Origin of the sequence: Psychrobacter sp. JB385 (assembly GCF_900163785.1) — a bacterium.
Lineage (GTDB): Bacteria > Pseudomonadota > Gammaproteobacteria > Pseudomonadales > Moraxellaceae > Psychrobacter.
Window position 1 is genome coordinate 346,029 of record NZ_FUKN01000001.1, and the last position, 114,898, is coordinate 460,926.

A 114,898-nucleotide genomic window follows, 5' to 3' on the forward strand; every position below is an offset into this window, starting at 1 on the left:
TATAGGCTCAAAATTTGCTATAAAATCGTCTAAACGTTTAAAATAATGTAGAAACAGTATTGAAAAATATACTGAGAACCCTTAAATCGGGCAACCAAAGCAAAATAATACGATTCAGATGCGTATGGTGATATCTGTCTGCATAGGGTTTAGATTATTTGCTGGCATTATGACATTGATATAACAGTCTCGACTCATCCATTTACTCTTATAAGGACGTCTTATGAAACGTCGTACTCTCTTAGCCCTTGCCGCTAGTACAGTCCTACTTGCCGCTTGTGGTCAGTCAACGACTACTGAAACTGATACCAAAGCGACGGACAGTACCGCGACAGGCGGTTCTGATTTGCTGCAACGTATCAATAATGGTGGCACCATTAACGTCGGTACAGAGGGCACCTATCCTCCATTTACGTATCATGATGAGAGCGGTAAGCTCACAGGTTATGATGTAGAAGTGACACGTGCTGTCGCTGATAAATTGGGCGTCAATGTTGAGTTTAAAGAAACCCAATGGGATGCGATGCTGGCAGGTTTGGACTCAAAACGGTTTGATATGGTGGCCAACCAAGTTAGCTTGACCACGCCAGAGCGTCAAGCGAAGTATGACAAAACTACCGCTTATAGCTGGTCAGGTGCGGTTGTCTTGGCACCGACTGATGACAACCGTTATAGCTCTTGGGAAGGTCTAAAAGGTCTACGTACCGCTCAGTCGCTCAGCAGTAACTACGGCGAGTTGGCACAGCGTTATGGCGCAGAAATCGTCCCTGTCGATGGCATGGCGCAAGCCGTCCAGTTGGTCAAACAAGACCGTGCTGACTTTACAATGAATGATAATTTGGCAGTATTGGATTATCTGAAGAAATTCCCAGATTCAGGTCTTGAGATTAAGCTAACTGCGCCTGCTAGTGAGCAAACTGGCTCAGGTTTGGTGCTGATCAAAGGTGATGAAGCTGTAGTAGCAAAATTGGATGAAGCGATGGCAGAATTACAGGCTGATGGTACGCTGACCAAATTGAGCGAAGAATTCTTTGGTGCTGATATAAGTAAACAAAAATAATGCTAGGATCTATAATGTCAGTGTCGTGGTTAGCTGAATTATTGGCGTTATTGCCATTTATGAGCCCTGATCGGGCACAAATTGTCATCTCGTCTTTTTGGCCGATGCTCAAAGGTGGTATCTATTATTCGATACCACTGGCATTGATCTCATTTACGATTGGTATGATCATTGCGCTGACAGTGGCCCTGATTCGTATCGTGCCACGTGCTGGCTGGTTTCATCAGATCATTTATAGGCTTGCTCGTATCTATGTGTCTGCCATTCGCGGGACACCGATGCTGGTGCAGCTGTTTATTATTTTCTATGGATTGCCAAGCGTTGGGGTTAAGCTTGATCCTTTTCCCTCCGCTATTATTGCCTTTTCGCTGAATATTGGTGCCTATGCCTCAGAGACGGTACGTGCATCGATTTTGTCGATTCCAAAAGGGCAGTGGGAAGCAGGTTCGACAGTTGGACTCACGTACCTGCAAACATTTCGTCATGTCATTTTGCCGCAAGCGCTTCGGGTATCCGTACCGCCACTATCCAATACATTTATCAGTTTGGTGAAAGACACCTCGCTTGCCTCATTGGTCTTGGTGACAGAGCTGTTCAAACAAGCACAGATTATCACCGCCCGTAACTATGAATTCATGCTGGTGTATACCGAAGCGGCGATTATTTATTGGGGTATTTGTCTGTTTCTCACCTTTATCCAAGGCAAGCTTGAAACCAGACTGGATCGTTATGTGGCGAAGTAAAAGCCTATAAACGCTACGAGTATATTTGTCATCACGTGTTATTGCGATTAGCAAGGCAGCTATCAGTACAACAGGAATTTTCATGATCAAAGTCACTAATATTCATAAAGCCTTTGGTAGCAATCAGGTGCTAAAGGGCATCGATTTAACTATTAATAAAGGCAAGGTGGTCGTCATATTAGGGCCTTCAGGATCAGGGAAGACCACTTTTTTGCGCTGTCTTAATGCGCTTGAGATTCCTGATTCAGGAGTGATTGCCTTTGATGATGGTAGCCTGACCGTTGACTTTGCGACTAAGCCTAAAAAAAATACTTTGCTAGCGTTACAACGTAAGTCAGGTATGGTGTTTCAGTCTTATAACTTGTTTCCTCATAAGACGGCGCTTGAGAATCTGATGCTTGGGCCGACGGTGGTACAAGGCCAAAACAAGGCACAAGCGCGTGAAAAGGCGCTGGTGTTGCTGGACAAAGTCGGTCTGTCAGATAAAGCCGATCTTTATCCATTTCAGTTGTCTGGTGGTCAGCAGCAGCGTGTTGGTATCGCCCGTGCATTGGCCATTGAGCCTTCATTATTATTGTTTGATGAGCCAACCTCAGCGCTGGATCCAGAGCTGGTACAGGATGTGCTTGAAAGTATGAAGCAGCTGGCCTCTGAAGGGTGGACGATGGTTGTGGTGACACACGAAATCAACTTTGCTCGTGATGTGGCAGATCATGTGGTCTTGATCGAAGATGGGGTAGTGGTCGAAGAAGGCAGTGCTAAGCAGTTATTTGAGGATTCAATGCATCCACGTACGCAAGCGTTCTTGCAGCGTATTGAGCAGTAAGACTTTTGTGATGTAACGTACTCAGTTGTAAAAAAATCATCAGTCGTTTGGCTGGTGATTTTTTTGTCTATCATTTGAGCTTAATGGTTATAGTAGGAAGCAAATAGACAACTATAACAGTACTATTCTTTTGTTTTTTCCACAATTGAAATGTTCATAGTGATCATTAGTGAGGACGTGAAGATCAAACAGTAGGCTGACGGTCTCCTTGTTTCGACTTGATAAAATAATCACAATGTACTGTATGGTTTACCTATCTAGTAGATTCATTACTCTCTATCTCAATGCCTAACATCCATAACAAGTCTTGTTTGAGCAAGCTCATCAAGATATTGGTCTATAATTTGAGTATTTTCTCTATCCAAATGGGCATCCCATTCATCAAGCATGACAACTATACTTTGGTCGTCCTCTCTAATTTCTTGAATTTGTTTGATGAGTTGTTGTCCTGTTGAGCCTTTATGGGTTTGATCTGTTTTGTAATTGAAATACAAATTGTGCTTGGCAGGCAAATAGTACGCTCGTTCTTGGTAGTGGTCTTTTAGTTTGAGTAACATACAAGACTTACCAACACCATTACTACCAATCAGTGTTACCCTCCCTTTCTTTGGCAACTGTGTTGAATCAAAAATCTCTCCTGTTTGCTTCACACGTATTTGGTCTACCTGAATGTAGGTATCTAAATCCACATTGGTAGGTTGTAAAACCGCCAAAATACCATCTAGCATCGTTTTAATAACGCCGATACTGGTATGGTAGCCAATCAAGGCATAGCACATTTGCAATAGCTGAATTTGTCTTGGCAGCGTGGCAATTAGCACCGCCATCGTCGCGGCATCATTCCAATTTTTATTAAAAATAAAGCCGGTGATCACAAAAACAGGCAGCATGAGTATGATCATGCCTAAGCTTGAATTAATGTGCTGAATGGATGTGGATTTGACGCTATTATTCTTTGCGGTCGCAAAGCTTTTTTGAACGATATTATTATAGAGTGTGTAATTATGCTTGTTGAAAATAACGACGTTATCCCAACTGTCAAAGAGTTTAGCGGTTAAGCTCAACCGTGATTGCTGATCTGTTTTGGCAGCGGTTTTTAAAGTATGTCGTCTGAAATGTACAAACATAGAAGCAACAACAATACCTACTGCATAACTAAGCAGTAATGTACCATCTAAAAACCAAGCAATAACGAGCACGTTAAATAAGACATTAAGAACCAACGCTGAAATGTCAAAGATACTATCAATGACGGTCTCAAGCGTGTAGTTACTCTCCTGAGCAAGTGTTGTCATTGCCGTACTCTGTAATTCATCGCTGGATAACAAATAGGTTTTACCTAAAAAAACAGTGTGGAAGGTATCATTGTATAGTTTATGAGCATCGTACTTAGCGCGCTCCGTATTGGTAACACAGAAATACGCAGGCACATAAACGACCACCAAAGAGGCGGCAAATAGCAGCATATAGGGAAGTAAAGGCCCATTGTCAGCGAAACTTTGTGCCAGTCGAGCAATAAAATACGTTGAGGACGCGACAATGATTTGCTGAATTACTAAGAAAAATAATGCTATACGCAGATACTTGTTTGAGATAATTTTATAAATCAAGATTTTTCGATATCCCTTAAAATTTACACACATAAATCTAGCAAATAACAGCTGCTTGCTGACGTATAATCTTATGATTAACTTTCAGATTTTTTGTGACTATATCTCGCTTCATACACAGATTTTGCTAACTGTAATTTCGTTTTCGTACTTGCCAGTAGGTCCGTAACCACCTTCAGAGCCGATCACTCCGACCACGCAAGTTTCAAACAACTTATAATAGCCATCTTGACCAATTTTATTAGAGTCTTTCATTAAAAGCTGTTCAGGATCTGATACATAGTAGACTTTACCGTTCGTATCCAACTCATGTATTTCAAAGCCTCTCTTAAAAATTCCACGCATTTCTACTTCTTCTGGAGTTTGCTTTACGATGGCTTCTGATGGATTTTCTTTCACCTCATGAACGCTGTTAGACTCTTTATTGCTGCAACCTATACTCATAAATATAAGTGCCGCCAATCCTGCTACTACCAATCTGAGGTTAGACATTTAGCTTTTCCTATAGAAGATATCTATAAATAGACTTTTTATAGAGCGCAAACAAAAAATTTGGTTATAAATATAACTCTTTTTTAATAGACTATTATCGACTAAAATAAGTAATTCTACAATATAATTAACACTTTGTAATAGTGAAGCTTTATTTGAGCATTGAGCATCTTAGTAAGGGCTTGGCTTTCTATGATAAATGACTAACAGTCAGGCTAGATTCATGGTTAGATATTTGGAATGTTAATACTAGCCAACCTACTAATCACGCAATAATTCCTATATAAGGATAAATATAATGAAAATTGAAATACGTCATGCTGAGCCAGAAGACGCAGACACGTTGCAAGCCATTTATACTGATGAGGCCTTATATACAAATACTTTGCAGTTACCCATGCCCTCCAAGACCCTATGGCGCAAGCGCCTGACTGATATACCTGACAATGTGTACATGTTAGTGGCTGAAATTGAGGGTGAAGTGGTGGGAAGTCTCGGGCTTCAGATTATGACATCAAAGCGTCAACGCCATGTCGCAAGCTTTGGGGTCAGTGTAAAAACGGCAGCACAAGGCAAAGGTGTCGGCAGAACGCTTATAAACGCAGCGCTGGATTTGGCTGATAATTGGTTGGATATCAGACGTATTGAAATTACCACTTATACCGATAACACCGGAGCTATTGGTTTATATGAGAGCTTGGGCTTTGTGATAGAAGGTGAAATGGTGGATTATGCTTATCGCAACGGCGAGTATGTCAATGCTTATCAGATGGCAAGAATTCGAAAAACTAAAAACGGATAGTATTGATAAATATTATTTCTAAAATAGCTTACTTCGGTATTATCCATAAATGTAAAAAGCTCCCATAAAAAAAGATTTATCCTAACAGTTAACTATGGAGTGCCACATATTTTTTATACGTAAGGCGAACCAAAGCGATGTATCAGATATTGCTCATATACATTTTGACAGTTGGAATGCTACGTATTCGAACCTTTTACCTAAAACATATAGAGACAAAGAAAATAATTTGTCTCAAAAAATGCAAATGTGGCAGAAGGTGCTACCTAGAGCTGATGTGAATACATGGGTAGCATTTGATGCTAAAAATGCTACTGTAGGGTTTATTTCTTATTTCAAGAAAGATCACAAGTGTGAAATAACCACTCTGTACCTTCTGCCGCAATACCAAAATTTAGGGATAGGCACTCAGTTAATGAACTCAGCCCTCATTAATGTTTCTCAATGTAATAGCTGCTCTAGTCTATTCTTATGGGTGTTAAAAACCAATCTATCTGCGATCAGTTTTTATGAGAAATTTGGTTTTGAATCTGATGGGCAGTGTGATGTAGAGCTATACGAGGACGACAAAATAATAGATATTAGAATGGTAAAATCACTTTAGTATCTATAAGTCTATTCTCAAGATTAGGATGCGCTCTAATCAATCCACAAAAACCACGCTTGCTTTCGGCTGTCATTCTGCTGAATGAAGCAGACTTTTTCGGCCTGCGTTCTCGGTTGATGCTGCGTATTGGCACCGCAGTCCTTTGAGCGCTGTTTGATCCACTGAATTTGCTCTTGCTTCAAGTCAGATTCCATACGCTCGCCATATAACCGCCTGACTTCATTTCGCGTTATTTGATAGCTTTTATTTAACGCTTTATCGGACGCATTATATTTACTATTAATAAGGGCAGTTTGCGACGTTAGTGGTAGATAGGTCGAGTTTTCTTTATAAGTGACGGAACTATCATCTAGCGTCCACTCATTGCCTGCATATATTTTTTGATCGATAGGGTCTATAAAGCCTTTGATCCCATTACCTTCGAATTGATAACCCTGAAAACCACATGGGGTTACGCCGTCTTTACATAAGCTATGCTTGGTCTTGGCAGCGTAAAATTTGACGCTATAGGGCGACTTATCGATACTCTTATCGTATGGCTTTATATGCCATAAGCGCTGCAAATCTGGCGCGACTAGTAGCATGCCATCGCACGTCACACTGCCTTCTTCGCAGTCTTCATAAAGGTTTAAGCGTTGTCCCTGTACGTCTATGCCTAATACAAAGTTTGCTTCTATGGGTGCGATCGATACAGGCACGAGCGCTGTACTAAAAGACGCGGCTAATAATAGGCCGACACCGATGCTAGCCTGTTTTAATAAGCGAAATCTACAAGTGTGAAAGACACGCATCATGAGCTTATAGCTGCTGTAAAAAATTCGTGAGCAAACGCTTGGCACCCTCGGTCGCAAAGGATTCAGGATGAAATTGCACGCCTTGAATCGGGTAGTCCTTGTGCTGTAGACCCATAATCTCATCACCAGCCAATGCCGATTCACTCAAGCTTAGCGCAGCATGATTATCATTGGCGACAACAGCAGTGACTGTCAAACACTCTGGTAAGGTATTTGCTTGTACCATGAGTGAGTGATAACGCATGATTTCAAGCTCTTGTGGCAAGCCTTGATAGATACCAGTATCATCATGGCGAATCGATGAGACCTTGCCATGCATCGGTAGGCTGGCACGAACCACGTCACCACCAAACACATGGGCGATACCCTGCATCCCTAAGCAAACGCCTAACAATGGCGTTGTCTTGCCCATGACTTCGATCACCTCACTACATACACCAAAATAAGCAGGATCGTCTGGCGCGCCAGGACCAGGTGAGATAATGATTCGATCCAATCTCATTGCTTGCACATCGGCTAGGGTAATCTCGTTATTGCGTTTGACGATGACGTTTGCCGCTTGACTGTCATCCATGGTTTGTAAAATCTCGCCAATGTATTGATACAGATTAAAGGTAAACGAGTCGTAGTTGTCGATAATTAAAACATTCATGGGTCATAAACTCTTTGATAAAAATAGGGATAATTACGGTTGCATAAAGCTGTCTAAGACCACCTTCATCGCGGACAGTTTACGCTGAATCTCTAAATACTCATCGGCTGGATTGGAGTCGTAGACATTGCCGCCGCAGGTTTGCGCGTAGGCAGACTTTCCATTGATAAACAGACTGCGAATAGGAATGGCAAAAATGCAGTCACCGTTAAAATTGAATGAGCCTAATGCTCCGCCATAAGCGCCGCGACCGTCTGGTTCCAGCTCATTGATCACTTTGATGGCCTCAATTTTTGGCGCGCCTGATAAAGTGCCCGCAGGAAAATTGCTGGCAAGCGCACTGAACATATCTTCATTTGGATGTAAGATACCAACGATTTCAGAGGAGATATGCTGTACGTGCGAGAAGCGCTTGATGTCCATCAAACTGCGCACTTTTACCGTGCCAAATTGTGCCACGCGGCCAATATCATTGCGATGCAAGTCGACCAGCATATTGTGCTCAGCAATTTCTTTGGCATCATTGAGCAAGGCGCGGGCAAGTTTGCGATCTTCGATCACATCGACGCCGCGTTTGGCGGTGCCCGCTAGAGGATAGGTTTCCATCTCACCCTGACGCAAGCGGAACAATAATTCAGGGGATGCTCCAATAATACATTGCTGAGCAAATTTCATAAAGTACATGTGCGGCGAGGGATTGACAGCGCGCAGTTTTTCATAAATTGGCATCTTGTCGCCAGCGATACGATACTTAGATTTAAAGCCCACTTCACACTGAAAGATACGCCCAGAGACGATGTCTTCTTTAACTTGCATGACTGCTTTTGCATGGTCTTCTTGACTCATGCCGTCACCCAAGAATTCGACGCTGGGCGGCTTATAACTTGGTATGGGTGCATCAAGTAGGTTTTTGATTTGCTCAATGCGATTGTCTTGTTGCGTGGTCGGATAGTAAAAATAGAAAATCTCGCCCGTCATTTTATCCAGCGTCAGACCGTCCAAATATACCCCAAATTTAAACGGCTCAAAGTCCTCGCTCGACTTAGCATTGAGACTTGGCTCAAAGAAATTCACACAGTCATAGCCCAAATAGCCGACCAGACCGCCGCTTTGATCGCGCGCAATCACGTGCTGCGGGGTGATTTTACGCAGCAACTCATAAGGATTGTCCGTTTGGTAATGCGTGGTTTGAGCCGTTTTATTGTCAGTAATGGCAAGCGTGGTACGATCGATAGCCGCAATGGTCATAATCGGATCAAAACCAATGGCATGATGGCGAGAGATATGACTGTCTTCGCCCAGTGACTCAAGCAAGTAGCAGGTATCAAACTCGCGCTCAATACGTTTGAATAGCGCAAAAAAATCGATATCTTGCGTCAGCTTTATGCGCTGCGGCTTACTAGGAATATCAATCAGTGCTGGCTGTACAGGTGTAGCATGAAAAGAGCTCATAACGACTTCCGAAATAGTTCAAATTGATAATAAACAACAATGAAATAAATAAAACAAGAGAAACGGGGAGAGTATGGTTTAGCCCCTTACTGACCTTGTCTGTGTGTGGCTAATAAAGCACTGACATCATGGTGTTGAATGGCTTTGGCCCCTCGTGAGACGGTCGCAATACCAACGCCCAATTGCTCAGAAATATCACGCTGAGTCACGCCGCGTTCAAGCAAGTCAAAAATACGAACACGATTCGCAATCTCATGCTGCTCTTTTTCCGTCAGCAGCGCTGCCAATAAGGCTTCGATATCAGACTTATCGTGACAAGTGGCTAGATGGGTCAGAAGGCTCTGATAGGGGTCAGTATTCATAATATTGGGTCTTAATAAAAAAGAATCACTATCTTGTATCAGTATTCTAGTACGATAGTACAAAAAACGCAAGTGATACGCAAGCTTGCGTACGATGCCACCAATGAATGAAAAAGTGTTTTGGTAGTAACTAAATAAGCAAGGGTGTTAATAACAGCAAGGTGGTCAGTGTTTGGATTTAACGCCTAGCCCTTTACACCGTATCGACAATCACAGGACGCCCTTGATAATTGAGCACGGTCACATCAACGTTGTAGAGCGCCTTCATGGTTTTTTTGGTCAGAACATCGACGGGCTTGCCAACCGCCATCACTTCACCGGATTTCATCGTCACGACCGTGTCTGCAAACTGCGCCGCTTGATTGATATCATGAAGCACAATCACGACCGTTTTTTGTTGGCTATGACTGACTTCTCGTAGCTCACGCATCAAACGGCCAGCATGATACATGTCCAAGTTATTGAGCGGTTCATCAAGCAATAAGTAAGGCGTATCTTGGCAGACAATCATCGCAATCAGTACCCGTTGGCGCTGACCACCTGACAAGGTAGATAAAAAACGATCAGCCAAAGCGCTCAGCTCAAAGCGCTCGATGATTTCTTGTACCTTTTGCTGGTCGTTAGCAGTCGGTTGCCCTTGGTGATAAGGATAGCGCCCGAACATCAATAGCTCATGCACACGCAATCGCCCTTGTACCTGATTTTCTTGTCCAAGCATCGCCACCGTTTTAGACAGTGTTCTTGCGTGGCAAGTGGCAATGTCGTGTTCGCCAAAGCAGACTTGTCCTGACTGTAGAGGTTGCAAGCGTGACATAACAGAAAATAAAGTAGATTTACCCGCGCCATTGGGGCCAATCAATGCGATGACTTGTGCGCTTGGCAGAGACAATGTCACATCATTTAAGATTTGCTGTTTGCCAATATGGTACGAGATATTATCTATTTTAATCATAGGGAGTCTTGTTTTAGCGAATAGTAAAATTTTACGTTGATAAAGGGTTTGCCAGTACTAATGACATGGTTTTTTGGCGATTGGTATTGGCGACTGTGATGGTGGCTATTTTTAATGAAGCTGCTTTTAACGATGTTTGGTCATAAAAATTAATAGCAAAAACACCAGACCGCCTGCGAGCTCAATGACAACCGACAGTACGCCTGCCATACCCAGTATTTGCTCAAATATGGTTTGACCAAGCACCAAACAAATCATCGCAACTAAGCTCACCAATATTAAGCGCTCACTATGATACATATTACGAGCAATACGGTTGGTAAGCGCACAAACCAACAAACCAAAAAAGGTCACTGGTCCGACGAGAGCAGTAGCCGTAGCGACCAATACTGCAATGACGGTAAGTAGCCCAAATGCCAGACGCTGATAGTTAATACCAAGATTGGTGGCTTGTGCTTTGCCTAGCATCAGTACATCGCACTGATAGCGCCAACGCCAAACAAATACGCCCGTGATGACGCAGATAACCACGCTGATACCAAGCAGCTGTGGATTGACGGTATTAAATTGCGCGTAGCTGGCTGACTGCACGACGACGAAATCATCAGGATTAATCAGCCGTGCTATCAAGGCTGACAAACTACGAAACAATACACCAAAGATAACGCCTACCAATATCAGTCGCGTCAAATCTTGGCTGGTTTTTGAAAATAACAACTGGAACAACAACATGGATGCGCCAAACATGAGGAAAATCTCAAGCATGAATTTGGCAATAGGATCAATATTGGTAAAGCTGATGGCGCCCAAGAAAAAAACCAACACGCTTTGCAGCAACACATATAGAGAGTCAAAACCCAATAGAGAAGGCGTCAAAATAGGATTGTGTGTCAAAGTTTGAAATAGAAGAGTTGATACACCAATCGCGTATCCCACCACCATCAATGCCAGCAGTTTTTTACCGCGCAGGGGTAGGGCAAAATCCCAGTAGCCATTGACGTTAAGGGTCGAAAATAACGTTATCGCAATCACTAATAGGATAGAGGCGACGGACTTTGGATGATCGACTATTAACGCCCAAAACCGCGCAAGGTATTTTTGCCAAGTGTGAAAAGCGCCATGATGCTGGTCTGTGTCGCTTTTTTGTGGAGCACTAGGCGTAGACGATGAAAACATGGATAAATCCTATAATGTCACGCTTATCTCATCAGACAACAGGACAATGACAGTCATAAAATAAGTAAGAAGACCTCAAATAAGGTTTGGATATAAGAGTAGTGGCTATGCAGTATCGAACGAGTCAGGTATCACAATCTCTGATAAACGATTCATTTGCTGAGTGCTGCAAAAAACATAGCTATTGCTTAGCAGGGGCACGCAGTAGCAACCATAAGAACAGCACTGTACCGACCACACCAAAAACCGTGGCGACAGGTACTTCAAATGGGTAACGAATCGAGCGTCCAATAATATCGCATAATAGAACGGCTGAGGCTCCCAATAAGGCAACTGTGGGCAAACTGCGACGTAACTTATCGCCCATCAATCGGCTCACAATGTTGGGTACGACCAATCCAATAAAAGGAATCATGCCAACGGTCACCACGACCACTGCACTCATCATGGCCACCATACCGACGCCAAGCCAAGTGACTTGACGTTTGCTAATGCCTAGGTTCAACGCGATGTTGTCACCCAATCCGACGATGGTTAGTTTATCAGCGATAATATAAGCAAGAACGCACAATCCACCAGTCAGCCATAGCAACTCATAACGACCTGCCAAAACACCTGAAAAATCCCCAAACTGCCAAACGCTGAGCATCTGTAATGTCTCGGTTTGGTAGGCAATGAAGGTTGTCACAGCCTCAATGATACCGCCAAAAACAATGCCAATAAGTGGAATCATCAAAAAATCAGTGGGCGGGATGCGGTGAATGAGCGCCATAAAAACCATCATGCCAATGACTGCTGAAAAAGTAGCCACGCCCATTTTTATGACGAGGGCGCTTGCTGGGAATAATAGACTGACTATTAATAACCCAAGGGCTGCACTTTGGGTGGCACCGACCATAGAAGGCTCAACGAAGCGATTTTTTAGTACCACTTGGATGATCATCCCAGACACTGCCATTGCAATCCCAGTCAAGATGATAGCAACGGTACGCGGTATACGGCTCACAAGCAGCAGCGAGCTATCAGAATTGGCGCTCTGATCGACTAAGCTGTGAAAAATACCTGACCACGAAAAGTCTGCCACACCGATAGATAAGCTCAATAACACCAAAAGCCCCATAAGAATGAGGCTACCCATGTTGATTAACCAAGGGGGAAGGGCGGCACGTCGAGGTTCAATACTTGAGTGTTTGTCAGCTGTCCTCTGCCAGCTGGATGAATCTGCTGACAATGAGGAGCTGGGTTTCACGCTGGTATGAGCACGATGTGAAAATAACGACATAGTGGCAACTGGCTTAGAAAATGAAAGGTTTTAACAAAAAAGTAGAGCCGCTGCTCAAACGATAATAGAGCTTACTTAGCCGCTGCAAACGCGTTTTTAATCGTGGTCAAATCTTTTATCCACTGGTAGTAACCACCAAAAGCAAGATAAGAGTCTGGGCTTAGATAGACCACTTGGTTTTTACGCCAAGCGTTGGTTTGGGCAACCAATGGATTGTCCAATACGGCTTTGGCGCCAGCGCCATCCTCACCAATAGCAGCGCTACGATCGAGGACAAACAACCAATCTGGATTGGCTTTTTGTAAATACTCAAACGAGACAGGCTGACCGTGAGGGGCATCAGCGATTTGATTGTCTGTCATAGGTACACCAAGGACAGAGTGAATAAAGCCATAGCGTGACTTATCACCAAAAGCAGACATTTTATTGCCATTGACCATGATCACCAAGCCCTTGCCTTTATCTTGGGTTACGGTTTTGGTCTCTTCGATCAAAGTATCGATATCTCCTTGCAGTTTTGCCGCTTCGTCGCTCTTACCGAATAGAGCGCCCAAATCATGCAAGCGCTGCTTACTTGAGTCATAGATATTTGCTGTATCAATCGTCATGTCTAGCGTTGGCGCAATACTCGATAACTCTTCATATTTTTCTGCCATACGTGAGCCAACTAAGATGGCTTGTGGCTTCATCGCATTTAACGCCTCAAGATCTGGCTCAAATACAGTACCGACCGTTTTTGGTTCAGGCTGAGTTTTTGCATGTAAGTTATCCAATCTCAAGTTGCCTGGCATACCATCAACGGCCACATCAAGCGCGGCCAAATCTTGTAGCAAACTCATGTCGTAAACGACAAACGGAGAAGGGTTTATCGCCAAATCAACTTTTCCTTTGACGGTGTCTACTGAGATAGTTTGAGCAGAAACAGCGTCATTATTGGCGATATTCGAGGCGGCATCAGCAGTCGGGTTTTCAGTGTTGGCCTCTGCGGGTTCAGAATCATTAGATTCAGGTGAACTACAGCCTGTCACACTAAGTGTAGCTATGAATGCTGTGATAACCACAGTCAGTAATGGGCGTTTGAGTAAAGGGTATGATGAGCGATTAGACAATGAGGTAAAAGACATAGGTAACTCGGTATATCGGATAGGGAGGCAACATAGAAATAACGTATTTGCCAATGAAAAATAAAAGAATCTGCTTGTTATAAGATCAAGATAAAAGGGATTAAGAAGCAGAATCTTAGCGGCTGCTGGCTTTATTATGGATGTTGCTAGGGGCAGCCAATCAGTGGCTATGATAGATTAATTGAGAGTCATTATCAATAATAATGATAATGATTTTTATTAGCACTACGGATGTATCCTTTTTATGTTATTGTTAAATAGAAAGTTTTGATGAAGCATCGGGTTGTAAAATCTTACTGTTCTCTTGATACATCGAGTCCATATTGAGTCTTAACAACGGTTTTAAGTAAATTATGATAATTTATTATTGATAATAATTATCGTTTGCATTATTATCTACACCATTATATTTTGGTTAATTAATATTAGGGTGTTATGAGTTCAACGGATTTAGCAGCGCCATCACGTAAACTGTTATTCGCAGCTATCATTATAGTTGTGGCGTTGCATGTGTTGACGGTAATCGCATTAGCGGCTATCAAAACGCCTGAATTAAAAGTTGAAAACAAAAACGAGGCATCACCTATCGAGATAGAGCTCGTATCGCTACCAGCTGAAACGGCGACACCAGTGGCAGAAGTAAAGACGGTTGCGCCCAAAGAGGAACCGAGACCTCCAGTTGTAGAGCAACCGCAGCCAAAATCCAAGCCCGTTGTGCAACCTAAGCCAAAAACCCCAGCAAAGCCGGTAGTGACGGAAACGAAGGTTCAGCCTAAAGTAACACCTAAAGAACCAGTAAAAAAACAAGAAACTAAAGAAAAGCCAAAAGAACCATTGATAGATCCCAAGATAGCTGAAGCCGCTGCGAATGAGCAACGTAAACTCATCGCGGCACAAGCAGAAAGGGCCGCTCAACAAGCGCAGGCGCAAGCTGCTCGCGAAGCCCAAGCAAATCGTGACGCGCAAGCGCAAGCTGCCCGTGAGGCTCAAGCCCAAGCTGCGAGAGATGCGCAGGCTGCTAGAGCTGCGGCAGAGGCAAAAGCTGCAAAAGAAGCAGCCGCGCGTGCACAGGCCGAAGCCGCGGCTAAAGCTGCCGCTGCGGCCAGTAACACACCAGTGAACTTTACTGCGACCAATGCCGATTGGGCGTCTGCACCAAACTTCAGCTTCCCTGATCGTGCTGCCCGTAGAGCCAGTTCAGGTGATGTGTTAGAAGTGGTCTTAGTATTAAGAGTGAATAAGCAGGGCGGTATTGATAGTGTTAGTTTGGCTAAGTCATCAGGTAATACGCTGCTAGACAAAGAAGCCCAGCGCCAAGTACGTTCTGGTAAATTTAAACCATTTACTAATAAGAGTGGTGCACCAGTTGTGGGTAATGTCACGCTACCGATTGCTTATAAAGTACCGTAAATACAAAACCATACTCACAGCCACTATAGGTGTGGGTAAAATATATGCAGTAAGCCAAGCGCAAAAATACTCAAGTAATAGCAATGAAATAACAAATCAAGGAGTCTGACATGGACTTTATGCAATACTGGCAATATAGCGACATGGTGACAAAAAGCCTGTTCTTTGTGCTCTTAGTCCTGTCCATCGTTTCGTGGGTCACCGGTATCATTCGTGTGCTACAAAGTCGTAAATTGGCGACGAGTGTGGCAGATGATTTGAGTCAGCAAATCCAGCCAACACAAGCAAACCTAGCAGATTCAGATGCGGCGACACGTCGTTTGGTTACTGAACAGACCTTGCTCAAGCATATTGGTCGTTATCGTTTTGCTAGCGAGCGTGGGTTGCCTATTCTTGGAACCACCGCGGCTATTGCGCCATTTATCGGCTTATTCGGTACCGTATGGGGTATTTTCCACGCATTGCATAATATTGGTATGAGCGGACAGGCAGGATTGGGTCAAGTGGCAGCACCAGTTGGTGAAGCACTTATTATGACGGGGCTTGGTATCGCAGTTGCCATTCCAGCAGTGGTGTTCTATAACCTTGCTGTACGTATCAACCGCCGTGTGATGTACCATGCCAATGATAGAGCACATGATCTATTGGCAAGCTCTGCTCGAATGGTAGACAACGCACAGACCTCGATTGATACCAAACCTGCTGTAAGTCAAACGCCAAGCACAAGAGAGTCTCAGGCAAGCGCTGAAAATATCCAGCAGACCAGTCATTATCGCAGCTCAGCATCATCACAGCCTTAATAATGAGTAACCAGTAGGGCTGTTAGTTAAGAAAAAACAAATCCAGCGCACAAGGGCTGGCTGTATTGAGAATAACCAAACGTATTGAGAATAATTATGGCATTTCAATTGGGTGATGATGACGTTCAAAGTATGAATGAGATGAACCTCATTCCACTTATCGATATCATGCTGGTATTGATGATTATCTTTTTGTTGACGGCTACTGTGCTAAATCCGACAGTACCATTAGACTTGCCAAAAACCAGTGCGATGGTGAATGATACGCCACCAGAAGCCATTCAAATTAGCATCGATAAAGACGCAGGGATATTCTGGGATAGTGATCCGATCAGTATGGAAGAGCTTGAGACACGACTGCAACAGCAAAGCGCGGCAGGCAAAGACCCTTCTGTACAGTTACGGGCTGACAAAGAAAGTAAATATGACACGGTCGCTCAAGTACTGGCTGCAACCAGTCAGGCTGGACTCACGAAGGTTGCCTTTGTTAACGAATAGAGTTTACTAAGCGTATGGGTGGCAAGGCATCGTATCTAACGGGACAGATGCTGTCCTAGATTTTATAGGATTAAAGCTTTTATACCAATAAGCCGACCAGCATTACCAGTAAGCTTATCAATAGAAAAACTACTAGAATAACAAGAAGAAAAATTAGAATAATAACTCTCTCCTTCCACCTCGCTTGGGTAACCTTGTGAGGTTTCCTTTATTGTAGCGCACGGCAATGGGTTCGTCGCTTTACACTACCAGCCATAGCCAAATGGGCGATAGCCATAACCAAAATGACCGGGCCCATAACCGAAGGGATAAGGTGAGCGCAGATAGTCAAGGTCGCGCTGACGAATATAATAGTAACGCCCTTGAGAATACGCCTCTTCTAGCTTTTCGATACCTTCAAGAGGACAAACAGGTTGCCAGTCGTAGCCTTCGCGCCCGAGCTTATAAGCATTCAGCTCGGTACAGTAACTTTTTAGACCCTGCTGACGTCCTTGTTCCCACTGTATACGATTGGGCGCTGCACCGCCGACGCTTGCACAGCTATTGGCATAATGTCCAAAATAAGCACCTGAGCGCCCTCGCAAGCCATCTGCATAACCAACTTCTTGCCAGTTACTGTCTTGGCATTGCTGCGGTGTCAAGCTTTGGGTCGTCGCACAACCTGATAAAGTCAATACAGCAGTGCCCATAAAAGATAGGGTAATGCCAGAGGTAACGGTGAGTTTATTGAGCAATTTGCTTGCAAAACCAGCAGTCGATGAGTTTTGTTTAATAATATAATTCATAATAAACCTGCGCGCGTTTAAAATTATGGTTTATCATAGCACCTTTTGCTAACAACAACTTTTTATATCTGGTTATCATGTTTGTTTTTGGATGGTCTAAGTGTTTGATATGACAATACAAATATCAGTCAGCATATAGGTGATAGAGCAGATTTTTCACTGATTACGCAGAGAGGTTGCTTGATTTTTAATGGTTAGCGCTCATTATAAACCTCTACACACCGCTCATTTATCTACCCACCGCTCTGTGTACATATAGCGGTATCAGCTGAGTAGCTGTATTTTTAGCATTAATTTTATCTAGTAAAAAGGCCAGAGCATCATGGGAACATTGATTGGCGTTATCATTGTACTATTCGTCTTAGGGAGTATGATGGCGCTCAAACCTAACGGTATCGATCAGCGTTTGGATAAGCTGCGTATGACAGCGCGTCGTTTGCAGCTGAACCCAAAGCTGGTTGCCTGTCCTGATTGGATAAAAGGTCGTGACAATGAATATGGGCGCGGCATGATGGGTCAATACTGCTTAGTATTAGAAAACACGCAGTTGCCGCACACACGCTATCAAGTGATTGATGGACAATGGCGTCCAGACAGCAGTTTTGTCGATACAACGAAAGACGACATCAAGCTCAATATTCCAAGTGCGATCCGTTCGACTCAAAGCAGTCCAGATACAGCGGTTAAGAAGACCAATTTTAGCTTGGATAAAGTACCACTAGACTTACCAGTGAGTATCGAGCCTTTCGTCAAAGGACTATTAACCAAGGCAAATAGCATCATTATTTATTGGGAAGACATTGCTTACGTACGCCCATCGACCAATCCAAAATATCAGCAAAAAGCGATTGAGTCCGATTTATTGGTACTAAAAACAAACCTCGAAAAATGGGCATTACAGATGCAAAAAACCACGGCAAAGTAGTAAATGGTTTTTTAATCTCCATTTAAAGACAATAAGCAAGTACATCTTGCAAACGCTGAGTTCATTTATTGTTGACAGCTGAACGTTTAGCAGTGTAACGTCTTTATAACTCTATTTTTACTCTATGGTTATTGTTTGTGTTATAACCATTTTCATAAGCAGCTAATTCCTACAACAATTAATGGGCAATTATAAATTGCCACGCTGCTGAATTTATCCTTACTTTTAATTTACTTATATTATGGTGTCGTCACATATGGCAAAAACCACAACCAAAAAAAGTTCAGCATCTACCGCTGACAGCCCAAAAGGCAAGTCTTTGGTGATTGTAGAATCACCAGCCAAGGCAAAAACGATTAATAAATATCTTGGTGATGACTTTATTGTACGCTCAAGCATTGGTCACGTTCGTGATTTGCCAGTGGGTGCCAGTAAAAGCGCCAAAAAACCAGCGGCGTCTAAAAAAGATGAAAGCCTGAGCAAAGAAGAAAAAGCGCAACAGGCATTGGTACGCCGCATGGGTATTGACCCAGAGCATGATTGGGCAGCCGTCTACGAGGTGCTACCAAACAAGACCAAGGTGATTAAAGAGCTAAAAGCGCTCGCCAAAGACGCTGACCAAATCTATCTTGCAACGGATATGGATAGAGAAGGAGAGGCAATCGCTTGGCATCTAAAAGAAGTCATTGGCGGCCCTGATAGCAAATATCAGCGGGTTGTCTTTAATGAAATTACCAAATCTGCGATTCAAAATGCCTTTAAACAACCGTCAAAGCTCGATATCGATCGCGTTAATGCACAGCAAGCGCGTCGGTTCTTAGATCGAGTGGTTGGCTTTATGGTATCGCCGCTCTTATGGCAAAAAATTGCTCGAGGTCTGTCGGCAGGCCGCGTACAGTCAGTTGCCATGCGTCTGGTGGTTGAGCGTGAGCATGAAATCCGTGCCTTTATTCCAGAAGAGTATTGGCAGATTCACGCAGACACGCATGTGGCCAATAGCAAAAAAGCAGCCGAAGAAATTGGCATTCGCTTAGAGGCAACCAAACAAGCTGGCAAGCCGCTTAAATTGGTCAATAAAGAACAGACAGATAAAATATTAGACGTTCTAAAAGCCAGTGATTTTATTGTCAAAGAGCGTGAAGAAAAACCCACGCAGTCACGTCCAAGCGCGCCATTTATTACCTCGACTTTGCAACAAGCAGCCAGTACACGTTTGGGATTCTCTGTCAAAAAGACCATGATATTGGCGCAGCGTTTGTATGAAGCTGGTCACATCACTTATATGCGTACTGACTCGACATTTTTATCGGGTGATGCGCTCGCCGCCGTGCGTGGTTATATTGAGGACAGCTATGGCACAAAGTATGTGCCAGAAAAGCCCAATTTTTATGGTAATAAACAAGGCGCACAAGAGGCGCATGAAGCCATTCGTCCTTCTAATGTCAATATGAAGTCAACTCAGTTAAAAGGGGTTGAGCGTGATGCCATTCGTTTGTATGAGCTGATTTGGCGTCAGTTTGTGGCTTGTCAGATGCTACCAGCAAAATATCTGTCAGTGAATTTGTTTGTTGGTGCAAATGACGTTGATTTAAAAGCTCGCGGCCGTACCCTAGTGTTTGATGGTTATACCAAAGTTATGCCACCAGCTAAGACTGACGATACGTTGTTGCCTGATGTCAAAAAAGGCGATCACTTAACGCTTGATAAGCTTGATCCAAGCCAACATTTCACCAAGCCACCACCGCGTTATACGGAAGCAAGCTTGGTCAAAGAGCTTGAGAAAAAAGGTATCGGTCGTCCATCGACTTATGCTTCTATTATTTCAACCATTCAAGACCGCGGTTATGTGAAGCTTGAGAATAAGCGTTTATTTGCCGAAAAAATGGGTGATATCGTCACCGATAGATTGACGGCCAGCTTCCCAGACTTGATGGATTATACCTTTACGGCCGCGTTAGAAGACAAGCTCGATCATGTAGCAGAGGGTGACCAAGATTGGAAAGACGTGCTGGATAACTTCTATGGGGAGTTTAAAACAACCCTTGAGCACGCCAAAGAAAAAGACGGCATGCGTCCGAATGATCCGACCGACGTACCAGATGTACACTGCGATATTTGTGATCGTCCGATGCAGTTGCGTACTGGCTCAACAGGGGTATTTTTAGGGTGTACTGGCTATAACTTACCACCAAAAGAGCGTTGTAAAGGCACTAAGAATTTGATGCCAGTCGAGGCTTTTGCCAATCTTGATGAAAGCGACGCTGCCGATGAAACAGCTGAAGTCAAAGACTTAATGGAGAAAAAGCGTTGCCCGAAATGCGGTACGGCAATGAATGGTTATATTGTCGATGGTGGTCTCAAGCTGCACGTCTGTGGTAATAATCCTGATTGTGACGGCTATATCTTAGAGGAAGGTAAGTTTGAAGTGCCAGGGTCTGATGCACCAACGATCGATTGTAATAAGTGTGATGGACAGATGGAGCTAAAAACAGGACGTTTCGGGCCTTATTTTGCTTGTCAAAAATGTGACAACACACGCAAAGTACTAAAAACAGGCGAAGCTGCACCGCCGCGTATGGATCCGATTCATCTGCCAGAATTAAAATCAACCAAGCATGATGATTATTTTATCTTGCGTGAAGGCGCTGCTGGTATGTTCTTAGCGGCGTCTAAATTTCCAAAGGTTCGAGAAACACGTCCACCGAAGCTTGCCGAGCTAAGAGAAATCAAAGATAAAATGGAAGATAAGTTCCAATATTTGTTCGAAGGGCCAGATGAAGATCCTGAAGGCAATCCAACGATTTTGCGCTGGTCTCGTAAGAAAAAAGAGCAATATATTGGTTCTGAGAAAAACGGTAAAGCCACGCGTTGGGGTGTTTACTGGCGCAAAGGTGAGTGGGTAGAAGAATGATTTCTACCCAAATAATGAGCAATGATGCTGATTAACGTATCAAAGCGACCAATAGCAGTGATTCAAAATTTCCCATAAAAAAACCTCTTAGCATACTAAGAGGTTTTTTTTGTCTAAAATATAAATAAAGATTAGGCTTTTTCGATAATACCACAAGCGACACGGTCGCCAGCATTACCAGCAGGCTGGCTCTTATAATCATCGGCATTGGCATGAACGATAAAGGCTAAACGGTTAACGCTATACTTACCTGTTTCAGCTGCTGAGATTTTTTTATTTACATAATTGATAGTAGCAACACCATCTTCATTGGCTGTCAAGTTTGGTAAGTCACCAGCATGGCCATTCATGTCATCTGGATTTGAGTGGGGCTTGTTGTCTGGATTGAAGTGACCACCTGCTGCTTTACCCATATCTGCGCAGCTACCCGTTTCATGAATATGCAAAGCAACGGTCTTGCCTGGCTGTAAGTTCATAAGCTTACCATATACCTGAACGCCACCATCGACTGGGCGCAGGAACATTTGTCCTACTTCTTTTCCTTTACCATCTACGGTTTTAATCGTTGATTTTAGAGCAGGCTGATTCAATGGATTACCTGTCTGCATTTGGTTTTCAACAGTTTGACAACCTGTCATTGCTAACGCTGAACCACATAGTAGCGCACTTGCAAGCATCGTCTTATTCATTGTTATCTCCATTTATATTTAATCATTATGATGAATACATTTAACTAAATTCGTATTAGCTATCGTTTTATCTGAAATATTCAAAGATTGCTTAATTTCTTGATTAGTATAGCTAAGGATAAGAAGTAGATATTCATCAAAAGCGCAACAATCAGTTAATAAATGTAAGTAACGTATGGGTTTGAACAGTCTGTAAAGCGATGTCAGATAAGAGCAAATACTATCGTGTATTACTATACTGATTCTACGAAAGGCATTTTAATATGATGCATAAAAAAAGCCGCCCATCATTGTGATGAACGGCTTCTATTTCTTAAGAATTGACTGTCAAATACTCAATTAGTTATGTAGCGCTTTGGCTGAGGTTTTATCGACCGTTACTTTGGCAGGTTTAAGTGGTTTTGGCATGCTGACCAAAGCAACTTTTAATATCTCATCAATCGTTGCCACAGGTTGAATGGTCAAACCCGCTTTTACATTGTCAGGAATATCAGCCAAATCACGCTCGTTTTCTGCTGGAATCAAGACATGCTTGATGCCCCCACGATGCGCGGCAAGTAACTTCTCTTTAAGACCACCGATACGTAGGATTTTACCACGTAAGGTAATCTCACCTGTCATCGCGATGTCTGGACGAATAGCGATTCCCGTTAAGGCAGAGACCAGCGCTGTCGTCAACGCGCCACCAGCAGATGGGCCGTCTTTTGGTGTCGCACCTTCTGGCATGTGGACATGGACATCTTTCGTTTTAAACGTCTCATAATCAATACCAAGGAGATCACCGCGAGCACGAACCACACTCATGGCAGCACGAATAGACTCTTTCATCACGTCACCAAGTGAGCCTGTAAAGCTAAGCTCACCTTTACCTTGCATAGCAACTGCTTCGATGGTCAATAATTCGCCACCAACTTGTGTCCATGCCAGACCAGTGATACGACCAATCTCTGGCTCTTCTTCTGCCAGACCATAGTCATACTGATGCACGCCTAAATAGTCATCGATGTTTTTGTCATCGACCACGACCAGCTGACGCTCTGCTTTTTTCGGAGCGCGGGCACCATGAGTCTCAACCGAACCGCGCACCACTTTACGGCAGATTTTATTGACTTCACGCTCAAGGTTACGCACACCAGCTTCACGTGTATAGCTACGTACGATACTGTGCAGAGCGGCTTCAACAATCTCAATTTCACCTTCTTTGAGACCATTTTGCTTAATCGCTTTTGGTACTAGGTATTTCTGGGCGATATTAACTTTTTCTTCTTCGGTATAACCCGGCAAGCGAATCACTTCCATACGGTCAAGCAGTGCAGGTGGGATATCCATGCTATTGGCTGTGCAGATAAACATCACTTGTGACAGATCCAAGTCCATGTCTAAGTAATGGTCGTTGAACGTGTCGTTTTGTGATGGATCTAATACTTCAAGTAGCGCTGATGCTGGATCGCCACGGAAGTCTTGCGCCATCTTGTCTACTTCATCAAGCAAAAACAACGGGTTTTTGACTTCCACTTTCGCCAATGACTGAACGATCTTACCTGGCATCGCACCGATATAGGTACGGCGATGACCACGAATCTCGGCCTCATCACGCACGCCGCCAAGCGCCATACGTACAAACTTGCGACCTGTGGCACGAGCAATCGATTCACCCAGCGAGGTTTTACCAACACCTGGAGGGCCGACGAGACAAAGAATCGGACCACGCAGTTTTTTCACGCGTGATTGTACCGCGAGGTACTCTAAGATGCGGTCTTTGACATCTTGCAAGCCATAATGATCTTCGTCTAAGACGGTCTTAGCTTTGTCCAAATTGATCGAGACTTTGGTCGTCGCATTCCACGGCGTGTCCAAAATCCATTCAATATAGTTGCGCACTACCGACGACTCACTTGATGCAGGCGGCATCATTTTAAGCTTTTTAAGCTCTTGATCTGCTTTTTTGCGCACATCTTCTGGCAAGTCAGCGTCTTCTAAGCGCTGCTCGAGCTCAGCCACGTCATCTTCGCCATCGAACGCACCGTCATTCATGTCTGACAGCTCGTTTTTGATGGCTTTCATCTTCTCGTTCAAGAAGTACTCGCGCTGATTGTCTTCCATCTGCTGACGGACGGCATCTTGAATATCTTGTTCGATATTTTGCTCAGCACTTTGCTTGACCAAATATTCAGTCAAGGTATTGATGTGCGTTTTAATATCGTCTTCTTCTAAGAAAGACTGTTTGATATCAAGATCCATTGAGACACGGGTTGAGATGAAGTAGACCAATTCAAGCAAATCTTCAATACGCTTTGCCACACGCGTCAGCTCACGGGCATTACGCAGGCGCGTATCCGCATAGCTTTCAAACAGGGTGGTCAGCGCTTGTATGGTATTTTTTTGCTGTCTTTCATCCATACTGACATCGAGATCAGCACGGGTAAATCTTGCCATCAATAGCTCATCGTGGTTTTCGATGTTATCGACGCGCGCACGATACTGACCTTCAATCAATACTTTGATGCAGTTTTCGTCGCTATCATGCGGCATGGTGCTGACAATGCGACAAACCGTACCGTATTGGTATAGGTTCTCTTGATCGATGTCTTCAGTTAGTGAGTCTTTTTGAGCAACGACCAATACTTTATTACCGTATTCGGCCTGTGCCAATTCAACCGCTTTGACTGACGGCGCGCGGCCTACAAATAAGGCGATTTGCATGTGCGGATAGACGACGACATCTCGCAGGGCAAGTAACGGTAAATAATCTTCCGTCTTGCTGTCGTTGTCACTGTCGTCAAGATTATTATTTTTGACAGTAGCAGATGCCGATTCTGACGTAGTATCAGATGAGGCGTCTTGCTCGTTATCTTGTGCAACAGTAGATGAAACGTCGACATCGATGTCGATATTGTCTTGTGCTATTTTATGTTCACTCATAGATTCTTCCTCGTTCACCAGACTTGTAAAGTCAAGTTCGTGGTTCATGTTAGATAAATGGTGCTCGCAAAAAAAATTGCAAGTCTTATGAGCAAAGTGACCAGCTTATCTCTTTAAAATAATCCTATTTGAGTGATTATCGTTGTGCGTATCATCGTCAGTTTTATCGATGATATATCAAAGCCACGGCAAGTAAATCATTAATATAGTTGAATTATCATAAAGCTGATGTGCTGGACGCATCAGTGGGTATCTTGATTGTCACAAACGTTTTTATCTACTCATTGAATAGAGAATAAATGCTACAAAAAATGTATAGCAGCAGTGCAAGGCCTTTTTAGCAGGTTGCATGCGGCGCGGCCTAACCGATAACTATCGGGTTCTATACATAGGTTTTGTAGGCAAAATAAGGTAAACTGACGCGCGTCTAAAACAGGGCTTTTAACGCAAAATGTGTTTGAGCGCTTTTTAGACAACAAACCCTATTTATAAATGCTACGACATTTGTAGGTCGCAATCAGATCAGATATAAAAAGGCGCAACATATGGCAATCAATGCGGTACTGCTGGCAGTCATCATCATGCTAGGACTGTCACTTTCGCGGGTGCACGTGGTGCTCAGCTTACTAATTGGGGCATTGGCAGGTGGTCTACTGGCGGGTCTTGGCATTACCGATACTTTGGGTGCCTTTCAAGAAGGTATTCGCAATGGCGCAGAAATTGCACTTTCATACGCATTGTTAGGGGCTTTTGCGGTCGCGATTGCACACTCTGGATTGCCGCAGTCCTTAGCAGGAGCCGTCATAAAGCGCATTGATGCAGGCGGTACTAGTAGTATGATTAAGTATGTGCTGTTCGCAGGTCTCATCACCATGAGCTGCTTTAGCCAAAACTTAATCCCCATTCATATCGCCTTTATTCCATTGCTTGTACCGCCATTATTGCTTGCCTTTAATCGCATGCACATTGATAGACGTCTGATTGCTTGTTTATTGACCTTCGGTCTTGTGACCACTTATATGTTTATTCCGTATGGTTTTGGCGATATTTATCTCAATCAGATCATGCTAAAAAACGTGGGTGAAGCAGGCATTGATATTGCCAATATTTCTGTGGTCAAGGCAATGGCCATTCCAGCCTTGGGTATGTTGCTTGGTTTGTTGACAGCGGTCTTTATTAGTTATCGTAAGCCGCGCGAGTATCAGCAAGTAGCAATAGACAAACAAGCACACGATGCCGTAGTAGAGGGCGATGCGCTTAGTAAAACGGCTGCTGATGCGCAAACACAAAGTAAATTAAAGACGCTCGTCGCACTGGCTGCGATTATTACCGCGTTTGTGGTACAGCTATATACTGATTCGCTACTTTTAGGCTCAATGTTTGGCTTTGGCGTGTTTATGGCGACCGGCGTGGTGAAATGGCGTGATGCTGATGGCGTCTTTAATGACGGTATCAAGCTGATGGCGATGATTGGCTTTATTATGATTACTGCGCAGGGTTTTGCAGAAGTGATGAAAGCCACTGAGCAAATTCAGCCATTGGTCGATGGGGCGGCGTCCTTGTTCGCTGGTAATAAAGCGATGGCTGCGTTTATTATGCTATTGATTGGCTTAATCGTGACCATGGGTATCGGTTCGTCATTCTCGACCATTCCTATTTTGGCCGCGATTTATGTACCGCTCTGCGTCTCTTTAGGCTTTTCGCCATTGGCAACTGTGGCGATTATCGGTACGGCTGGTGCGCTGGGTGATGCCGGTTCGCCTGCGTCAGATTCGACATTGGGGCCAACCTCTGGTCTAAATATCGATGGCCAACACGACCATATTAAAGACAGTGTGGTGCCGACATTCTTGCATTACAATCTGCCATTACTGGCGTTTGGTTGGATTGCGGCGATGGTGTTGTAAGGTTTTAGCTATTGCTTGAAAAGCGCTCGCATAATAAAAGTGCCTCTGCTTGCCATAAAAGTAGAGGCACTTTTTTATGGACTGAGGTTTTACTTTTTAAGTATCAGATCTAGCAGTAGCAAACACGCCAAGCCAAAACAGATAAAAAAGAAAGCCAAAAACGAAGCCACCAGCCATAAAATGAGCCATAACAAGGCTTCAGGTGCATGTATCAGCATTAAGCCAAAAAAGAACAGCGGCAGTGTAGTGACAGTAAACATGCACACAAACTTCCAGTAGCTTTTAATGTACACATCAAGTGCCAGCAGCGCGCCCCCATGTAAGCACATCACTACCAGTAAGCTGATGACCAAGCCAAAGTTATATCCTTCCTGCTGGGATGGCTCTAACACCATTGGATTTGGAGTATTACCTGCCATGATGATTTTGATAGCAGCAGCGACCCACAACAGGAAGAATATCATGCGTACAGGTTCACTGCGTAAGTAATGTCGCGCAGTCTTGATAGACAGGTGAGATAGGTTCATAGGTCACTTATGGCTTATCAATATTTGGGAAGTGAGTTATTTGTCTAAGTCGTTATTCAAATCTTCATCAAAATCTTTTAGTTCCCTGCTCAGTCCTTGCAAAAACGCATCACTGTCTGCTAGCAACGCACTTAAGCGTTCTTCATTAACGAGCCGTGTCATTTCATCAGCGCTAAAGGGCTGCTCTTGACTGTAGTAACGTATCTCTCTAGCGTCCTCATTGCCTAACGTTTGCAAATACTTATCCACACTGTCTGCACTGGAATTAGCAGCGCTAGAATTTTTTTCAAACTTTTTATTATCTTTCATCAAAACCACCTTATGCCGCTTGACGTAATGAGGCCATCTAACGGCACATCCCACGGCTGACGTTGTAACGCTTCAACCACCTGAAAATCATAACACCAACCAATTTTTAACGGTTTCTTGACCCCTGACCGATAGCTGTTACCAAGTGTCGTATCATAGAATCCACCGCCCATGCCCATGCGGTTGCCGCGTTTATCGACCGCGACTAACGGGCAAATAATCACGTCTAGTTCTGACGCCCATAGCAGTCGACGATGATGATTTTGTTTCATGCCGAGCTGATGAATGCGAGTGGGGACATTGATTAGTTTTGAGTGGTAAACAGGCACAAAACGCAACCGTTTATCCTCATTGCCGAGCGAACCCACCACAGGTAAATAAGATAAATAGCCTAAGCGTTGACACCAATCCAGCAGTGGCTGAGTAGGTAGCTCACCAAAGCCATCATAATACAGCCCAATACGTGCACGCTCTGGCAAACGCTGTTGCAGCTTAGATAGATGTAAACTTGCAGACTGAGCAAATTGTCTACGTGCGCCGTCGCTTAACTGGCGACGCTGGTGAGTGAAGTGCCGTCTGGGCGGATTACTTAGCGTAGGTTCTTGTGAGTTAAGCATTTTTGGCTCAGTGGGTATGGTTTCAGAGTGCATAAGTAGACTATCCAATGAGATATTAGATTGATGAGGGCCGCTTTTAGACAATCGTGTTTAGTCATTGACCAAGGCGATTTGTGAATATTCAACACGTCCTAGTCATGCTATCATAACGCCACTTTATATCGTATTTTCCTTTATGTGCAGCGGATGTTGCATTTTTTAGAGCAGTCATAAAACAACAAACCATCAAAGAGGGTAGTTATGTCGACACAGAATCAGGCAACTCGTACCGAAAAGGACACCATGGGCAACGTAGAAGTCCCAGCTGATGCCTATTGGGGCGCGCAAACACAGCGTAGCCGCGAAAACTTCAAAATCGGTGGCGAGACTTTGCCGCGTCCGATGATTGAAGCGATGGCATTGGTCAAAAAAGCCGCTGCGATTACCAATGCAAGCCTAGAGCGTATCGAAGGCGATAAGCGTGATCTCATCGTACAAGCCGCTGACGAAATCATCAACGGTGGTCTGGTCGATCAGTTCCCATTGGTCGTATGGCAGACAGGTTCTGGCACCCAGTCAAACATGAACATGAACGAAGTGCTTGCCAACCGTGCTAATGAAATCGCTGGTTCTGAGCGCGGCAGCTACACGCCAATTCACCCAAATGACCATGTCAACCATGCACAGTCTACCAACGACAGCTTCCCAACGGCGATTCGTGTGGCGGCTGCGCGTCAGATCAACAGCTTATTGATCCCAGCGGTACAAGCATTGCGCGAAACCCTTGATAAAAAAGCAAAAGAATTTGATAGCATCGTAAAAATCGGTCGTACGCATTTACAAGACGCGACGCCTTTGACCCTAGGCCAAGAGTTCAGTGGCTATGTGAGCCAACTTGACCACTCATTGACTCGTATCGACAACGCACTACAAGGCCTATATGAACTGCCACTAGGCGGTACTGCGGTCGGTACTGGTCTAAACGCTCATCCTGACTATGCCGTAAAAGCAGCTGAGCAATTATCAACCTTGACTGGCTTGCCATTCGTTACGTCACCGAACAAGTTTGAAGCATTAGCGGCTCGTGATGCCGAAGTATTTGCATCAGGCGCACTCAAAACACTAGCCGCTAGCTTAAACAAAATCGCGAACGACGTACGTTGGTTGGCATCAGGCCCTCGTTGTGGTCTTGGCGAGTTGACGATTCCTGAAAATGAGCCAGGCTCTTCTATCATGCCAGGTAAAGTAAACCCAACGCAGTCAGAAGCAATGACCATGGTTGTCGCTCAGGTCATGGGTAACGACACGACTATCAGCATGGCTGGCGCGTCAGGTAACTTTGAGCTAAACGTGTATAAGCCAGTGATCGCGTTTAACTTGTTGCAATCTATCAAACTGCTTGGCGATGCGTGCAACAGCTTCAACGAAAATTGTGCCGTTGGTATTGAGCCAGTAAAAGACAAAATCGATGACTTCTTGCACAACTCATTAATGCTAGTCACGTCATTGAACCGTCATGTTGGTTATGAAAATGCAGCGAAAATCGCTAAGACGGCTTATAAAGAAAACAAAACTTTGAAGCAAGTGGCGGTTGAGTTAGAGCTATTAACTGAAGCGCAGTTTGATGAGTGGGTCATTCCTGCTGATATGGTACATCCTAAGTAAGCTATCTAATAGTTTTTTAGAATAGTAAAAAGACCTTGTCATGTGGCAAGGTCTTTTTTTTGGTCGACGTTCTTGAAACGTTGAATTAGTAATAAAAAGGTGTAGAAATAGTGTAACCTTTTAATTGTAAAAGCTGAGTCGTTAGGTTTCTTTAAGCATTCAAATTCTAATAGATCTTAGAAAATCTGTTCATATTAAGGCGATTTTAAATTTAACCTGCAACAACAATGATTAGATTGATCAACAGAAGCAGTATATAAAACGTGATAAGTAGCCAAGATTCTTTATAAACACGTAACATTATTCTACGTGCTGAATTTGGCATAGGAGTAAAAGTTTTATATATAGGTTTGCCTTGATCGTCATATTCAGGGGGAGGTTCATATCCTTTTACCTTCAAGTTTTTTTCAGCTAGCTCTCTGATAGTAGGATTAGACAATAACTTTCCGAAAATATGATGATCAAGCTTAACATTTTGAACTTTAAGTTCTACAGTTATGATATTCAAACATGTAGCAATACTTGGGTCTAGCCTTTTTAACTTTTTACGATAACGTCTAGGACTCATACAAAATGATTTATAGTAAATTATTTCTGCTTTTTCAATTATCCTCACCTGTTCAAGCATAAAACGTTGGCTGTAATCTAGTTTTTGTCTTAACATAATATTTGATTTAAACCTAAGTAACATGCTCATAATAAACTGTAAATATAGTTCTAGAATATTTAACAAACTAATTAAAATTATTTTTTTATTTATAGTAGCTAAAGTAGATAATACAAATAAATATGATCCATATAAAGGCTGAAATTGTAAGAACATCTATATCAATTACAAAAGTTATATCAAGATTATGAAATAATTTTTGTTGTAAAATTAAGGATAGTTTTGAACAGCTTAAAATAACTGACTATGTTGAAATAGCTTGCTAAAAAAGACCTTGTCATATGATAAGGTCTTTCTTACATCAAAAGCGAAACTATAATTAAAACTTATAAAACAAACCAAGCATATTTGCATCCGTATATGAGTTTACCATTGAGCTATCATCCTACTCATTTGGTAAAGAGCTCAAGCTTTCTCCTTGTCTTGCGGTAATATTTTTTTATGCTTATGAATTTTTGATGGAGAGGATAGGGCAAAGACACAGCTTTTACGCAAAGTATGAGTGGTTAGATAGGTATATTGAAGCTATTAGATCAAACAACTATTGCTTCAATATAATAAGTAAGGATAACTCATGCGCCTTGATTACACCTGTCCCAACCCGCCAATACTCTCTAAAATAGCTCTGTACGTGTGGCTGTTATCCCTATGTTTACCTGCGCTACATTACGACGGTGAGACCTATTTTGGTTATGAGACTTTAGTAATGGGTGTGCTGTTTGGTTGGATGGGTTTGGTATTTCAAGCTTATAGTAATCTCACGTTCTTGCTAGCGATATACCTGACGTTTCGCCATAAAAATCCGATTGAGCTTGCCGCTTTCACTTTTATTCTGGGGTTGTCCACTTTTTTTCTCACAACCATAGTAGCAACAGGCGATAAGGGTGTTCATGATTCAGAAATCGAACTAAAAGTTTGGGGCGTTGGATGTTGGATTGGCTCATACACATTATTATTTATAAGTACGGTTTGGCGTTTCTATTCAGAGCGAACATCGAATAAGATACGACAAAAAAGCCAGCAGAGCGTTTAAATAGACATAGCCGATCCATTTTAAAAGAAGTGCCGCTCTACTGGAATGAATTTTTCGAAGCCTCTGTCACGCTTGCGAACAGCCAGTGAGAAAAATTGAATCCAGTAGAACATGATAACTATATGTACCGCTTTTGTTTTGGATTTACCATAACATCTCATCTCAAACCAAAAAAAGCCGAGCAAAATGCTCAGCCTTTTCATATTAAAACTATCAAAAACTCTAGAACTTATATAACAAACCAAGCGTCGTCGTTGCATCCGTACGTGAGTTGACCATTGGGCTATCATATTGCTCATTGGGCAAATAACTCAAGCTTTGATTGGCAAATCCTGCCCATTTATCATTGAAGTCATAGTTGGCGCTGATATTGATATACGGGTTTAGGCTGTTATTAGACTTATATGGTTCAACGCCTGATTTTGCTGACTCAGCCTCGGTCACGCCATAGTAGTAATTGTTGTAATCTTCATCGAAGTACTCAAAACCAAAGCTTGGATAGATGGTGAGCTTATCTGCGCTGATTCTGGCAAGATATGACAGGCGAGCAGTGTTACCACCACTACGATCCAAAACGTCCGTTGCTATTTGGGCACGGAAAGCACCGATAGGCGTACGGCGCTGATAGCTCACACCAGCCGCCGCTGAGATTTTACGCTCGTCCAATTCTGCCAATTTGCCACTCGCATCATCAGGATCAAAGCTGCTGCCAGACGGTTGCGCATAGACAGACAATTGATTGGTACCATCATTGATAATATATGCGCCCGCTTGCGCCCCGCGTGCGTAGACTCTGTTGTTGTCATAAAATACGCCTGGTAACACTCTCACGTCAGTACTGTCGTCTAAATCATAGGCAGACTTGACGGCCATGACATTGACACCAACGCTCAACACAGCATCTTTGTCAGTCGGCAAGTTTTTATCAAGGAAAGGAATGGCACTAGAAACGCTAGCCACACTGAATAATGCAGTAGCGGTTAACACGCTGAGTGAGGCGCGCGTATAGATATTGGGTCGCGCTGCAAGTTTAAACATAATCAAGTCTCGTGATTGAGTGGGAATGGTCGAATAGTACCACTAAGCAGAAATAATGGGGTAGGGTAAGTTAAATGAGTATGCGGTTTTTATAACATTTGAGCAATGATAAATAAGTATGACCGTTTACTCAATGGTTTTTAATACTTCTACGATTTGATAATGGATATCTTGCCACCACCAGACAAAGCCGACACTGATTAATAGCATGACGATCCATGGGAGTAGTGTCCAGAGTAAGGAAGGTTTTGTTTGGAGTTTGTGGCTAACAATGGGATCGTGAGCCGTATTGAGAGTCTTATTCACATTGCTAGTATCATGAGCATCAAACTCAGTGCTGTGATGAGACGAATAAGAAGCGTCAACATCAGAGGAGTGATTAACCTCATAAGTTTGATAAGTGTTTTGGGCGTCAGTTTGATACGGGCTTGGTTCGTGTATTGGGTAGGGAGATTGAGGTATGGGTCTATTTTGCTGTGCAATGATCATACGTTGGCGATAGGCAACGGCAAACGCCAATGCAATCATTAAGCCTGTCACGGCACCACCGATGTGACCTGCATTATCAATGCCAGGTACAGCAAAGCCATAGACAAGGTTGATACCCATAATAATGAGTAAGCTTCTCAAATTGAGCATCAGACCATTGACCGATATCTTAAAAAATGCCGCCACCAATAAAGCGGCGCCAATACCCATAATACCGCCAGATGCTCCAGCCGACAGTCCCGCTTGCCCAGTGCCCTCCAAAATACCTTGCCATGTCACATAACTGTTGAGTAAGTTGCCACCGATGGCTGCCAACAAAAACAATGCCAAAAATTTGGCGGAACCAAACATCGGCTCAGCGATCTGTCCAAAAAAATACATCGCAAAGCCATTAAACAATAAATGCATCAAACCAATATGCAAAAACGCACTGCTGACCAAGCGCCATGGCTCATCACCCATGGTAAAAGGCAGGGCATTAGCGCCCCACTTTATGAGCATTTCAGTTGATGGATTATTGGCATCCGCGCCCGTCAGGACTTGTATGACAAATAGCCCGATAAAGCTAATCAATAATAAAGTAGTGACAGGCGCTGTTTTTAGTAATTGTTGAATGGTCATAAAAGCTAAAATTTAGTAAAGATTGTAGGATAAGTATAAAGGGTCTGGTCAGAAGATGTTATCTATTAGCAAGCATGTTATCTACATTCAAAGTTTGCTCGTTCTCTAAGGATAATTTGTCTTAAGCTTCTCGTAAGTACCCTTAACCAAGATATTGTCCGTGACGGTATTGATATCGGTATGACCACAAAACGCCATGGATATGTCACATTCTTTGTAGATGATTTCAAGCGCACGGCGCACGCCATCTTCACCATAAGCGCCAAGTCCGTAGAGAAAAGCACGACCGATCATGGTGCCTTTAGCGCCTAGAGATAGGGCTTTTAACACATCTTGACCAGAGCGCACACCACTATCGAGCCATACTTCTATATTGCTGTTTTCGGCATGAACCGCTTGTACGATGTCTGCAAGGGCAGAGATAGAGGAGAGCGCTCCATCTAATTGACGACCACCATGGTTTGAGACCACCAATGCATCCGCGCCGCTGCGTGCTGCCATGATGGCATCTTCAGGCTCCATAATACCTTTGATAATTAGCTTACCGCCCCACATATCTTTGATACGAGCCACATCGTCCCAGCTAAGCGCTGGATCAAACTGCTCTGCTGTCCAAGCCGACAGCGAAGACAGATCCTCAACGTCTTTTGCATGACCAACGATATTGCCAAATGTGCGCCTTTTAGTGCCAAGCATATTGAGACACCATTCAGGCTTGGTCATCAGATTCAGGATATTGGTCAGCGTCGGTTTAGGCGGCGCAGAGAGACCATTTTTGATATCTTTATGCCGTTGTCCAAGTACTTGTAAGTCGGCAGTTAGGATGAGGGCAGAGCAATTTGCTTCCTTAGCACGGCGGATCAAATTGGCCATAAACGCCTGATCACGCATCACATACAGCTGAAACCAAAACGGCTTACTGGTATGGGTTGCGATATCTTCGATAGAGCAGATACTCATGGTAGATAAAGAGAAGGGCACGCCAAACTTCTCTGCTGCCTGTGCGGCTTTGATTTCGCCATCCGCCCACATCATGCCTGTAAACCCAGTCGGTGCAATGGCAACCGGCATTTTGACCCGCTCACCGATCATGGTCGTTTCTAGACTGCGATTTTCCATATTGACCAACACGCGCTGGCGCAGCTTAATCCGATCAAAGTCGCTTTCATTATTGCGATAGGTGGTCTCAGTCCATGAGCCTGAATCCACATAATCATAAAACATACGCGGCACTTTGCGTTCAGCAACCTGACGTAAGTCTTCGATGTCTGTTACTTTTTCTAGATTTTTCATAGGTATTTCACCTCGGCGTTTTATCACTCATTTTTTATGATGCTGTTAGCAGTTGTTGTAAATCCATGACCGAAAAAGGATAGTCTAAGCGTTTGGATGACGTCAAAATAACAGGAATACTCGTGGCAAAGACCATCATTAACGTTTCATCAAAGTCGGCAATATCGATATAGTTATAGTCAATCGGCTGTACGGCTTGAAACTGATGAATAAGTTGCTCAGCAATATCGCACAAATGACAACCTGCCGTACCTAATAGCCACCATTTATCGACGTTTTCTGGTGTGCCAAGATGAGGGTTTTGGGCGATAATACGTGCTCGTAGTGCCGTTATATGGTTATCATGTGCAGTATCAATCGGCATATCTATTCTCTTATCTTCTGACTTGTCACAAAGCATTTTTGCTAAAAAAATCAATTAAAAAACATGAATACGGTTTACCCTTTATGACATGATAAAGAAACGGGGTAAATAATGACAGCGATTGTGAGATTAGGTAAGATGACCTGCGGTTTTTGTTTACTGATTTATGATTGTTATCTTATCGCTTATTATTGATAGCGCTCTTTTATCGACGATGTTCTGATATGAAGAGTGACTTATTATTGGTGATGGCTTACTTTATCTTATTGCGTTTTATCTTATTATTTTTTTAATCATTTGGGTATCTCACATGGCAAGTTTTAGCAAATTTATCAAACGACTATTATTGGCATTGATAATGATAGTGGTCGCGTTCCATGTGTTGGTTGCTGGACTACTGTTGATTTGGAAGACCCAGCCTATTAATAATAGTATGTTTATGCTGACTCACCGCTTAACTGGGGGTACGGTCACCCAAACGTGGGCAGAGTACGACGCCATCGCAAAATCTGCCAAACAAGCGGCGATAGTGAGTGAAGATTCGACATTTAGCCAGCATAATGGTTTTGATTTCAAAGGCATTGAAGCGGCACGTAAGAAAAACGAAGAGACAGGGAAAATGTCTGCTGGCGGCTCAACCATCACTCAGCAGCTCGCAAAAAACCTCTTTTTGACTTCTCATCGTTCATACGTTCGTAAGGGTGAAGAGGCCGTGATTACTTTGATGCTCGAAACGTTTTGGGATAAACAGCGCATCTTAACCGCTTATCTCAATGTGGCAGAGTTTGGCAATGGCATCTACGGGATTGAAGCTGCCGCTCAGCACTACTTTAATAAGTCTGCTGCCAACCTAAATCGCGATGAATCTGCTTTGCTGATTGCGATGCTGACCAATCCAAAATATTATCAAGACAATCAAGGTGATAGACGTCTACGTAACAAACAGCGTATTATCAAAAAACGTATGAAAAACGCAGTCTTGCCGCAGTCGGATTGATTGTTTAGTTGTACTCGTCTTGAATAGGATGGATTGTGAGCCGCAACGGTATGTTTTGTCATCAATAACGGCTATAAAAAAGGGTAATGCAACCACACCAAAAAGCAACAACGCATAAAAACAGTGCAAAAAATGATGGCGTATTGATAACGTAAAAGGAGTAGTGACGTGACAGATGTGTACGATCAGAAGAATGAGGATGTGAATAACGCTATCAGGACTAATGAGACAATGAACATAAATGATGCTACTGACGTAAATAGTGATATTGATACAGAAAGGCGTGGTAAAGAATTGGTTGAGGTCGAGTGGCAACGCTCAGAAGATGGCAGCTATTCACCCAGCAGCTATATCAATCGCGACTTGTCATTATTACAGTTCCATTTGCGTGTCTTGGCACAGGCCGCCAGTCCACACCATCCGCTGCTTGAGCGTTTATTTTTCTTAATGATTTTTTCCTCAAATATCGATGAGTTTTTTGAGATTCGTGTGGCGGGTATCATGCAAAAGTTTAGCATGGGGGATGTGTCGACCAGCGCTCATGGTATGCGTCCTAGCGAGTTGCTCAATGAAATCTCTACCATTACTCACGACGCCATCGATGAGCAATATCGTATTCTTAACGAGGATATTTTGCCCGCCCTTGCGCTCGAAGACATCCGTTACCTAAAGCGTGATGAGCTCAATGCTGAGCAGTCCGCTTGGATGAAGCGTTACTTCATAGAGCAAGTATCGCCTGTATTGACACCGATTAGCATTGATCCTGCGCACCCGTTTCCGCGTCTGGTTAATAAAAGCTTAAACTTCATCGCAACCTTGGAAGGTAAAGACGCTTTTGGTCGTGATATTAATCTGGCCATTGTGCCAGCACCGCGCAGTCTGCCGCGCGTAATTCGTTTGCCGGACGAATTGACAGGTGGTAAAGAGCATCATGTGATGTTGTCGGCCATTATTCACGAACACATCGGTGACTTATTTCCTGGCATGAGCGTAACAGGCTGCCATCAGTTCAGACTGACACGCAATGCTGACTTGGATTTGGCTGATGATGTCGAGGACATCGCCAAAGCGCTAGAGGGCGAACTAGAGAACCGTCGTTTTGGGGACAAGGTACGTTTGGAAGTCACCACTGATTGCCCCGTACACATCAGTGACTACTTACTTAATGAGTTCGAGTTGCATGACAATCAATTGTACCGAGTCAATGGCCCTGTTAATTTAACACGCTTATTATTTGATTTTAATATTCCCGCCCTGCGTTATCAGCCTTTTACTCATGTCGTGCCAAAAGAATTCCGCCGTGAGATGGACAAGCTGGACAAGGCGACAAGTATGTTTGCAGCCATGCGCAAAAGCGATGTGCTCGTACATCATCCGTTTCATGCGTTTTCGCCCATTATCAATTTGCTATGGCAAGCAGCAAGCGATCCAAAAGTGCTCGCCATCAAGCAAACGCTGTATCGCTCAGGCACCAATTCAGAAATTGTTAAAGCATTGGCTGCCGCCGCTCGTAACGGTAAAGAAGTGACGGCTGTCATCGAGCTACGTGCGCGCTTCGATGAGGCGTCAAATATTGCTGTGGCAAACTATTTACAAGAAGCGGGCGCAATAGTGGTGTATGGTATTGTCGGCTACAAGACGCATGCCAAGCTGATGCTTATTGTGCGCCGTGAAGATGACCGTATTCGCCGTTATGTGCATTTAGGTACAGGTAATTATCATGCTGCCAATGCCAAGGTGTATACCGATTATGGGTTATTTAGCGCAGATCCTGATATCTCAGAAGACATACACAAAATTTTCCAAGAGCTGACAGGGATGGGTAAACCTGCCAACCTCAAAAAGCTGCTGCATGCTCCCTTTACATTGCACGAAAAACTCATGAGCTTTATTGATGATGAAATTGCGCATGCACAGGCTGGCAAACGCGCGCATATTATCATCAAAGCCAACGCCTTAACTGAGCGTCGATTGATGGGTAAGCTATATGATGCGTCACAAGCAGGAGTCAAGATTGAGCTGATTTTACGCTCTATGTGTTGCTTACGTCCGCAAGTCAAAGGCTTGTCCGAAAACATCACAGTGCGCTCTGTGATTGGTCGCTTTTTAGAGCATACGCGTATCTATTATTTTTATAATAATGGAGAGGAGCGCTTATATTGCGGTAGCGCTGATTGGATGGATCGTAACTTGTTCCACCGAGTAGAAGTGGCGTTTCCAATTGAAAATAAAAAGTTGTTTAAGCAAGTATATGAAGATGGTTTGCTCAATTACCTACAAGACAACACACAAGCGTGGGAATTAAATGGCAATGGCGTCTGGCGACAGATACAGCCTGCTGCTGGCGAGACGCCGCACACAGCGCAAGCGTATTTGCTCAAAACCATTAATAGTGTAGAAGAGCCGACCACTTATACTCAGTAATAATGATATCATTTGAGATAGAGAGTAAAGGTAATGATTAAATAATCACCTTTAGTATTCAATTTAACCGAGCATTGATATTGTCAACGCTCGGTTTTTTATTTTTATGAAAATATAAATTATCAGAGTTACAAACTGTCTTGTAACCTCACATTTATTCACACATTGATACGGCAGCACACTGGTAGCAACCCTCATATTATTCCTATACTAAACAGGATAAGCAGTAGGCTTATTAGAGTCGTATTCATCTATGACCTATGATTCAAAAGTGTAATAGAACTACCGCTATAGTTTAAAAATATATAAAAATCAAAAGTTTAATAATAACGACAATAGGAACAGATTATGAGTAATACTAACAATGATAGCTCGGACATCAATAAAGCAGCAGCGCAAGCAGACAGTCAGAAAATTGCGGACAATCTTGAAGAAAGTAAAGAAGTAAACACACCTGAGCCATTAAGTGAGGAAGAGCAAACCTCATTTATTGAAGATGACTTACGTACGGACAAATAGCTTAGATGGTTTTATATTGAATGATTTTATTCCCAATATAACTATTTAATGAACGTTTGAGTTATCAGCCTGAGGAGCAAGTGATGTTAACTAATAGTCATCCAAATGATGAAGAAGCTGTGCCAGTTAGAGATCCAGCGGCAGCGCATATCAATAATGCCAAAGACAGCTATGAAGGTCGAAAGTATCAGCCAAATATTGATGGACCTGAGCAAGATTCACAAGAAACAGATGAAATCTACGTGGATCCTCGTAAAGAAGAAGACTTGCCTGCTGGTGGCAAAAATGTTGCCGATTTGAATGCGTATGACTTAAGTCAAAAAGGTAATGAATAACAACAGCATATGATAAATCGTAAAATGTGCAAGCATTTTCGCCATGTGGACAAACCAATTTAATAATAATGATAAGGATACAATAATGGAAACCAAAGACCCAGCGTTAACCAAATCTCGAATTACAGAAACCGATGCGCATCATACAGAAGCTGAAAGTCGCACAATGGATACGCACCCTATTAATCATGATGAGATCGAAAAAAATATCACTGGAAACAAAGGCACAGATACTTTTACAGAAGATGTGGTTGATTCAGAACATGTCAATGATAATGACAATCCAGCACGCCAGCCTGATCGTCGTGATCAAGAGAGTAATGGCTTTGATGACAACATCAACGAAGATACTGTTGGTAGTGAAGCCCCTGATAGTTATAGCGTTAATGACATGAATCGTTATGCCAATATTGACAACGCTCAGACACGTGTACTGAACCCTGATCAAAAGAACAGCAACAGATAATGCAGGATGGCATTTCGGTAAGAAGCCATATCAATATGGAATACATACTAAGGAATGAAGATGAGCTTACCCGATGATGATAAACAACAAACGAATACTGGTTATCAGTTAAAAGATACAGGTGACAACAATGGTATCGTTCCTGATGATGCGTTGCAAAAAGTAAATCCCGCAGCGGCTGAAAGAGCTACTGAAGATCATGACCCGCACCATATTGCCAAAAATAATAAACAGTATGACAGCTCACTAATGGAAAGTGACAAATAACCGCGTACTATCAGCTAGGGCGTCTGTCTTCTAGTATTATCCATGTTATATACATTAATATATAAAGGTATAGTCACTGTTCCGAATACATCATTCGGAACAGTGACTATACCTTTTTTAACTGCACTAGTAATAAGCGAGCTGAGTGTGAGTTAGACAGGCTCGCCACTGTGAAAACGTAACTCAGTATCGGGGCTGGATATCAATTCAGCTTCTACTTCTTTAAAGAAAGCCACGCGCTCATCGATGCTGTCTTCTGACAGTGATTGCGCCAGTGCCAGATAATCCTCAAAATGGCGACTTTCTGACTTTAATAAATAGCGATAGTATTTTGCCAACCGCTCATCATTGATCACTTCTGCTAATGCTGCAAACCGCTCGCACGAACGCGCTTCAATAAATGCGCCGATAATGAGCACATCTATCATCGCTGCTGGCTCGTAAGTGCGCTTGTGTTTTAGCATGCCTTTGGCGTATCGCCCAGCACTGAGATACTCCCAGTCTTGTCCTCGATCATTCATGATACCAAGCACTTGCTCATAATGTAGCATCTCTTCTCTGATCAATTGCGCCAGCTTACACTGCAAGTCATAAGAGAACTCATAGCGGAACATCATATTCATTGCGGTACCAGCCGCCTTTTTTTCACAGTTGGCATGATCTTGTATGATCAAAGGCAAATTTGCAATCGCTGCATCAACCCAAGACTGCGTGGTTCTAGCGCCCAAAAAGTCGTAAACAAAAGACAAATCTACTTTGATGGGCGTGCGCAGTGTTGCGATATCAACGCTATCTTCTGCTACATTATTGCTGGTATCAACTGTGTCATTCATACCATTGTTAGTGACGTCGACAGGGTCAGGCCTTACATTTTTGATTTCTTTATTCATAGTATTGGTCATAGTTGAATGTGTTATGTCGTAATCGGGTGCAAATATTGAGCAAAGTATATTCTATTAGAACTTAGCTAACGATGATGATTTGCTTTACATCTATGTATCCATTTTCGACCGAAGAGTACGGGTAAAACGCTTTAGGACAGATGATGCATAGAGTATCATTAATATACAACCCCAATATTTACTTGGTGAATGGTGTTTTCTTGTTTATTTCTTTATTTGATAGTAGGATGAGATTTTGCTCTATTGTACTTAATTTTATTAACGACGTACTTTGATTGCCAGTCATATAAACTGATTAATAGGATTGAGTAGCAGTTACGTAATAAATGATGGGACATATTATAGCAATTGCCCCTACGATATAAAGCAGCAGACAGCAGGATGAGATCTGCTTATATCTATTTGAGTCAGAGCAATAGGTGCCATCTAAACTAAGGAGCACTGCCAAATCATCAAATATTTAATAGGGTAGTAGCCATTCGTATTAATACACTTCATGAATAGATAAGGATAACAACATGAGTCAGTCTTCTAACGCCAATCGTGTTCAAAAAGGCATTCTTGCCATCGACCAGCAGCTATATGACTTTATTGAAAACGAAGTACTGCCAAAAGTCGGTGTTGATTCAGAGAGTTATTGGTCAGGTTTTGAGAAAGTTATCAAAGAGTTTACGCCACGTAATAAGGCTTTGTTAGAAACCCGCGACAAAATCCAAGCACAGATTGATCAGTGGCATCTACAACACCCTGCCAAAGATGGTCAAATCGATTATCCTGCTTATAAAACGTTCTTGCAAGATATTGGGTACTTACTGCCAGAAGGCGATGATTTTGCGGTTAGTACAGAAAACGTTGATGACGAAATCGCACATATTGCAGGACCTCAGTTGGTCGTACCAGTACGTAATGCTCGCTATGCACTAAATGCCACCAATGCACGCTGGGGCAGCTTATATGATGCCTTATATGGTACAGACGTTATCAGCAATGATAATGGTCAAGAAGCGAAGGGCAGCTATAATCCAACTCGCGGTGCGGCTGTCGTCGCTTACGCCAAGCAATTTTTAGATGACAATTTTGCTTTAGCCACGGGCTCATATACGGATGTGACAGGTTTTAAAGTGGTTGATGGTCAGCTTGAAGTGACTCAAGGTGATGGTCGTACGACATTAAAAGATACTAGCAAGTTTGTCGGTTTTGTCGGTGACGCTGAACAGCCTACTGGTGTACTACTAAAAAATAATGGCTTGCATGTGGAGATTCAGATCGATGCCAGCCATCCGGTCGGCAAAGATGACCCTGCTCACATCAATGATGTACTCCTTGAGTCAGCGATTACCGCTATTCAAGATTGTGAAGACTCTGTTGCTGCGGTCGATGCAGAGGAGAAAGTAGAGGTATATCGCAACTGGTTTGGTTTGATGAATGGTGATTTGCAAGAGACCTTTGAAAAAGGCGGCAAGACGCGCACGCGTAAGCAAAATCCTGATCGTGAATACAATACACCAGATGGTGGCAAGCTTATCTTGCCAGGACGCTCATTGCTATTGATACGCAACGTCGGTCATTTAATGCAAAACCCGGCTATTTTGGTCGATTTGGGTAATGGCTTAGAGGAGATCTTCGAAGGCCTAATGGATGGTATTATTACTCCACTATTGTCGCTCAATGATCTTAATGGTAGAAACGAATTATCGAATTCGCGTAAGGGCTCCATGTACATCGTTAAACCAAAAATGCATGGTCCTGAAGAAGTCAAAATGGCCAATGATTTTTTTAATGCCTCAGAGGATTTGTTAGGCTTAAAACGTCACAGTCTTAAAATTGGAATTATGGATGAAGAGCGCCGCATGACGGTAAATCTAAAAGAAGCCATTCGCCAAGCAAAAGAGCGCGTAATTTTCATCAATACAGGCTTTTTGGACCGTACAGGTGATGAGATGCATACCAGCATGAATGCAGGTCCATTTGTGCCAAAAGGGGAGATGAAATCACAAGCTTGGCAACCCGCCTATGAGCAGTGGAACGTCGACATTGGTCTAGAAACAGGTCTACAAGGACATGCCCAGATTGGTAAAGGCATGTGGGCAAAACCTGATGAGATGAGAGAGATGATGGAGACCAAAATGGCGCATCCTCAATCGGGTGCTACGACGGCTTGGGTGCCATCACCCACAGGCGCCACCTTACATAGTATTCATTATCACCAAGTAAATGTCGCAGACGTACAGGATCGTTTAAAGTCTCGCGCACGCGCAAGTTTGGATGATATCTTGACCATTCCATTGGCCAAAGACAACAATTGGACAGTAGAGCAAAAACAACAAGAGCTTGACAACAATGCGCAAGGGATTTTGGGTTACGTTGTACGCTGGGTCAATCAAGGGGTTGGATGCTCTAAAGTGCCCGATATCGATGATGTGGGTCTAATGGAAGACAGAGCGACTCTACGCATATCAAGCCAGCACATCGCTAACTGGCTGCATCATGGCGTGGTCAATGAGCAGCAGGTGATGGAGACAATGAAGCGCATGGCCAAAGTCGTTGATGAGCAAAACGCAGGCGATGATGATTATCAACCGATGGCAGACAATTTTGATGGCTCTTATGCTTTCAAAGCCGCTTGTGATTTGATATTTAAAGGACGCGAGCAACCCAGTGGTTACACTGAGCCATTATTGCATAAAGCCCGTCTCGATTTGAAGGCAAACTGCTAAGCTTATTTTTCTTTATTACCCATCGTAAATAGAATATATCGCTTTTGTTAGCACTATTTATTCATGAATAAATAGTGCGTTATTCGCGATGGTAAAAGTATATTCGTTAAAGTGGTTTCAATTTATTAGTAATAATATTAATCAATAAAACCCTTATCTAGTTGACTAGATAGGGATTTTTTTTGGCGCCTTAGCTATTGAGCAACAAATTTTTGGTGAATAATTTATAAGTTTAAAAAGAGAAAAAATATGTTGCAAATTATGTCAAAGTTGTTATGCTTGTACTCGAAGTATGAGTTTGGTAACGGATGTTACGCAATAGACCGATAAAGACCTTAGTTTACATGGCAGTTACGTATTTTAATCATAGTTATGTAAGTCATGGTTTTTTCATCTTACTGTAATATAACTTCGCCACACTTGTTTCTGACTAATCTCGGTAGCCAGTTACACATTATATCTTTGAGGATTTGTGACGATACCATTGTGAGCACCAGCTAATAATAGCTCGCTTATTACTAAAATTGTAAAGTGGAGATACCCCATGAAAAAACTACTTTTAGCTACAACAGTTGCTGCCCTATCTGTATCTGCAGCCAACGCAGCTCCAACTGTCTATGGTAAAGCATTCTTAGCTGCTGACTATGTGAACGCTGACTTTGATTCACGTGTTGTTGGTGGAGATGATTTTGATGAAGACACAGTAGAAATCAACTCTCATGCTTCACGTGTGGGTTTTAAGGGTTCTGAAGCTTTGACTGCTAATACTGATGTTATTTATCAGTTGGAATATGGCACGCGTGTTGATGGTGACAAAGATGGTTTCACTAACCGTGATACGTATCTTGGTTTAGCCAACAAGCAGTATGGTGAGTTTCGCGTTGGTAAAAACCAATCTAGCTTAGACAAAATTAACAATGTTGTTGTTAACCAAGGTTACTGGGATAACCTAGGTAATAACGATACAGAAAGTGAAGTTGTTGACGCGTTAAATATGGCGGATAGTAACCGTATCCCAAGTTCAGTTCTTTGGACGTCACCAAAGTATGATGGTCTACCATTACAAATGTTTGCAATGTACAACTCTGATGATGATGACTACAATAATAATTCTGGCTTTGGTGTTGCTGCAATGTTTGATCAAGGCACAGGCTTCACTGCTGGTGTAGCATATGACAAAGATCAAAACATCGACGGTGATATCATCCGTGGTACTGCTAGTGTTGATCTAGGCAAATACATCGCAGCCCCTGTAACACTTGGTGCTCTATATCAAGTTGCTGATTATGACTATGCACGCGATACTAAGAAAGAAAAAGGTTTGGTTGTTAGCGCTATCATGGGCCTAACTAACTTTGCTCGTCCAGCGAACGTATATGCACAGTACAACAAAACTGACAACTTAAATGGCTGGGATGGTTCAGACTCAGATCAGATCGTTGTTGGTGGTCAGTACTTCTTTAAAGACAACATCATTGCTCATGCCTATGCTGGTGTAAACAGTGCTGATGATCTTAAGACACTTAATACAGACAGTGGTATGGTAGTTACTAGAGGCGATGCCGAAGTAGTTGTCGTTGGTACTGGTCTAGAATACAAATTCTAATCTAATCATTAGAATCTGATTATAAAAACTCATCCTTCGGGGTGAGTTTTTTTTTGATATTATCCAACAAGTTTTGCTAGATATAACAGGGCGATTGAAAAACGCATCTTAAGATTTTTAGCATTATAGAATTAGATATTATAAGACAAAGGTATTTTGATGAAGCGCTTATTTTTAATGACAGGCATGACAATATTGCCTTTAGCTACCGTACATGCTGCACCTGAGATATACGGCAAAGCTTTTTTGACCACTGATTATAGCGATATTGGCGTCAATAATAATGGTCGACAAAATCGTTTTGAGCGTACTGATAGCGACTTTGTACAGATCAACTCAAATTTCTCACGATTGGGTATTCGCGGATCTGAAGCACTGACCGATGACACAGAAATAATCTATCGTTTAGAGTACGGTACTCAGATTGATGGCTCTGGTGATAGCGCTTTTAACAGTCGAGACACGTATCTGGGCGTTAAGAATAAAAACATTGGTGAGCTGCGTGTTGGACGTAATACGTCAGTACTAGGCTATGCTTATGATCCGATGGTGGCACGCGCCTACTGGGATAACTTGGGTAAAACCACGCTTGATTCAAATAATACTGTCTCAGCGCTTAACATGCTCGATTATACTCGTAAAAACAATTCTATCGTATGGATTGCACCGAAATTTGAAACCGTTCCTGTTGACCTAGTGATGCAGTATGCCACCAATGAAAACAGTGATGATCGCGGTGCTGGTTTTGGTGCTTATGCAAAATACTCGTCGAATAAAGGTATTACCACTGGACTTGCTTTTAGTCGAGACATTGAGGCAAACGGTAGTATCAATGCACTGGATTTTGCCACCGATAAAAACGTTGACGGACAAGTTAACTACGGCGGCGATGTTATTCGCGGTACGATGACGTTGGATATTGATCATTATATTGATATGAAAGCACCTATAACACTTGGCGCCGTTTATCAACAAGCTGATTATGATTTTGAAGAGGCGAGCATAGAAAAAGGGTTAATTGTCAGTGCTAATATGCATTTAAAGCAGTTTGCTCATCCGGCCTCAGTTTATCTTCAGTACAATCAAACTGATAATTTAAATGGTATTGGTAATAATGAGTCCAAACAGATGGTGCTCGGCGGTGAGTATGAATTTAAAGACAATATCATTGCCCACGCTTATATTGGTCAAAACTCAACTGACTATACCAACCCTATGGATGAGACACGTGAAGTGGCCGATATCAAGGTAGTGGCCGCAGGCGGCGGACTAGAGTATTTGTTTTAATAAATTTTTTATTTAAAGTGAGTCACTATATTTAGATGGTTATCGATTGAATTGAGGACGTGCTCTAATTAGGACAATTTTAATAAATACGAATTAAGTGCGAAGAGTTTAAAAGAGTTTTTGTTTTGCCCTATATTTTATGGCGTATTTTTAGTAAAATCCTTCTTTACCAATTACCGACAGAATACTATGACCAAGTTTATATTTGTGACCGGTGGGGTAGTGTCCTCACTAGGAAAAGGTATCACCGCAGCCTCTCTTGCAGCGGTCTTAGAAGCCCGTGGCGTGACCGTCACAATGACCAAAATGGATCCGTATATTAACGTCGATCCAGGGACGATGAGTCCGTTTCAGCATGGCGAAGTGTTTGTCACCGAAGATGGTGCAGAGACGGATTTAGATTTGGGCTATTACGAGCGCTTTTTACGTCATTCAAAAATGAGTAAGAGCAACAACTTCACCAGTGGTCGTATCTACCAAAACGTTCTCAATAAAGAGCGCCGTGGCGAATATTTGGGTGGCACGGTACAAGTTATCCCTCACATTACTGATGAGATTAAAAATAAAATCTTGGCAAGTGGCGTGGGCTACGATATTGCTATCATTGAGATTGGTGGTACCGTTGGTGACATCGAGTCTTTACCTTTTATGGAAGCCGTGCGTCAGATGCAAGTAGAGCTTGGTCGTAATAGAGCCATGCTTATGCATCTAACGCTGGTTCCTTATATTGCGAGTGCAGGCGAAACCAAAACCAAACCAACGCAGCATTCAGTAAAAGAGCTGCGTTCTATTGGCTTGCAGCCTGACATCTTGATCTGCCGCTCTGATCACCATATCTCACAAGACAACCGTCGTAAGATTGCTCTATTCACCAACGTTGAAGAGCGTGCGGTCATCATGTGTGAAGATGCGCAGAGTATTTATCAAATACCGCGTACCCTCCATGAGCAAGACCTTGATGATCTTATCTGTGAGCGTTTTGGTCTTAATGTGCCAGAAGCGGATTTGAGCGATTGGGACAAAGTTGTCGAAGCCCAGCTCAACCCTGAAGAAACCGTGACTGTGGCAATGGTTGGCAAATACGTCGAGCTACCTGATGCTTATAAATCGATCAATGAAGCGTTGCTACATGCGGGTATCACGCACAAGCTTGATGTAAAAATTGACTATATTGATGCTGAGCTTTTAGAAAGCGATGATAGTCTGTTTGCTCGTTTGAGCCAAGCTGATGCAATCTTAGTGCCTGGTGGTTTTGGTGAGCGTGGTACCAATGGTAAAATAAAAGCCATTACTTATGCCCGTGAAAACAAGGTTCCGTATTTGGGTATCTGCCTTGGTATGCAGTTGGCTGTGATCGAGTACGCTCGTAATGTGCTTAACATTGATGCCAATTCTTCTGAGTTTGATCGCAAAACCGCAGAGCCTATTATCGGTTTGATCACTGAATGGTTGGATGAGCGCGGTGAACTACAGATTCGCAGCGATGATTCTGATCTTGGTGGTACCATGCGTCTGGGCGCACAGCAAGCCGAATTGGTTTCTGGCAGTAAGCTGAGTCAAATCTATGGCGCAAGCAATATCACTGAGCGTCATCGTCATCGTTATGAGATGAACAACCGCTATATAGAGCCACTAGAGCAATCAGGGATGACGATTTCAGGCTATTCTGCCAAGCAGCATTTGGTAGAGTCTGTAGAAATCTCTGAGCATCCATGGTTTATCGCGGTACAATTCCATCCAGAATTTACCAGCTCACCACGCGGTGGTCATCCGTTGTTTAATAGCTTTGCAAAAGCAGCAAAAAATTTCAGCGATACTAAGTAATTGTTAAATATAAACAACTCTTAGAACTGTATTGCTCTATTGGTTTTAAAAAAGACGGATCTTCGGATCGGTCTTTTTTTTGTGCTTATATTTTTGTGTTTGTGTTTGTGTTTGTGTTTGTGTTTGTGTTTGTGTCTGGGTAAAAGGTTCTAATTTTAGAGCAGCAATTACTGCGAATCTTAGGTAATTACGCTTGTATACTTTTTTTAACGGCGCTATCGGTTACAATGTGGGATAGAAAGTTTGATAACAATAATGAGGAAGCTTTTTAATGGAAAATTTATTAACAGCACAATCACATATTGATCTGAGCACACCCGACAACAAAACCATCCATATTGGCAACGATCAGCCGTTTGTATTATTTGGCGGCATGAATGTATTGGAATCAAAAGAACTTGCGTTTGAGATTGCTGAACAATACGTCGAGATATGTAAGCGCTTGGGTATTGGCTACGTGTTTAAAGCCAGTTTTGATAAAGCCAATCGCTCAAGTTTACATTCTTATCGTGGTCCTGGACTCGAACAGGGTATAGATTGGTTGGGTCAAATCAAAGAAAAATTCCAAGTACCCATCATCACAGATGTGCATGAGCCTCATCAAGCCGCACCAGTCGCTGAGGTGGCGGATATCATTCAGCTTCCAGCGTTTTTGTCACGTCAGACAGATCTGGTACATGCGATGGCTAAGACCGATGCGATTATTAATATCAAAAAAGCGCAGTTTTTAGCCCCTCATGAGATGCGTCATATTGTCAATAAATGCCTTGAAGGCGGTAACGACAAGCTCATACTTTGTGAGCGTGGCAGTGCTTTTGGTTATAACAATCTGGTCGTGGATATGCTGGGCTTTGATACGATGAAGCAGATGGATATACCAGTGTTTTTTGATGTGACGCATAGCTTGCAGCAGCCAGGCGCACGTAGCGATAGCGCGGGTGGTCGCCGCGAGCAAATCACAACATTGGCACGTGCAGGTATGGCTACAGGATTGGCGGGGCTGTTTTTAGAAGCGCATCCGAACCCAGAAGTTGCGAAATGTGATGGTCCTTGTGCGTTGAGAATGAACCAGTTAGAGCCGTTTTTACGTCAGCTTAAGCAGATTGATGACTTGGTTAAAGGTTTTGAGGTTCTCGATACGCATTGATGAGGTAGGAGATAACACCATGGCAATCAAAACTGCGCAGGTAAGTATTGAAAACATTGATGATGCCAACGGATTAGATAGTGTGATGACAGCCCTAAAAAATATCTCGGGCGTTACGGACATTGAGCTGGATACGGCAAGTCACACGGCTCATGTACGCTATGAGGATACAGATACGAGCATCCATGCTTTGACGGCTGCTATTAGTATGGTGGATTACGTCACTCAGCCATTCCCAATTGATGCACCGCAAAACCCACACTATCATGATTGAGCTTTGTAGTTACTAACAATACTGATTTAGTAGTATTGATAATTTAGTAGTGTTAATAAACAGGTAAAAGATAAGATTATTCACCAATAAAAATAAGGAGCCTACTATGGCAGACCAAACACGCATTATTAAAATCGAAGGTATGACTTGTGGTGGCTGTGTTGCAAGCGTTCACCATGCTACCGCAGATATTGATGGTTTGAATGATATCAGCATTGAGCTTGCTGACAATCAAGCTACAGTCACCTTTGATGACAGTAAGACAAGTGCAGAAGCCATTGCTGCGGCTATCGATGACGCAGGCTTTGATGCGACCGTTGCCAATTCATAAGTTTTTTCCTTTATTTAACAACCAGCTGTCATGGCTGGTTTTTTAGTGATTAAAAATTGGCACTGACTGTTTACTTTTTTAAGACGAACTGACTATAAGCGGTTCTGACAAAACCGATAGCTTGAGAATGTAATAGCTGTTTGATTTAAATCTCTCCACCCATTGTTGTTTTTATGGCTTATACCTTTGCGTAAACGCCATGACGAGTCCTATTTATGAATGATTCCCATACTGATAACCATCACACCTACGACGTCGATACCGATATTCAATCCAATACAACGCTCACACCAAAGCGTGCCCATCTACAACTTGCGATTGAAGGTATGACATGTCAGGCATGCGCCTCACGTATCGAAAAAGTCTTGAACAAAAAGCCTTCAATACATGAGGTTAATGTAAATTTTGCAGGCGAGACGGCCAATGTGGACTATGATCCTGCGCAGACGACGCCAGAGCAGATTACAGAATGGGTGAACAAAACGGGTTTTGTTGCCAATTTGCAGGCAGCTGACAGTCTTTTTTCACAAACCGATGAAGATACAGCCACGCAGTATCCATGGCGTTTGATTGGATTATGGATTTGCTTGCTGCCGTTTTTAGTCGGTATGGCTGGCATGCTGACAGGTCAGGGAATGGCTTGGATGCCTGCTATTTGGCTTCAGTTTGTTTTAGCCACGATTGTACAGTTTGGTTTTGCCTTACCGTTTTATAAGAGTGCATGGGCCTCAATCAAAGGCGGTCTTGCCAATATGGATGTGTTGGTCGTCATTGGCACAGTGACCATTTGGGCGTATTCAACTTACCTGTGGCTCACTCATGGTGATGGCAGCTTAAACAGCTTATTGCAAAGCAATCAGATGGTTGGTCATGGTACTGACCATGGCCCTGCTGTTTATTTTGAAGCAGGTGTGATGGTTATTGCCTTTGTGCGAACGGGTAAATATTTAGAAGAGCGTACCAAAAAGCACAGTTTAAACAGCATTGATTTGTTATTGTCATTAACGCCAGATGAGGTCGAGCGCCAACAGCCCAATGGTGAGTTTCATTCTGTTGCCCTCAGAGACATTCAAATAGGAGATATTCTACGCGTCAAGCAAGGCAGCCGCGTGGCCACTGATGGGACAGTTATCGATGGGAGTGGCTGGTGTGAGGAAAGTCACTTAACTGGTGAATCGGTACCACTCAAAAAAGATGTGGGTGATGAGCTGCTGGCAGGAGCATTGCTGGAAAATGGTAGTTTGCTGTATCGCGTCAGTGCCAAAGGCAGTGATACCAAATTGGGCGATATGGTACAAGCATTGAGTGAAGCCCAAGGCTCAAAAGCCAATCTGGCACGTCTTGCGGATAAAGTAACGGCCATTTTTGTGCCTGTCGTGATCGCCATTGCTTTAGTCACTTTTGGATTGACATGGTGGCTGACAGGAATGATAGATACGGCCTTGATGCATGCCGTATCGGTCTTGGTTATTGCTTGTCCTTGTGCATTAGGGCTGGCAACACCAGCCGCGATTATGGCTGGTATGGGTGTCGCCGCGCGTCATGGTGTCTGGTTTAAAGATGCTCAAAGTCTAGAAGCCGCTGGCAATGTCGATACGGTGGTGCTTGACAAAACTGGCACCTTGACGATGGGTAAACCTACGATTGTCGATCAAGTAATGGTCGATAAATCATTAGCCACTGACGATGTCTTACAAATTGCAGCAAGCGTTGAGGCTCACGCGAGCCATCCGCTAGCAACCGCACTCATCAATGCAGCTGCCAAACGTGATTTGCCATTACTGCCTGTGAGTGACATCAATGTCATAAAAGGGGCTGGTATTCAAGCACAGATCGATGGGCTTGGAGTGATTAAAGTGGGTACAGCAGAGTTTGCAAGTCTCACGCTACCCAAGTTTATGCCAAAAGCATGGCAAGTTGCCAGTACAGTGGCAGTCAGTATCAACGATGAACCACTTGGTGCCTTTGCATTGGCTGATGATTTAAAAGCCGATACGCCGCAAGCCATTACTGCATTACAAAATGCTGGTCTTCAGGTGATTTTGATGAGCGGTGACAAGCAATCTGTCGTTGATCATGTCGCAGGGCAGCTCGGTATCGAACAAGCATATGGTAAAATGAGTCCACGTGACAAAGCTGGTCAAATTGCGCGATTACAAACCGCTGGTCATAAAGTGGCTATGGCGGGCGATGGGGTAAATGATGCACCTGCAATGGCAACTGCAGATGCCAGCTTTGCTATGTTCGAAGGGACAGATGTGGCGCAGCACAGTGCTTCTGCTCGGTTGATGGGTGAGTCGCTCATGCATATTGATGCGGCGCAAAAAATCGCGCAAGCAACGCTACGCAATATCAAACAAAACCTATTTTTTGCTTTCATTTATAACTGTCTGGGCATTCCACTTGCCGCATTTGGATTCTTAAATCCGATGATTGCAGCGGCTGCGATGGCACTTAGCTCCATCTCAGTACTGATGAATGCACTACGGTTGACACGGTTTAAAACCAAGGTAGCGCTCGACAATACAGTCTCTGCTACGCATACTAAGACGACTCCTCCCAAAACAGTCTGATGACGATGCTTTTTTTAACAACAGGTTATATCGAAGCCAGACTATCACAGCAGACAGTTAGGTTTGGCTAAGATGCCTATATTTAAAATTAGGGCTGCAAGTCAGTGTAAGATAAGGGAAGTTTGATAAAAAATATGCTATGATGCCAAGCAATATAGCTGGCTGTCATTGTACTAAACAGCGTTTAAATGCTGTTTGAGCTGACCGATTTTGCCAATGCAAAAGGCAGTTTTAGATATAGGTACCATAGGGCAGTTTGCTTTATCTTTTTTGTATTCTAGTTGCCGTTATTTATCCCATAAACTTGGCATGACCAAAGGAATTAACAGACATTATGTACGCTGAAGAAACCAACAACGTCACCGCAATTAAAGACATTCGCGCTCGTGAGATTTTAGACTCGCGCGGTAACCCAACGATTGAAGCTGATGTTATTTTAGCTGACGGTACCATTGGTCGTGCTGCTGCTCCAAGTGGGGCATCTACAGGCTCACGTGAGGCTTTAGAGCTGCGTGATGGCGATCAAACTCGTTACATGGGTAAGGGCGTTAAAAAAGCCGTTGCCAACGTCAATAGCCAGATTCGTAGTGCATTGATGGACAAAGATGTGACCGAGCAGCAAGCCATCGATGATGCCATGATTGCATTAGACGGCACAGAAAATAAAGACAGCCTTGGCGCTAATGCTATGTTGGCAGTGTCTTTAGCGACTGCCAAAGCTGCTGCAAAATCACAGAGCTTGCCGCTGCATCAATATATTGCCAATCTGCGCAATCAGACGTCGCTCACGATGCCTGTACCAATGATGAACATCCTAAACGGTGGCGAGCACGCAGATAATACGGTTGATATTCAAGAGTTTATGATTGAGCCTGTAGGCTTCACGAACTTTTCAGAAGCACTACGAGCTGGTACAGAAATTTTCCATAGCTTAAAATCCGTTTTGAAGTCTCAAGGCTTAAATACAGCCGTTGGTGATGAAGGCGGTTTTGCTCCAAACTTACGTAGTAATGAAGAAGCCATCACAGTTATTTTGCAAGCGATTGAGCAGGTTGGCTATAAAGCAGGTGAAGATATTCATCTTGCCCTAGACTGTGCAGCCAGTGAGTTCTATAAAAACGGTCAGTATGTTTTGGCAGGCGAAGGCAATAAAGCGTTTGATAGTCAAGGTTTCTCAGACTATCTAGTAGGATTGGCACGTCAATATCCTATTATTTCTATCGAAGACGGTCTTGATGAGTCAGATTGGGATGGCTGGAAGTATTTGACCGAACAGATTGGTGATAAAGTCCAGTTGGTCGGTGACGATTTGTTTGTGACCAATCCTACAATCTTGCAAGAAGGCATTGATAAGCACATTGCCAATGCGATTTTGATTAAATTCAATCAGATTGGTACCTTATCAGAGACGCTAGATGCGATCTATCTGGCGAAGAAAAATGGCTACGCAACCATCATCTCGCACCGCTCAGGTGAAACGGAAGACAGCACCATCGCAGATTTAGCAGTTGGTACGGCGGCTGGTCAAATCAAAACAGGTTCATTATGCCGCTCAGATCGCGTGGCAAAATACAATCAGTTGTTACGTATTGAGCAGCAAGTACGTGCAAGCTATCGTGGCCGTGAAGAGTTTATCGGTCTACGTGGTTAAGAAGCAAGTTTATAGCTAATACTAGGCGATATATCCTTATTGATATGAGAATATATCGTTTAGCAAATTCAGCTAAAAATAAGCTTGGCTTATTTTTATTTTACAAATTTTCTGTCGTTTGGCGTGATCACATGAAATACTTTAGCCAATTTATGTTAATTGCTTTAGCGGTTGCAGTGCTTTTAGGACTGCAATATCAGTATTGGCTGGGTGAGAATGGGCGATCTGGACATAATGAATTGTTAGCTCAGATTGAGGAGCAGCAGCATTTAAATGATAACCAAGTCGCTGCCAATAATTTATTACGTACGGATGTCTACGACCTTAAAAATGGTCTTGAGGCAGTCGAAGAGCATGCTCGCTTGGACTTGGGCTTGATTAAACCAAATGAGACGTTTGTTCAGGTATCTACTGCACCAACGACACATACGCGCTATTAATCTGCCAATATATGATAGGGCACTCTATTTTTACTCACCTCTCTTTTTAATCATACTTGGGCCACAGCCTTAACTATTCTCTTATGAATCATCTTCCTCGCACCTATGCCATGATTGTCGCTGCTGGCCGTGGCAGTCGTTTTGGCGCACCTATTGCCAAACAATATACTCAATTGCAAGATCAGACGTTGTTAGAGCTTAGTGTGGCAAGGCTTGCAAGTAGTCAGTATATTGATCAGTGTTTATTGGTGGTGGCAGAGGATGATAGTACGGCATCAACGCTCAACTTTGCCATACCTGTTTCTTATACTATTGGTGGTGCCGAGCGCTGGCAATCGGTTCAAGCGGGAGTGGAAGCGATTAGTGACATAGGGGCTGATGATTCAGATTTGATACTGATTCACGATGCCGCACGTCCAGCCGTACCTAGACATGATATTGATCAAGTCATTAAAGCTGCAATGTCAGAGCCTTATGGTGCTATTTTAGCAACACCAGTAGCGGATACGTTAAAGACCTCGCATACCAAGTCTGAGACTACAGACAAGCTGTTAGATAACAATCATCAGCACTATTATGCCAAGCGTACTATAGATAGAAGCGGCATGTGGCAAGCAAAAACGCCGCAAGTATTTCGACTGGGAACTCTTAAAAGAGTCTTGAATTATGTGGCTGAGCATCAACTGACTATTACAGATGAAGCCAGTGCTTTTGAGTATTTAGAGTTGCCCATCCGTCTGGTTACTGGCAGTCGCCAAAACATTAAGCTTACTTATCCCGACGATGCACTATTATTGTCAGCTATCCTTACCGCTCAGTTTGACCCGCCCTAACGTACTTCGAATAACAGCAGACTTCTATTATCCCAAATTGTTCAAATCGACGCGGTTTGAATCTATGTCGAACCCTGTCTACTCAAGCATTGGGTTTTAAGTGATGGCTTTTTATTACCATTCTTAGCAAATAGTGTTTGCTCACACGGTTAATAACTGTCAAAATCAATCATGTGTTTTTATGAAATAATGTTTACTAATAACACTTAACAATTTTATATAATCATGAGTTGCTTTGATGACTAAATTAGCCTATGATGTAACCAACTTAATACAATTAATATAAACATTTATAAAATCAATAATATAACAAACCAGTTTGATACATTCAAAGGTTTAGTTTCTATGTTTTTTCTAAAGTTATTATAGTTGTCTTAGCTACATTTACCTAATATATAGGGGAAGCTGATTGTCAACATTCAATGATTCTACAAGTCCAGTAACGCCAGATCTCTGCCAGCTTGTATATCTGAGCCATATTACTTCGACTGGCCTATCAAATGCCAGCACGCTTAATGACATTGCAGAAGTCGCTATTGAGCGAAATACAATAGAAAATATTACTGGTATTCTTTGCTACGGCAATGGTTACTTCTTACAGTGTGTAGAGGGTTCTGAACAAGCCTTGACCAATCTTAAAAATCGTTTGCTATTGGATGATCGCCATAGAGATTTGAAGATACTGGATTTTTCAGCAATCACTGAGCGTCGTTTCTCTGGTTGGTCTCTACGTTCTATCACGCTCGAGCGTTGGATGATAAATGAGCCTAAACTTAAATCGTTTATGCCATTTAAGCCTGACAGCTGGGATTCTAATGAATACAAGGAATTCTTAAATATTTTGAAAGATTATTACGATGAACAGTTAGAAAACGGTGATATTGATACTCAGCCTATCAAATACAGTACGTTAGGTCTAACTCTAGGTAAGGTAGTAGGGCAACACCAAGCATTCTTATTGATTCAAGCCATTTTGGGTGGATTGATTATACTGGCGCTTATTTGGCTGATGCTATAAAAAAGAATGTGACTACTTCCACAAGAAAACAGTATGTAATCATAAGAGCCAGCATTTAATGTTGGCTTTTTTGATGGTGGTTATAACGATGATAATAGAGGCCTCAATATAAAGCTAGGCGTCGTAATGGTATTTAATACTGGTAATCAATTATTCTATGCACAGAATTGTTAAAACTAAGTTTTGAGCGCGCAATTATAAAATTGATAAGCATAAAAAAGCCCGCATCACGGTATATTGTAATGCGGGCTTTTGATGGTACGCTTATTAGTCTGATTTGATGCTTGATAGCAATTTTGCTAATAAGTGACGCCGAATAGTGGCGTCCCCAGGGGGATTCGAACCCCCGTTACCGCCGTGAAAGGGCGGTGTCCTAGGCCTCTAGACGATGGGGACTAGTAACAACACTTCAACTGCTTTCACCATTTATGCTGAAGTGGTGCGTATTCTAATAGCCTCTGCGTTTTCTGTCAAGACTTTTTTTTCGCCTTTTTGCAATTAAATATCTTTTTTGAGTGCGCGACGAGGATGTAGGTCTTTACGCTTTAAATGATACCGAATCCATAAAGAAGTACAAGTACTGATAGTCAACGCGAGCAACATATAACCGATGATGGTTCCCCATAACTTAAATTGTGGATCCATGATAACGTCCCTCCCATTAAGTCTGCCTATTTGCCTTCGCTCAAACCAGTGCTGCCAACTTAGACCTCTATAAAATGATTAAGTATTACAAATAGCATTATTATGTGCGGTTAGCAATATATGATGTGTGAGAAGGACTCATTCATCTTCGTTATCTGCTGATGGTTCTTTGGCAGGCTCAGCATGCATCATGTTCGATAGCATGGGATAGTGATTGAGAATGTAGCAGAACAGCTCAGCTGTCTTTTGCGTGTCATATAGCGCCGAATGGGCATCTTTGCCATCAAACTCAAGTCCTGCCGCTTTACAAGCGCGTGCTAACACCGTCTGACCAAATGCCAGTGCCGATAAGGTAACGGTATCAAACACTGAAAAATTATGAAAAGGGTTATGGCTTTTACTATTGGTACGTAGTACTGCGGCATTCAAAAAAGACAAGTCAAAGTGCGCATTGTGACCGATTAGGACGCATTGACGGCAATCTTCAGTGCGGCGCACGTCTTTTAAGCCTTTAAAGATACGGCGAAGAGCTGTTTTTTCATCTTCGGCAATCGCTTTACGCATTGGATTGGTCGGGTCGATACCTGTAAAGGCAAGGGCGCTTGGTTCTAAGTTTGCGCCTTCAAACGGCTCGATATGAGCATTAAACGCATCGCCTGGATAAAACACGCCTTCCTCATTTAATAAGATAGGAATACAGGCAATTTCTAATAACGCATCGGTTTGTGCATTAAAACCTGCCGTCTCTACATCAACCACGACTGGCAAAAACTTGCGAAAACGGTCTTTTAAGCGCAGTGGGGCTTGTTCTTCTGACGCAGTATCTTCAGTAGCAATGTTTGAGTCGTTATCAGGTGTGTTCGTTAAGTGGTTTGTTGAATGGGTATTAGGTACGGCGGCATCATTTTGAATGGTCATATCAGGTTAGATCGCTTTTATCAGTCGTACTGTTATATGGAATAAACAAAAAGGCATCCTACGACAAAAGCTTTGTCCCTTTATATAAGGATTTCACTCTTATCGTAGGATAAAGTAAAAATATTTGACGAGATCAGCTTTACGCTTTGATAGACCAAGGCAACGTTTCACCAGCCATGAGTGGCGTGAGTGAACCACCGTCAAAATAAGGATAGCTGGTGGGTACTTGCATCGGCGTGTTGATAAGCGTTATTTTGCTCTCATTAAGGGGTAGGCCATAAAACTGCGCCCCAAAACGACTGGCAAAGCCTTCTAGCTTGTCTATCTTGCCCACACTATCAAAAGCCGTGGCATATAATGGTAAAGCAGTCTCAGCGCTGTAACAGCCAGCACAGCCGCAAGCAGCTTCTTTCTTGTCGGTAGCATGTGGCGCAGAGTCGGTACCCAAGAAGAATTTTGGATTACCACTTGTGGCCACATCCAACAGGACTTTTTGATGACTTTCACGCTTTAAGATAGGTAAGCAATAAAAGTGTGGTTTGATGCCACCAACCAGCATGTGGTTGCGGTTAAACATCAAGTGCTGCGGCGTGATAGTAGCAGCAATATGATTGCCTTGAGCCAATACAAAGTCCGCTGCATCACTTGTGGTAATATGTTCCATGACGATTTTTAATGTGGGGAATTTGGCAATAATTTGTCCCAACACTTCATCCAAAAAGCGCTTCTCACGATCAAAAATATCCACATGATCTTGCGTTACTTCGCCATGAAGTAACAAGGGCAGATTATATTTTTCTAACGCTTCAAAGACATCAACACAGGCGTTGATGTTGGTCACGCCATCAGATGAGTTGGTGGTGGCACCAGCAGGATACAGCTTGACTGCCTGAACGATGCCAGACTTAGCGGCTACTTCGATATCTTGTGCCGTCGTATTGTCTGTCAAATACAACGTCATGCGTGGATCAAATGCTGCTTTTCGCTCAGCACTCAGGCCACTGGCTTGTAAATGCTCCAAGATGCGAGTGCGATAGGCAAGCGCCTCATCAGCGTTCTTCACTGGTGGTACTAGATTTGGCATACAAATCACACGATTAAAGCTACCTGCTGCGTGTGGTACAGTAGTACGCAACGCTTTGCCATCACGCAGGTGAATATGCCAATCGTCTGGCTGGAGGAGGGTCAACTCTCTAATCGAATCAGTCATAATGTCGTCGCGCTCTATATCGTCATATATGGAAGTAAAAGGGAGGAAGTACGGTAGCGCTATCATAACAGATTTGCCTACTTGACTAAATATGCGACCAAATATACCTACATAATTCACTGAGTTGTCTTTTTTGTTTCTTTATGACGTAGGGTTTTGGCAGCGCCGCCCAAAATGTAATCCTTAGAATTTAAACCAAAAGCGAGTGCCTAATGGCAGTTAGACTTTTGCCTATAGTAAATATGATGTACACTGAGCGAGTAATTCATCTTTTGATTCAACCTTAGCGCTTTCCCTAACGCTATATTCTCATAATAGGAGTTGTTCATGGCTCAGCTTGATCCAAAAAATATTGATAAAATCGTATTGGCATATTCAGGTGGCCTTGATACCTCAATCATCGCTAAATGGCTACAAGAAACTTATGATGCCGAAGTGATCACCTTTACTGCTGATATCGGTCAAGGCGAAGAAGTTGAGCCTGCCCGTGCCAAAGCTCAAGCAATGGGTATCAAGCACATCCACATTGAAGATTTGCGCGAAGAGTTTGCCCGCGACTATGTATTCCCGATGTTCCGTGCCAATGCTATCTATGAAGGTGAGTACTTACTCGGTACGTCTATCGCTCGTCCACTAATCGCTAAGCGTTTGGTTGAGATTGCCAAAGAACACAATGCCGATGCCATCAGTCATGGCGCGACTGGTAAAGGTAATGACCAAGTTCGTTTTGAGCTAGGTGCTGTCGCTTTGTCACCAGACGTGGTAACGATTGCTCCTTGGCGTGAGTGGGACTTATCAAGCCGTGAAAGCTTGATGCAATATGCCAAAGAGCATGATATCGCTATTGATTATGCAGGTAATAAGAAAAAATCGCCTTATTCAATGGATGCCAACTTGCTACATATCTCTTATGAAGGTGGCGTTCTAGAAGAACCGTACACTGAAGCAGAAGAAGATATGTGGCGCTGGTCTGTCAGTCCAGAAGAAGCGCCTGATGAAGCGCAATATTTAGAACTAGAATACAAGAAAGGTGACATCGTTGCTATCGATGGCGAAGCGCTAAAGCCTTATGAAGTCATGATTAAGCTGAATGAAATCGGCGGTAAACATGGTATCGGCCGTTTAGATATCGTTGAAAACCGTTATGTTGGTATGAAGTCACGTGGTTGCTACGAGACGCCAGCTGGCACGATTATGCTAAAAGCGCATCGCGGTATCGAGTCTCTAACGCTTGATCGCGAAGCCGCCCATCTAAAAGATGAGCTCATGCCACGCTATGCAAAAATCATCTACAATGGCTATTGGTTCAGCCCTGAGCGTATGATGCTACAGGCATTGATTGACAAATCACAAGAATACGTCAACGGTACCGTACGTGTAAAGTTATACAAAGGTGCTGTGAGCGTCGTCGGTCGTAAGTCAGATGATTCGTTATTTGACGAAAAAATTGCAACTTTCGAAGATGATGCAGGTGCTTACGATCAAAAAGACGCAGAAGGTTTTATCCGTCTAAATGGTCTGCGTTTGGCTATCGAAGCTAGCCGTGGTCGCGATTTGTCTAAATAAACTTTATGATAGTTGAATAGATGTTAAGCCATAAAAAACAGAGGTGCTATTTATAGTGCCTCTGTTTTTTTATGGGTCATAAATGGTTAGTAAAATGGGTTTTCATTTCGTTTCTGTAGTCGCTGCCTTTTCATTTTTCTGCTGCTGTCTCTTCAGCGCCAGATTCATCATCTACTCTAACAATGGCTACATCTTGCTGCTGACGCTCATCAGCGATATCTTGTTCTAGTATTTCTTCGGTGGCGAGCACGACGCCATTAGACTTTTGCGATTGATATTTGAGCGTAGCGAGCGCCCCCAGTACACCAATGACAAGTATAATAATAAGAATCACTGGGTTTTTCCAAAGTGGCGTTGGAGCATCGTACTCAATCGGTTTTTCACTGATTGTCGCAGGAGTGTTGTCGCTGTTGCCACCGATCAATCCCAAGCTGACTAGAGGAGGTTTGGGCGGGTTCACAGGCTCAGAATTCACGCGCAGTCGGTTACGACTGAGGTAGATATCAGATATTTTTGCCAACTGTAATAACCAACGTTGATGCGGCAAGGCAATCGCTGGCATGTCTGCAAATACCAGCATGTCATTATGGCGTCCTTGCTGTAAATTATCCGGTGAGCGGCCAATGGCTTTTAGATAATTGCCTGTTGCCATCTGCATGTCTTGTACTGGCTCCTGATTGTCAGGTTTGAATGAGGTCAGCTCATACCAATATGGGTCAAAAGTAGGCGGTGTATCTAATAGCTGCTCAGCATTTAGAAGAGATTGATCAGAGGCGTTTTGTCCTGTGTCCAAGTTGCTCTCTGATGGTGTGGGTTGTTCTATACTATCAGGACTTACGGCTACCGAATCGTCTGATGCCAAATTTGGCTGACTCACATCAAAACGTTTGGCTGACAAAAACTGTGGCTGTAAGGCAAACCACTTATTAATCTCATCGTGATCCAATTGACTATATTCTGTCAAGATAGCCAATTCACGTAGTACGATTACACATAAGGAAGTCAGTAAAATTTGAACTTGCGGTATTTTTGCATCGATTTTTGAGGCAATATATTCGCTGGCTTTGACCATGCGTTCATTGTCATGAAATATGGCATCGGCGGCGTCTTGACGATGGTATAACGTCGCATTGATGGTCGCAAAATTCATAGAATTGTACTGCCGCAGTTCTTTGACCGCTGAGCGACCAAAGAGTTTTTTACTGACAGCTTGCCCTTTATGATGCTGTTGATAAACAAGTAGGGCGCTTACGATAGCCTGCAAACTGGCATCCATGGCTAGTCGAGCTTGAGGCAGTGAAAGCTGCGCTACATCTGCCAGTAGTGACAGCATGGGCTTGGTATCTTGATATAGAAAATCATACATCGACACACGTGTCGGTGAAATAGTCGTCATAATCTGCTAGCATCAAAAAGTGTGCCCCTATCTTACGGTGCCAAAAGCCTTGTTACAATCCCTCAATAATAGAAATTTTTACAGTTTTTTATCAAAAATGTCTTAAATCATACGCTTAATAACCACCGGACGTGTTTATGAATCATCAAAATCTTGATAGACAATTAATCATCAATATTGCTGAGCAAACATTGACAGTCTATCAGCAACAAAAAGAAGTACTAAAATATCCAGTCTCTACGGCCAAAAATGGAATTGGTAGTCAGGAGGATAGTGGTTGTACGCCGCTTGGCCAGCATATCGTTGCAGAAAAGATAGGGGGTGACTCTCCGATAAGCGCTGTGTTCATTGGTCGTGTACCTACGGGTGAGAGATATGATGCAGCGCTTGGCGAGCTATATCCTAAGCGTGATTGGATACTAAGCCGTATTTTATGGCTGAGTGGTCTTGATGAAGGTATCAATAAAGGCAGTAACGCTCAAGGTGTCTGTGATACTTATCAGCGTTACATTTATATTCATGGAACGCCAGATACCGAACCGATGGGTGTACCACTCTCACATGGCTGCGTGCGTATGCGCAATGAGGACATCGTCGAGCTGTTTGAACAGGTAGAAGAAGGCATGCCTGTGACGATCGTGGCAGATTAAACCGAGTTTCAATCGGTAAAGATTGAGCAGCAAATAGCACTTAAAAAAGACAGCCTTTGTAAAAGAAGCTGTCTTTTTATAACATGGTTTATTTATCTATATTTACCAAAACTTTTTGCTATCTTTTAGTTTTGCTAAACGTTTTTCAGCACGTTGATGGTTTTTTTCTAAGGCAGCTACTAACCAACCTGCGCCATATAATGCATTGCTGTCCGATGCGGACTTTAGCTGATAACGTTGCTGATATTGTGTATAAGCCTGATATTTATTCAAAGCTTTTTGTGCTTTTATAAGGTTCTTTAGCCAAAGCTTGGTTTTCTTTTTAGACGATTTCTTATGAAAGACGGGTACAGAGAACTCACTCATATAACGTAGTGTTTTTAGTTGATGGTATAATTTATATTGAGAATGCGCTTCATTACTGCTTTTTGCTTCATCGTCTTTTATCTCCAAGCTTTCTGTCTCCAAGCTTTCTGACTCTAAGCTTTGGTTATCGCTGACCTCGGCCTCATTATCGTCTCTATCATCACGTTTTTTCTCAACGTTGAGCAGCTCTTTGTATTGCTGAGACAAGATTTTAGCCAATTTATCGATAGCCATTTTATTGTTTTGAGGTTCCAGTTTTGGATCGCTCATGGTGAAGGCGATCAGCTCTAGCAATATCAACTGAAAGTCATTGGCTTTTACGGCATCTATTGGTTTGATTTTGAGCGCTTCAATGTCTGTCATCCAGTTGGTTGTAGGCGCGCCAAGTTCTTGCAACTTGGGTTCAAGGTGCTCTGCTAGATACGTCAGCTCACGATAATCATCAAGTAGGGTCAAGGTTTGAGTTAGAATCGGCTGCCAATCAGGATTGATCTCATCAGAAAAGCTTGCAAATGCTGTTATTGCCGTCAGCAAACGGTCGATACCAATATAAAACTGCAAGACGTGCTCATGGTCAGTACTACCGGCGACGATGGCACTGCTGTTGGGTAAAATTTGGAGCAGACAGTTATGGACAGCTGCGCGTACAAAGGCAGGTAGGCTGGTTTTTCGACTGACGTTTAGCTCATTAAGGTTTGTGCCAACCGCCTGACTATGAGATTGACCTTTAATAAGCAGTCCACCGCGCTCAGCTTTGGTCACGGTAGAGAGGCTGAGCTTATAACGTTTGCACCATGCTTTGGCTGTCGTAAATAAAAAGTCTAAATCACCTGATATAAGCTCGAACTCAATTTCTTGAATGGCTTCTCGTTGGGTGTCGTCCTCACCATGGATGATTTCTCCTTTGTCATAGGCAACTTCGATACAGTTATCTGCACTATCCTCAATATCATCACTGATCTTTTCTGTTAGAAATCGTGTGGTGCGCTCGACATTGGTGACATACCGTTGTGTCAACTCTTTGAGTTTAAAGCCGTCAAAAGCAGCGGCAGCTGGCGTGTCTTTATAAATGCTTAAATCAGGCATGAGCGCATCATTATCAATCATTACTTGTACCTGCTCATTATCTAATATGGCATTGTGCTCTAAACGTGCTGCAATACCATCACCGCCAGCTTTTAGGGTTTGTACCCAAGCATCACCTTCTTTGCGAATACGTAAACCAATACCTGCTTTGGCCAATTGCTGGTCAAGGGTGTCGTAATAATGTGCTGCCATTTGCGTCAGCTTTGAGGATTTGACTTGTACTTGGCGCATCAGCCCTTTTAGCCGTGATTCTGGCACCAAAAATTTCAGCTCTATCTCTTGCATAATGGCTCCTAATAATTCTAAATAATGATTGTTAGTCTACCACTCTATGATTTTTTAAACCGCAACAAAAAAGCCGCTCTATCTTAAGTAGAGCGGCTTTTTTTGTAACGTAGGACTATAAATATTGGTGATTAGAACTGGTTCATGGTGTTTTTGCCGCCGCCAGCTTTCAAAGCGTTATCGCCTGAGAAAATCTCTTTGTGATCATCGCCAAGGTCAGAACCAGCCATTGCTTGGTGCTTAACACAAGCGATGCCTTCGCGGATTTCTTTACGTTGTACGCCGGCTGCATAAGCAAGCATGCCTTCTTCACCGAAGTAGCCTTTAGCAAGTTCATGAACGCTAAGTGCAGTGGTGTGGTAAGTCGGTAGCGTGATTAAGTGATGGAATACACCTGCTTCACGTGACGCATCACGTTGGAAGTTCTTAGCGGCAACGTCCGCTGCTGCATCAAGCTCTGTACCGTCATAATCAGCACTCATCAAGTCAGCTTTATTATATGCTGAGATGTCTTTACCTTCTTCTTCCCACTGTGCAATGACTTGCTTACGGAAGTTAAGCGTCCAGTTGAATGATGGGCTGTTGTTGTATACAAGCTTCGCTTTAGGCTGTTGCTCTTTAATACGGTCAACCATCATTTTGATGTGTTCTACGTCTGGCGTTGGTGTTTCGATCCATAGTAGATCCGCGCCGTTTTCTAGCGCAGTGACACAGTCAAGTACAACGCGGTCGATATTTGTCTCTTCACGGAACTGGTATAAGCCGTTCGGTAGGCGAACTGGGCGTACGAGTTTGCCATTGTGCTTAAGTAAGCTATCATTTTCTTTGGCATCTTCAAGTGTGACTTCTTCCATTTCAATAAAATCGATGTACTTAGAAGCAAGGTCGCCTGGCTCATTTGATACTGGGATTTTTTGTGTGAGTGACGCGCCTTCCGAGTCAGTACGAGCAACGATCACACCGTCTTCAACACCAAGCTCTAAGAAAGCATAACGGATAGCGTTAATTTTTGAGATAAAATCTTCGTGCGGTACGGTGACTTTACCAGCCTGATGACCACACTGCTTAGCGTCGGATACTTGGTTTTCAACTTGAATGGCACAGGCACCAGCTTCGATCATTTGCTTGGTCAATAGGTAAGTGGCTTCTTCGTTACCAAAACCTGCATCGATATCCGCAATGATTGGCACCACATGCGAATCAAAGTTTTCGATTTTTTCTAAGATAGCCGAGGTGTCTTGACCCGCTTCTTCAGCCGCATTTAGCTCACGGAAATAATCGTTCAGTACTTTGGCATCTGCTTGACGTAGGAACGTGTAGATTTCTTCGATTAGCTTAGGAACTGATGTTTTTTCGTGCATTGATTGGTCAGGTAGTGGGCCGAACTCAGAGCGTAGCGCCGCGACCATCCAACCTGATAGATAGATGTAAGTTTTGGCTGTAGTACCAAAGTATTTTTTCTTAGCATACATGGTTTGCTGTGCCACAAAACCATGCCATGCCCCTAAAGACTGGGTGTATTGAGACGTGTCATTGTCATAATCTTCCATGTCTTGACGCATGATCTTTGCAGTATATTTGGCGATATCCAAACCAGTTTTAAAACGGTTTTGCGACATCATACGTGCTGCATCAGTTTCACTGATATTCTGCCAGTTACCGTGCTTTTGCTTCAATTCACGTACTAAGTCGATCGCTGATTTATATGCAGTTGACATCTGTAGTCTCCTTGGTGGGGTATGAAAAACAAATAAATTAAGTGCTAAAATAGTGACAATTGGGTATGACTAAAAAATCCAGTTTTACTAAAAAGTATATATTTAGACTTGATACGAACGGTATTGACCTCTCATCGGAGCCAGCGTAACCATAAACCATTGGTCAACGTCTTATTTACACTAAACAAACCTGTAGGCTAATACAAGAAAATTACTGAACTCAGCAGTTAAAAATAATTTTTGAGGTATAAAAGACAACTGGTTTGTTCACGTAATTCAAGGCATTTGCGCTATTTATCGCTCCATGAGGACATAACTGACTGTAAGAGGTGGTACAATAACTACGTTAAGTTGCTGGTCATAAATGCCTTGACCAATGATACTTTTAGTGAAAAAGCAAACAATATTTTATTTACAGTAAGTATCCTAATATCTTGAAAGATTGTCTCAGTCAGTAAAATAGTATCGGTACGTACACCCAAGTTTTATCGTCTGTGTCACAAATCATCCATGAGACTCACTATAACTGTGTCACCAAGATTTATCTAATTTATGATTATTATCTTTAGTATTTTATTTAGTTATAATGTATTTAAAACAGTATCTTACAGTAGGTAATTTGAGTTATAATTGACAAACATTGCATGAATTTGATTAAAAAATATCAAAATATCGCTGTTGTAAACGATAAACACCCAAAATAGCACCAAAAATACCAAGATTTTGACGGTATTTATCCAAAGGCTAAGAGACATATATATGAATTTGCAGCGGGTAGATTTAAACCTATTGGTACATTTAGATGTGTTGCTACGAGAAAAAAACGTCACTCGGGCAGCTGAGCAGCTTGGAATTACTCAACCTGCGATGAGTAATATATTACGTCGTCTTCGAAAGCTGTTTAATGACCCATTACTGGTGCGCTCCTCAGAAGGCATGACGCCGACGGAACGCGCCTTAGAATTGCAGCCTCGTATTCGTGAGATACTCGCTGACTTAACACAAGTGTTAGAGCCGCGCACAGAGTTTCGTCCTTATAGCACCTCACGTGTCTTTCGCATTATGACGTCAGATTATGCAGAAGCGACGTTGGTACCCAAATTGGTCAAGGCACTGCGTTCTGAAGCGCCTAACGTTATTTTAGACTTTTTGACGCCATCAGATGTCTCTTATCGCGATATGGAGCAGGGGCGCGTGGATTTGGCGATCAATCGCTTTAACGAAATCCCGCAAAGTTTTCATCAAGTATTGGTATGGCGTGATACTTTTAGTTGTTTGCTATCTTCTGAAAGCCCTTATGCCAATCGTTTTAATTTGAAGAACTATCTAAAAGCCCAGCATGTGTGGGTATCCAAAACAGGTATGGGCGTCGGTTTTGGCGTCAATCCAGAAAAGTCTGGTGGTCTTGGCTCTATCGATCAAGCGCTCCAGCGCTTGGGCCAAAAACGTCAAATTAGTGTTTTTACTCGTCATTATCAGATGCCAGCGATGCTTGCAGCCAACAAAGATTTGATCGCAACCTTGCCGACTCGTGTGGCAAGAATGCAGGCCAATAATGACAGTATCATGATGGAAGAGCCGCCGTTTTTTATTCCTGAATTTGAGCTAACCATGGCATGGTCACCGTTATTACAGCACCATCCTGCGCATCGCTGGTTACGTCAGCTCATCATGCATGTAGCGCGTCAGGTGGTTGCAGAAGAAGAAAACCCGCCCCAAGACATTCCTGTAACCAATCATTTATTTTAATGAGACGGTGTTCTTGGGATAACGTGCGCTTTCCTCAGGTACTTCTACTTTCCTATTAAATGAAAAACCAGCGATTAAGCTGGTTTTTTATTGTTCAATTTTTGTCGAAAAATACATACGTTTGAGACGTAGTTAATAAGACAGTCACATTATTAACATCTTACGCACACTTCTTCATAACTTGTAAAACTACTGCTCGCACAGTTTGTTATGATGATTGCACTTTAAGAAAAAAGATACGTACAAGGCTTATTGTTAAGCATAGCAACATTATCTGTCTTTGTAGAAAGACACATAAATTATCACTCGATACTATATTTCTTAAATAATAAAGCTAAAAACAAAACAATTTAATTAATAACAATTCCCAATAATAAGGACAAAAGTCATGGCAGATATTACTACGGTAAACCCAGCAACGGGAAAAAATATCAAAGAATACAACTACATGAGTAAAGATGAGATCAACAAGATTGTTGATGCCTCGCATGAAGCATTTTTAGAATGGCGCAAAACCAGCCATGAAGAGCGTGCGAAAGTGATCAACTCTATTGGCGATACTTTGATGAAGTATAAAGAAGAGTTGTCTAAACTGATGACTGAAGAACGTGGTAAGCTTTATAGTCAGAGCCTACAAGAAGTAGATTTGTGTAAAGGTATTTGTGACTATACAGCAGAGAACGGTATTGCTGCATTAGCAGATGATGAACGCGATATCGAGAATATGAAAAAAGGTATCGTTACCTATCAGCCTATTGGTGTGATCTATGGTATGCAGCCATGGAACTTCCCAGCGTACCAAGTATTCCGTTATACCATCGCCAACCTGATGGCCGGTAATAGTATTTTGCTTAAGCACGCAGCAAACGTGACTGGCTCAGGTCTTTTAATTGAAAAAATATTCCACGAATCTGATTTACCAAATGATCTATTCCGTACTATTTTGATCGATCACGATCAATCAGAAGAGTTGATTGGTCATGATAAAGTACGCGGTGTGACGCTAACTGGTAGTGATGGTGCAGGTAGTATCGTCGGTCAGCAAGCGGCAAAAGCCATCAAAAAAGTGGTTCTAGAGTTGGGTTCAAACGATGCGTTTATCGTCCTAGAAGATGCTGATTTGGATGTTGCAGTAGAAACCTGTGCCCAAGCACGCTTGGTCAACAATGGTGAAACTTGTGTTGCTGCGAAGCGTTTCATTGTGGTTGATAGTGTGTATGATGAATTCCGTGAGCGTATCGTCGAGAAGTTCGAGAATGTCAAAACTGGCGACCCAATGGATAAAGGGTCAAATATTGGCCCGTTAGCGCGCAAAGACTTGCAAGAAAAATTGCACGAGCAAGTAGAAGAAAGCGTCAATAAAGGTGCGACTATCGCTGTTGGCGGTAAACTACCAGAAGGTAAAAGCAGCTTCTATCCAGCGACTATCTTAGAGAATGTCGAAAAAGGTCAGCCAGCTTATGATGACGAGTTGTTTGGGCCAGTAGCGTCACTAATACGTGCCAAAGATCAAGATGATGCCTTACGTATTGCTAATGACAGCCGTTATGGTTTAGGTGGCGCAATATTCTCTAAAGATGAAGAAAAAGCAATCCGCCTAGCTCGTGAAGAGTTTGACACAGGTATGGTCTATATCAATGGTTACGGTCTTGCAAACCCAGCCTTACCATTTGGCGGTGTTAAAGACTCAGGTCATGGCCGTGAGCATGGTGGCTTTGGTATCAAAGAATTTGTCAATATTAAAGCATTACATGTATTTGATGGTAAATAATATCTGCAAAGGCAGTGCTAATTTTTAATAAATACTGCTGATTAACTTAGATATCAAAAAGCCCAGTCGTAAGTGACTGGGCTTTTCTTGTTTAACTGTCTTTAAATAATAATTTGTTATCTTATTATCACATCAACTGTCTAAATACAGCTTCAAAGGCAGAGCAGGCAAAAAACTGTTGGTCTGACTGTTTGCACCGTCGTCATTCAATGGCAATACACCTTTTGCCAATAATAAAATGGTCCAAGGCAGCAGTTGATGCTCAAGCTTTTGTACACGCTTTTGCAAATCCGTAGCCGTATTTTTTTGATCCAAAGATAGAATAGCTTGGGTTAAAACGGCTCCAGCATCAAGCTCAGCCGTTACCACATGAATACTACAGCCATGGTGACGCTCACCTGCTTGTATGACGCGTTGATGCGTGTCAAGACCCTTATAGGCAGGCAGTAGAGAAGGATGCAAATTGATCATCGGTGCTGGTGAGCTATTGATAAATGAGGCACTCAGTACCCGCATAAAACCTGCCAACACAATGAGGTCTGGTTGCCATGCTTGAAGCTGCTCACTGGCATGACGCTCAAAGGTTTTGATACCCATGCGCTTGCCGTTAGCTACGTGTGATAGCACGGCTACAGGAATAGCAGCAGCATTGGCACGTGTGATGGCATAAGCGTCATCACGATTGCTAATGACACCGACTATCTCAACGGGCAGTGCACCTGCCTGTATGGCATCAATCAAAACTTGCAGATTACTGCCACTACCAGATACCAAAACCGCCACTCGTAGTGGTTTGGTAGTCTGGGCTTGGTTCGTATTAACGGACATTAACGGTATACCACCGCGTCCACGTCACGTTTGACCATTTCGCCCAATTGCCAAGCGTTTTCACCAGCATCGTTTAGCGTTTTGATTGCGATGTCAGCTTTGTCTTTAGGAACCACGATGACAAAACCAACACCACAGTTGAAGGTGCGGTACATCTCACTCTGTTCAATATTGCCTTGGGTTTGTAGCCAAGTAAATAACTCTGAGAACTGCCAGCTATTGGTATCGATACTGGCGGCCAAATTCTCTGGTAGCACGCGAGGTAAATTATCGGTCAGACCACCACCTGTGATGTGAGACATCGCATGAAGCGCTGAGCTACCAAGGGTGTCTTGTAAGGCTTTAACGGCTTTCACATAGATGCGAGTAGGGGCCATTAGAGCGTCTTGGATAGGTTGACCATCTAACTGCTCATCGCTGCTGGTCACATCAACACCGCTCACTTCGATGACCTTACGAACCAACGAGTAACCGTTAGAGTGTGCGCCACTTGAAGCAAGCGCAATCAGTACATCACCTTCAGCGACATTTTCACCCGTGATCACTTCGCTTTCTTCAACCACACCCACACAGAATCCGGCCAAGTCGTAATCTTCATCTTGATACATGCCTGGCATCTCAGCCGTTTCGCCACCGATTAGCGCACAGTTTGATAGTTTACAGCCTTCACCAATACCAGTGACCACAGTAGCAGCAGTATCGACATCAAGCTTGCCTGTTGCATAATAGTCTAAAAAGAATAATGGCTCAGCGCCGCATACCAATAAATCGTTGACGCACATTGCGACCAAGTCGATACCGATGGTGTCGTGACGATTCAGCTGCAAGGCCAATTTGAGCTTAGTGCCAACACCGTCAGTACCCGATACTAATAAAGGCGACGTGTAACCAGTTGGAATGCGACAAAGTGCGCCAAAGCCGCCAAGTCCGCCCACAACCTCAGGACGAGAGGTGGCTTTTGCCACTGATTTAATACGTTGAACCAGCGCATCGCCAGCATCAATATCAACGCCAGCATCTTTGTAGCTTAAAGAAGGCTTGTTACTCATGGTCATCTCACAATTTTATAGGGGAATGAAGGTCAGTCGGTAGAAAAGCGAATCGGTCGTGTTAATTTTGCTGATAGTGCGCGCATTATACCCAAAAATGCCCCTCACTCGCAAAGCAACTTGCCGATATTTGGCTGATTTTCACGAGGATTTGCGATAAGTCATCAATTAGGCATCAAGAAACAAAAAAATGACGGATTTTTTTTTGGACTCTGCGATAATGGAACGCTAAATTTATTGTCAATAACGGCTCATTATTATACTGGTGTTACTCAATAGATATACGATCTACTCAATCACGCCGATGTCTTAAATTAGCCCAGTCATAGGATTGCTTATCATGATAAACCAACCAATAGATCCCTTTTTTCGGCGTTTATTTATTGTCGTTGGTCTGGTTGTCGCTATTTATTTACTGTATTTGATGCTACCGGTCATTATGCCGTTTGTTGTGGCTTTTGTACTTGCTTATTTATTCAATCCGCTAGTGAGGCGTTTGTCAAAGTACCTCAAGCGTTGGGTAGCGATTATTATTGTGTACTCTACCATTACCTTTGGGATGGCATTGCTATTGTGGTGGTTAATCCCAACATTGTGGTATCAGTTGCAAGCTGCGTGGGATTATCTGCCCAAGGTGCTGAATTGGTACAATCAAGTAGTACGCGAATGGTTTGTGACTAATACGCCCATGCGTTTGCCAAGACTTGAGTCCAAAGAATTCTCCGAAACTTTGCTAGATTATATGCAAACGAATTATAAATTTTCGGATGCCAGCACCTTAATGAGTCAAGTCATTGCGTCAAGTATGATCTTTATTAACAACGCAGGCCTCATTGTGCTCGTGCCAATTTTGACTTTCTATTTCTTATTTAATTGGGACAAACGCTTGCACACTTGGAAAATGGCACTTCCTGCTTCTCATTGTGAAAGAATCATTCATATTGCCCAAGAATGTGATCAAGCGCTGATGGCTTTTATCAAAGGTCAGTTATTGGTGATGGTACTACTAGGAGCTATTTATGCGGTACAGTTACAGCTGATAGGGCTTGAGCTTGGGTTAATTATCGGTATGGTTGCAGGTATCGCAAGCTTTGTGCCTTACTTAGGTTTTGGTATTGGCTTTATCGCTGCCATCATCGCCTGTCTATTCCAGTTTGGACTAGATTGGACCTATTTGTCATTGGTGGTCGGTGCATTTTTAGTTGGACAAGCAGCAGAAGGCTATATTTTACAGCCATTGTTGTTGGGCGATAAGATCGGTTTATCACCATTGTGGGTTATTTTTGCTGTGCTGGCAGGAGCAAGCCTATTGGGCTTCGTCGGTATGTTGATTGCATTGCCAGTCTCTGCTGTGCTTAATGTATTGTTCCGTCATTTGTACGCTTACTACCGCTCAACCGATTTTTATAGAGGCCGTAAACAACTGGTTTTGTTCAAAAAAGAGTAGGTAGCTCAGTAGTTAGCCAATTGGGTCATGGAGTCCAAATGGTTAATGAAAAATTAAGAAAGCTGCGCCCATTCCACCTTAATCTGTAAAAGACTTGTCAGTCATTTTGCAAATATGTTATATATAGGCGCAGTATTGATGGTATAAGTGGCTATTGAGCATATCGTGCATAAGCGTTATTTTAGTAAATATGCTTGCGGTTTACACTCAAAAAAAGACGATTGATACACGCTATTAATCGGTAGCAAGTCATTTGTATTATATAGTCACTATTAAATAGTATCAGCGCAGTACATGTCTTTAGAATGATACTTTATCCCTTTTTTTATTATATTGCATTACGCAAAACGAGTTGATGATTCATGGCAGAAGCACAGCTAAGTCTCAATCTGGACATTAAGCATGATGCAAGTTTAAGCGACTTTGCTGGGCCAGGTTGGATGTCGATTATTGATGCAGTACGGCAACTCCACGTCGGCCTGATCGGTCAGCTATATCTGTTTGGCAGTCCTGCCACGGGTAAATCTCATCTGCTGTCTGCTATTTGTGAGTCGTTTATTGAGATGGACAAGTCGGCGATTTGTTTGTCGCTCAATGAGCTGATTCATACAGATGTACATGTGCTTTCTTCTTTAGAGAACTTCGATCTGATTGCAATCGATGATTTAGAGGTGCTTGAGCAAAGCAGTCAGTGGCAAGAAGCCTTGTTTCACCTGATCAATCGCAGCCGTGAAGGGCAGCGTCAGTTGCTGTTTGCGGCCAATACGCCTGCTGGTGATTTGCCCTTTCAGCTAAGAGATTTGATGACTCGTTTGGCACAAGCGCCTACGTTTAAAGTCCCGAATGGTCATGATCTTGCTGACCGTCAAGCCTTATTACAGTCTATTTTACGCCGTCGTGGCTGGCAGTTTGATGATCGAATTATTGATCATTTGCTGACGGAAGGACCTCATCGTATTGGGGCCATGATGGAAGTACTTAACTATATTCAGCCTATGTTTTCTAACCTTGGGCGTAGTAACATATCCAAAGCAGTCATCAGCGATGCTCTACGTACTATTGATGAGCAGACGCTAGCTGCTGAGCTTGCTGATATTGCACAAGAAACACAAGTAGATAATGACGCAGCTGGTCAAGAGCAGCATACAATGCCTCTCGATTTTTAGTATTAAGAACACCCATTTTTTCTATCCAAAACGCTTTTACTATTAATGGAACCCCTTATGAAACCCAATGCTTCTTTGCTAAAAAAAATGACTCTCAGTACGTTACTTGTTGCTGCTGCGTCCGTTCCTATGCTGTCACAGGCAGCGGTAACTTTGTCGGTTGATGACCATATCAAAGTCACTGCCATCAATGGACAGGAGTTACAGCAGAGTATTTTTCAGCCATTAACCAAAGAGTTTACGCTTGAGCCAGGTCGTCATGCAATTACCGCCAAATACGATCGTTTATATGATTTGCGCCGTGATGAACATGACTACTTACGTTCTGGGAATGTCAGTGTCGTCGCAGAATTGGCGGACAATCAAAACTATCGTCTGGTTATGCTAAATCAGCCAGAAGAGTATCAAGCAGCCAGAGAATATGCCAAACAACCGACGCTAGCGATACAGCAAAATGGTACAGTAATCGCAAGTCAACAAGCGATGGCTGGCAGTCAGGGCAGTTTATTTGCAGGGTTGGGTAAAGCGTTGGGCGGCGTGTTTGATGGAACAGGTGATGCTGAAATGCAGAACCAGCGTGCTATTGCTGCGATCAGTCCAGCAACGACAAACACTCAAACCAATATGAATGCTGGAGCAGGTACTTCTATCACTCAAACCACAAACATGAACGCATCTACGGATAAGCTGGATCAATTTATGCAAATTTGGTTACAAGCAACGCCAGCTGAGCGTGAAAAAATGCGCCAATGGGTACAAAAGTAACGCGTTATTTTTATCAAGTTTGAGACCAAAAAAAAGCACCTATTAAGGTGCTTTTTTCTTGTGCTATATATTTTTAGTACCATAAATTCTTTGATGCTATGAACATAAAGGCACTATTTGAGCGAGTTATTAGTTGAGCGAATGATTAGCCCAAAAATGCATTGTACATCCATACATGCTTCTCTTGTAGCTGCACATATTCGTCTACCAAATCTGCTGTACCTTGATCTTCTGCTTCTTGCGCTGCCGCTGATACGTCACGTTGTTCTTCGATCAGTGTTTGTAAGCCAGTCACAATACCTTTTACACAAGTCTTGCCATCTTTAACGTTTTTATCTTCTTTGATGGTGGTGTGCTGAGCAAAGTCACTATACGCATGTAGTGGCGTGCCACCTAGCGTCAAGATACGCTCTGCAATCTCATCAATCTGCAATTGCAGCTCAGTGTATAGCTCTTCAAACTTAGGATGTAGTGAAAAGAAATGCTCGCCTTTCACGTTCCAATGATAACCGCGCACATTGATATAAAACGTATGATAGCTCGATAATAGACCATTTAGCTTTGTGATCACGCCGCTCATGTCAACTTTTTCTAGACCAATTTGGTTTGTGTCGTTATTAGTATGACTCATAGTATTATCCTTATAGTGTGAGTGTTGATATAAAAAGTTAGAGAAGGTTAAAAGTGTAGCAACTTGCCTATCTTATTACTATAGGTTCTTAACGTATCAAATTTAATAGGTTAATGCTTTTCAAACTTGAATATCGTCTAATACCTATTACAATTAATAAAGATCTCGTCTGCCTTCTCTCGATGGTTATCATAATAACAAATGACTATCTATAAGTTAAATTCAATGAATTTAATAATGCGATTGGTTTTACAAATTTATATGCGTTAAGAATGGCACTCTACACGACCATGCATTCAAGCGATAAATTATACTTGTTAATCGTGATATCCCCTTTATGGATTATTAGACCAGCGATAAAGGGGAGGTTTGTATTAAGCTGGCGGTTTTAAGTTTTCAGGATTTAAACCTTTGACAGCGACCACTTCTTGTAAGTGTTGACGCACTGTGTCAATCGGGAATTTTTGTGCTTGCAAGCGCTTTGGTAAAATCTGGCTACCTTGCTGACCTTTCATCTCAAACATCATAAAAATATAGTCGTCTGTCTCATCCCAGCTTTTGATAGCGGTCCAAGGAATAACGGCTTGCTGAGTAGAACCAGCTCGCATCTGCATACCGCGCATCTGACTTTTCATCATTTCAGGCTGATTGCTTGGCATTGCCATCACCAAGCCATGTTTTTGCACACCCAATTTCATTTGGCGCATCTCATCTGGCATTTCTTGATCGGCTACTTGTTTCTCAAACTCTCTTTTGACATACCATTTAAAGCCAAGCGTACGAACCAACAGATAAATCACGACTGCCACTATCATCAGCCAAAAAATAATGGTGGAATAGCCAGTGACAAAAACAAGGCCTACAGCCGCTAATATCACAACGATTGCTATGATGATCCATTCTTTTTTCTTGATGCTTTTTAGACCAAAAGAAGGGCTGGCACTGGCAAAAAGCTCGTACTGTGCTTGGTGAAATTCAGCCTCGGTGATGTTTAAGGCGACAGGTTGCAGCGTATAAGGGTACAAGGCCATAAAGGTTTCTCAAATACTTGTATGAAAAGCGTTGGGTTTAAATCGTCAAATGACAGCAGTAATGCGATATTTGACCAGATGTCGAAAAATAGTATGCGCTTATCTTACCGAAAAGCGCTCCTAAATGAAACAGATAAGCCATGCTCTTCACCGATAGAAGGCACATTATTGCCATTAATCGAGCCAGACGGTGCAAATTGAGAATAATTGTAGGTAGTAGTATGACTTATCGTCGAAATAGGTTTGCTAGAAATCAAATATATGAGGCCAAGCAGCGTATTTGGAAAACGCGCAAAATTTGACCAAAACATGGTCAAATCTGCTAGGTCTTGGTATGATAGCGTCTGCCTTATGGTTTGATAAAAATAGTTTGATAAAAAATAGGGCAGCATGACAAGATAGTTATTGAGTTATCAAGCGTAGTCATATCTATGAGCTGACCAATAATTATACCAATAATGTTTCAACTTCTTATTCACTTTTAGTGTGACAGGCAACGATTATGATTGATCCAAAACTCTTACGCGGCGATTTAAGCGATTTACAGCAACAACTGGCCACTCGTGGCTATACGCTTGATATGGAGTTTTGGCAGTCGATTGAGTCCGAGCGTAAATCGTTGCAAGTCAAAACAGAAGAATTGCAATCACGCCGTAACGCTGGTGCTAAGCAAGTCGGTGCTCTCAAAAAATCAGGCGAAGATGCCAGTGAGCTATTGGCTGAGATGCAAAGCGTTAGCGGTGAGATCAAAGCTGCTGAAGACGAGCTACGCACCTTACAAGAGCGACTGACTCAAGCGGCGCTACAGATTCCAAATATTCCAGCGGCAGATGTACCAGTGGGTACGTCAGAAGACGATAACGTAGAAGTACGCAAGTGGGGCACACCGCGTACGTTTGATTTTGAGATTCAAGATCATACCCATATCGGTGAGACGCTTGGTATGCTCGACTTTGAGGCCGCAACCAAACTGACAGGAAGCCGCTTTAACGTGCTAAAAGGTCAATTGGCGCAATTGCATCGCGCACTGATTCAATTTATGCTCAACACCCATACCATGAAATACGGCTATCTTGAGACTTATGTGCCTTATATCGTCAATAGCGATAGTCTAAAAGGGACGGGTCAGTTGCCTAAATTTGAAGATGATTTGTTTAAGCTGAGCAATCACACGAATAATGATGAGATGGATTTTTATTTGATTCCAACCGCTGAAGTGCCAATGACTAATTTGGTACGCGGCGAGCGTTTGGATATCAAAGAGCTACCGCTAAAATTTACCGCGCATACGCCATGTTTCCGTAGTGAAGCGGGCTCACACGGGCGTGATACTCGTGGCTTGATTCGTCAGCATCAATTTGAAAAAGTAGAAATGGTCAACGTTGGCACCGCAGAGCAATCTGATGACTTGCTAGAAGCGATGACAGGACAGGCCGAATATATCTTGCAGCAGCTTGAGTTGCCATACCGTACGGTACAACTATGTACGGGTGATATGGGGTTTGCCGCACAAAAAACCTATGACATCGAAGTATGGCTACCAAGCCAAGACACGTACCGCGAAATCTCTAGCTGCTCTAACTGCGGTGACTTCCAAGCGCGCCGTATGGGTACGCGTGTCAAAGATGGCAAGCAGACCAGCTTGGCTCATACTCTAAACGGTTCGGGTTTAGCGGTTGGCCGTACGCTGCTAGCAGTGATGGAAAATCATCAAAATGCTGACGGTAGCATCACGATTCCAGAAGTATTACGTCCGTTTATGGGCGGTGCTGAGCGTATTGAAATTTGAGGGTAATGACGTTATGAATACTTTGTCTATAGTTGATAAATTGAATTACTCACAATATCTCATCTATGGTCAAAGTAGTGGCGACAGCTTGTTAGGCTTTGAAATGGATGCCAATATATTTTTCTGTTGTAAGGAAAACAATGTTGGCTGTGATTTTATTTATCAGGAACGTCATGATGACGCGAACTGCATGCTTACGTTGTATTGTAAATTTGCAAATAATATAAGCTATCAGCAAATCGCAGATTATTTAGAGGAGAGATGGCTTCAGTATGTGTGTTATCGAGAATTTGAGAAACATTATATTGAGGTCGTTAACGACCAATTGATTTTTTATTATGTGACCCGATCAAGTCATGGACTAGGAGTAACAGGGAAAATTGTTGCTACTTAGTTTATAATGAGCCACCTATTTAGATATCTAAGCAAATTCAGTTCAATAACCTTTTTCATTCAAATAAACTTTCCTTTAATATTAGGACACGCTATGCCCACCCCAATTAACGAACGTAAACTAGCCAATGCCATCCGTGTACTGTCGTTTGACGCGGTTCAAAAAGCCAACTCTGGACATCCGGGTGCGCCAATGGGTATGGCTGATATTGCCGAAGTTTTGTGGCGCAAATTTTTGAAGCACAATCCAGCTGATCCTAATTGGCACAACCGTGATCGCTTTGTACTGTCAAACGGTCATGGCTCGATGCTTATCTACTCATTGTTACATTTATCAGGTTATGATGTGAGCGTTGATGACCTAAAAGGTTTCCGTCAGCTGCATTCAAAAACCCCTGGTCATCCTGAACTTGGTTACACGCCTGGTGTCGAGACGACGACTGGTCCACTAGGACAAGGTATTGCTAATGCGGTTGGTTTTGCAATCGCAGAGAAGACACTCGCCGCACAGTTCAACCGTGACGGTCATAATATCGTCGATCATCATACCTATGCGTTCCTCGGCGATGGTTGCTTGATGGAAGGTATCAGTCATGAAGTGTGCTCGCTCGCTGGCACGTTAGGTCTTGGCAAGTTAGTCTTCTTCTATGACGACAATGGCATCTCAATCGATGGTAATGTCGAAGGCTGGTTCACTGATGATACCGAGGCGCGCTTTAAGTCATATGGCTGGCAAGTTATCAAAGTTGACGGTCATGATACTGATGCGATCACGCAAGCAACTGAGCAAGCGATTGCAGAGACTACTAAGCCAAGCCTCATCATTTGCAAAACCACGATCGGTGCTGGTAGCCCGAACAAGCAAGGTCTAGCGGCCAGTCATGGCGCACCACTCGGTGATGACGAAATCGCCTTGACCCGTGATGCACTATCTTGGAAGCATGCTCCATTTGAATTAGATGACGAAATCTATGAAGCGTGGGATGCCAAAGCCAAAGGCGATGTACAGCAAAAGAACTGGGACGCGGACTTTGAAGCGTACAAAAAAGCCTATCCAGAGATTGCAGCAGAATTGTCACGTCGTCTAAATGGCGAGTTGCCTGCTGATTTTGCTAGCCAAGCACAAGCGTATATCCAGCAAACGCAAGAAGCGGGCGGCGATGTCGCTAGTCGTAAAGCGAGTCAAAACGCGATCAACAGCTTACAGCCGTTATTGCCAGAACTATTGGGCGGCTCAGCAGATTTAGCTGGTTCTAACCTTACGCTATTCAAAGGCGCTAAAGGCATTGAGAAAGACGCTGATGGTAACTACATCTATTACGGCGTGCGCGAGTTCGGTATGACCGCGATTGCCAATGGTATTGCATTGCATGGTGGCTTTATCCCTTACGTAGCGACTTTCCTCATGTTTATGGAATACGCACGTAACGCCGTACGCATGGGCGCACTGATGAAACAGCGCGTCATCCATGTCTATACGCATGACTCTATCGGTCTGGGCGAAGATGGCCCAACGCATCAGCCAGTTGAGCAATTGACTAGTCTACGTACCACTCCAAATCTACGTACATGGCGTCCATGTGATGCGACCGAGTCTGCAAGTGCTTGGGTAGAAGCAATCAAATCAGAAAATAACCCATCAGCGTTGATTTTTAGCCGTCAGAGCTTGCCGCATCAAGCACGTGATAGCGAGCAAGTAGCGAATATCACCAAAGGTGGTTATGTACTGGCGAAAGAGCAGGGCGAGCTACAAGCCATCATCATCGCGACAGGTTCAGAAGTTGGCCTAGCGATGGAAGCGTACGAAACATTGAGCGCAAATGGTGTTGGCATCCGTGTGGTGTCTATGCCGTGTGCTGAGATTTTCGTCGAGCAAGATGCTAGCTATCGCGAAGCTGTATTGCCAGCCAATATTCGTGCTCGCGTCGCAGTAGAAGCCGCGCATGTAGATTACTGGTATAAGTTCGTTGGTCTAGATGGCAAAGTCATCGGCATGACGACTTATGGCGAATCTGCTCCTGCTAGCGACTTGTATAAAGAGTTCGGTATCACGACTGATGCTGTGGTTGAAGCGGTGAATAGCTTGGTGTAATTAACCTAACTTAGTTAGTATTTAAAAAATAGAGCTACTGGAGAAATCTGGTGGCTTTTTTATTATTCGTAACAAAGTAAAAGATTGATTAATGTATATAGAAATAGTTAACATGCTTAAAAATATGTATTAGATTAGTAAAAAAAGTTTACAATACATAATTAATCATGCATGGCTTATTGCAAAGCATGAATGCTAAATTAACTTTATCCAATGAGCCTATACATGTCGACTAATTACACTATCAAGAAACTAAGCTCTGCCATTGCTATTACTCTTTTTGCCACTTCATTGACGGCTTGTGGAGGAGGCTCTGACTCTGGTGGTCAGAGTAATAACAACCCTGATAAACCCCCTGTTAATACCCCTAGTGATAAATGTAAAGAAGTTACCGCTAGCAATTCAGGACAAGCAGATTTGGACAAAGATGGAATCATTGACGACTGTGATCCAGATATTGATGGTGATGGTGTTGAAAATGAGAAAGATGCAAAACCGCTAGATGCTACTGTTGCTGGTGTCAGCACTCTTTCATATCGAGGTAACGGTTATGCCTACGTAGATGCAACGGAAAATTTTTACTTCAATGCTAAAAAACAACTTATTGAAAAAGAATACTTGTCTTACAACAACGCTGGAAGGAATAACAGATCAGAAAAATTTACTTATGATAATAAAGGTCGTTTGATTCGTCTTGAAAGTACTCGTGGTATTGATAAACAAACTGATAGGATTGAAGTATGGGTATACAACAAAAAAGATCAGTTGATTGAATATCAGACTAACGATGATGGGGATAGTATATTTGAAGCAGTAACTACTTATCGATATAACTTAAACGGTGATATAGCACAAATAACGAAGAGTGATACAAGTGATACAAGCAATTCAAGTTATTTTTATAATTCGACAAGTACATTTATTTATAATAGTTTAAATCAATTAGAGCAAATCGAGACTGATGAATATAACAACGGTAGTATAGATAGAATCAGATATATAACTCTCAATGCAAATAATTACATAGCCAAGTCTGATTTATATTATCTAGAAGGTAATGATGTTACTAACAGCGAAGTCAAAACATTGGATAGGACTTTTGAATACAGCTATGACAACCAAGGTAATGTTCTTAAAGTCGATACAGGAGACGGAGATTCAATAACTTATACATACAATAGCCAAAACAATATTGTTAGAAAGATCACTAATTCTGGATCGTCTGTTATCGATATTGAAGTCTCTTATAATAAAGCTGGCTTAGCGACCAGTTCTAAGGAAACATTTAAAGGATTTATAGCTAATGTTCAAAATGTCACTAATATAGCCGAATATAATAATTCTGGTCTTTTAACTAAAACTCTAGTAGATGTCAGTCAAAATGGAAATATTAATCAGGAAATCACATATAGTTACCAAGGCCGTGTACCATTCAAATTCAACGTAGCACCATTTTTCGATCTTGGGCAGTCCTCTAGCAGAATGCCTACCGCTACCACTATTCTAAATAAAGTAAATATGGGTTACACAGCAGATGCGGTTAAAGATTTTTACTATTACTGATTAAATATTTGAGCTTATTGTGATTATAAAGAATCTAGCTTGGTTTATTTTTTAAACTAAAAATTGTTTGTAAGACAGCACATGTAAGATAGACTGAACACATTCAGTCTATCTTTTTTTTGGATAAAACTATGAGTGTGGCTCTATATCTCGACTTAGTAAGTTATGAAGGGAAAAGTGTTTATCAAGAAGTGTTGGTTGCACATATTGAGGATATTAGACGCATAATAAAAGACTGTGAGTCTTTAAAAAAGTATGATGCCAGTTTAACCAAATTATTATCTGTAGATGTAGAAGAACCTATAAAGAAGATAGAAGGTAGTCTATTTAAATCTGTACTTACTAAGTTGAGTATTAAAAACAATAATCTTAACTTCGCTTTAATAAAACAGTACATAGACGAATGCAATGGGTTTGGCGCTCATGAGGTACTCTCTCCAAATCGATTTGAGAAACTGAGTTTTAAACTATGGGATTTATTTGCTTTAAGCGTCTGTAATGACCATCTATTGTGGTTATTGAATCAAGGAAAATTGACAGTAGCTGAGTATCGTTCTTTTTTTACAGATATAGGGATGCAAGTGTCATCTATAGCCCAACCTTACTATCATCCCTTTTACCATGAAATACATTATGTTGATGACGTAGTAAGAGTAGGTGAGCATGATCAAATAATTATCAAGGAGCAGCTTTATCCGACTATTATGTTTGGTGAATTACAGTTTTCGAGGGGTGGAGTCAGTGTCTACAATCATCCATGCGTAGATAAATACTTGGCTGAAAAAAGCGATATGTATTTCACCAATCATAGAAATAACCGATTATGTCATGACTTGTCTCATGGTTGGGGACATAATTCGCGCTGGCGAACAGACTTTGTCAGAAATTACGAGACAGAGAAAGAATGGAAATTCAACGTAGATGGAGAAGTAGATCTTTCAAGTGCTGAAAGCTATAAACAGCATTATCAGCAATATAATGATGAAATACCAGTATCGGTACCAGCTGCGAAAGAGTTATTGGTTAATCGGTGTTTTATCCATAAAAATAGTATTCCACAAGAAATACAATCAGACTTATTTCCTTATGATTGGCATATAGACATTGCTAAAGATAATTTTAATTATGTGCAATGGAAGAAGAAACATTTATTAGACAGGTAGTCATCGGTAGCTAACTATTAAACGACATAAACTAAAATTCAATATTTTCTAAGACGATAAAATCATGACAAGTTGCACGACTTCTATTAACTCGCAAAAGGCATTCCTTACGTCTAATCAACCGACTATTGAGACAGTAAGCGTGCTCTTAACGTTAGATGATTTTTTCTCCGATAGGTCAGAACAGGTGAATCCTGATAAGTTAGATGATTTGACCAGACATCAGGACTTTATATATGAAAGAGAGCTTCGTAACTGTAACCTTGATTATTCGCTAAATAGTCTCAAGCGAATTGATGAGTGGTTGCTAACGGTTAAAAAAAGACTGCCTGACTTTACAGAACATCGAATTTTCTCTTCAGAATATCCCCTAAATAATAACTCAATTATTGAGATATTGAGCTATTATTTAGGGGAGGTCATTGGACGAGCTCGTAGAGAAGCCCCAGTTTGGTACTCTGATGCAAGCGATCATTTTATAGGGGATCAGGCCGCACTGGCTGAAAACATGTTTGTCGAGTTTGATAGTGATATCCAAGATTTGTGTGATTTTTTCGTTCCTAAGCAAGTGATTTACCAAGCATTGATAATAGCTAGTGATGATGGGGTATTACAAGACCAAACAATTTGGCAAAGTGTGCTGGAGCTAGTTCCATCTACTATATTAAGCAATACAGATTTCAATCAGCCTTTGCCACCCGTACCCACTATGGAGTTGAAGTTTGACAGGGAGGTTGAATTTGCTAATTTAGATCGAGCGGATTTAGTTTACTTACAGATGATGCCTCCAAAATGGATGAAAGACGACGTCTTGTATGAACAAATGAATCAATTGGCTAAGCTATATAAAACAGGCAAAGTGGTATGGGCTCATGTCGTCCAAGCAAATAAAATGCTATGGTCTTTTGATCAGGCATATTCTTGTCCTGCTGAAGTGTTATACGATCCAACAGGGCGAACACCAGTTTATTATCTAGCAGAAATTGCACATAAACTTTATACTTTTAAAAATACTATTCCTGATACGGATGATATAGAAATATCAAAGTATGCCGAGCACATAACTGACGAGCATACTAGAATGCTTGGTTTTGACATCCCTAATACCATCACGCTTTTACCACTAAAGTCTACCAGTATATTCGTTTGGCGATTACATTTACCCAATGGTATTTTACAAAGCTCATTCCCTATTTTAATCAGTGATGAAACAGCTGAGGTTACTGTACTTCCTGCCAAGTTTTGGGAGCAAGCTTATTACGATCAATGGATTCAAGACAGTTATTTCGAAGAAGATATGTATTATGGCGTACGAAAACTTTATGAGAGTGACAATCCTTGGAAAAAATATGAGAAGCACGTTCGACCACAAGTGACTGAGCTTATTGATGACATTCCAAGCTTAGCTAATGAAGTCACCTTTAGCAGCTATAAGCCTACTTCAACCGATATGGACTTCGTTACAGAATCGATTCAACAGAATTTTGCAGAAGCAAAACAAGAAAGTACAAGCTTCATGAAAATTGTCATTGGCGTAATCATATTTATAAATATCTTATATGGACTTAAATCTTTTGTTGAGTAGATGTCAACCTAGTGAGACATTATTTGAGAAATTCACTATATCCCTAAAATCCACTTTTAAAGGTTTCCTAGGCGAGACCGTCATCAATGTTGCCATGTGGCTAAAGCTTGAAAAAGATGTTTACCACCGATTAAACGGTATTACCTTGCCATTAGCCAATGGTGGTAGTACGCAAATCGATCACGTCATCGTTTCCGTATACGGCATCTTTGTCATCGAAACCAAAAACTATAAAGGCTGGATATATGGTAGCGAAAACCAAAGACAGTGGACGCAATCATTCCCAAATGGAAGCAAGTTCAAATTCCAAAATCCGCTACGCCAAAACTACTTGCATATTAAGACGCTTGCAGATTTATTAGGATTGGAGCTGAGCTATTTTCATTCGATGATTGGATTTATCGGTGAGTGCGAGCTAAAAACCCGCGATGAGTTGCCTGAACACGTATTGACCAGTGGCATGGTCTCTTATGTAAAGAAAAAACAAGATAAGCTACTCACTGAAGACGAGGTCGCATCCATTGTCGAGCAGATTGAAAGTAATAGATTTAGTAAATCGTGGCGCACCAATCGGCAGCACAAAGCTTATCTAAAAGATAAGCATAGCAACCCAAGCAAGAATGCTGATAATCCTACACCTGAGCCTATAGTAAAAGAAACTGTTGATAGAACTATCCTAAAAAGTAGAGAAGTGCAGCGCTGGTCTGGTCTGGTCAGACTGAGATTGAATCTAGCGAGTTACCGACTGATAGTCTGAATACTCAGCAGACAATCACCCCACATACCAGTATGTCGCATGATATTGCAGATAAACTATTTCTCACACCATTTGAGATTGTAGAATTTGAGCCACAGATGGAAGTATCTACAATACTCGAGGTTTCAGATAATACAGCTGATCTGGTCCAAATACCAACTTGTCCGAAATGTAGAGGCGAGATGATTAAGCGGGTAGCCAAAACAGGTGCGCGTCAAGGCCAGTCCTTTTATGGGTGTACGCAGTTTCCTAGATGTCGCGGTGTGGTGAATGTTATTGCGCTGTGAACAGGCTACTATTTACAGATCTATCATCTAATCAATAGAAAACATCAAGCAAACCCACTCAACCGAGTAGAACAATCAATCAACCAATCTGCCACCGCTCTGACTCTTGCCGAGCGTCTTACGTCTGGGTGCATGACCAAATAGAGGGGATACGATTGAGCCAGTGGAATAGGGGAGTGTGTATCTAACTGCTCAGGTTGTAATGTCTCAGCCGCCGCGTAATTGTCCACTGAGGAATGAGTTTCCAAGTCGGTTAAGGTCGATCTGTTAATAGGATCAACCGCTACCAGTTCTGTGTGTTGACAAGCTAAAAAGTCAGGTAATAGCGCAAATCCTATTTTTTGACGCGCCGCGTGACACGCCATATATAAGTCATTGGTACTAAACGCAATCGTATAGTCTTGCTGCTGCATAAACGCTTGCGACCAAGCCAGCACTCTGGCGTTGGCTTGAAACTCTATGAGTTGCCATTGCTCAGATTCGGTGTCTTTGAGGTATTTATCATGGGCATAAAATCGATAAGTCGATGAACCCAATGTGCGAATAACCAAGTCCTCTTGGGTGGGACGGCGTGTGCGTATGGCGATATCAGCTTCTCGTTGATGTAAATTGCTCATACTGACATCGCCGCTCAAAGCCAATACGATATCTGGGAAGCGCTGGCGAAAGTCAGCTAAAGCAGGCATGAGCACCTCATTTGCCCATACAGGCGGTGCGGATACCACGACTTTGCCTTGTAGAGCGTTCTGATCAATCGCCATTCTTTGAAAAGTGACCATCTCTTTTTTGACTTCTAAAGCTTGATGGTAGAGCCGCTCGCCCTCGATAGTTATCACGTAGCGTTTGCCCAGCCGATCAAAGAGGTTGACGTCCAATGTTTTCTCAAGATGGTCAATACGCCGAGCCACCGTACTGTGCTGCACATTCATTGCTTCAGCACACGCGGTCAATGTTTGTTTTTCTACCAAGCAAACAAAGTAAGCCAAATCGTCCCAGTACATAGTTACTCTCTTATTTTAATATTGTTAACATGACATAAAGTTGATAAAAGTGCTAATGGAGGCGATTGGTAAGTATTTTTTTGCTTGCTGTTCGCATAGCGTGACAGAGGCGGCAAAAAACACTTACCAGTCAGTGTCAGACAGGTTTTACAATAGTCTCTTATATTATCAAATTATGTTGTGCATATTTGCACAGTCGATGTGTGAGCGTCGTCTGTTTATCTACCATATCTTTCATTAGACTGTATATAACTCGTTGGCAACCTTGAAAGTGCCACGATTTATGCAATTCATAATATAGTCAGTCCTACATAAAAGAGGATCACCTATTATCACGCACTACTAAAACAAATTTTTCTTGCTTGCTGTGCCTTTGCAGACAGCGGCGACGTAAAATTTATCTCAGTAGCGCTGTATTGATTTTATAGGGGATCAACTATAGCGAGAAAATATATGCAAACAAAATCAAATACCCAAACGCTTGATCAATTTGTCACTCATGTCTTCACAGGGGAATATGAGCAAGCCATGGCGCTGTGTGACTCAGACGTAAAATTTGTGGTCTTTCGAGAAGAGACCGACAGCCAAGTGCCGATTTATGGAACGCATACTGGTCGAGCAGAAGGTACTGAGTTCTTTAAAAATCTGGCGCAACTGTTCGAATTTGGCAGTTTTGAGATGGAAGATTCTATCGCAAGCGATGATTACATTGTTAGGTTTGGCGAATTGGCTCACACAGTCAAACGTACTGGCGACGTGTTTAACAGTCTTTGGACGATGATTGTACGCTTCAATGAGGCAGGTAAGATTTGCTTATATCGTATGCATGAAGACACCGCTGCGCTGGAAGCGGCGATGCACGTTGTAAGATAAAGGCTTTTATAAATGAAAAAAGAGTATATAAAAAGGTGGGTTGAAGCCACTATAGTCAGATCAATATAAAAAAATATAGCGTGACTAGGATAAGTTTTTCGTCGCCTCTGTCAGCGCAGACACAGCAAGCAAGAAAAACTTTTACCAGTTACGTATTATAATGTCACGTAGTCGTTTTATTGAGTATCGATTATATAAAACAAAAACCGCCATCATGGCGGTTTTTTTATCTATTAAACGATTAAAAAATTTTAACCATGTATCTCTTCTAAACGCAAACAAGCCACCAGTCGCCCGTCCCATTCTCGAAGCTGTGGCTCTACTTCGCTGCATTGCGGTTTTGCATAAGGGCAGCGCTTATGTAAGGCGCAACCACTTGGCGGGTTCAATGGGCTTGGCAGCTCACCTTGCAGTGTCAGATCTTTTTTCTGACCATTTACTGTGGGAGCCGCTGCTAATAATGCCATCGTATAAGGGTGTTTTGGCGCATTGTAAATGGCTTCTTTTGGCCCATGTTCGACCGCTTGCCCTAAGTACATCACCATCACATCGTCTGCCACATGGCGTACGACGGATAAGTTGTGTGAGATAAAGACATACGCTGTATGGTACTCGTCCTGCAAGTCCATAAATAGATTCAATACTTGCGCTTGAATGGACACATCGAGCGCGGAGGTCGGTTCATCAGCGACGACAATTTTTGGATTAAGCATCATGGCGCGAGCGAGGGCAATCCGCTGGCGCTGACCACCCGAAAACATGTGCGGATAGCGTCCAGCATGCTCAGGACGTAAACCCACATTTCTCATCATCTCATTGATTTTGTCGCGCTTATCTTCTTTTGACAGCTTGGTATGAATATCCAACGGCTCTGTCAATTGATAGCCAATCGTATGGCGCGGATTCAAGCTACCATAAGGGTTTTGAAAGACCATTTGAATCTCAGTACGCAAATCTTTTAGCGCTTTTCTGCTATAGCCTGTCGTCCCTTCATCGTTGATAAACAGCTCACCATCACTTGGTTGTTCGATGAGCGTTAGCTGGCGGGCAAGCGTCGATTTGCCGCAGCCTGATTCACCAACGACCGCCAGTGTTTTGCCAGCGCGTAGCTCAAATGAGATACCGTTTAAGGCTTTGACATACGCTTTTGCTTTGCCCAAACCTTGAGATACAGGATAGTGCTTGCGTAGATTGTCTGCTTTTAAGACCACTTTATCACTCATGCTTGGGACTCCAAATTAGCAGGGTCAAAGGGAGAGGTACCAGCAGATATGCTTGGTAAATCAGTATGAATACAGCGCACCTTGCCATTTGGCGTGTCTAAAATTGGTGGTGGCACATCACACGCAGGCTCTTTGTAGGGGCAGCGCGGAGACAGCAAACAACCCGTTGGACGATCATATTGGCTTGGTACCACCCCTGGTAAGCTATGTAATCTGTCTTGACCGATAGCCAGTTCAGGGATGGCTTGTAGCAATGCTTCGGTATAAGGATGGGCAGGGTGTTGGAAGATTTCGGGCACCGTACTGGTTTCAACCACTTGTCCGGCATACATGACCGCAACATCACGCGAGTTTTGCGCGACGAGGCCCAAATCGTGGGTGATTAGTACCATCGCCATTTGTTTTTCGCGTTGCAATCGACCAAGCAAGTCCATGATTTGCGCTTGCACGGTGACATCGAGCGCGGTAGTCGGCTCATCGGCGATAAGCAGCTTAGGCTCGCAAGCAAGCGCCATCGCAATCATAACGCGCTGGCTCATACCGCCTGAGAGTTGATGCGGATAGACCTTGAGTCGGTTTTTGGCATCGGGCATCTCAACCAATTCTAGCAGCTCTAATATGCGTGTTTGTACTGCCGAGCCTCGTAAACCAAGGTGCTTACGTAGGACTTCGCCCAGCTGCATCTCAACCGTAAAGCTTGGATTGAGGCACGACATGGCGTTTTGAAAGATCATCGAGATGTCTTTACCAATAATGCCGCGGCGCTCTTTTGGGGCCATAGCGAGCATGTCCTTATTATCGAACATCACGCGTTTGGCACGGACATTGGCATAAGGTGGCAACAGTCCCATCAACGCCATCATGGTGACGGATTTGCCTGAGCCAGATTCACCTACTATCGCGATGACCTCGCCTTGAGTGATGGATAAAGAGACATCATCTACCGCGCGAAAAGCACGCGACCCTTCACCAAAAGTGACCGAAAGATTTTCGATATCTAGTAATAATGGCGCCTCTTTTACTAACGATCCGTTCATAGAAGTATTGGTATGGTTTAAAGGTTCAGTCATTTTAGGTCACCTGCTTTAATTTGGGGTCTAGCGCATCGCGTAGGCCATCACCAGTCAGGTTGATTGATAAGGCGGCTAAGAAGATAGCGACACCTGGCCAAATAGCGAGCCAAACGTTACTTTGAATATACTGACGTGCTGTACCTAGCATGGCACCCCATTCAGCATCGGGCGGCTGTACGCCAAATCCTAGGAAACCAATCGCACCTGCTTCTAAAATCGCTGATGAAAAAATCATCGTTGCTTGTACGATTAGTGGCGCCATACAGTTGGGTAAAATCGTCACAAACAAAAGTCTGAGCACGCCAGCACCCATCACTTGTGAGGCAATAAAGTACTCGCGTTGCAGCTCTACCATGGCGGTAGCCCGAGTGAGACGAATGAACGGTGGCGTACAGACTAGAGCAATGGTGATGATGGTATTGGTCATCGATGGCCCTAAGATTGCCGCAATGATAATCGCCAATAGCAAACTGGGATAGGACATCAAAATATCATTGACCAACATGACGGCTTTGCCCCAAACTTTGGGCCAAAATGCCGCACTCAGTCCTAACGAGATACCAACCAGCATAGCAAGGGTCGTCGCGCTCAGACCGATGAATAAAGAATAACGTGCGCCATACATCACGCGAGACAAAGTATCGCGGCCCGCATCATCAGTACCCAGCCAAAACATAGTATCGCCGCCACTTAAAAACGCAGGAGGCAATTGTTCTTGACCAGTAAACAACTCATAAGGATCATGAGGAGCAAGGGCGGGTGCAAATATGGCAATGATGACCATCAATGCCAATACAATAAATCCAATAACGGCGCCTTTGTTTCGGCAAAATGTCGATAAAAATAACTGCCAAGATGAAGGCGGTGTGGCTGCCACAAGGTTGGCATCAGAGGGAAGAGTAGAAGACTTCATGAGCAGTTCCTATAGTGGCGAACGCGTTGAAAGTGGCTAGAATCTTATTCCTAAACAGGAGATAGATTTTGCTAAAAACTCTAAATACCACTCAAAAGCCAATCGTCACTATTTAAAATATGAGTATTTATCAATGTTAGATTAAGAAGTATGGCGAATACGTGGATTGATTAGGCCATACAAAATATCAATAAATAAGCTAACCAAAATCAAGGCAGTGGCAACCAATAAGATCCCGTTTTGTACGATTGGATAATCACGTGTGAAAAATCCATCAAGCAACCAATTACCAACGCCTGGCCAGCTAAAGATGGTCTCAGTGATAATAGCGCCAGCAAGCAAGGTTGCCATTTGTAAGCCAACGACCGTCACTACCGTAATCAATGCATTACGCATCACATGTATCAAAATCACACGACGTGGTGACAAGCCTTTGGCTCGAGCCGTACGCACATAGTCCTCATCCAATACTTCCAGCATCGCAGAGCGTGTCATCCGCGCAATCATGGCGAGTGGAATGGTCGATAAAGCAATGGAGGGCAAAATAAAATGTTTGACCACGTCCCAAAATGCACCCGGTTCTCCCGAAGTTAGCGAGCCTAATAACCATGAGCCATATAAAGGTTGCACGTCTAAAAACTGAGCGACAGAGATGACGCCAGCGACAGGTAGTAGGCCAAGATAATGGGCAAAAATACCCGTCAGGATAGGACCCAATAAATAAATGGGCATGGAGTAGCCAGCGAGAGCGCCTGACATCAGCGTGTAATCAATCCAAGTACCGCGGCGCAGTGCGGCAAAAATACCCAAACTGATACCAACGACACTCGCAATGATGATCGCACACAGCGCCAACTCTAATGTTGGTACAAAATGGGCAAAAAAGTCTTGTAAGACTGGGGCACGCGTACGAAAGGACGCACCAAAGTCGCCGGTTAAGATGCCGCTCAAGTAGTCCCAATATTGGACGATGAGCGGTTTGTCCAATCCCAGTCTTTCCAAAGCGCGAGCATGTAGCTCTGGATCAACCATACGTTCACCCATCATAATCTCAACAGCATCGCCAGGGACGAGACGTATTAGAGTAAAGGTTGAGAGGGTTAAGCCTAGATAGACAGGAATGAGGATGGCAATTCGACGCAAAATATAAAGTAGCATAAGCCGCTCGACAGTTGTGGTTCGATGATTAGAGAGGTAGCAGTGATAAGAATGCCCATGACAGGGTATTTAATGTATGTTGATGCGGTTGGAACAAAAGATTTGATCCAACCGACTGTCAATTAAACAATAAAGCCTGTCTTATTGGGCTTAGCGGAGTGCGCTATTCAACCTTCACGCCATCGAAGCGTACGGCACCAAGCGGGCTGATTTTGAAATCCACAACGTTTGGTGCAGTGAATACGGTTACGACCGAATGCGCCATTGTCGTCCAAGGAAGTTGCTCTTTGAATATTTGCTGAGCTTGTACGTAATCATCCACCCGTTCATCTTGATTAGTGACCTGACGCGCTTTTATGACTAGATTGTCAAAGTCTTTGTTACACCAGCGTGAGTAGTTATTGCCACCGACAGCGTCACAAGACAGTAACGAGCCCAACCAGTTATCAGGGTCACCATTATCGCCGGTCCAACCTGCCAAGATCACATCAGGCTCGCCTTTTGCCGCGCGTTTTAGGTATTCGCCCCACTCATAAGTGACCAGCTTGGCATTGACGCCAATCTTCGCCCAATCTGCTTGCAGCATTTCTGCCATGAGCTTGGCATTGGGGTTGTAAGGACGTTGAACAGGCATATACCATAGATTGATAGACATATTGTCGGCGCCAGCTTCTTTGATCAACGCTTTTGCTTTTTCGACATCATAAGGCGCATCTTTAAGCGACTTGTCGTAGCCCCACTGCGTTGGTGGCATAGGGTTGGTGGCTTTGATACCTTCGCTTTGATAAACGGCATTGATGATCGCGTCTTTATTAATCGCCATATCTAATGCCTGACGAACTCTAAGATCGCTCAGCTTTGGTTTTTCGACGTTGTAGCCCACATAGCCGACGTTAAAACCTGGTTGATCAAGAACCGTGGCCTTACCCGATTTTTTGACTGATTCAATCTCGGCAGGTTTTGGATATGCAGATACATGACATTCGCCCGCTTGAACTTTTTGCGCACGAACGGCTGAATCTTTGGTGATAACAAATACGAGGTTATCGATGTAGATGTTGTCTTTATCCCAATAATCTGGGTTTTTGGTATAACGAATTTGCGCGTCTTTTTGATACGACGTAAAGACGAAAGGACCAGTACCGACTGGTTTGTTATTGATATCAGGCTCATTACCAGAAGCCATCAATTGGTCTGCATATTCAGCAGAATTGATATAAGCAAACGGCATCGCTAAGTTCTGTAAAAATGGCGCGTTGGTCTCGCTGAGCGTGACTTTTACCGTGTAATCGTCAACTTTTTCAATGTTGGAGATGATATCTGGTAGTCCCATGCCAACCGAATAGGGGAACTCAGCAGGGTAGGCTTTGTTAAATTCAAACTCTGGGTTGGTGAGACGTTCTAGGGTAAAAATAAGGTCGTCTGCGTTAAAATCGCGGCTTGGGGTAAAGTAATCTGTTTTACCGAACTTGACGCCTTTTCGAAGATTAAAGGTGTAAGTCTTACCGTCTTCGCTAATATCCCAGCTTTCCGCCAGTCCTGGCTGAATCTCAGTACCATCTCTTTTGAATTGCACCAAACCGTTATAGATAGGATAAGCGCTCGCATCAAAATCAGTACCAGCAGTATATTGCGCTGGATCGAAACCAGCAGGGCTGCCTTCTGAGCAATAAAGTAGGGTTTTGGCAGCTTTGGCATCTGAGCTGGCAGCAGAGTCGTCAGTGGTTTTATTATCGCCACTACAGGCACTCATGCCTAAGATAAGTGTCGCTAACATGGTTAGTTTGAAGAGTGATTTTTGCATTCTTACATCCTATGTAATGATAAGTAGTTGCCCATATACCTACATGCTCGTATTCGAACCACGAATACCATCGGTGAGCTTTTAAATCCTTTAAAGCCCTCATTTATATGATGTTTTTAATATAAAAAATAAAAAACAAATTAGGATTTTTACCTCGCAAATTACGAGTAAAAAACACATAAATATAAACAAGTGGTCTGAATATACTCCTTTAAATAGGAGTAGCGCAAGGGGTATATAAAAAAGTTTTGATACATATATGAAATAGTTTTGATAGAAAGCTGTGACTTTTCAGGACACCTAAAATTGCTGAAACAATTGTGATTAAAGCGTTTGCTTGGCTATATTTTGTACAATTGAATCACTCAATATGACTGGATTGTATTTCAAAAATATTTACTATTTTTTAATAATAATGCAAGGGGATGGGGAGAATAGATAAGCTGGCACGCAGAGGTATTGGTGCTAATGAACGTGGACATCACCAATAAGAAAAAGGGCTGACATAAGCCCAGTCTGATGGTCTTTAAGACTACACGGCACAAATCTCTGAGCGTACAATGAAGCGTTTGCCTTCAGGGATTTCTAGCGAGAAGCTTGCGCCGCGTCCATTGACCACATCAATGGTCAAATCCGTGTGTTGCCAGAGTTGATATTGCGCTTTACCCATATAAAATGGGCAGCCAGCCAGATCGCCGACTAAAATATCTTGTCCGCCTACTTTGAATTCGCCCAATGGATAACACATAGGAGAGCTACCATCACAGCAACCACCTGATTGATGGAACATAAGCTCACCATGTTTGGACTTGAGTAGATCAATTAATTCTTTGCAGGCTTCTGTCGCTGTCACTTTCATGATGATTTCCTTATCGTTAAAAGCATGATCGTTAAGAGCATAGAATAGGGGATGAATACAAAAAGCCGCATCATTCTCGCTCACGCTGCATATAGCCTGTGATTGAATAGGATGCGGCTCATTACTTCATTTAAGTGTAAATAAAACTCTATTTAGCTAACAGTCTTAATTATTAATACTCATTAAGCGTCGTTACCTTGCTAAGCCGCGCTAAAGACCAAAAACAATAAGCGCTTCTTAATCGCAGTGCTTAACCTGTATGGCAAGCTAGGGCTTATCGACTCTCATCAAAAGTTGAGCTTTGCTCTAAAAGAAGCCCATCTTTTTCGGACTATAAGAAACCAACATATTTTTGGTTTGTTGGTAATGATCGAGCATCATCAGATGGTTTTCGCGACCAATACCAGATTGCTTATAACCCCCAAAAGCGGCATGCGATGGATAAATGTGATAACAGTTGGTCCATACGCGGCCTGCTTGGATACCACGCCCGAAACGATATGCCTTATGAACGCTACGTGTCCAAACACCAGCGCCTAGACCATATAAGGTGTCATTGGCAATTTTCATCGCTTCTTCGTCATCTTTAAAGGTAGTGACAGCAAGTACAGGGCCAAAAATCTCTTCTTGGAACACGCGCATGTCGTTGGTGCCTTCAAAGATGGTCGGCTTAACATAATAACCGTCTGATAAGTCGCCATCATGCTTGGCTTGATCGCCGCCAACCAAGACTTTTGCGCCTTCTTTTTTACCAATATCAAGATAAGAGAGAATTTTTTCTAACTGATCTGAGCTGGCCTGCGCCCCAATCATCGTGTCTGTATCTAGTGGATTACCCATTTTGATGGCTTCGACACGAGCGATACAGCGTTTGATAAATTCGTCATAGATGCTTTCATGTACCAGCGCACGAGACGGACACGTACAGACTTCGCCTTGGTTCAGCGCAAACATCACTAGACCTTCGACCGCTTTATCTAAGAAGTCATCGTCTTCATCCATCACATCGGCAAAGAAGATATTGGGGCTTTTGCCGCCCAGCTCTAGCGTCACAGGAATGATGTTTTCGCTCGCGTATTGCATGATGAGGCGACCAGTTGTGGTCTCACCAGTGAAAGCAACTTTATTGATACGTGGATTAGACGCCAGTGGTTTACCAGCCTCGACCCCAAAACCGTTGACGATATTAAGGACGCCTTTTGGTAACAGGTCAGCGATACCGATGGTTTCCAACATATATAAAACAGAAGCAGGCGTTTGTTCAGCAGGCTTCATTACAATACAATTACCTGCCGCAAGCGCTGGCGCGATTTTCCAGACAGCCATCAAGATAGGGAAGTTCCATGGGATGATTTGACCAACAACGCCAAGCGGTTCATGGAAGTGATAAGCAACCGTGTCTTCATCGATTTGGCTAATACCGCCTTCTTGTGCGCGAATGGCACTGGCAAAATAGCGGAACTGATCGATGGCTAGTGGAATGTCTGCCATTAGAGTCTCACGCACAGGTTTGCCGTTTTCATAACATTCAGCGATAGCGATGGCTTCTAAGTTAGCTTCCATACGGTCAGCGATTTTAAGCAATAGATTGGCACGATCCGTGACGCTGGTTTTGCCCCACGCATCTTTGGCAGCATGGGCCGCATCTAATGCTTTTTCGATATCGGCTTCTTTTGAGCGGGCAACTTGGCAAATAGTCTTGCCATCAATAGGACTAGGATTGTCAAAGTACTCACCATCGACAGGCGGGGTCCACTCACCATTGATAAAATTGTCATATTTTTTGCGGAATTGGACAGGACTGTTTTCAGTGTTGGGATAGGCGTATAACATTAACGACTCCTTGTTGTGTGTTATGGTTATTGGATAACAAATATTTGGTTTTCCTAACCAAGTATGACTCTATCGTACTGAGCTTTTGTGCAGAGGAATAATGACTTTTTATAATGATATATTTCGTATCACATAACTTCTGGTTATGTGGTGTATGATTGTGAAAGTGGTTCGCAAAACGGGTGTAGCTGTTATAATCATGGCAGCTTTTTTTGCTTATCGTTAATATTCAATAAAATGGATACACGTCATTGCAACGCGTGACTGCTACAAATTTTTCTTGCTTGCTGTGCCTATGCAGACAGAGACTACAAAAATTTATACTAGCCTCGCTGACACTTTTTATATTGACCTGATCACATATTATTTTTCTCGTACTATTTTTATTATTATTACTCATCTAATTGGTTTGGATATATGCGTCAATCTTCTGCTCTTGATATCTTAAAAACAGGTCAAAATGTCTTTTTAACGGGCTCAGCAGGCTCAGGTAAAACCTATACCCTCAATCAATACATTGATTATCTGCGTGCGCGCCGCGTACCCGTTGCTGTGACTGCCAGTACAGGTATTGCCGCCACTCATATGAGCGGTACGACGATTCATAGCTGGTCGGGTATTGGTATCAAAGATGAGTTGTCTGATCGTGATTTGAGCAATCTATCGCGCAAACAGTTTTTGGCTGATCGACTAAAAGATACGGCTGTGTTGATTATCGATGAGATATCGATGCTGCATGCCAAGCAGCTCAACTTGGTGAGCCAAGTGCTCAAATATGTACGCAAAAATGACAAGGCGTTTGGTGGCATTCAAGTCGTAGTAGCAGGCGACTTTTTTCAGTTGCCACCAATCGGTAGCAAGGGCGAGACCAACCGTGAGAAGTTCGCCTTTATGTCAGAGGCATGGCTTGATGCCAAGTTCCATATTTGCTACTTAAGTGAGCAGCATAGACAAGTCAGTGAGGCGGCTAATGGCGGTCTGGATTTGGATGATATTTTGAATCAAATCCGCCGTCAAGAAGTCACTTTTGAGGCCATCGCTGCGCTAGAAGCCACCTTTGATCAAGACGTCGATATCAAGCGCACCCGCCTTTATACGCACAATCTGAATGTTAACAAAATCAATGATAAAGAGCTTGCCGCGCTTGATGGTGACATGATGCGCTTTGAGGCGACATCGACTGGTGATAGTAAACTGGTTGAGACATTGAAAAAAACGGTACGGACTCAGGACGAGTTGATTCTGAAAGTTGGTTCTAAGGTCATGTTTATCAAAAATAATACCGAGCTTGGTGTCTCTAATGGCACGATGGGTGAGCTGATAGGATTCGCTGCCGTCAAGATAGATGACAGTAAAGACAGTAGTGATGCGTTAATTGAAGAGGATGATACAGACGAGGATGAAGAGACGTCTAAGCAAACAAAAGGTAAAACCAAAAAAGAGAAAGACAGTGATAAAAATTCGTCAAAAACAAAAAAACCAACGACGCAAAAAATGCCTGTGGTCAGGCTAAACTCAGGACGTGAAGTAGTCGCGGAGCCTGAAGAGTGGATCATTGAAGATGAAACAGGCGAGGTGTTGGCAAGCTATGAGCAAGTGCCGTTATGCTTGGCATGGGCAATTACCATTCATAAGTCGCAAGGGATGACGTTAGAGGCGGCTGAGATTGATTTGTCCCGTACGTTTGAGCTTGGGCAGGGTTATGTGGCGTTGTCACGGCTAAAGTCGCTGGCAGGGCTACAGCTGCTTGGTATGAATGACATGAGCTTGCAACTTGACCCATTAGCGCGCGGGGCAGATAGACGATTTTTGGTCTTGTCTGACGAAGCTGATGCCAATTATGCGATGCTTGATGAAGAGAGTATGACGCAGGCGCATGAAAAATTCATTCTCAAATCAGGCGGTACGCTGAGTAAATCAATCATCGATGCCTATGCCAATCTACAAAAAAAGCGCCGCGAGCAACTACAAGCGCAGCAAGACAAAAAACAAAAGCTGGGCAATCAAGTCTCTGATAAGTCAGACAGTACGCTGTTAGCCACCCGCATATTGCTAGAAGAAAGTCTGTCTATCGCTGAGATTTCTCAAGCGCGTCAGCTGTCTCAGTCTACCATTATGCGCCATATTGCTGAGCTGAGATCTCAAGACTCAAGCTTGTTGTGTGATCATCTGCGCCCAGACGATGAAGTGATGACAGCGGTTGGCAACGCGTATATCGCGATTAAGGTGGCCAATAATCCAAATGATTTTAATGACGACGGCAGCATCAAACTGCGTCCGATATTTGATCATCTTAAACAAAGCATCGATTACAACACCATTCGCTTGGCGCTGATCTTTATTACGCCATAATGGCTGATAAGTTTTTCAATGCGTTTGTTACCTATTAAAAAATCTTGGTGAAAACCGTATTGGTGGATGCATGAGGGCGCTTCGTCTGTCGCGCTCCGTGCCTATGCTTTTTTCTTATTTTTATTTAAAGCGATCATTTGTTATGCCTGATTTTTCTCGTGCCAACTATCAATTGACGTCCGATCCAGTCGCCGCTTTATTTCGTGCTACAGGTGAGCACACACAGCCATTAAGAGTCGCTATCAACGGTTTTGGGCGTATAGGACGCAATGTATTACGCGCATTGTTAGAGCGTTTTGAGGTGCTGGGTCGCGCCATCCATGTGGTTGCTATCAATGACTTGGGGCCGGCCGATATTTTATTGCATTTGCTAAAATTTGACAGTACGCACGGGCGCTTAAGTCGATTGGGCGTCAGTGCCGAGATTGTAGAAACTCACACCAATGATGATGATAAAACCCAGCTTTGCCTGACTAAGAATAATCTGACCTATTGTATTACCATGCTCTCAGAGCCTAATCCCAAGCGTCTACCGTGGCAGGCGCTTGGCGTCGATGTAGTGCTAGAGTGTACAGGGCATTTTCGCTCTTATGAGCAAGCGCATCTACATATTGAGGCTGGGGCACACCAAGTCATTATTGGTGCCGCGCCTTTTGACGATGTAGATGCTTGTATTGTCATGGGTGTGAACGCCGAAGAGTTGACACGCGCTCTACCGATTATCTCCAGCGTTTCTTGTACCACTCAGGCGCTAGTACCACTGATTGATACGCTCGATAAGGCATTTGGGGTAAGGTCAGCAATGATGACCGAGATTCATGCAGTCACAGCCGATCAAACGGTTTTAGATCAAGCGCATCGTGATCCTAGACGCGCACGTGCGTCTGGCTATAATATTATTCCAACCACGTCTAGCAGTATCGCAGCCACAGAACGCGTACTACCAGCAATGATAGGCAAAATAAACGGTCATTCGATACGCGTACCGACCATCGATGTTGCTGCCATTGATGTGACGTTTGTGTTTGAGCAAGCGGATGTCAGTATTGAAACCGTGGGCGAGGTGCTCAAATCTGCTAGCCAAGCGTATTTACTCGATATCATGGCGTATACCGATGAGCCATTGGTTTCTAGCGATTTTATTCATCAAACCGAATCACTTATCATCGATGGACAGCAGCTGATGCGAGTGGGCGATCAATATAAGGTGTTTGCTTGGTACGATAATGAATGGGGCTATGCTAATAGACTGCTGGATATGTGCCTGCATCTGGCTTCAAACAAGTAATATGTGAGCGATTATGAAGTATTAGAAAATTATTTTCATTTTTTTAGAATATAGGCTTGCATTATAAAATGATCTGTATATAATGATGCACCAATGGAGACGTGGCAGAGCGGTTGAATGCACCGGTCTTGAAAACCGGCAAGGGTTCATAGCCCTTCGAGAGTTCGAATCTCTCCGTCTCCGCCAAATTCGAAAAGTCCCCAATCAGTGATGATTGGGGACTTTTTTTATGCGTATATAAAAAAGTCTCACCTTAAGGTCAGTTTTATTTATATTGAACTGACTATACCAACGGTTACTTCACAAGTGACTGAGAAAATTCGATGGTTTCACCATCTTCTAATATAAGAATGCCTTCACTAATCTCAATGGTCATGTCTTTCGAGTTTTTAATAGCCCGCATGACATTGATGTCCTCAATACTACTTTCAATGACTATTTTTCCAGACTGTTCTGGTTGAATGGGCGGTTCGAACTCAATCAATGGGACATTAAAGTTTTTGCCTTTTTTTAATTTCGCGTCTTGCATAGTCAGCGTACCCTTAAAGCTTTGGATAGCGACCTTACCGTGGTTTGATAGCATAAACTGTAGCTTTACTTGGTTCAAACTATCGCTATCACTGCTTTTTACAGGGAGTAGAGCAACTGGATACTTTAGAGCCGGGTTAGTGGCTTGCTGATGCGTCACGATAGGGCTTTTTTTTCCCGTTGGATTATTAGGATGCAAACGCTCATATTCACGCTGCTGTATGAGCGCCTTTTCAATAGTAGTACGCGGCATCGCGCCTGACTCATAAGCTTCGCTCAGTTTCATGCGCAGCATATATCGGCTCAGCAACTGCTGGTCAGACTCCGGAAGCTGCTCTAAGGTCGCCCCCAATTTTTTTTGCCACTGATCTGAGTCAGTTGGTATGGTTTGTTTGGTCGGATCTGTTTTTGGCTGCGAGCAGCCAGGAGCGATTGCTAGTATCGATAAAGTCATCGTTAATAACAAAGCTTTGTTGAAACGCTGATATGAATTCATTATCGTACACCTCCTAGTAAATGCCCATCAATAGTGACGACTGTTTTCTTAATATACCGTGTTTGATCGCTTGTTTTGTTTAATTATGGCTAAATACTGTAGGAAACTTAATGCAGATATGAAAGACAGCGAGCGCACTATTGGCGAAAAATAAGTATTAAAAAAGCGCTTTTATAAAAAGCGCCTATAAAAGAGTATTCGATATCTTGATGCACCAAAAAAAAGACTGAACGCCTTTCGGAAAGTTCAGTCTTTTTACAATGATGGTCTGCTATATGTTTTCTAGTCGTTGTCTTGCAGCTCAGATAAAGGATGCGTGATGTTATTATTGTGCGTGTCTACGATAGCCTGATCAATGATGTGCTGACTCACACCGCGCTTGCGTAGCGTCTCGATAAAGACTTCATCGTGTGCCAAGGTGTAATCCTGATGGTCACGATCAAGACCTTGGCGGATGTATAGGCGAATAAGCCCTTGAATACGTTTAAAGCCCAATTCTGTCGACGTTGATTCTAATAAGGCAATCATCTCTTCAGACAGGCGAATACTGATCGGACGCATGATTTTTTGCGGATGATCAGAAAACTTATTTTTTACACGTACAGGTATCATAATAAACCATTACTTTTAGTGAGTAGGAGTAAAGCACTCAGACAAAAAACAAACCAATCAAAACTAACCTTACCATACAACAAAAATGCTCAAAAGAACACCACAGCTACGCGAATATTATGAGCAGTCATTACAAAATGGTAGCAATAAAAAAACCCTCATCATTAAGTGATGAAGGTTTTTAGTATATGGCTCTCCAACCTGGGCTCGAACCAGGGACACACGGATTAACAGTCCGTTGCTCTACCAACTGAGCTATTGGAGAATAAGCTGTCATAACAGTAAACAGTTTAAGCTTTATAAAAGCCTAATCGCTTGGCTTGTTTGCGTTATGTGGGGCACATTTTAGCCAAGTCGTCATAGGCTGTCAACCTTATTATGCTATTAATTATGAATAATATCGAAATTTATCAAAAATAGTCTTTTGACCTTTATTTGGCGTCTCATTTGGGATGAATTATATCCCGCATATTTATCTAAGCATCCCTTTATTCGTGCGGATTTGAAGCACATCATCCATGCCAATTTTTTATAAAAAGTCGCTCGATAATGTCCGTTTTACTTTCCTGTATCTAAGTCAAAACAGATAAGCAGTTGATATTTTTAAGTTTTAAAACAGTTTCTAGACGACTAAATAGCAAGAAATGCCATATTTACCCTTCACATTACGGAATTCTTGCTATAGAATACCGACCGTATGGTTTCTTTTGATAGAAACTTAATCACTGATGCTCAATTTGAGACGGGTATTTTTAATATGAGTCCAACGACTATTGCTTATGTCTATCTTGCCGCTGCCATTACTTGTGAAGTGATTGGCACGACTTTTCTGGCGAAGTCAGAACAGTTCACACGTTTGGTACCAACGCTCATTATGTTTGTGCTTTATGCGCTCTCTTTTTATGCATTGACGCAAACGCTAAAGGTGATACCGCTTGGCATTGCTTATGCATTGTGGGGTGGGTTGGGAATTGTCTTAACTTCGCTTGTCAGCGTGATTCTCTTTAAGCAAAGTCTTGATGCGGCAGCAGTGATCGGCATTGCTATGATTGTTGGTGGCGTCGTAGTAATGAATTTATTGTCTAATTCTGTGGTGCATTGATATGAATATAGAAACGGAAAATGCTCATAAACGTAAAAAACAACCAGAAGTGGTTCGACGTGCCTTACTAGATCAGGCAGCACGCATTACGTTAGAGCAAGGGTTGTCCAAAGTGACATTTCAAGCGGTCGCTGATGCCACTGGCGTGACTAAAGGTGGCGTCATGCATCACTTCACTACCAAAAATGCACTGGTGCTTGAGGTATTTAATGATGCCATGGCTAAGTTTGAAGCAGAAGTAGATGCAGCGATGGCTAACGATCCTGTGCCTTACGGCTCTTTTACTCGCGCCTATATAGATGCCACTATCAGCTTAGGCGAGAAAGGGCAAGAAGAGTTCGATAATCAAGCAACATTGTATGTGCTCATGCTGGGCGACAGTGAGCTTCGGGCATTATGGGCCAAATGGGCAAATGAGCAATTAAAAAAGCATGAAGCCACAGACAATACTGAAACCTTATGTATGGTGCGGCTAGTCGCTGATGGTATTTGGCTCTCTGATTTTTCGGGCATTAATATATCGGAAAAACAGTCATTACGTGACCGCTTAATCAAAATGACGCAGCGTGATTTTGATCAATAAGAGTAGAGCGATCAATCAGCGTAAAACACGACAATTTTATTTTAATATGCAAACAAAGGCGAACTATTTGGTTTGAGTGATTAGTTAATTAATAACGCTCACCAGTCGTCGTAAGGAGAACGTACTCATGACAGATTCAATCAACGTAACAGACATCATTGATTTACAGCAAACACAAACTGCCTATATTAACGGTCAATATCTGCCTGTTGATACAGCGCTCACCACGTTTGAAGACATCAATCCAGCGACTGGTGAAGTATTAGCAACCATTCAGCAAACCACCAACGAGCAGATTGATGACGCAGTAAAAGCGGCACATAAAGGCCAAAAAATCTGGGCGGCAATGACGACTGTTGAACGTGGTCGTATTCTCGCAAAAGCCGTTGAGATATTGCGTGCGCGCAATGATGTGCTGGCATTGCTCGAAACAAAAGACACTGGCAAAGCGTACTCTGAGACAAAGTATGTCGATATCATGACTGGTGCCGATGTTGTTGAATATTATGCTGGCCTTGCGCCGATGATAGAGGGTCGTCAGATTCCATTACGTGATAGCAGTTTTGTTTACACGCGCCGTGAGCCACTGGGTGTGGTCGCGGGTATTGGTGCATGGAACTATCCGATTCAGATCGCGATGTGGAAGGCCGCTCCAGCATTAGCCGCTGGTAACGCCATGATTTTTAAGCCATCAGAAGTCACGCCGTTGACTGCCTTAAAACTGGCAGAGATTTTGACAGAAGCGGGACTGCCAGATGGTGTGTTCAATGTCGTGCAAGGCAACTATGAAGTTGGCGAAGCACTCACTCAGCACCCTGATATTGCCAAAGTATCATTCACAGGCGGCGTACCGACGGGCAAAAAGGTCATGTCAAGCGCGGCCTCATCGTCTCTAAAAGATGTAACGTTAGAGCTTGGTGGTAAATCGCCATTGATTATATTTGATGATGCCGATATCGATATGGCGGCTGACATTGCGATGATGGCGAACTTTTATAGCAGTGGTCAAGTATGTACCAATGGCACCCGCGTATTTGTACCAAAAGCGCTACAAACCAAGTTTGAGCAAGCCATCTTAACGCGTGTTAACCGTATTAAGTTAGGCAATCCGCTGGATGAGAACATCAACATGGGACCCTTGGTCAGCTTCCCGCATATGGAGCGCGTACTTGGCTATATCGAGCAAGGCAAAGCGGGTGGTGCTCGTCTATTAGTGGGCGGTGAGAAAGTCACGACTGGCTCGCTAGCTGATGGCGCATTTGTCGAACCGACTGTATTTACAGATTGCAGCGATGATATGACCATCGTCCGTGAGGAAATCTTTGGTCCAGTCATGTCAATATTGACCTACGAGACCGAAGAAGAGGTCATTCGCCGCGCTAATGACACCGAGTACGGTCTGGCAGCAGGTGTGGTGACCACTGATCTAAACCGCGCGCATCGTGTTATCGCTCAAATCGAAGCAGGTATTTGCTGGTTGAACACGTGGGGCGAGTCAGCGGCACAGATGCCAGTCGGTGGCTATAAGCACTCAGGTATTGGCCGCGAAAATGGCGTTGAGGCGCTTGAGCATTATACTCAGACCAAATCTATCCAAGTAGAATTGGGCGCTTTTGAGTCCGTATTTTAAGCGTTTTATTGAAAAGAATACTTAGACGTAGGGTTTTTTATTGAGGCACGTGTGCCTTTTTATTCAATCCTACTGATAGTAAATGACGTATTTTTCAATACTGACCTTTTTTAAGATTATGGAGTATTTTATGACAGCAACCACACCTGAGTATGATTATATTATCGTCGGTGCCGGTTCCGCAGGCAATGTACTGGCCACACGTTTGACCGAAGATGCCAACATTAAAGTATTGCTACTAGAGGCGGGTCGTCCAGATTATCGATTGGATTTTCGTACCCAAATGCCAGCGGCGCTTGCCATGCCTTTGCAAGGCACGACCTATAACTGGGGTTATAAAACCGATCCTGAGCCTTATATGAACAACCGTGTCATGGACTGTGGTCGCGGTAAAGGGCTTGGTGGCTCATCACTCATCAACGGTATGTGCTATATCCGCGGCAATGCGCTGGATTATGATGATTGGGCAAAAATCAAAGGTCTAGAAGATTGGACGTATTTAGATTGCCTACCGTATTTTAAAAAGTCAGAAAACCGCGACGTTGGCGAAAATGATTACCACGGTGCGGGCGGCCCTGTCGAGATGACCACATCAAAACCTGGGGTCAATCCGCTGTTCCAAGCCATGATTGAAGCAGGTGTACAAGCAGGCTATCCGCGTACTGAAGATTTGAACGGCTATCAGCAAGAAGGTTTTGGTCCGATGGATCGCTTCGTGACGCCTAATGGTCGCCGTGCATCGACTGCTCGCGGTTATCTGGATACTGCCAAACCGCGTAGCAATATCACGATTTTGACGGGTGCATTGACGGATGTCATCTTATTCGATGGTAAGCGTGCTGTCGGTGTCAAAGTTGAGCATCAAGGTCAGACCAAAAGCTTTTATGCCGCTCGCGAAGTTATTGTCTCATCTGGTGCCATTGCTTCGCCGCAATTGTTGCAGCGTTCAGGCATTGGCCCTGGTCAATGGTTAAAAGACTTGGGCGTGTCAGAAATCCTAGACTTGCCAGGAGTGGGTAATAATCTTCAAGACCATCTTGAGCTATATATGCAGTACGAATGTAAGCTGCCAGTCTCAATTGCGCCTGCCAATAAATGGTGGAACAAACCTGCCATCGGTGCGGAGTGGTTATTCAATGGTACAGGCCTTGGGGCTTCCAACCAGTTCGAAGGTGGCGGCTTTATCCGTACGGATGAGAAATTTACGCACCCAAATATTCAGTATCATTTCTTGCCACTTGCCGTGCGTTACGATGGTCGTAGTGCCAGTGATTCGCACAGTTTTCAAGCCCATGTCGGTTCATTGCGCTCGCCAAGTCGTGGTCGCGTCAAGCTGACCTCAAAAGATCCAAGTGCGCATCCAAGTATTTTGTTTAACTATATGTCTCATGATCAAGATTGGCAGGAGTTCCGTGCGGCCATGCGTATTACCCGCGAGATTATGCATCAGCCTGCGCTTGACCCTTACCGTGGTCGCGCGATCTCACCAACCGAAGACTTGGTGACCGATCAGCAGCTAGATGACTATGTGCGCGAACATGGTGAGACGGCATACCATCCGTCGTGTACGTGTGCGATGGGTGAAGATAACGATTCGGTTGTCAATGGTGAAGGTTTGGTACACGGTGTTGATGGCTTACGTGTCGTTGATGCTTCCATTATGCCCAATATCATCAGCGGTAATCTGAATGCCACCACCATCATGTTGGCAGAAAAAATCGCTGATAAGATGAAAGGCGTGCAATTGCCGCGTTCGACAGCAGATTATTATGTTGCCAATGGCGCACCATTACGAGCTGAGCCGATGCGCGAATACAGCTCTATCGTGTAAAAAACCATGATGTAAAAATCTATTTTTAAAGGGCTGTAAAGATTGTCAGCCAAATAGTGAGATAAGACAAATGTAATAAGAAGACCTTTTCGAACAAAGGTCTTTTTTATCAGCGCTGACCTAGCTCATGTATTAAATGAATTGGAATTAATATGGTTGGCGTTGTCTCGGTTATTTGTATAACCGTTTCCTATTTATTGGTACTGCTTTGTGCGTCATGCAGCCAGAAGGTTATGACGGACAAAGCACTATCACACAGTGTCTAATTTACTTATTGAGGTCGTTTATGTACAGCTCGCCATCAGAAGATGCGACAAAACCGTTAACCCTAAATAAAGTCGTGTTTTTAGGCTCCGCTATTATTTCTATTTTATTAATAGTTTGGACGATTGCTTTTCCAGACTATAGTGAGACCTTGCTCAGCTCAGGTATGACATTAGTATCAGCGAATTTTGGTTGGTACTACATGCTGGTTGTGGCTGCTTACAGCATATTTGCATTGTTCGTTGGTTTTTCTAAATATGGTGATATCAAGCTTGGTCAAGACCATGAAAAGGCTCAGTTTCCCTTTTTAGCGTGGGCTGCCATGCTGTTTTCAGCAGGTATCGGCATTGATTTACTGTTTTTTGGTGCATCTGAACCCTTGATGCATTATTTGACACCGCATGCCGGACTTGAGCCAGCTAGTTCAGAGTCCATGCGTCAAGCGCTTGCACAAACCTTTTTACATTGGGGTTTACATGGCTGGGGTATTTATGCCCTCATCGGTATGGCGTTAGCATATTTTGCTTATCGTAAAAACATGCCGCTTGCGCTGCGTTCACCTTTGACACCCATATTTGGCGAGCGCTTGATTAAAGGCTGGCTTGGTGATGGTATCGATACCTTTGGTGTGGTGTGTACATTGATGGGTATTGCGACCAGTCTGGGTATTGGTGTTTTGCAAGCCAATGCTGGATTGACCCATGTGTTCGGTATCGAATCTAGCAAAACTGTTCAAGCCTTGATCATTGTAGGCGTCGTGGTTGCTGCTGCGATTTCTGCAATGACAGGGGTCGAAAAGGGCGTACGCCGCTTATCTGAATTCAACATGCTGTCTTCGATATTGTTACTGCTTGCCATATTATTTATGGGCAATACCGTCTACTTACTCAATGCATTCACCCAAAATATCGGTCAGTATTTTCAAACAATCGTTGCAAAAACGTTTGACGTTTATGCTTATGATGGTGCTGCTGGTGCCGAATGGAAATCAGCATGGACCATATTTTTCTGGGCATGGTGGGTAGCTTGGGCACCGTTTGTAGGCTTATTTATTGCCCGTATCAGCCGTGGTCGCACCTTACGTGAATTCGTGTTTGGCGTAATGTTTATACCACTTGGCTTTATTTTTGCGTGGTTCTCTATCTTTGGAAACTCAGCGATAGATTTGGTTGCCAATGGCGCCACTGAGCTTGGTGAAACCGCGGTCAATGATGCCGCGATGGGTATGTTTGCACTGTTTGAATATTTTCCGTACAGCACTGCTTTATCATTTGCTGGGGTTATTATCGGCTTGGTGTTCTTTGTGACGTCAGCTGACTCAGGCGCTTTAGTCTTGGCAAATCTAAGCTCAAAAGGCATGACCAATGATACGGATGCGCCTGTTTGGTTGCGCTTGTTCTGGGCGGCAGCAACAGGTCTTATCACCTTAGGCTTATTGTTCGCTGGTGGCTTTGCGTCATTGCAGTCAGTCTCTGTGATTGCTGGTCTACCATTCTCATTGATCCTTGTGCTTTATATGATGTCGATGTGGAAGTCATTGAAAGAAGAGGGTAATAAACGCAAAGCCAGTACGATTGGCACTGCCAATGTCCTCGACAGTGGTAAAGGTTGGAAGGCTCGCTTGCAGCGTATTGTGAGCTTCCCTAACCACAAACAGGTCGAAAAATTCTTGAAAACGGTGGTAATGCCAGCGATGACAGAGGTGGAAAAAGAATTCGCAGCAGGTGGACTTAAGACAGCTTTAGATATTCGTAATCTTGACAGTATCGGTCAAGATATAGATGCAGGCATAGGTCAGGACAGTGGCCAAATAGACGGTCTAAAATTGCGAGTCGGTCATGGTGACGAAGATGACTTTATTTATGAGGTCAATTTGATCAAAGCTGAACGCCCGAACTTTACCTTAAATACGTCAAACAAGCAGGCAGAATTTTATTACCGTGCTGAGGTATTCTTAAGTGAAGGTTCGCAAGAGTATGATTTGGTTGGCTATACAAAGGAGCAAGTATTGGTTGATATCCTAAACCAGTATGAGCGTCATTTGCAGTACTTACATCTTGAGCGTTAATGCTCTGCTCAGTTGAGCTATCGATGTATGTACAGTAGGTTTAAGCTGTATTATGTACAAACAACAACCCCATAAGCTGCTTTGGCTTATGGGGTTTGTTTTTGATAACAGATAAAGAGGATATGACGTAAAATAAAGAGAGGCCGTCAATACACGTCAAGGACGTAAGCCAATTAAAGCCAAAAGATAAGGACAAAATTGTGACAACATTAAAATATATTGCTCATTATTCTGAGCAAATACAGACGCAAGCGGCGCTGCTCATCAGCGATGGTAGACTGGGTGAGTATCTAGAAAAAAAGTACCCCAATCAGCACGAAGTAAAAAGTGATAAAGCGCTATATCAGCATATCAATGAGATAAAAAATCAGTATATGCGTAACGTTGGTCCTTTGTCCAATGTCAGTTATAGCAGTAAATTAGCCGTGCTGAAACATGCGCTAGGGATTCATGCCACTCAGTCTCGAGTACAAGGCAGTAAGCTCAAATCACACAATAGCATCACGGTGGCGAGCCTATTTAAGGAAGCGCCGCCTGAGTTTTTACGGATGATTATTGTCCATGAATTGGCGCATTTTAAAGAGCATGATCATAACAAAGCCTTTTATCAATTATGTTGCCACATGGAACCTGACTATCATCAGTTTGAGTTAGACACGCGCTTATGGTTGCATTGGCGAGAGCAATAAATCCTATTAGGATAAGTGTAGTTGTTCATCCTAAAACCCTTGCCTCGATAGCTCGATATCACGCGACTTTTCTTTACGTAGGATCTGTCTGCTTATAATGTTAATAGCTCATGCTATGAATAACCTATCATTAATAAACAGTATCTCTGAGCTTCTCTCTTTTATCAAATATGTCGACATACCACCTATTAATAAATATTAATGGGTTTTTGTCGTTGCACCTATTCCTAATATCTTCTTTTTAAGTATAAATTCATAACAGAGTGTGTTAAACCACGCGTATAAATCTTTAAATACGTGTAGCAAGCAACATCATCGTTGATTCTACATTATTAGCATATGAACTGGTGGTTGTCTGATAAGCCTGAGAAGAAAGACAGGAATACTCATCATTTAGATTTCATAGTATCAATAAATGAATAACATTTTGCTTGTATTGGCAAAATGCTCCCTGTCGGGTGCCATAGATGAAGTATAGAAAATACGTATTTAATAGAGGAAGGAGACAGCAGTTATCGATAAATCCATAAGAAATATTATGTTTATCAAAAGGTTAATTGTTATTCAAGTTTGATATTCAATCAATATTTTCTCAACTAAAATAGATATGAAATTTTCTTCTAAAAATGATATTGCGAATGAATATTGTTCATCTAAAATTCGAAAAAATGAACCAATTTAATTTAAGAAATTTATTTAAAGTGATGTTATGGAACTATCTATTTTATTAATTAAAAAAATTTTTCTATTGAAAAAATATTTGTTTTCTATTTTATAGGATTTACGACGAAAGGCGTAAATGGTGGTATGAGCGGTATTGAGTGTTTCTGTGAGGATATATTATAGTCGGGCTGGTATAACTATCGTTATTTAATATTTTTAGATTGTTTCAGAGTTTATTTCTTATATAAATTGTGAAACTTCTAATTTTTTTATTTGAGTTAATTTTTTATATAAAACCTAAAGTTTCTTTTCCTGCTTTATTAGCTATAGGTTTTTTTACCACAATCCAGCGCCCTTAATTTTCATAGGATGAGAAAGTATGAATCGTAGCTATAAAGTTATTTGGAATCAATCACTAAACTGTTTTATGGCCGTTGCAGAATATGCAAAAAGCCGTGGTAAATCATCTAGTCATGTTGTTAGTTCTACCTCTACTGCATCGGCTGCCATATCATCAGGGGCACGATTATTGCGCTTGAGTAGCCTGACGGTGGCATTGGCCGCGACAGGTATGACGCTATCATCGCAAGTGTTTGCTGAGACAGGTACTTTGGGTGGGTCAAGCAGTCAAGCTTCTAGTACTGCCATTTCACCGACAACCGCACAATGTGGCCCGCTGACTGAGGCTACCATTGCTGGCACCGCAACAAATAGTACGGCCATTGGTTGTGGTACTACAATTACAAGTGCTCCTGACTCAGTCGCTATAGGTAGACAAAATACGGTAACTGCCACTAATAATAGTGGTCAACAAATCAATGAAAGAAGAGGTGGGACGGACCCTCGCCTGTATCCTACTGGTGCAACTAGCTACCTAGGTACAGCCGTTGCTATTGGCAACACCAATTCAGTAGGTGCTGCAGGTGGGGTAGCACTTGGTAATAATAACCAAGTAACGGGTGGTTTTCATGGCATTGCACTTGGTCAGGGCAACCTTACTAGTGGAGGTTATGCAGTAGGATTAGGTGTTGGAAACCTATCAAGTGGGGTTTCTTCAGTAGCTGTGGGTACTGCGAATGAAGCAACTGGCAATACAGCAATAGCACTAGGACGTCAGACATATTCTAGAGCAGATTCTGGTATTGCAGCAGGTAACATCGCGACAGTCGAAGCTGGTGCAACCAATGGTATTGCACTCGGTACTAGTGCCAATGTGGCAGCAGCTGGTGTAAATAGTGTCGCAGTAGGTGCAAACGCCAATGCCACTATTACTAACTCTGTCGCATTAGGTTCAGGCTCGACGACAACCGCACCATCAGGTAATTCATTTTTGACCAATGTAGCAGCCGTACCTGCAAACGGTGTCGTTTCAGTTGGTAGTGCTACGGCTAATAGACGCATTCAAAACGTCGCAGGTGGTTCTGCTGCGACCGATGCGGTAAACGTAGCTCAGTTAACCCAGCAAAACACGTTGACCAACAAGCAGGGCACGGATACAGCCGCCGCTCTTGGCGGTAACTCTACTTATACCGCAGCGACAGGTGCAGTCAGTGCACCATCATATAGCTTAAACAATGGTACTGTGACGGCTACCAACGTGGGCGCTGCACTAAGCAGTATTGATGGTCGTACAATAAATAATACGGCAAATATTGCAACCAACGCGACCAATATCACAGGCTTACAGAGTCAAACCTTTAGACTGCGTGCAAATACAGATCCAGCAACGGCAGTCGGTTCAAATGATACCGTTACTTTCCTTGATGGCAGCAACGTTAACATCACTCGTACTGGCAACAACGTCACTATCGGTACCTCATTGACTCCAACATTTACAACCGTCACCTCTACTGGTGCAATGAATGCAGGTGGCGCTTTAACAGTCACTGGTGCTTCTAACTTAAATGGCGGTGCTAATTTAAACAATAATAAGATTACTGGTCTTGCTAAAGGCACGAATGCTACTGACGCTGTGAACTTCTCGCAATTGGCTGAGAGCGAACTGACCAGCTCAGTAGTAGCTGGTAATAACACTAGTGTGAGCAGTGCTACCACAGGCAATAACACAGCGTACACCGTTAATGCTAAAAAGAGCACCGTATCAGCAGGATCTACAGCAGTAGCCGTCACCCCAGGTACTGAAGCTAATGATACTACTAACTATGCAGTAGATCTAAGCACCGCGACCAAAGCTAGTCTTGTCAGAGCAGATACAGCGGTACAGACTGTTAGCTCTAATGATTCTAATTTAACAGCAGTCAAGACAGGCAATAATGTCGCGTTTGACTTTGCTGATGCGCCAGTCTTCACAGGTCAAGTTAAAGCCAATGGTTTTGATGCCAGTGGTGCTAAGATTGTCAACGTAGCTGATGGTACTGCTGCAACTGATGCGGCAACCTTCGGTCAGCTAACGACAGCCAATACTAAGACAGATGCGTTAGGTACTAGCACAGCAGCTAATTTAGGTGGCGACGCGGCTTATAATGCAACTACAGGTGCAGTCAGTGCGCCAGCTTATAGTTTAAATAATGGTACTGTCACCGCTAACACGGTGGGCGGTGCTTTGACCAATCTTGATGGTCGTACGACGACCAATACGACCAATATTGCAACCAACACAGCTGATATTGCTAAAGGCTTTAACATCAAGGCTGGCAGCAGCGCTGTAGATAATGTCAAACTTGGTGAAACGGTTGGCTTCACCAATACAGACAATAACTTGGTAATCACCAATAACGGTACTGACAATACAGTTAACTATAATTTGGCTCAGAACCTTAATCTAGGTGCAACTGGTAGCCTGCTTACAGGCAACACTAGAGTAAACAATGCAGGTATCACAGTAACAGGCGGCACTAACGATACGGTACTTCTTAGTAGAAACGGTCTTAATAACGGTAACAATGTCATCACTAATGTGGCCAATGGTGTAGCAGCAACTGATGCAGCAACTTTTGGACAATTAAGCACGACCAATATCAACGTTGCAACAAATACTAGTAACATTGCAAATGTTCGAGCACAAGCAAACCGAGGCTTTAACATTAGTGCTGACAACAGTGATTTGGTCAATAATGAAACGGTAGATAACGTTCAATTGGGTGAAACCGTTAACTTTACCAATACCGATGGCAACTTAGTTGCAACCGTATCAA

General features: G+C 42.9%; 98 protein-coding genes and 3 tRNA genes. 57 read left to right on the top strand and 44 right to left on the bottom strand.

Annotated elements, in window-relative coordinates; genetic code table 11:
* Window positions 1-223: 223 nt before the first annotated feature.
* The 3 genes from CZ794_RS01500 (at window position 224) to CZ794_RS01510 (ending at window position 2,629) form a co-directional block, all read left to right on the top strand.
* Window positions 224-1,060, top strand: coding sequence for an amino acid ABC transporter substrate-binding protein (locus CZ794_RS01500; RefSeq protein WP_087039869.1), 837 nt, complete (start codon window positions 224-226; stop codon window positions 1,058-1,060).
* Between the two features lie 59 nt (window positions 1,061-1,119).
* On the top strand, window positions 1,120-1,803 hold the full coding sequence (locus tag CZ794_RS01505) for an amino acid ABC transporter permease (RefSeq protein WP_179207221.1): 684 nt from the start codon (window positions 1,120-1,122) through the stop codon (window positions 1,801-1,803).
* Window positions 1,804-1,885: 82 nt separating this feature from the next.
* Window positions 1,886-2,629, top strand: coding sequence for an amino acid ABC transporter ATP-binding protein (locus tag CZ794_RS01510; protein WP_087039871.1), 744 nt, complete (start codon window positions 1,886-1,888; stop codon window positions 2,627-2,629).
* A gap of 281 nt (window positions 2,630-2,910) precedes the next feature.
* Here CZ794_RS01510 and CZ794_RS01515 read toward each other — a convergent pair whose 3' ends face one another.
* Both CZ794_RS01515 and CZ794_RS01520 read right to left on the bottom strand, forming a co-directional pair.
* On the bottom strand, window positions 2,911-4,239 hold the full coding sequence (locus CZ794_RS01515; protein WP_087039872.1) for an ATP-binding protein: 1,329 nt from the start codon (window positions 4,237-4,239) through the stop codon (window positions 2,911-2,913).
* A gap of 111 nt (window positions 4,240-4,350) precedes the next feature.
* Complete coding sequence (locus CZ794_RS01520) at window positions 4,351-4,731, bottom strand: hypothetical protein (protein ID WP_087039873.1); 381 nt, start codon at window positions 4,729-4,731, stop codon at window positions 4,351-4,353.
* Window positions 4,732-5,029: 298 nt separating this feature from the next.
* Between CZ794_RS01520 and CZ794_RS01525 the strand changes: the two genes are divergently transcribed.
* Entirely contained in the window at window positions 5,030-5,533 is a 504-nt protein-coding gene (locus CZ794_RS01525) for a GNAT family N-acetyltransferase (RefSeq protein WP_087039874.1), read from the top strand.
* Between the two features lie 94 nt (window positions 5,534-5,627).
* The gene (locus CZ794_RS01530) at window positions 5,628-6,137 is read left to right on the top strand and encodes a GNAT family N-acetyltransferase (RefSeq protein WP_256958821.1); all 510 of its coding nucleotides are present in this window, start codon (window positions 5,628-5,630) and stop codon (window positions 6,135-6,137) included.
* A 35-nt stretch (window positions 6,138-6,172) separates the two neighbouring features.
* Here the strand turns inward: CZ794_RS01530 and CZ794_RS01535 are convergent, their stop codons facing one another.
* The 8 genes from CZ794_RS01535 to CZ794_RS01570 form a co-directional block, all read right to left on the bottom strand.
* The gene (locus CZ794_RS01535; RefSeq protein WP_087039875.1) at window positions 6,173-6,934 is read right to left on the bottom strand and encodes a lysozyme inhibitor LprI family protein; all 762 of its coding nucleotides are present in this window, start codon (window positions 6,932-6,934) and stop codon (window positions 6,173-6,175) included.
* A gap of 4 nt (window positions 6,935-6,938) precedes the next feature.
* Window positions 6,939-7,586 carry an aminodeoxychorismate/anthranilate synthase component II gene (locus CZ794_RS01540; RefSeq protein ID WP_087039876.1) on the bottom strand — a complete coding sequence of 216 codons (648 nt, stop codon included), beginning with the start codon at window positions 7,584-7,586 and terminating at the stop codon, window positions 6,939-6,941.
* Window positions 7,587-7,619: 33 nt separating this feature from the next.
* The gene (locus CZ794_RS01545; protein WP_087039877.1) at window positions 7,620-9,038 is read right to left on the bottom strand and encodes an anthranilate synthase component I family protein; all 1,419 of its coding nucleotides are present in this window, start codon (window positions 9,036-9,038) and stop codon (window positions 7,620-7,622) included.
* Between the two features lie 86 nt (window positions 9,039-9,124).
* On the bottom strand, window positions 9,125-9,400 hold the full coding sequence (locus CZ794_RS01550; protein WP_087039878.1) for a Trp family transcriptional regulator: 276 nt from the start codon (window positions 9,398-9,400) through the stop codon (window positions 9,125-9,127).
* A gap of 193 nt (window positions 9,401-9,593) precedes the next feature.
* A complete protein-coding gene (locus tag CZ794_RS01555; protein ID WP_087039879.1) occupies window positions 9,594-10,352 on the bottom strand; it encodes an ABC transporter ATP-binding protein in 759 nt (252 codons plus the stop codon).
* Between the two features lie 126 nt (window positions 10,353-10,478).
* Window positions 10,479-11,528 (bottom strand): iron chelate uptake ABC transporter family permease subunit, encoded by a 1,050-nt coding sequence (locus CZ794_RS01560; RefSeq protein ID WP_087039880.1) that lies wholly within the window; start codon window positions 11,526-11,528, stop codon window positions 10,479-10,481.
* Window positions 11,529-11,709: 181 nt separating this feature from the next.
* Window positions 11,710-12,810, bottom strand: coding sequence for an ABC transporter permease (locus tag CZ794_RS01565; RefSeq protein ID WP_143515686.1), 1,101 nt, complete (start codon window positions 12,808-12,810; stop codon window positions 11,710-11,712).
* Between the two features lie 71 nt (window positions 12,811-12,881).
* Window positions 12,882-13,934: a siderophore ABC transporter substrate-binding protein gene (locus tag CZ794_RS01570; protein ID WP_087039881.1), complete on the bottom strand. Its 1,053-nt coding sequence runs from the start codon at window positions 13,932-13,934 to the stop codon at window positions 12,882-12,884.
* Between the two features lie 435 nt (window positions 13,935-14,369).
* On the opposite strand from CZ794_RS01570, the gene CZ794_RS01575 reads away from it, so the two are divergent.
* The 3 genes from CZ794_RS01575 (at window position 14,370) to CZ794_RS01585 (ending at window position 16,642) form a co-directional block, all read left to right on the top strand.
* Window positions 14,370-15,344 (top strand): TonB family protein, encoded by a 975-nt coding sequence (locus CZ794_RS01575; RefSeq protein WP_087039882.1) that lies wholly within the window; start codon window positions 14,370-14,372, stop codon window positions 15,342-15,344.
* Window positions 15,345-15,454: 110 nt separating this feature from the next.
* Window positions 15,455-16,144, top strand: coding sequence for a MotA/TolQ/ExbB proton channel family protein (locus tag CZ794_RS01580; RefSeq protein WP_087039883.1), 690 nt, complete (start codon window positions 15,455-15,457; stop codon window positions 16,142-16,144).
* A gap of 96 nt (window positions 16,145-16,240) precedes the next feature.
* Window positions 16,241-16,642, top strand: a complete 402-nt coding sequence (locus tag CZ794_RS01585; protein ID WP_087039884.1) for a biopolymer transporter ExbD — start codon at window positions 16,241-16,243, stop codon at window positions 16,640-16,642.
* A gap of 245 nt (window positions 16,643-16,887) precedes the next feature.
* Here the strand turns inward: CZ794_RS01585 and CZ794_RS01590 are convergent, their stop codons facing one another.
* The gene (locus CZ794_RS01590) at window positions 16,888-17,427 is read right to left on the bottom strand and encodes a DUF2799 domain-containing protein (RefSeq protein WP_256958822.1); all 540 of its coding nucleotides are present in this window, start codon (window positions 17,425-17,427) and stop codon (window positions 16,888-16,890) included.
* Window positions 17,428-17,749: 322 nt separating this feature from the next.
* Here CZ794_RS01590 and CZ794_RS01595 point away from each other — a divergent pair, with 322 nt between their 5' ends.
* Both CZ794_RS01595 and topA read left to right on the top strand, forming a co-directional pair.
* Entirely contained in the window at window positions 17,750-18,352 is a 603-nt protein-coding gene (locus CZ794_RS01595) for a hypothetical protein (RefSeq protein WP_087039885.1), read from the top strand.
* Between the two features lie 256 nt (window positions 18,353-18,608).
* On the top strand, window positions 18,609-21,263 hold the full coding sequence (gene topA / locus CZ794_RS01600) for a type I DNA topoisomerase (protein ID WP_087039886.1): 2,655 nt from the start codon (window positions 18,609-18,611) through the stop codon (window positions 21,261-21,263).
* 131 nt (window positions 21,264-21,394) lie between these two features.
* On the opposite strand, the gene CZ794_RS01605 is transcribed toward topA, so the two are convergent.
* Together CZ794_RS01605 and lon are read right to left on the bottom strand one after the other, a co-directional pair.
* Window positions 21,395-21,952 (bottom strand): superoxide dismutase family protein, encoded by a 558-nt coding sequence (locus CZ794_RS01605; protein ID WP_087039887.1) that lies wholly within the window; start codon window positions 21,950-21,952, stop codon window positions 21,395-21,397.
* A 339-nt stretch (window positions 21,953-22,291) separates the two neighbouring features.
* Window positions 22,292-24,874 (bottom strand): endopeptidase La, encoded by a 2,583-nt coding sequence (gene lon / locus CZ794_RS01610; protein ID WP_087039888.1) that lies wholly within the window; start codon window positions 24,872-24,874, stop codon window positions 22,292-22,294.
* A gap of 545 nt (window positions 24,875-25,419) precedes the next feature.
* On the opposite strand from lon, the gene CZ794_RS01615 reads away from it, so the two are divergent.
* Window positions 25,420-26,781 carry a Na+/H+ antiporter family protein gene (locus tag CZ794_RS01615; protein ID WP_087039889.1) on the top strand — a complete coding sequence of 454 codons (1,362 nt, stop codon included), beginning with the start codon at window positions 25,420-25,422 and terminating at the stop codon, window positions 26,779-26,781.
* 89 nt (window positions 26,782-26,870) lie between these two features.
* Here the strand turns inward: CZ794_RS01615 and CZ794_RS01620 are convergent, their stop codons facing one another.
* From CZ794_RS01620 to CZ794_RS01630, 3 genes are read right to left on the bottom strand one after another with little or no spacing between them, the layout of a single operon-like run.
* Entirely contained in the window at window positions 26,871-27,308 is a 438-nt protein-coding gene (locus tag CZ794_RS01620; RefSeq protein WP_087039890.1) for a hypothetical protein, read from the bottom strand.
* A 36-nt stretch (window positions 27,309-27,344) separates the two neighbouring features.
* Complete coding sequence (locus tag CZ794_RS01625; protein ID WP_087039891.1) at window positions 27,345-27,617, bottom strand: hypothetical protein; 273 nt, start codon at window positions 27,615-27,617, stop codon at window positions 27,345-27,347.
* Complete coding sequence (locus CZ794_RS01630) at window positions 27,617-28,267, bottom strand: 5-formyltetrahydrofolate cyclo-ligase (protein ID WP_087039892.1); 651 nt, start codon at window positions 28,265-28,267, stop codon at window positions 27,617-27,619. Before CZ794_RS01630 ends, CZ794_RS01625 begins: the two co-directional genes overlap by 1 nt.
* Before the next feature lie 207 nt (window positions 28,268-28,474).
* Here CZ794_RS01630 and fumC point away from each other — a divergent pair, with 207 nt between their 5' ends.
* Window positions 28,475-29,878 (top strand): class II fumarate hydratase, encoded by a 1,404-nt coding sequence (fumC, locus tag CZ794_RS01635; RefSeq protein WP_087039893.1) that lies wholly within the window; start codon window positions 28,475-28,477, stop codon window positions 29,876-29,878.
* 211 nt (window positions 29,879-30,089) lie between these two features.
* Here the strand turns inward: fumC and CZ794_RS01640 are convergent, their stop codons facing one another.
* Window positions 30,090-30,701: a hypothetical protein gene (locus CZ794_RS01640; protein ID WP_087039894.1), complete on the bottom strand. Its 612-nt coding sequence runs from the start codon at window positions 30,699-30,701 to the stop codon at window positions 30,090-30,092.
* Window positions 30,702-31,119: 418 nt separating this feature from the next.
* Here CZ794_RS01640 and CZ794_RS01645 point away from each other — a divergent pair, with 418 nt between their 5' ends.
* Complete coding sequence (locus CZ794_RS01645) at window positions 31,120-31,578, top strand: hypothetical protein (protein WP_087039895.1); 459 nt, start codon at window positions 31,120-31,122, stop codon at window positions 31,576-31,578.
* A 222-nt stretch (window positions 31,579-31,800) separates the two neighbouring features.
* Here CZ794_RS01645 and CZ794_RS01650 read toward each other — a convergent pair whose 3' ends face one another.
* The 4 genes from CZ794_RS01650 to CZ794_RS01665 form a co-directional block, all read right to left on the bottom strand.
* A complete protein-coding gene (locus CZ794_RS01650) occupies window positions 31,801-32,616 on the bottom strand; it encodes a MipA/OmpV family protein (RefSeq protein ID WP_087039896.1) in 816 nt (271 codons plus the stop codon).
* A gap of 126 nt (window positions 32,617-32,742) precedes the next feature.
* Window positions 32,743-33,726, bottom strand: coding sequence for a rhomboid family intramembrane serine protease (locus tag CZ794_RS01655; RefSeq protein WP_087039897.1), 984 nt, complete (start codon window positions 33,724-33,726; stop codon window positions 32,743-32,745).
* 105 nt (window positions 33,727-33,831) lie between these two features.
* Window positions 33,832-35,019: an alpha-hydroxy acid oxidase gene (locus tag CZ794_RS01660; RefSeq protein WP_087039898.1), complete on the bottom strand. Its 1,188-nt coding sequence runs from the start codon at window positions 35,017-35,019 to the stop codon at window positions 33,832-33,834.
* 34 nt (window positions 35,020-35,053) lie between these two features.
* Window positions 35,054-35,383, bottom strand: coding sequence for a glutaredoxin family protein (locus CZ794_RS01665; protein WP_087039899.1), 330 nt, complete (start codon window positions 35,381-35,383; stop codon window positions 35,054-35,056).
* A 310-nt stretch (window positions 35,384-35,693) separates the two neighbouring features.
* Between CZ794_RS01665 and mtgA the strand changes: the two genes are divergently transcribed.
* From mtgA to CZ794_RS01690, 6 genes are all read left to right on the top strand, one after another.
* Window positions 35,694-36,380, top strand: coding sequence for a monofunctional biosynthetic peptidoglycan transglycosylase (mtgA, locus tag CZ794_RS01670; protein WP_087039900.1), 687 nt, complete (start codon window positions 35,694-35,696; stop codon window positions 36,378-36,380).
* 231 nt (window positions 36,381-36,611) lie between these two features.
* Window positions 36,612-38,804, top strand: a complete 2,193-nt coding sequence (ppk1, locus tag CZ794_RS01675; protein WP_373407879.1) for a polyphosphate kinase 1 — start codon at window positions 36,612-36,614, stop codon at window positions 38,802-38,804.
* 348 nt (window positions 38,805-39,152) lie between these two features.
* Window positions 39,153-39,323 carry a hypothetical protein gene (locus tag CZ794_RS14040; RefSeq protein ID WP_179207214.1) on the top strand — a complete coding sequence of 57 codons (171 nt, stop codon included), beginning with the start codon at window positions 39,153-39,155 and terminating at the stop codon, window positions 39,321-39,323.
* Between the two features lie 83 nt (window positions 39,324-39,406).
* Window positions 39,407-39,658 carry a hypothetical protein gene (locus CZ794_RS01680; RefSeq protein ID WP_087039901.1) on the top strand — a complete coding sequence of 84 codons (252 nt, stop codon included), beginning with the start codon at window positions 39,407-39,409 and terminating at the stop codon, window positions 39,656-39,658.
* 85 nt (window positions 39,659-39,743) lie between these two features.
* Entirely contained in the window at window positions 39,744-40,124 is a 381-nt protein-coding gene (locus CZ794_RS01685) for a hypothetical protein (RefSeq protein WP_087039902.1), read from the top strand.
* Between the two features lie 60 nt (window positions 40,125-40,184).
* Window positions 40,185-40,391 (top strand): hypothetical protein, encoded by a 207-nt coding sequence (locus CZ794_RS01690; RefSeq protein WP_087039903.1) that lies wholly within the window; start codon window positions 40,185-40,187, stop codon window positions 40,389-40,391.
* Window positions 40,392-40,543: 152 nt separating this feature from the next.
* Here the strand turns inward: CZ794_RS01690 and CZ794_RS01695 are convergent, their stop codons facing one another.
* On the bottom strand, window positions 40,544-41,224 hold the full coding sequence (locus CZ794_RS01695) for a tRNA-(ms[2]io[6]A)-hydroxylase (RefSeq protein ID WP_179207222.1): 681 nt from the start codon (window positions 41,222-41,224) through the stop codon (window positions 40,544-40,546).
* Between the two features lie 587 nt (window positions 41,225-41,811).
* Here CZ794_RS01695 and CZ794_RS01700 point away from each other — a divergent pair.
* From CZ794_RS01700 to CZ794_RS01755, 12 genes are all read left to right on the top strand, one after another.
* The gene (locus tag CZ794_RS01700; RefSeq protein WP_087039904.1) at window positions 41,812-44,010 is read left to right on the top strand and encodes a malate synthase G; all 2,199 of its coding nucleotides are present in this window, start codon (window positions 41,812-41,814) and stop codon (window positions 44,008-44,010) included.
* Window positions 44,011-44,554: 544 nt separating this feature from the next.
* Complete coding sequence (locus CZ794_RS01705) at window positions 44,555-45,616, top strand: porin (protein ID WP_087039905.1); 1,062 nt, start codon at window positions 44,555-44,557, stop codon at window positions 45,614-45,616.
* A 159-nt stretch (window positions 45,617-45,775) separates the two neighbouring features.
* Window positions 45,776-46,903 carry a porin gene (locus CZ794_RS01710; RefSeq protein WP_087039906.1) on the top strand — a complete coding sequence of 376 codons (1,128 nt, stop codon included), beginning with the start codon at window positions 45,776-45,778 and terminating at the stop codon, window positions 46,901-46,903.
* A 189-nt stretch (window positions 46,904-47,092) separates the two neighbouring features.
* A complete protein-coding gene (locus CZ794_RS01715) occupies window positions 47,093-48,727 on the top strand; it encodes a CTP synthase (RefSeq protein ID WP_087039907.1) in 1,635 nt (544 codons plus the stop codon).
* A gap of 271 nt (window positions 48,728-48,998) precedes the next feature.
* Complete coding sequence (gene kdsA, locus CZ794_RS01720; RefSeq protein ID WP_143515687.1) at window positions 48,999-49,874, top strand: 3-deoxy-8-phosphooctulonate synthase; 876 nt, start codon at window positions 48,999-49,001, stop codon at window positions 49,872-49,874.
* A gap of 19 nt (window positions 49,875-49,893) precedes the next feature.
* Window positions 49,894-50,148: a heavy-metal-associated domain-containing protein gene (locus CZ794_RS01725; RefSeq protein ID WP_087039908.1), complete on the top strand. Its 255-nt coding sequence runs from the start codon at window positions 49,894-49,896 to the stop codon at window positions 50,146-50,148.
* A 106-nt stretch (window positions 50,149-50,254) separates the two neighbouring features.
* Entirely contained in the window at window positions 50,255-50,479 is a 225-nt protein-coding gene (locus CZ794_RS01730) for a heavy-metal-associated domain-containing protein (RefSeq protein WP_087039909.1), read from the top strand.
* A gap of 215 nt (window positions 50,480-50,694) precedes the next feature.
* Window positions 50,695-53,052 (top strand): cation-translocating P-type ATPase, encoded by a 2,358-nt coding sequence (locus CZ794_RS01735; protein WP_087039910.1) that lies wholly within the window; start codon window positions 50,695-50,697, stop codon window positions 53,050-53,052.
* A gap of 334 nt (window positions 53,053-53,386) precedes the next feature.
* Complete coding sequence (gene eno, locus CZ794_RS01740) at window positions 53,387-54,703, top strand: phosphopyruvate hydratase (protein ID WP_087039911.1); 1,317 nt, start codon at window positions 53,387-53,389, stop codon at window positions 54,701-54,703.
* A gap of 131 nt (window positions 54,704-54,834) precedes the next feature.
* Window positions 54,835-55,143 (top strand): septum formation initiator family protein, encoded by a 309-nt coding sequence (locus tag CZ794_RS01745; protein WP_087039972.1) that lies wholly within the window; start codon window positions 54,835-54,837, stop codon window positions 55,141-55,143.
* 83 nt (window positions 55,144-55,226) lie between these two features.
* Window positions 55,227-55,976, top strand: coding sequence for a 2-C-methyl-D-erythritol 4-phosphate cytidylyltransferase (gene ispD, locus CZ794_RS01750; RefSeq protein ID WP_087039912.1), 750 nt, complete (start codon window positions 55,227-55,229; stop codon window positions 55,974-55,976).
* Window positions 55,977-56,385: 409 nt separating this feature from the next.
* Window positions 56,386-56,994 carry a BLUF domain-containing protein gene (locus CZ794_RS01755; protein ID WP_087039913.1) on the top strand — a complete coding sequence of 203 codons (609 nt, stop codon included), beginning with the start codon at window positions 56,386-56,388 and terminating at the stop codon, window positions 56,992-56,994.
* A gap of 320 nt (window positions 56,995-57,314) precedes the next feature.
* Here the strand turns inward: CZ794_RS01755 and CZ794_RS01760 are convergent.
* From CZ794_RS01760 to pyrC, 4 genes are all read right to left on the bottom strand, one after another.
* A tRNA-Glu gene (locus tag CZ794_RS01760) sits at window positions 57,315-57,390 on the bottom strand.
* Window positions 57,391-57,492: 102 nt separating this feature from the next.
* Entirely contained in the window at window positions 57,493-57,639 is a 147-nt protein-coding gene (locus CZ794_RS14045; protein WP_179207215.1) for a hypothetical protein, read from the bottom strand.
* A 138-nt stretch (window positions 57,640-57,777) separates the two neighbouring features.
* On the bottom strand, window positions 57,778-58,557 hold the full coding sequence (rnt, locus tag CZ794_RS01765; protein ID WP_256958824.1) for a ribonuclease T: 780 nt from the start codon (window positions 58,555-58,557) through the stop codon (window positions 57,778-57,780).
* A gap of 139 nt (window positions 58,558-58,696) precedes the next feature.
* A complete protein-coding gene (pyrC, locus tag CZ794_RS01770) occupies window positions 58,697-59,767 on the bottom strand; it encodes a dihydroorotase (protein ID WP_087039974.1) in 1,071 nt (356 codons plus the stop codon).
* A gap of 327 nt (window positions 59,768-60,094) precedes the next feature.
* On the opposite strand from pyrC, the gene CZ794_RS01775 reads away from it, so the two are divergent.
* Window positions 60,095-61,333 (top strand): argininosuccinate synthase, encoded by a 1,239-nt coding sequence (locus CZ794_RS01775; RefSeq protein WP_087039914.1) that lies wholly within the window; start codon window positions 60,095-60,097, stop codon window positions 61,331-61,333.
* A gap of 130 nt (window positions 61,334-61,463) precedes the next feature.
* Here the strand turns inward: CZ794_RS01775 and CZ794_RS01780 are convergent, their stop codons facing one another.
* On the bottom strand, window positions 61,464-62,729 hold the full coding sequence (locus CZ794_RS01780; RefSeq protein WP_087039915.1) for a hypothetical protein: 1,266 nt from the start codon (window positions 62,727-62,729) through the stop codon (window positions 61,464-61,466).
* A gap of 137 nt (window positions 62,730-62,866) precedes the next feature.
* Here CZ794_RS01780 and CZ794_RS01785 point away from each other — a divergent pair, with 137 nt between their 5' ends.
* Window positions 62,867-63,379, top strand: coding sequence for a L,D-transpeptidase (locus tag CZ794_RS01785; RefSeq protein WP_087039916.1), 513 nt, complete (start codon window positions 62,867-62,869; stop codon window positions 63,377-63,379).
* A 102-nt stretch (window positions 63,380-63,481) separates the two neighbouring features.
* On the opposite strand, the gene CZ794_RS01790 is transcribed toward CZ794_RS01785, so the two are convergent.
* Both CZ794_RS01790 and CZ794_RS01795 read right to left on the bottom strand, forming a co-directional pair.
* Window positions 63,482-65,116: a CYTH and CHAD domain-containing protein gene (locus CZ794_RS01790; RefSeq protein WP_087039917.1), complete on the bottom strand. Its 1,635-nt coding sequence runs from the start codon at window positions 65,114-65,116 to the stop codon at window positions 63,482-63,484.
* A gap of 131 nt (window positions 65,117-65,247) precedes the next feature.
* Complete coding sequence (locus tag CZ794_RS01795; RefSeq protein ID WP_087039918.1) at window positions 65,248-66,834, bottom strand: isocitrate lyase; 1,587 nt, start codon at window positions 66,832-66,834, stop codon at window positions 65,248-65,250.
* A gap of 759 nt (window positions 66,835-67,593) precedes the next feature.
* Here CZ794_RS01795 and CZ794_RS01800 point away from each other — a divergent pair.
* Both CZ794_RS01800 and CZ794_RS01805 read left to right on the top strand, forming a co-directional pair.
* Window positions 67,594-68,583: a LysR family transcriptional regulator gene (locus CZ794_RS01800; RefSeq protein ID WP_062845203.1), complete on the top strand. Its 990-nt coding sequence runs from the start codon at window positions 67,594-67,596 to the stop codon at window positions 68,581-68,583.
* 388 nt (window positions 68,584-68,971) lie between these two features.
* Window positions 68,972-70,354 (top strand): NAD-dependent succinate-semialdehyde dehydrogenase, encoded by a 1,383-nt coding sequence (locus CZ794_RS01805; RefSeq protein WP_087039919.1) that lies wholly within the window; start codon window positions 68,972-68,974, stop codon window positions 70,352-70,354.
* Window positions 70,355-70,486: 132 nt separating this feature from the next.
* Here the strand turns inward: CZ794_RS01805 and purN are convergent, their stop codons facing one another.
* Together purN and purM are read right to left on the bottom strand one after the other, a co-directional pair.
* Window positions 70,487-71,182 (bottom strand): phosphoribosylglycinamide formyltransferase, encoded by a 696-nt coding sequence (gene purN / locus CZ794_RS01810; RefSeq protein WP_087039920.1) that lies wholly within the window; start codon window positions 71,180-71,182, stop codon window positions 70,487-70,489.
* Window positions 71,182-72,231, bottom strand: coding sequence for a phosphoribosylformylglycinamidine cyclo-ligase (gene purM / locus CZ794_RS01815; protein WP_087039921.1), 1,050 nt, complete (start codon window positions 72,229-72,231; stop codon window positions 71,182-71,184). Before purM ends, purN begins: the two co-directional genes overlap by 1 nt.
* A gap of 340 nt (window positions 72,232-72,571) precedes the next feature.
* On the opposite strand from purM, the gene CZ794_RS01820 reads away from it, so the two are divergent.
* The 3 genes from CZ794_RS01820 to CZ794_RS01830 all read left to right on the top strand — a co-directional run bounded on the left by CZ794_RS01820 (window position 72,572) and on the right by CZ794_RS01830 (window position 75,609).
* Window positions 72,572-73,678 (top strand): AI-2E family transporter, encoded by a 1,107-nt coding sequence (locus tag CZ794_RS01820; protein ID WP_087039922.1) that lies wholly within the window; start codon window positions 72,572-72,574, stop codon window positions 73,676-73,678.
* A 362-nt stretch (window positions 73,679-74,040) separates the two neighbouring features.
* Window positions 74,041-74,844: a DnaA regulatory inactivator Hda gene (gene hda, locus CZ794_RS01825; protein WP_062845199.1), complete on the top strand. Its 804-nt coding sequence runs from the start codon at window positions 74,041-74,043 to the stop codon at window positions 74,842-74,844.
* Between the two features lie 57 nt (window positions 74,845-74,901).
* A complete protein-coding gene (locus CZ794_RS01830) occupies window positions 74,902-75,609 on the top strand; it encodes a DUF2057 family protein (RefSeq protein WP_087039923.1) in 708 nt (235 codons plus the stop codon).
* Window positions 75,610-75,754: 145 nt separating this feature from the next.
* On the opposite strand, the gene CZ794_RS01835 is transcribed toward CZ794_RS01830, so the two are convergent.
* Window positions 75,755-76,240, bottom strand: a complete 486-nt coding sequence (locus CZ794_RS01835) for a Dps family protein (protein ID WP_087039924.1) — start codon at window positions 76,238-76,240, stop codon at window positions 75,755-75,757.
* A 374-nt stretch (window positions 76,241-76,614) separates the two neighbouring features.
* Window positions 76,615-77,271: a YcxB family protein gene (locus CZ794_RS01840; RefSeq protein WP_087039925.1), complete on the bottom strand. Its 657-nt coding sequence runs from the start codon at window positions 77,269-77,271 to the stop codon at window positions 76,615-76,617.
* Window positions 77,272-77,773: 502 nt separating this feature from the next.
* Here CZ794_RS01840 and serS point away from each other — a divergent pair.
* The 8 genes from serS (at window position 77,774) to CZ794_RS14145 (ending at window position 86,900) form a co-directional block, all read left to right on the top strand.
* Window positions 77,774-79,060, top strand: a complete 1,287-nt coding sequence (gene serS / locus CZ794_RS01850; protein ID WP_087039927.1) for a serine--tRNA ligase — start codon at window positions 77,774-77,776, stop codon at window positions 79,058-79,060.
* A 13-nt stretch (window positions 79,061-79,073) separates the two neighbouring features.
* The gene (locus tag CZ794_RS01855) at window positions 79,074-79,454 is read left to right on the top strand and encodes a hypothetical protein (protein ID WP_087039928.1); all 381 of its coding nucleotides are present in this window, start codon (window positions 79,074-79,076) and stop codon (window positions 79,452-79,454) included.
* 93 nt (window positions 79,455-79,547) lie between these two features.
* Complete coding sequence (gene tkt, locus CZ794_RS01860) at window positions 79,548-81,545, top strand: transketolase (protein ID WP_087039929.1); 1,998 nt, start codon at window positions 79,548-79,550, stop codon at window positions 81,543-81,545.
* Between the two features lie 225 nt (window positions 81,546-81,770).
* On the top strand, window positions 81,771-83,108 hold the full coding sequence (locus CZ794_RS01865) for an RHS repeat protein (RefSeq protein ID WP_179207216.1): 1,338 nt from the start codon (window positions 81,771-81,773) through the stop codon (window positions 83,106-83,108).
* Window positions 83,109-83,239: 131 nt separating this feature from the next.
* Window positions 83,240-84,271: a hypothetical protein gene (locus CZ794_RS01870; RefSeq protein ID WP_087039931.1), complete on the top strand. Its 1,032-nt coding sequence runs from the start codon at window positions 83,240-83,242 to the stop codon at window positions 84,269-84,271.
* Window positions 84,272-84,458: 187 nt separating this feature from the next.
* Window positions 84,459-85,856 carry a hypothetical protein gene (locus tag CZ794_RS01875; RefSeq protein ID WP_143515688.1) on the top strand — a complete coding sequence of 466 codons (1,398 nt, stop codon included), beginning with the start codon at window positions 84,459-84,461 and terminating at the stop codon, window positions 85,854-85,856.
* Window positions 85,849-86,613, top strand: a complete 765-nt coding sequence (locus tag CZ794_RS01880; RefSeq protein WP_256958826.1) for a nuclease-related domain-containing protein — start codon at window positions 85,849-85,851, stop codon at window positions 86,611-86,613. The genes CZ794_RS01875 and CZ794_RS01880 overlap by 8 nt, the downstream gene beginning before the upstream one ends.
* Before the next feature lie 98 nt (window positions 86,614-86,711).
* Complete coding sequence (locus CZ794_RS14145; protein WP_256958827.1) at window positions 86,712-86,900, top strand: topoisomerase DNA-binding C4 zinc finger domain-containing protein; 189 nt, start codon at window positions 86,712-86,714, stop codon at window positions 86,898-86,900.
* Window positions 86,901-86,944: 44 nt separating this feature from the next.
* Here the strand turns inward: CZ794_RS14145 and CZ794_RS01885 are convergent, their stop codons facing one another.
* Window positions 86,945-87,901 carry a LysR family transcriptional regulator gene (locus tag CZ794_RS01885; protein WP_087039933.1) on the bottom strand — a complete coding sequence of 319 codons (957 nt, stop codon included), beginning with the start codon at window positions 87,899-87,901 and terminating at the stop codon, window positions 86,945-86,947.
* A 453-nt stretch (window positions 87,902-88,354) separates the two neighbouring features.
* Between CZ794_RS01885 and CZ794_RS01890 the strand changes: the two genes are divergently transcribed.
* Entirely contained in the window at window positions 88,355-88,774 is a 420-nt protein-coding gene (locus CZ794_RS01890; RefSeq protein ID WP_087039934.1) for a nuclear transport factor 2 family protein, read from the top strand.
* 251 nt (window positions 88,775-89,025) lie between these two features.
* Here CZ794_RS01890 and CZ794_RS01895 read toward each other — a convergent pair whose 3' ends face one another.
* The 7 genes from CZ794_RS01895 to CZ794_RS01925 form a co-directional block, all read right to left on the bottom strand.
* Entirely contained in the window at window positions 89,026-89,997 is a 972-nt protein-coding gene (locus CZ794_RS01895) for a peptide ABC transporter ATP-binding protein (RefSeq protein ID WP_087039935.1), read from the bottom strand.
* Window positions 89,994-91,067 (bottom strand): ABC transporter ATP-binding protein, encoded by a 1,074-nt coding sequence (locus CZ794_RS01900; protein WP_256958828.1) that lies wholly within the window; start codon window positions 91,065-91,067, stop codon window positions 89,994-89,996. Before CZ794_RS01900 ends, CZ794_RS01895 begins: the two co-directional genes overlap by 4 nt.
* Before the next feature lies 1 nt (window position 91,068).
* On the bottom strand, window positions 91,069-91,983 hold the full coding sequence (locus CZ794_RS01905; RefSeq protein WP_062845187.1) for an ABC transporter permease: 915 nt from the start codon (window positions 91,981-91,983) through the stop codon (window positions 91,069-91,071).
* A gap of 141 nt (window positions 91,984-92,124) precedes the next feature.
* Window positions 92,125-93,141 carry an ABC transporter permease gene (locus CZ794_RS01910; protein ID WP_062845186.1) on the bottom strand — a complete coding sequence of 339 codons (1,017 nt, stop codon included), beginning with the start codon at window positions 93,139-93,141 and terminating at the stop codon, window positions 92,125-92,127.
* Between the two features lie 163 nt (window positions 93,142-93,304).
* Window positions 93,305-94,945, bottom strand: coding sequence for an ABC transporter substrate-binding protein (locus CZ794_RS01915; RefSeq protein ID WP_087039936.1), 1,641 nt, complete (start codon window positions 94,943-94,945; stop codon window positions 93,305-93,307).
* Window positions 94,946-95,477: 532 nt separating this feature from the next.
* Window positions 95,478-95,804, bottom strand: coding sequence for a DUF779 domain-containing protein (locus CZ794_RS01920; protein ID WP_087039937.1), 327 nt, complete (start codon window positions 95,802-95,804; stop codon window positions 95,478-95,480).
* 306 nt (window positions 95,805-96,110) lie between these two features.
* Entirely contained in the window at window positions 96,111-97,637 is a 1,527-nt protein-coding gene (locus CZ794_RS01925) for an aldehyde dehydrogenase family protein (protein WP_087039938.1), read from the bottom strand.
* 417 nt (window positions 97,638-98,054) lie between these two features.
* On the opposite strand from CZ794_RS01925, the gene CZ794_RS01930 reads away from it, so the two are divergent.
* From CZ794_RS01930 to CZ794_RS01940, 3 genes are all read left to right on the top strand, one after another.
* Window positions 98,055-99,989 carry an AAA family ATPase gene (locus CZ794_RS01930; RefSeq protein ID WP_087039939.1) on the top strand — a complete coding sequence of 645 codons (1,935 nt, stop codon included), beginning with the start codon at window positions 98,055-98,057 and terminating at the stop codon, window positions 99,987-99,989.
* A 142-nt stretch (window positions 99,990-100,131) separates the two neighbouring features.
* Complete coding sequence (locus CZ794_RS01935; protein WP_087039940.1) at window positions 100,132-101,277, top strand: type I glyceraldehyde-3-phosphate dehydrogenase; 1,146 nt, start codon at window positions 100,132-100,134, stop codon at window positions 101,275-101,277.
* Window positions 101,278-101,372: 95 nt separating this feature from the next.
* A tRNA-Ser gene (locus CZ794_RS01940) sits at window positions 101,373-101,463 on the top strand.
* A gap of 109 nt (window positions 101,464-101,572) precedes the next feature.
* Here CZ794_RS01940 and CZ794_RS01945 read toward each other — a convergent pair.
* The 3 genes from CZ794_RS01945 to CZ794_RS01955 all read right to left on the bottom strand — a co-directional run bounded on the left by CZ794_RS01945 (window position 101,573) and on the right by CZ794_RS01955 (window position 103,178).
* Window positions 101,573-102,301 (bottom strand): hypothetical protein, encoded by a 729-nt coding sequence (locus CZ794_RS01945; protein ID WP_087039941.1) that lies wholly within the window; start codon window positions 102,299-102,301, stop codon window positions 101,573-101,575.
* Between the two features lie 282 nt (window positions 102,302-102,583).
* Window positions 102,584-102,913, bottom strand: a complete 330-nt coding sequence (locus tag CZ794_RS01950; protein ID WP_062845178.1) for a hypothetical protein — start codon at window positions 102,911-102,913, stop codon at window positions 102,584-102,586.
* Window positions 102,914-103,102: 189 nt separating this feature from the next.
* Window positions 103,103-103,178, bottom strand: a tRNA-Asn gene (locus tag CZ794_RS01955).
* 492 nt (window positions 103,179-103,670) lie between these two features.
* Here CZ794_RS01955 and CZ794_RS01960 point away from each other — a divergent pair.
* The 7 genes from CZ794_RS01960 to CZ794_RS01990 all read left to right on the top strand — a co-directional run.
* Complete coding sequence (locus tag CZ794_RS01960; protein WP_087039976.1) at window positions 103,671-104,015, top strand: multidrug efflux SMR transporter; 345 nt, start codon at window positions 103,671-103,673, stop codon at window positions 104,013-104,015.
* A gap of 1 nt (window position 104,016) precedes the next feature.
* A complete protein-coding gene (locus tag CZ794_RS01965; RefSeq protein ID WP_256958832.1) occupies window positions 104,017-104,598 on the top strand; it encodes a TetR/AcrR family transcriptional regulator in 582 nt (193 codons plus the stop codon).
* 127 nt (window positions 104,599-104,725) lie between these two features.
* Window positions 104,726-106,228 carry a betaine-aldehyde dehydrogenase gene (gene betB, locus CZ794_RS01970; RefSeq protein ID WP_087039942.1) on the top strand — a complete coding sequence of 501 codons (1,503 nt, stop codon included), beginning with the start codon at window positions 104,726-104,728 and terminating at the stop codon, window positions 106,226-106,228.
* A gap of 130 nt (window positions 106,229-106,358) precedes the next feature.
* On the top strand, window positions 106,359-108,059 hold the full coding sequence (gene betA, locus CZ794_RS01975; RefSeq protein ID WP_087039943.1) for a choline dehydrogenase: 1,701 nt from the start codon (window positions 106,359-106,361) through the stop codon (window positions 108,057-108,059).
* Between the two features lie 286 nt (window positions 108,060-108,345).
* Complete coding sequence (gene betT, locus CZ794_RS01980; RefSeq protein ID WP_087039944.1) at window positions 108,346-110,391, top strand: choline BCCT transporter BetT; 2,046 nt, start codon at window positions 108,346-108,348, stop codon at window positions 110,389-110,391.
* Between the two features lie 200 nt (window positions 110,392-110,591).
* Entirely contained in the window at window positions 110,592-111,080 is a 489-nt protein-coding gene (locus CZ794_RS01985; RefSeq protein ID WP_087039945.1) for a M48 family metallopeptidase, read from the top strand.
* Between the two features lie 1,042 nt (window positions 111,081-112,122).
* A partial coding sequence (locus tag CZ794_RS01990; RefSeq protein WP_256958833.1) for an ESPR-type extended signal peptide-containing protein occupies window positions 112,123-114,898 on the top strand: 2,776 nt, incomplete at its 3' end.

Excerpts from the sequence above, each read along its gene's own strand:
- CZ794_RS01500 (WP_087039869.1), top strand. The coding sequence starts at position 224 with ATGAAACGTCGTACTCTCTTAGCCCTTGCCGCTAGTACAGTCCTACTT.
- CZ794_RS01505 (WP_179207221.1), top strand. The coding sequence starts at position 1,120 with ATGAGCCCTGATCGGGCACAAATTGTCATCTCGTCTTTTTGGCCGATG.
- CZ794_RS01510 (WP_087039871.1), top strand. The coding sequence starts at position 1,886 with ATGATCAAAGTCACTAATATTCATAAAGCCTTTGGTAGCAATCAGGTG.
- CZ794_RS01520 (WP_087039873.1), bottom strand. The coding sequence starts at position 4,731 with ATGTCTAACCTCAGATTGGTAGTAGCAGGATTGGCGGCACTTATATTT.
- CZ794_RS01525 (WP_087039874.1), top strand. The coding sequence starts at position 5,030 with ATGAAAATTGAAATACGTCATGCTGAGCCAGAAGACGCAGACACGTTG.
- CZ794_RS01530 (WP_256958821.1), top strand. The coding sequence starts at position 5,628 with ATGGAGTGCCACATATTTTTTATACGTAAGGCGAACCAAAGCGATGTA.
- CZ794_RS01535 (WP_087039875.1), bottom strand. The coding sequence starts at position 6,934 with ATGATGCGTGTCTTTCACACTTGTAGATTTCGCTTATTAAAACAGGCT.
- CZ794_RS01540 (WP_087039876.1), bottom strand. The coding sequence starts at position 7,586 with ATGAATGTTTTAATTATCGACAACTACGACTCGTTTACCTTTAATCTG.
- CZ794_RS01545 (WP_087039877.1), bottom strand. The coding sequence starts at position 9,038 with ATGAGCTCTTTTCATGCTACACCTGTACAGCCAGCACTGATTGATATT.
- CZ794_RS01550 (WP_087039878.1), bottom strand. The coding sequence starts at position 9,400 with ATGAATACTGACCCCTATCAGAGCCTTCTGACCCATCTAGCCACTTGT.
- CZ794_RS01555 (WP_087039879.1), bottom strand. The coding sequence starts at position 10,352 with ATGATTAAAATAGATAATATCTCGTACCATATTGGCAAACAGCAAATC.
- CZ794_RS01560 (WP_087039880.1), bottom strand. The coding sequence starts at position 11,528 with ATGTTTTCATCGTCTACGCCTAGTGCTCCACAAAAAAGCGACACAGAC.
- CZ794_RS01565 (WP_143515686.1), bottom strand. The coding sequence starts at position 12,810 with ATGTCGTTATTTTCACATCGTGCTCATACCAGCGTGAAACCCAGCTCC.
- CZ794_RS01570 (WP_087039881.1), bottom strand. The coding sequence starts at position 13,934 with ATGTCTTTTACCTCATTGTCTAATCGCTCATCATACCCTTTACTCAAA.
- CZ794_RS01575 (WP_087039882.1), top strand. The coding sequence starts at position 14,370 with ATGAGTTCAACGGATTTAGCAGCGCCATCACGTAAACTGTTATTCGCA.
- CZ794_RS01580 (WP_087039883.1), top strand. The coding sequence starts at position 15,455 with ATGGACTTTATGCAATACTGGCAATATAGCGACATGGTGACAAAAAGC.
- CZ794_RS01585 (WP_087039884.1), top strand. The coding sequence starts at position 16,241 with ATGGCATTTCAATTGGGTGATGATGACGTTCAAAGTATGAATGAGATG.
- CZ794_RS01590 (WP_256958822.1), bottom strand. The coding sequence starts at position 17,427 with ATGAATTATATTATTAAACAAAACTCATCGACTGCTGGTTTTGCAAGC.
- CZ794_RS01595 (WP_087039885.1), top strand. The coding sequence starts at position 17,750 with ATGGGAACATTGATTGGCGTTATCATTGTACTATTCGTCTTAGGGAGT.
- topA (WP_087039886.1), top strand. The coding sequence starts at position 18,609 with ATGGCAAAAACCACAACCAAAAAAAGTTCAGCATCTACCGCTGACAGC.
- CZ794_RS01605 (WP_087039887.1), bottom strand. The coding sequence starts at position 21,952 with ATGAATAAGACGATGCTTGCAAGTGCGCTACTATGTGGTTCAGCGTTA.
- lon (WP_087039888.1), bottom strand. The coding sequence starts at position 24,874 with ATGAGTGAACATAAAATAGCACAAGACAATATCGACATCGATGTCGAC.
- CZ794_RS01615 (WP_087039889.1), top strand. The coding sequence starts at position 25,420 with ATGGCAATCAATGCGGTACTGCTGGCAGTCATCATCATGCTAGGACTG.
- CZ794_RS01620 (WP_087039890.1), bottom strand. The coding sequence starts at position 27,308 with ATGAACCTATCTCACCTGTCTATCAAGACTGCGCGACATTACTTACGC.
- CZ794_RS01625 (WP_087039891.1), bottom strand. The coding sequence starts at position 27,617 with ATGAAAGATAATAAAAAGTTTGAAAAAAATTCTAGCGCTGCTAATTCC.
- CZ794_RS01630 (WP_087039892.1), bottom strand. The coding sequence starts at position 28,267 with ATGCACTCTGAAACCATACCCACTGAGCCAAAAATGCTTAACTCACAA.
- fumC (WP_087039893.1), top strand. The coding sequence starts at position 28,475 with ATGTCGACACAGAATCAGGCAACTCGTACCGAAAAGGACACCATGGGC.
- CZ794_RS01640 (WP_087039894.1), bottom strand. The coding sequence starts at position 30,701 with ATGTTCTTACAATTTCAGCCTTTATATGGATCATATTTATTTGTATTA.
- CZ794_RS01645 (WP_087039895.1), top strand. The coding sequence starts at position 31,120 with ATGCGCCTTGATTACACCTGTCCCAACCCGCCAATACTCTCTAAAATA.
- CZ794_RS01650 (WP_087039896.1), bottom strand. The coding sequence starts at position 32,616 with ATGTTTAAACTTGCAGCGCGACCCAATATCTATACGCGCGCCTCACTC.
- CZ794_RS01655 (WP_087039897.1), bottom strand. The coding sequence starts at position 33,726 with ATGACCATTCAACAATTACTAAAAACAGCGCCTGTCACTACTTTATTA.
- CZ794_RS01660 (WP_087039898.1), bottom strand. The coding sequence starts at position 35,019 with ATGAAAAATCTAGAAAAAGTAACAGACATCGAAGACTTACGTCAGGTT.
- CZ794_RS01665 (WP_087039899.1), bottom strand. The coding sequence starts at position 35,383 with ATGCCGATTGATACTGCACATGATAACCATATAACGGCACTACGAGCA.
- mtgA (WP_087039900.1), top strand. The coding sequence starts at position 35,694 with ATGGCAAGTTTTAGCAAATTTATCAAACGACTATTATTGGCATTGATA.
- ppk1 (WP_373407879.1), top strand. The coding sequence starts at position 36,612 with ATGAACATAAATGATGCTACTGACGTAAATAGTGATATTGATACAGAA.
- CZ794_RS14040 (WP_179207214.1), top strand. The coding sequence starts at position 39,153 with ATGAGTAATACTAACAATGATAGCTCGGACATCAATAAAGCAGCAGCG.
- CZ794_RS01680 (WP_087039901.1), top strand. The coding sequence starts at position 39,407 with ATGTTAACTAATAGTCATCCAAATGATGAAGAAGCTGTGCCAGTTAGA.
- CZ794_RS01685 (WP_087039902.1), top strand. The coding sequence starts at position 39,744 with ATGGAAACCAAAGACCCAGCGTTAACCAAATCTCGAATTACAGAAACC.
- CZ794_RS01690 (WP_087039903.1), top strand. The coding sequence starts at position 40,185 with ATGAGCTTACCCGATGATGATAAACAACAAACGAATACTGGTTATCAG.
- CZ794_RS01695 (WP_179207222.1), bottom strand. The coding sequence starts at position 41,224 with ATGAATGACACAGTTGATACCAGCAATAATGTAGCAGAAGATAGCGTT.
- CZ794_RS01700 (WP_087039904.1), top strand. The coding sequence starts at position 41,812 with ATGAGTCAGTCTTCTAACGCCAATCGTGTTCAAAAAGGCATTCTTGCC.
- CZ794_RS01705 (WP_087039905.1), top strand. The coding sequence starts at position 44,555 with ATGAAAAAACTACTTTTAGCTACAACAGTTGCTGCCCTATCTGTATCT.
- CZ794_RS01710 (WP_087039906.1), top strand. The coding sequence starts at position 45,776 with ATGAAGCGCTTATTTTTAATGACAGGCATGACAATATTGCCTTTAGCT.
- CZ794_RS01715 (WP_087039907.1), top strand. The coding sequence starts at position 47,093 with ATGACCAAGTTTATATTTGTGACCGGTGGGGTAGTGTCCTCACTAGGA.
- kdsA (WP_143515687.1), top strand. The coding sequence starts at position 48,999 with ATGGAAAATTTATTAACAGCACAATCACATATTGATCTGAGCACACCC.
- CZ794_RS01725 (WP_087039908.1), top strand. The coding sequence starts at position 49,894 with ATGGCAATCAAAACTGCGCAGGTAAGTATTGAAAACATTGATGATGCC.
- CZ794_RS01730 (WP_087039909.1), top strand. The coding sequence starts at position 50,255 with ATGGCAGACCAAACACGCATTATTAAAATCGAAGGTATGACTTGTGGT.
- CZ794_RS01735 (WP_087039910.1), top strand. The coding sequence starts at position 50,695 with ATGAATGATTCCCATACTGATAACCATCACACCTACGACGTCGATACC.
- eno (WP_087039911.1), top strand. The coding sequence starts at position 53,387 with ATGTACGCTGAAGAAACCAACAACGTCACCGCAATTAAAGACATTCGC.
- CZ794_RS01745 (WP_087039972.1), top strand. The coding sequence starts at position 54,835 with ATGAAATACTTTAGCCAATTTATGTTAATTGCTTTAGCGGTTGCAGTG.
- ispD (WP_087039912.1), top strand. The coding sequence starts at position 55,227 with ATGAATCATCTTCCTCGCACCTATGCCATGATTGTCGCTGCTGGCCGT.
- CZ794_RS14045 (WP_179207215.1), bottom strand. The coding sequence starts at position 57,639 with ATGGATCCACAATTTAAGTTATGGGGAACCATCATCGGTTATATGTTG.
- rnt (WP_256958824.1), bottom strand. The coding sequence starts at position 58,557 with ATGACCATTCAAAATGATGCCGCCGTACCTAATACCCATTCAACAAAC.
- pyrC (WP_087039974.1), bottom strand. The coding sequence starts at position 59,767 with ATGACTGATTCGATTAGAGAGTTGACCCTCCTCCAGCCAGACGATTGG.
- CZ794_RS01775 (WP_087039914.1), top strand. The coding sequence starts at position 60,095 with ATGGCTCAGCTTGATCCAAAAAATATTGATAAAATCGTATTGGCATAT.
- CZ794_RS01780 (WP_087039915.1), bottom strand. The coding sequence starts at position 62,729 with ATGACGACTATTTCACCGACACGTGTGTCGATGTATGATTTTCTATAT.
- CZ794_RS01785 (WP_087039916.1), top strand. The coding sequence starts at position 62,867 with ATGAATCATCAAAATCTTGATAGACAATTAATCATCAATATTGCTGAG.
- CZ794_RS01790 (WP_087039917.1), bottom strand. The coding sequence starts at position 65,116 with ATGCAAGAGATAGAGCTGAAATTTTTGGTGCCAGAATCACGGCTAAAA.
- CZ794_RS01795 (WP_087039918.1), bottom strand. The coding sequence starts at position 66,834 with ATGTCAACTGCATATAAATCAGCGATCGACTTAGTACGTGAATTGAAG.
- CZ794_RS01800 (WP_062845203.1), top strand. The coding sequence starts at position 67,594 with ATGAATTTGCAGCGGGTAGATTTAAACCTATTGGTACATTTAGATGTG.
- CZ794_RS01805 (WP_087039919.1), top strand. The coding sequence starts at position 68,972 with ATGGCAGATATTACTACGGTAAACCCAGCAACGGGAAAAAATATCAAA.
- purN (WP_087039920.1), bottom strand. The coding sequence starts at position 71,182 with ATGTCCGTTAATACGAACCAAGCCCAGACTACCAAACCACTACGAGTG.
- purM (WP_087039921.1), bottom strand. The coding sequence starts at position 72,231 with ATGAGTAACAAGCCTTCTTTAAGCTACAAAGATGCTGGCGTTGATATT.
- CZ794_RS01820 (WP_087039922.1), top strand. The coding sequence starts at position 72,572 with ATGATAAACCAACCAATAGATCCCTTTTTTCGGCGTTTATTTATTGTC.
- hda (WP_062845199.1), top strand. The coding sequence starts at position 74,041 with ATGGCAGAAGCACAGCTAAGTCTCAATCTGGACATTAAGCATGATGCA.
- CZ794_RS01830 (WP_087039923.1), top strand. The coding sequence starts at position 74,902 with ATGAAACCCAATGCTTCTTTGCTAAAAAAAATGACTCTCAGTACGTTA.
- CZ794_RS01835 (WP_087039924.1), bottom strand. The coding sequence starts at position 76,240 with ATGAGTCATACTAATAACGACACAAACCAAATTGGTCTAGAAAAAGTT.
- CZ794_RS01840 (WP_087039925.1), bottom strand. The coding sequence starts at position 77,271 with ATGGCCTTGTACCCTTATACGCTGCAACCTGTCGCCTTAAACATCACC.
- serS (WP_087039927.1), top strand. The coding sequence starts at position 77,774 with ATGATTGATCCAAAACTCTTACGCGGCGATTTAAGCGATTTACAGCAA.
- CZ794_RS01855 (WP_087039928.1), top strand. The coding sequence starts at position 79,074 with ATGAATACTTTGTCTATAGTTGATAAATTGAATTACTCACAATATCTC.
- tkt (WP_087039929.1), top strand. The coding sequence starts at position 79,548 with ATGCCCACCCCAATTAACGAACGTAAACTAGCCAATGCCATCCGTGTA.
- CZ794_RS01865 (WP_179207216.1), top strand. The coding sequence starts at position 81,771 with ATGTCGACTAATTACACTATCAAGAAACTAAGCTCTGCCATTGCTATT.
- CZ794_RS01870 (WP_087039931.1), top strand. The coding sequence starts at position 83,240 with ATGAGTGTGGCTCTATATCTCGACTTAGTAAGTTATGAAGGGAAAAGT.
- CZ794_RS14145 (WP_256958827.1), top strand. The coding sequence starts at position 86,712 with ATGGAAGTATCTACAATACTCGAGGTTTCAGATAATACAGCTGATCTG.
- CZ794_RS01885 (WP_087039933.1), bottom strand. The coding sequence starts at position 87,901 with ATGTACTGGGACGATTTGGCTTACTTTGTTTGCTTGGTAGAAAAACAA.
- CZ794_RS01890 (WP_087039934.1), top strand. The coding sequence starts at position 88,355 with ATGCAAACAAAATCAAATACCCAAACGCTTGATCAATTTGTCACTCAT.
- CZ794_RS01895 (WP_087039935.1), bottom strand. The coding sequence starts at position 89,997 with ATGAGTGATAAAGTGGTCTTAAAAGCAGACAATCTACGCAAGCACTAT.
- CZ794_RS01900 (WP_256958828.1), bottom strand. The coding sequence starts at position 91,067 with ATGACTGAACCTTTAAACCATACCAATACTTCTATGAACGGATCGTTA.
- CZ794_RS01905 (WP_062845187.1), bottom strand. The coding sequence starts at position 91,983 with ATGAAGTCTTCTACTCTTCCCTCTGATGCCAACCTTGTGGCAGCCACA.
- CZ794_RS01910 (WP_062845186.1), bottom strand. The coding sequence starts at position 93,141 with ATGCTACTTTATATTTTGCGTCGAATTGCCATCCTCATTCCTGTCTAT.
- CZ794_RS01915 (WP_087039936.1), bottom strand. The coding sequence starts at position 94,945 with ATGCAAAAATCACTCTTCAAACTAACCATGTTAGCGACACTTATCTTA.
- CZ794_RS01920 (WP_087039937.1), bottom strand. The coding sequence starts at position 95,804 with ATGAAAGTGACAGCGACAGAAGCCTGCAAAGAATTAATTGATCTACTC.
- CZ794_RS01925 (WP_087039938.1), bottom strand. The coding sequence starts at position 97,637 with ATGTTATACGCCTATCCCAACACTGAAAACAGTCCTGTCCAATTCCGC.
- CZ794_RS01930 (WP_087039939.1), top strand. The coding sequence starts at position 98,055 with ATGCGTCAATCTTCTGCTCTTGATATCTTAAAAACAGGTCAAAATGTC.
- CZ794_RS01935 (WP_087039940.1), top strand. The coding sequence starts at position 100,132 with ATGCCTGATTTTTCTCGTGCCAACTATCAATTGACGTCCGATCCAGTC.
- CZ794_RS01945 (WP_087039941.1), bottom strand. The coding sequence starts at position 102,301 with ATGAATTCATATCAGCGTTTCAACAAAGCTTTGTTATTAACGATGACT.
- CZ794_RS01950 (WP_062845178.1), bottom strand. The coding sequence starts at position 102,913 with ATGATACCTGTACGTGTAAAAAATAAGTTTTCTGATCATCCGCAAAAA.
- CZ794_RS01960 (WP_087039976.1), top strand. The coding sequence starts at position 103,671 with ATGAGTCCAACGACTATTGCTTATGTCTATCTTGCCGCTGCCATTACT.
- CZ794_RS01965 (WP_256958832.1), top strand. The coding sequence starts at position 104,017 with ATGAATATAGAAACGGAAAATGCTCATAAACGTAAAAAACAACCAGAA.
- betB (WP_087039942.1), top strand. The coding sequence starts at position 104,726 with ATGACAGATTCAATCAACGTAACAGACATCATTGATTTACAGCAAACA.
- betA (WP_087039943.1), top strand. The coding sequence starts at position 106,359 with ATGACAGCAACCACACCTGAGTATGATTATATTATCGTCGGTGCCGGT.
- betT (WP_087039944.1), top strand. The coding sequence starts at position 108,346 with ATGTACAGCTCGCCATCAGAAGATGCGACAAAACCGTTAACCCTAAAT.